We start from the raw sequence: 115,343 nt of genomic DNA on the forward strand, positions 1-115,343 counted from the left end.
CTGCGTATATAATAACCTTAATCCTCTCTTTTGTTCTTTCTGTTTATGTTTCTAATTTAATGAATTACAAACTTAAGCCGTATATAATTTATTGCTAGCTTCTCGCCTACTTACGAAAGTCCTCGCGGACTTTCTTGGTCGGTAATTATTTACTAAATTAGTTGCTTAAACCACGCAACAAACCATATACAAACACGTTGTGTGTAATTAAACGACAAACTTAATGAAGAACTTTTTTTTAATTTTAATACTTTTAAGTTCGTGTACACAGAAAGATAAATATCCGAATATCCCTGTATTTAATGAATCACTTTTGATAAATTATAATTTTGAAAAAGTTGAATACAAATCGTTTTTCATAAGTAAAACAAATAAATACCTTTATTTTAAACACGTAGAAAATGATAGTTCTTGGATAAAAATCACAGATGCTCGAACGAATAATTTAATAGCATCTATAATTATCGATGACGGTGCTTATAAGCAGAACATAGACAATTGGGGTAATATATACTTAAATATAGAAGATACTATTTACAAATATGAGCCGCCAAATTTTACGAGAAGAGAAATAGAAACGGTTTTATTAGAATATCCTACAAGAGGAGATTTAATGACTAAATATTCAAAAGAAATAGATGGATTTTCCTATAGAAAAGAGACTAATTTTTTAGAAGCTGTTAGAGATACTATAGTTAAAGAAAAATATTTTAAAAATGTAGATTCTATTTATTTATTAACAAAATCAGATATTATTTTTAAAACTAAAACAAAAGAATTTCACGCCAGTTACGAATTTTTAGATGGAGGTCATATATTATTTTCTAGACGTAAAGATATCTTTAATTTTAAAGTAAGGAAGGATATTGATTATCAATCAGAAGATGTCATTATCAAGTCAAAGCACTTAAATAAGTTTGATAAAGTAGTTTTAGATTATAATTTTAAAAGTCAGAACCATTTGGCATTTAATATTACATCTGATGAACTTGGTTATTATAATTTTGAATTCAAAAATAAAAAAATCCAATTTAAAACATCTTTTGCATCTGAATTAAGAGATTTTGAGGGTAATATATTACTTGATATTGATGACAATATTTACAAAATAATTTCACTTAAAAATGAATAATTCATAAAATTATGAATAAATTACAAACTTAAGAAGTGTATAATGTAAAAAACGACTTACCAAGATTCAAAATTCCGCAATAAAAGTTTTCAGAAAGTTTAAAATAACAAGCCGTAAGAGCATAAAATTTTCCAATTCATCATCCATACAAAAATTTCTATGCCCTTACTCGTTCTGTACTTCAATTAAACATGCAACACTTTCGTTTTTTTATCATAAGCCAAATTGTTTTTAGACTTTCCAAACTTGTTCAAAATCAGAACACCTATAAGTATTCCTAACATCCCTAAATAATGCCAAAAAACCAACTTTTCACCATCTAACACACCCCAAAGCACAGCAACAACGGGAATCAGATATGTAAGCGAACTAGCAAAAACGGCTGTAGATTTTTGAATTAATTGATTCTGCATAAACTGGGCTAAAGCTGTTCCCAAAACACCCAATGTAATTAATGATAGCAACGGAAAAAATTGTTGCTCACTAACGTTGATATACGACTCATATCCACTAAAAAATAAAAAAAGAAAGCCAAATATTCCTGAAAAAGAAACAGCAATTGTGGTTACGTGAAGTGAATTCACATCTGATAAATATGTTTTTACAATATTAAAATTCAATCCGTAGCAAATAGTTGCGACAATGATTAATAAAGCATATTCGTTTAACGAAAATGTGCTTCCTGTATTAATCAAAATTAAAAAACTAGCAGAAATAAAACCTATAGCAAGACCCAGCCATTGAAATTTATTAATAGATTTTCTAAAAAACAGTAATCCAAGAACACTTGTAAACATTGGAACTAAAGCATTTAATATTCCTGCAAGTGCACTACTAATTTGAGATTGTGCGATACTAAACAGATAGGATGGAAAAACCATACTCAACAAGCTTACTAGTAAAATTACTGGAACTTTTTCACTAGGTATTTTTCTAATATGCCGAATAGCAAAAAAAAACATGACTAAAAAAGCAGATACTAACCGGATAGTTGCAGCCTGCCAAACCGTATAACCTTTTAATCCATTTTTAATCAAAATGAACGAACTGCCCCAAATTAAAACCAACGCTATAAAATAGAACCAAACTTTATAATTATTTTTTACTTTCATCTCTAATATAAATTGAAATACAAAGGAAGAATACTCTTATGATTAAAAAAAATACTTAATTTTAATTAATTGATAACATATTTTAATCAACAGAATGACAACTACGCAATTACAAAACTTTTTGGTATTGTCCGAAACACTGAATTTCAGAAAAGCATCGGAACGGATTTTTATTGCTCAACCCGCTTTAAGTAGGCAGATTCAGGTGCTTGAGGAAGAAATCGGTTTTTTATTGTTCGACCGTTCACGAAAGCAAATTGCGTTGACTAAATCGGGAATATTCTTTAAAACGGAGGTTTCCAAAATGTTGAACCAACTCGACCAATCCATTAAAAGAGGAGTTTTGATTAATCAGGGAAAGGCAGGCGAAATTAAAATTGGACACGCAAGTTCGGCGATGCATACTGTCTTGCCAAAACTGCTACGATATATGGAAACGAATCTGCCCGACTTAAAATCAAGTCTCGTAGAGGGAACTAATGAAATGATTTTCGACAAATTGAACGACAACGAGGTGGATTTTGGTTTTGTTCCAAACGCATTTATTCCCGATGGACTTTCGAGCCTAACGATTTACAAAGAAAACTATCTTTTAATTTTACCCAAAGAACATCGGTTGAACACCTCTAATTTTAAGGATTTGGCGGACTGTAAAAACGAAAAATGGGTCTTGAATCCACAACCCGAGGGATTTGGATATATGGAAGAAATTTTAAAAATCATTGGAAATTATGGATATTCCCCGAAAATCGTGCATCGTTCGCCGAATACATCGACCGTCCTAAGAATGGTTTCTGCAGGACTTGGAATCACGATGATGGGAAAATCGACCTTAAAAGGGTTTTCGCTTGACCTAAAAAGTATAGAACTTTCTGATTTGCCATACCAATTGGATATGAAATTGGTGTGGAAAACGGAACGGGAAAATGAATTGGAATCGTATCTAAATTTTTTGAAACACTATTTGAAGATTTAAACATTGGAATACTTAACCCGTTACACACACTTTTACACCAACGCTTCATCCGCTGCAAAAATGAGTGTTTACTCCCTTCTTTATTATATGATAAATAAATGCTCGTGAATCTCCTTTGTCGATTTCACTACCTTTCAAAAGGAACACTTTAGAAGAAAACTTTTGAAGAACATTCCATTTACAAAAACAAACATTCGGACTAAAATTAATGGATTAGAATAAAAGGAAAAATTATTTTAATCACAAAAACTTGGGTAGAAAACACTATGCACAACAAAGTAATGTGGTAAAAAACAAGTAAAAACTCATTAACTTTTCACTAAAATACTTCTATAATTATTATCATAGGTTAGCCCTGATTTTGCGATAGCAAAAGCTTGTTTTAGTAGCTTATTACACACCGCTATTAAAGCAAGTTTTTTGCTTTTGCCCTTTACTCTTAGCTAAAATTCACTTATAGAATTCTTGCTTTTTTTTAAAATTTCTTGTTTTTTCTTCGGTTTGTATTTACTAAATTGGTTGCTTAAACCACATTACCGGCAATCGTAACAAAATGAGAATGTTGATATACTAAGTTATGAATGATTTACACGTAAGTACAATAATAACTATTATATTGATTTGCCATTTAGCAGCCATTACCATTGGGTATAAAATGCAAAAAACAACTTTAATAATTTCTTATTTGAATATGGTTACTGTGATAGGGATATTTGTTTTTTGGGCCATTACTAGCCCGACTATAAAACAACATAACTTTGAATTTAGAGAATTATTAGTGATATGTTTGGAAGCTTTTATTTTTATATTCGCTTTCTACTCTATAATTGGTTTTCATAATAAAGCTTATGTAAAAGTCATAAATTTCATTGGATTTGGAATTCATTTATTGGCTACAATAGGAATGTTTTATTATATGTTCACATTCAAATTTGACAAACTTTTTTAATGATAAACCGAGCTTAATAATGAAGGTTTCTGAAATTAACATATTGATTATATTACTTGTATTTATTCATTTTACAGGATATGCACAATCAGACAATAATATGATAAACAGTTCTATTACAATGCCTTTAAAAATTGGAAAAAACCCTAGTACTCAATTTGAGAAATTAGTTATAGAACCTGCCAATTTATTTATTCAATCCAAACCAATAAACAACGACTCACCACATTTTCAACTAGAATTAAATTTATTTAAAAACAATACTAAACACACTACTTTTCTCTGGTGCTATGATGCGTCTACTAATAATGAAAAAGCAAACTATCCAAAAGCATATCAAAACTATTCTTTTGCTTTAAAAATTAACAAAAAGGAAGTTACGTTAGTTGTGGAAAAATTAGACTTTGGAAAAACAATGTTTATTGATTTTGGGCAAACAGCAGTTATTGGTAACCTTGAAATTATGTTTGTAGATTTCATTGGAGAATGGTCAGAGGATATAAATGGAAATCAGACAGGTACCTTTAATTCATATAATATTTCATTATCAGAAGGAAGTGAGCAGAAAACTGTGTCGTTTACGTCACTAAATAAGCTTACAGATAAGAAACTAATTATAGAATGGAAGAGTTATAAAATTTTGATTTTAGAAGGTTCGGAAAAAGCACTAAAGCTAATCGTGCATAAAAACGATTCTTAAAAAACTATAGGTAACAAATACGTGTGTATTAATTACGTGCTTAACCACCCAACTAACCTTATACATAAACACATTGTGCACAATTAAAAAATTCCGTTTCTATAAACCATTTAAGTTAAATGACTGTATCTTTGATAGTATCAAAAATGAAACCACCCTACGAAATAACATCAAATATATTAAAATTAATAACTTCAATTTCTGAGAAAATAGGAGAAGTAAATGCCAACTTATTAAATAAACCTTCTCCAAAATTAAGAAAACAGAATCGAATTAAAACTATTCATTCTTCTTTAAAAATTGAGGGTAATACACTTACCAAAGAACAAATAACAGCACTTTTAGAAAATAAACAAGTAATTGGTCCTAAAAAAGACGTGCTTGAAGTTTTAAATGCAATTAAAATCTATGAAAATTTAAAAGATTATAATCCTTCCAAAGAAAAATCATTTTTAAAAGCACATCAAAACTTAATGGAAGGGCTTATTGAAAATTCTGGAAAATATAGAAATCAAACTGTCTGAATTGTAAAAGGTTCAGAAATTGAACATTTAGCACCTCCTTTCGCAAATGTGCCCTACTTAATGAAAGACCTTTTTTGAATATTTAAAGTCAGATGAAATTGAACTAATTAAAAGTTGTGTTTTTCATTACGAAATGGAATGTATCCATCCATTCATAGATGAAAATGGCAGAATGGGACGATTATGGCAAACTTTAATCCTAATGGAAAAATATCCAATCTTTGAATTTTTGCCTTTCCAAACCTTAATTAGTAACGACCAAAAAAATATTATAAAGCGTTAGCTGAAAGTGATAAATCTGGAAAATCAACTAAGTTTATTGAGTATATGTTAAACGTAATAGACATTTCAATAAGTCAATTATTAGATTACAATAGCCGAACCATAAATGAAAAAGACAGATTAGAATATTATGTTTCATTAAATAAAACTGAATTTACAAGAAAAAATTATATGGATGTTTTTAAAGATATTTCTTCAGCTACAGCAAGTAGAGATTTAAAAAAAGGAACTGAATTAGATTTATTTGAAAAAATAGGAGAAAAAAATAAGACAATCTATCGTTTAAAATAACTGGGAACAACAGCATGTATTACCTAAAGATTGCTCGAGTTCTCTTCTCTAATTTTGTTAAAGTTAATAACATCAAAGTAAAGGAGACCGTTGTAAGTAATGCACGAAAACAGAATAAACCCTTCTGAGCAATAGAAAAATGACCGTTAGGAACGAAAGAAAAGCTTTAAGAAACAGATGAATAGCCTTAAGGAACGTACCAAGAGCTGTAAGGAACACATGAAAACTCTTAAGGAACATGACAAGAACTTTAAGGAACGCATGAAGAGCTTTAAGGAATACAAGAAAGACTTGAGAAAACGGAAGAACGATAGGAAAAAACAAGTAAATTTTATACCTTTTTAAATCAAAGTATTTTTATAATTTGCACCAATAAGGCAAACCACTTTTTTCCTTATCTTTAACCTACAATAGGTAAACTAAAAAAGAACATCGCTATGAAAAACATTGCTTACATTTTCTTTTTATTTATATCTCTAACAAGTTGTGGAGTTAAAAAGGAAAAGATATTAGAACACAAACGAATTGAGAGTTTAATAAGCTCCCTAAACTATAAGGTTACGCTACCTAAAAACTGGAAACCAATTTTAAACTCTCACAATTTACTAAGTTATTCTCCTAAAAATCTTGGGGACATATTTTATAAAAACATTGTTCAAATACACGAATTAAAAGCAGCTAAAGTTGATGAAAACTCACTAAACGAACTGGTTCAAGAAAAAGTTAAACAGTGGAATAATAACGTTGAAATTAATTCTCAAAATCTAATAAAAGGAACTACAAAGTATGGGGAAACTTATACGTATATCTACGAACATAATTGGAATTCTACACATTATAAAAATACATTAATATACTTTAGGCATAATGATATTGTATATGAGTTCAATTACTCTTCTGATATTAGATTTTATGAAAAATATAAGAATGATGTGGCTTTCATCTTAAATAATTTAAAATTTAATGAGTAAAAATAGTGCTATACAAATTATCCTACTTTAATTTTTTAAACTATATACCTCACATTAAAAAATGTTAACTTTTTTAGCATAAAAATAACAGTGGCTTTGGTAAACTATCAAAGCCGCTTTTGTATTTTTATCGCTCTTATAAACTGAAAAAGTTAATTTAAAAAAACTCCTATTCCTAAATCTTACTCGCTGTATTTTGCTCCTAAAAATTAAAATAATAACAATATCTCATAAATTAAAACTACGCTTAAAAAATTAAACAGCTTATGAAATCTTTATTTTTAAAATATAAAATTGCTTACACTACACTTGCCTTAGCTCTATTCCTTTTTTCCTCTTGTTCTAGTGACGATGAGACTCCTGATACTGGAAATGATGTTTATATTAGCATACCTGATAAACATTTTGAGGCAATATTAGTAGAACAAAAGTTAGATAGTGATGGTAGTATTAATCAAAAAATATCAATAGAAGATGCAAAAAAAATTACTCGTTTAAACTTAAACTTAGATAGTAGTTTTGGTGAAACGAGTGACTTAACTGGTATTGAAGCTTTTTCAAACTTAACGTATTTATCTGCGGCTGGACAAAAGATTAAAGCTATTAACCTAAGCTCTAACACAAAGTTAGATACCTTATATTTAAACGCAAACTACTTAGCTACTATTGATCTTAGTAATAATCCTAATCTTCTTTTAGCAGATATTCATTCCAACGACCTTACCACTATTACAGGTTTGGAAAAAGCTGGTAAGCTTAAAATATTAAATTTATCTTTTAATAAATTAACTCATTTAAATATATCTAATAATTCTTTAGAAGAATTAACTGTAACTAACAATTTACTAACTTCATTTAAAACAGAAGACACCTCAAAATTAAAAAGTGTCGTATTAACAAGTAATAAAATTACTTCTATTAGTATTGATGACATTAGCCCTTTAGAAACATTTTTAGTTTCAGACAATCAAATAAATACTATTAATATTCATTCATTTATCAATTTAAAACATCTGTATATCACTAGTAATTTACTTACTAATTTAGATGTTAGTTATAATTTGAAACTTGAAGATTTAAGAGTAGACAGAAATCCTGATTTAACTTGTATTAAAATTAATGCGGATCAAGCAATACCAACTGTTTATAAATCTGATAGTCAAAAATTAAGTGACACTTGCTTATAAATTACAAATAGTTAGAATAAAAGAGGTAACTTTATAAAAATGTAACACTTAGCAACAAAATTCTACTTTTTTGTAGTTTTACAATATACTAACTCAAAACTTTTATAAACATAGGTCTATGGAAACAGTTACTACTAGGACAAGTAATGCTTTTAGTGATCGTATTAAGCTACCTCTTAACTTTAATACCGCTAAAATGCTTGAAGAGGCTAAAGCTTTACAGCTAGATAATTTTGAATATTACGATGTAATTCCTTTACGATCACCTGCACATTTAGTTGACACTTCATTACCCTTCCCTCCTCCTGCTGAAGATTATGCTGATGGTTCTTGGACAGATTGGCTAGATACTAGTGCTTTAAAAACATCACCATCCTTAACTAGTATTATTGATTTTTTTAAAGAGAACACTACTGTGAATTTAGTTAGATTGCTTCGACTAGCACCACATTCAATAGTAAAAGAACATACAGATCCTACTTTAGCTTTAGAAATTGAAAGATCAGTAATTCGTCTTACCATTCCCATACTTAATAATAAAAATGTAACTTTTTATTTAAATAACACTCCTGTATTGATGAAACCAGGGGAATGCTGGTATATGCGACTTACAGATCCTCATAAAGTTATTAATAACGGGGATGAAGAGCGAATAAACCTCACCATAGATATGACTCCTAATGATTGGATTCGAAAAATTATTAAAGAAAGTCAAGAAAACTCTAATTAAAACAAAAAGGGTACGCTAGCGTACCCTTTTTTAATTTTATATACTTTATGTTTTATTCTAACGCTCCCAAGTAACGTTCAGCATCTAAAGCCGCCATACACCCTGTACCTGCAGCTGTTACAGCTTGACGATATTCTTTGTCTTGCACGTCACCTGCAGCAAAAACTCCTGGTAAATTAGTTTTAGTAGATTTTCCTTTAGTAATTAAATAACCTGTTTCATCCATGTCTAAAACATCTTTAAACAATTCAGTATTTGGTTTGTGTCCTATCGCAATAAATACACCTGTTACTGGAATTTCAGTTTTCTCTCCTGTTTGATTATTCACAGCACGAACTCCTTCAACAACATTTTCGCCTAATACCTCATCAATTTCAGTATTATATAAAACGGTGATATTTTCAGTTTTGTTTACGCGGTGTTGCATTGCCTTTGAAGCACGCATATAATCTTTACGCACCAACATAGTAACTTTACTACAAATATTAGCTAAATACGTTGCTTCTTCAGCAGCGGTATCTCCTGCTCCAACGACTACAACATCTTGCCCTTTATAAAAGAATCCGTCACAAGTAGCACAGGCAGAAACTCCTCCACCTATTAAACGTTGTTCACTTTCTATACCTAAATATTTAGCAGTTGCTCCTGTAGAAATAATAACAGTTTGTGCTTCAATCTCAGTCGACTCATCCACAATTACTTTATGAACTCCACCTTCTTTACCAGAAAACTCGACCTTTGTTACCATACCAAAACGAACATCAGTTCCAAAACGTTCCGCTTGACTTTTTAAATCTTCCATCATTGCGGTACCATCAGTTCCTTTCGGATATCCTGGGAAATTATCAACCTCTGTAGTTGTTGTTAACTGCCCTCCCATTTGCATTCCTGTGTACATAACTGGTTTCATATCTGCTCTTGCTGCATATATTGCTGCTGTGTAACCTGCTGGACCAGACCCAATAATCAAACATTTAATTTTTTCTGCCATTATCTTGAATTTTTGAAGTTACAAATGTAATTTTTTTTTACTTCTATTATCTGCTTTTAAATATATTTTAACTATCACTTTATAAAGTCATGTTATTGAATAAATATTTATTTTTTTATTTGTTGTTTACTTTTTTTTTATACATTTGCAGTCCCAATTAAAAACGGGGTGTAGCCTCTCGTTTTACTCGAGATAAACTATACTACCAATTTTACACTTTTCGGGGTGTAGCGTAGCCCGGTCATCGCGCCTGCTTTGGGAGCAGGAGGTCGCAGGTTCGAATCCTGCCACCCCGACTAAAATTAATACCAATAGAAACTAAAACCTTGTAAATCGTATGATTTACAAGGTTTTATGGTTTTTAGACTATCATAAGAATTGAATCAATATGACTTAATTCGGTTCACAGTTTCAAAACACAAAAAGTGTGAACCGAATAGAATCTAAAATACTGTAATTGAAATAGTTGATTTGACTTTCGTCTTGAACAAATGTTTAACTAAAAGACGACAACTATGCAATCACAAACCACCTTTACCCTGTCATTTTGGGTTAATGCTACACGCATAAAAAACAACCAAGTTTCAGTTTTTGGCAGAATTACCGCAAACGGTAAGCCTGCAAATATTAGCTTACAAAGAAAAGTAGTTCTTTCTGAATGGGATTCTAACAAAGGAAGAGCTAGAGGCAACAAACAAGAATCTCGATTACTCAACAGGTATTTAGACCAGGTCAAAAACAGAATTTATGAAGCTCACGACGAACTTGTAAAAGAAAAGACCTTTATCTGCGCTCAATCTATTAAAGCAAGGTTTTTGGGAGAAGATAACGAAGAATATTCTTTACTAACATTAGTAGATTACCACAATACCCAAATGAGCGAATCTTTAAGCTATGGTACTTTAAAGAACTATTTCACTACTCAAAAATATATCAAGCTATTCCTAACAAAAAAGAAAATTCAAGACATCTATTTATCACAACTCACATTTAGATTTTTAGTTGATTTCGAAAAATTCTTGCGTTCTTATGTTCCAGAGGACCATCAAAAGCAAATGGAAAACAATACAGTTATGAAGCATATTCAACGGCTTCGTAAAATGGTAACATTAGCCTACAAAATGGAATGGATAGATAAAGATCCTTTCATAAAATTTAAACCAACGTATATCAAGAATGAACGTGAGTTTTTAAGTAAAAAAGAGTTGCAAACCATTATTGAAAAAGAATTTGAAATTGAAAGACTGGAGCTCGTTAAGTATTTATTTGTTTTCAGTTGCTATACAGGCTTATCATATATTGATGTCATGAACCTCAACGAAGATAATATCACCTTTGGTATTGATGGTAGAAAATGGATAATCACCAATAGACAAAAAACACATAACAAAGTAAAAATTCCGTTGCTTCCAATTGCTGAAGAATTAATTGAGAAATATAAAGGACATATTAAAACCAAAAAAACAAAAACCTTATTTCCTAACATTTCAAATCAGAAGTTAAACTCGTATTTAAAAGAGATTGCAGACTTATGCAAAATCAAAAAGAATTTAACTTTTCATATCGCACGACACACATTTGCCACTACAATAACTTTAAGTAATGGTGTGCCAATAGAAACAGTATCAAAATTGCTGGGCCACTCTAAAATTTCAATTACTCAAATTTATGCTAGAGTTTTAGAGCATAAGATTAGTAGTGATTTCAACAAATTAAGGGAGAATTTGAAAAACAAAGAAAAATCTACCAAAAATAGAGTTAGTTAGTTCTTTCAGTTTCATAATTTATATATAATTTTGTTTTAGTTTAGTATGTATTGAGAGGAAGTTATATTTTACTGAAAATAATTGTAATGCAATATGCACGAATTTATAAAGTATATTCAAAAGTACATTTCAGTATCTGAAGAACTAAAAAATGTAATAAAAAATGTTGTAGTTGTTAAAGATTATGAAAAAGGGGAACAACTTGTAAAACAAGGAAAAATATGTAATAAAACTTATTTTATCTTACAAGGTACGGCGAGAGTTTATTATTATTTAGAGGATAAAGACATCACTAATTGGGTCTATCCTCAGAATGTAATATTTACATCTTGGAATAGTTACGTTTTGAGAAAACCATCTTCTGAAAACATAGAAGTAACCGAAAAATCTACTATTCTATCGCTGAGTTATGACGATTGGCAAGAAATATATTCTAGTTATCCTGAATTTGAAAGATTTGGAAGAATGATTGCTGAAGAAAATATAGCAACAATTGATGATTTTTACAAAAAAATTTATTTTTTAAACGCAAAAGAAAAATACGAGAAACTTCTACAATATTATCCAACTATTATTACACGCGCTAATCTTGGACATATAGCCTCTATGCTAGGTATCTCACAAGAAACACTAAGTAGAGCAAGAGAATAATAAAAAAGCTTCTATTTTTATAGAAGATTTAAAACAAATTATATGTTAATTTGTTTTAAAATACTCTTACAATATTAAACCAAAAAAATACATTTTCAAACCATATTTCCCTTCTGCATTACTTATAAATCCAGGTTCGTTTGTAGACTGAGCATTAGAGAATAATAACTGAAAAACGTGTCCTCCTGTTTCAATATCTAAACCAATCGTTATAGGATTATGGTATATTGAGTCTTCGTGTCGACTAAAATTGTATACATAATCTGCGTTAATACTCATTCGTTTACTAATTTTCATACGACCACCAAAACCTAAAGCGTATTGATTATGGTCTTGAAAAGGCTCTAAAACCAAATTTTGTCTCACAAACGTTGGTGCAACTTCTAAAGATAAACTATTGCTAAAACGTCTAGATATTAATAATTGAGTAGCATAACTCATTCTATCACCAAACTCTAACAAAGGGTATTGTTCTTTTCTTAAATCAGTACGAATGTTAACAGCTGTATAAGCTACAATATTTAATGGAAACTTTTCCGATTGTTTTAATATACTCACTTTTGCGTGTGTTGCATAAGTTTTACGAATTGACTCACGAGAAATACCAAATTGTATACCGTCCATAACACCGTAAAATAACTGAATTTTGGTATTAGCTTTATCAAATCCAAAGAAAGTTATCAATCCATCTTTCAGTGTTCCAAATCGATGCGATACGTATAAGTATAAATCTTTCTTACCGGCTACTTTAGTCGATTGAAGGTTTCCAATCTTCATAGCCTTAAATGCTGGCTGTTCAAATATTTGAGATTTAGTTTCTTCTTCAAGCTCATCAAGTAAATCATCTTGAGCATTAACATAAGATGTTGCAGTGAATAAGAAAAATGTAATGAATATATGTATAAATGTTTTCATTTAAGTGTTTTTACAATTTATAAGTGTAATAATTAATCAATGATATCAATTGATGATTTTCGTCTGACCTAATTTTAGTTGCTCTAACAAATCATCATAGCCTATCATTCTAGCTTTTATCTCTAAGGTTTTACCTAATGTAATTTTTGAAACCTCTTCTGTATTTTCTAGCTGGCAAAATGTATTATCATTCAATGTAAATCCATTATCATCAATTGAAGTCACCTTACCAGAAAGTTCTACTACTACATCTTGCCAAGGCGTTGCACCTTGTGCTACTCTATTTGTAAACTCTTCTACAGTACCAGTAAATTTAACAGAGCGCTCATCAAGAGTTTTGTATGGTTGGTATGCATAACTTATAACCCACTACAAGACTAATGAATATTACTGCTAAAAGAATTTTATTTTTTTTCGATAAGCTCATAATCTAGAGTAATATTTATGGTTTTTGCTATCTTTTCACGAACTATACTTGGTATTTTAATACCATAGTCTTCAGGCTTTACACCAAACATTGAAGTAAGTAGTATTTTACTATCCTTTTTGCACAAATTAACTACAATCTCAATAGGTTTACTTTTTCCATGAACTTCTAATAATCCTATTAATGTGAATGTTTTTGATGTTTCCGATAATTTGTCTATTGAAAAATCCTTAATAGAACCTTTAAATTTAGCTTTGGGAAACATATCAGAATCCATATAGCTTTCATTAAAATGTTCTTGCATCAAAGCAATTTCAAAATGAAAAGCTTTTACAAAAAGCAATCCAGCTATATTTCCATTAGAAGTATCTAAGATTACGGTAGTACTCTTATTAGTTGCTTCTACAGGTTCAAATGCTTCTACTGAAGCTTTAAAATCTGTTATACCTGTTTTTGTAAAGTATTTTTGCGCAGAAAGATTAATGCTTGCACATACTGTTAAAATCAATAGGATATATTTCATATGTTTTGCATTTGAAGTTTATTACTGCTCTAATAGACCATCTTCCACCCATTTATCAATCAACTGAAGAATTTGAGGATTTAAACGTCCATTTGGCGGCATAGGGTTTGTTTGGCTATTCATTCTTTCAACCAAATTTCTATTTAAAGCAGCATTTCGCGTATTAAAAAAGGATGTTAAATCTAAACTACCTTGAGGTGCTGGGCCACCATGGCAAGTAATACAGTAATTATCCATAATGGCTTTTACATCAGATTGATAAGTAACCGTTCTCTCAATGGGTTCTAATTCACTTACACTACCTTCATCAATGATAGCTGTAGTACAACTTTCCATATGCAGTAGCAAGGTTAATAAAAATAGAAATGCTGTTTTTTTTCATAAAACTAGTTTTGAACATTTAGGTTTGTAATCGTTATTTGAGCATCTGTTTGTTCAGGTGCAATTGTTACCATTTGTTGTGGGTGTGAAATATCACCATCTGAAATAAAACCATCACCATTAGCATCTGCAATTACAGTTACATAGTAATCACCCGGATGTAAATAAGTAACCAAAAACTCATTCTCACCTTGAGACAACTCAGGAAAAAGTAGTACACTATTAAAAGCATCTGAACTTGCATAATAACCAAACTGATCAGTTAAAGGCTCTTTAGATAAGTGAACAAAAAGAGTAGCATCATTTAATGCTGTTGGTCTGTCTATATTAATAGTAAGGTAACCCAAATAAGGTGTTTGGTCTATACGCCAAAGGTCACCAGATTCTTGTGCTAGTGTAAAAACATCATTTCCCTCAGCTAATGCTAAAAAAGAGGCGGATTTAGCTTCTGTATTGTAAGCTTCCCCAGATTAGAACTGCTTAGTTTTCCAAAATTACATTTTTATTTTGTTTTCTAACACCTCTTGGGCTAGCCCAAGAGGTGTTAAGTCTTGCATATTTTACTGGCGGGATTTTACCTAGACTGTCGTGTGGTCTTTTATGGTTGTAATCGTCCATCCATATTTTAGTTTGCTCTCGAACTTGATTTAAGTCTTCAAAAATATACTTGTTTAAAACTCCACGCCTGTAAGAACCATTGAAACGTTCAATAAAAGCATTTTGAGTTGGTTTTCCAGGTTGTATATATTTAAATTCTATATGATGCATCTCACTCCATTCTTTTGTAATATTGGCAATAAACTCAGGACCGTTATCCATTCGTATCTTTTGCGGTTTTCCTTTTTTATTAATTAAATGATTGAGCACCCAAACAATACGATTACTCGTTAATGAATAGTCTATTTCGATATGTAATGCCTCTCTATTAAAATCATCAATTACATTAAATGCTCTAAAGCGTCTTTTGTTTTCTAAGACGTCGGTTACAAAATCCATACTCCAAGTATGGTTTAATACATTTGGAACTTCTAGAGGTTCTTTAATTCTTGCAGGTAAGCGTTTCTTCGCCTTCCTTCTTAAGGGAAATCCTAAGGCTACATAAACACGATGTACACGCTTGTGATTCCAAGGCTTTCCTTCTTCACGTAAGCGATCAAAAGCTTTCCAAAATCCTTCTTCTGAATGGTTTTTAGCTTTTTGTTGTAATGCTTTCTCTATAATCTTATCATCTTTAGGCTGTGGCTTATAGTAATACACGCTTTTACTCATATTTAACACACGACACGCCCTATTGATGCCGTAATGAATAAGTTCTTTAGTAATACTTCGTTTACGACAGGGCTTTAGAGCTTTTTTTCTATAACCTCTTTAGCCATCTGGTGATCTAGAGCTAAACTTGCATACATTTGTTTTAACCTATAATTTTCTTGTTCTAGTTCTTTGAGTCGTTTTAATTCTTTAGAATTCATCCCAGCATATTTTGAACGCCATTTATAAAATGCAGCAGCACTTACACCGTGCTCAAGGCTTATCTGGTCAACACTCTCGCCCTTGTCGAACTCTTTTAAAATCTTTACAATCTGTTGCGGTGAAAATTTACTTTTTCTCATAATATTGTCTAAAGTTAAGATTATTATGCTAATTTTAAACAGTTCGGTTTTTGGGGAAGATTACAAATCCCTCGTATCAAAATTTGTTTTTGCTATCAAAAGAAAAATTACTGGGAACAAAAACATTTGGTTCTGGGAAAATACATTTACATACTCAACAAATAGGATAATTATTTCCAATGCCCAAGAAGGAAGTGATGATGTAATAGAAACGGTTAAATCAAGAAGTGAAATATATAATATTGATTTAGATAGTTCAATAGGAGAAAAAATTGAATATTTCAAGCCAATTTTAGAGCAGTTCTTTAATAGTCGTTTCAAAAAATCTTTAGATAAATTATCTGATGATGTAGAAAAAAAAGGTTGGAAGCTTTTCATGAAAGTGGTCAAAATTCTAATTAATGAAGACTCACGTGAAGCTAATGTGATTAAAATATTGCAACAGTATGGCTTTATTGGCAAACATATAAATAGTTTCAAGGAAGTTGAAGCCAGTTTTGAAAAGATGTTAATCCCTTCAAAAGGAAATGAGTTAATTAATAAAAAAAACAATAAGCACGTTTTTTGAAGGTATAAAATTTATTAAAGAATATTATGTAAACAGTTCGTATAAAAACCTATATAATACAAATCAAATACTGGTAAATACGCTGAACAGCGAAGATAATTATCAATCAAGGATTGAGCTCTTTGGCAAACTGTATGATGCCAAAATATTAAAACCTAGTGCTGATGATGCTTTTATGGAGTGTACGCATTGCGATCCATTAACTTATAGAGGAGTTTTTCAATTACGTTTAAATCCAAAAAAGTTAAAGAGCCTCAAATGTCCAGTTTGTGCTAAAGAACTAACCTTTTTTGTGCCCTATGAATTACATGAAGATATTTATAACATAGTTAGAGAAAAAGACGGTCTATTATTAAATGCCTTATGCAATAAATTAGATACTCATAGCATTAAGTATCAATTGAATCCAACATTCTTAAAAAATATAGAAATTGATTGCCTATTTAAAGCAGAAGAATCAACATATATTGTTGAGGTAAAAATGTATAAAATCAACACATCAAAGGCTAAATTAAAAAGTAAAATACGGAAGCATTTTGGAAAGTTGGTTAAAGACGTAACCCGATTATTAGAACTCGAACAGTTTAAAAACCAAAAAATAAAGCCAATACTCTTGCTAAACATTCCGGACAAAGAGTTATTGACAGAAGTTAATCATGAACTAAAAACGAATAATTTAGATAGTATTTCCCAGCAAGTAAAAATCATAAACTTGAGTTTATTAAAATTTAAAGAAGAATAATTCCCCACAAACCAAAACCCAGTTTTCTCGCTACCCTTCGCTTTAGCCTGTCGAAAGTTCAAAATCCTCTGTCTTTTGGTTTGTTCCGCTCGCCAACGCTCATGTAGTTTTTGGTTGCTACCGCTCACACAGCACATTGCTTCTTTTGTTTAAAGTCTTATTTTAATAATTACACAATCAAAAAAGACAAATGCGTAGCATTCACGAACACCTTAATTTAAAATAAAAATGAGGTGAGTAAAGAGCTGTTCCCAACGCTCACACCAAAAACTACCCAAAGCTATGTTACATAATGCGCAGTTATAGTAGCATTCATTCACTTTCTGTACTATAACTGCGCATTATGTAAAATATCCGCTCACCAGCCGCCAATTCAGAACTGACATTTGAATTTAGAACACACAATTTTCCATCTTTTCCCCACCACCCATTTCAACGGTATAGGTTACAGCAATTTATTAATGTTTTGCCTTGTGTCTGCGGTAGGATGCATTACATTCGCTCAATCCCTTACCAGGGAATCGCTCTTTCCATTTACCCACCTCAACACCGCGCATAAAAAAAGAGCATTTTTTAGAAAATGCCCTTTTTTTATCTTTCCAACCGCTTAACATCAATAATCACTTGCACCTACGACACTTTGCCCCGTTAAGTAAGTCGTTCATATCTTGTTTCTAAAATACCTTTGTAAGCAGTTTTCATATCATCCGATAAAAAGGAATTATCAATCCATTTTATAGCTTTAGATTTATTTTTGAGCATACGCTTAAAAACACCTTGTATTTGTCTATCAGTTAATCCAAGTCCTTGACCTAAATGCTCAAAATGGGCTTTTTTAAATTTTCGCTTTTTCCCTTCAAGGGTGAGTGCCAATTCTTCAGTATCTTCAGGAAGAACAATAGACACATTTAACAAATCATATGCAGGAGCTAATATCCAACCTGAAGGGCTTTCTATCATGGAAAAGTTTTTCAAATGCATATCATTGTTTCCCGTGAGAAAACTAAAGATAGCCAATTCAAAATAGAAGATTTTATCCAACAAAGTATTATTAGAATAACTGTCCAAGGCTTTACCAACTTTTTCCATGGAACTTTTATACTTATCAAAAGCTTCCGTTATTTGAAACATATCCAACATATGGATTTTCTTTCCTTTTTCAGTCCTATCGATACGTTTGGTAACATAAGACAATTCACCCGAAGACAATTTTATCAAACTAGAGGGAACAACCCGTATGCCAAAAGCTTCCGCAATCCGCATAGTCAAATGTTCGTTCTCTGGCATTTCCGGAAATTGATGGGATGGTGGTTTAAATATATACTGACCACCAAGTGCACCAACAACAGTTAACCGTGTATCGGCTTGTTCTTGCGTTTCTTTTATCAAGGACATTGATAGTTTAGGTTGCACACCTGGTACAGTAACACTGCGCTCAACAACACTCTTTGCCAATTCTGCCATTTGGTCTATAGTGTATGGGATTATTGGAGGTGTTGTAGTGCCAAAGAATTCCATAGAACATTTTTCATGAAAATCAGTTTCATTTTCAAGTGGCTCATAACAATATAAACATCTATTCTTCATGGTTATCAGTTTTAGGTACAACGCTTACTGCCCCAATACAATTCTGGCAACAGGCCAATAATAATCCCATACGATCATTTCGGTTTATTTTCCAGTTTTTTGATGCTATATCCAATAACCAACCTTCAGGGATCAAACCTTCAAAAAAAGGAAATAGTTTATTATCAGTATAAGCTTCTTTCCTAACAGGCATGGTAAACGTTATAAGTTCAAAAGGATGAGTTTCTATATAAGTTGCATCGTACTGAAAAACATAATCACCTTCGTCAGTTTCGGTAATAGTTCCTGCCAAATAATCTTTATAATATACATTACCTTGTCTCATTGTTCAATGCTTTACTATTTACAGGGGCTAACTCATGCCCAAACATAGCAAGAACAAGATTAACCTTTTCCATATTAAGCTTGGTCTTACCTTGTTCTATTTTTCGTACCACAGTTAAAGCAACACCAGCTCTGTCGGCAAACTCTTCTTGTGTGAGCCCAACTTCTTTTCTTCGTTCTTTAACAAATTCTGCTAATGATTTCATCTTATATTTACATTATGATTATATGCTTTTGCATATAATTTAAAGCAAATATACATAATTATATGCTTTTACATATAATTTAAATAAAAAAGACACAATTATATGCTTTTGCATATAAAATTAGGAATAGGTTTTAAAATTAAGTGAAGAGGTTAAGTATAAGAAAGCCCAGAAAGATACTGGGCTTATATTTACATTTTAAGATTTTTAATAAACTTAACAATGGATTTGAACAACATCGAGGCAATAAAACTGACCAAAGCCCCAACAAATGCCAAAACAATAGTGGTAACCAAATCCTCAACACCAATATTAACAATTGATGAAAAGAAAGTACCGCCAATAATGGCAGATTTGGTGTTATAATCCATCGTCATTCTCATCAGTTTCTGTGTTTTCATCATCGGTAACTACGGCTTGACTTACTGCGGTGGCCACAGTACCAGCAACAGTCATATAAGTAGCAATGGTTACCACAATGGCAGGCATACTAATCGGTGCAGCTATGATAGCACCACCTGCAGTAGCCAATGCAATACCGATATTTCGTAAAGTCTTGAAAAATTTGGGAGTTGGTTTTTTATAACGTTCTACAATGTTCATAATTCTGTGATTTAATAGTTAATAAAATAGGTTCTTTTCGGTCTTTAGCTTGATACACCAAAGACAACAGTTTTTGCATAGCATTTTTAGAGTAAATACCCTTTCCTATACCACTCAGATAAGTTACTGGAGCAATACACCCTTGAAACTCTTTTAAGGCATCATTAGCAGGATGAAACAAGATAAAGCTTCTACCTTTTACAGACTTCAAAATCAAATGATGCTTAAACCGTTTGGAAAAACGTGGTTCAACTTCGTAAGTACCTTCAGGAATACAAGAGATGTTTCGCTTGTTATTGTTCCATGGCAATTCGATGGTGTAACAAAGGAATTTATTAGAATTAAAGAGAGTACCATTTGTACCCTCTTTAAAATAGGCTCTATGCAATACTAATTCCATGTTTATGGAGTATCTACAATAACAATTGCCAAAGCGTTATAAGCACCGTTCTTAAGCTCGTACATTTGTCCGTTTACCTCTTGGTAAAACTCAATACCAAGCACCTGAACAACAGGAAGCGTTGAGTTAGCAGTCAAAGAAGCGGTCAAGGCAATAGCAGCTGTATCAGCAGCAGTGTAAGGAAGAATAGCAGTCTCATCATTTTCAAATGTTGAGGTTTCGTTCTCAAAATCCAATTCAGAAGCCCCCATTACCACCTTAAAATGGGTTGTTCCAGTTGGAGCTGCAATCCTAACCGTTGGAGAAAATGCATCAAGGTTAACCGTAGCATCACCAGAAACACGGTCAAAAGCGTTCGTAAACGGAGCAAAAAGCGTTGTGCCTAACTTTCCGCCTAGGTTGAATTCAAAGCTATTTAATAAGCTTAAATCACCATCCTATAAGATTCTCAAACCTCTCTCATTGGTTGTGTCGGTCTTAGTAATCGCAACCAAAGTTTTAGTCTAGCGAGACACCACACGTTTGTCCTTTGCATTTTGCAAAAGAATACGAATAGCACTTCGTAATACTTTACCACCCTTTCCAGCACGTCCAAATTCAGACCCATTTTCACGCGTTCTCTGAAACGCAAGATCGTTCGCAATACGATTGCCATCAACACCGCCTTTTTCGCGCGCAAGATGTCCGTCAGTTGTTTTGTAAAAGGAAATACCACCGATAGTTCCTTTTAGTTTAATAATTCCAGTTTGTTTTGCCATAATAATTCGTTTTTTGATTAATATTTCAAATCACGTAACTTTATGGCTTGCTGTAAAAAATCAAATTCCGTTTTTGGACATTCATTCCGATACAACCAAAAACGTCATTAAAATATTGATAACCCATTCGGGTTTACAACATTTTAACAACGCATCATCATCATCATCATCATAAACTATAAAGTATGGATGATTTACGAATAAAGCATAGATAAAGTATTATGACCCCAAAAAGAGCTTGCATATACCCAAAAGATATTCAGCGTATCACAGGACGCAATGAACGCTATGGGCGTAAGCTTTTAAATGATATTAGAAACTACTTTGGAAAGGAATCTTACCAATTTTTCACAATAAAAGAATTCGTTGAATATGGCGGAATAGAAGAGGAAATTGTCAACAAATATTTAATAGATTAATCATAATATTTGATACATATTGACTGGTTTTAATCGAGTTAAAATTGTAAATTTGTAGTAAGACGTTCAGATAAATAATACTATTTCAAACTAACAGATAGGTCTACAATTCGGTTCACACTGTTTTAGTTTTTTTTAGATTATCATAAGAATTAATATGTTTTGATTAAAAACGTCAACAAATCGGATAATGGACTTGCAACAAAAAGTCCAATCATTGTTCGAGCAACAATTTGAAGCTGAAAATGAGGGTGGAGATCTGGAGGATGATTTTGAATTCATAGAGAAGAAGTTCGAGAACCATTTCAAAACAGAAAAACGAATCGAAGAAACGACAGTTCCTAAGATAGGATATGAAAAACTGGGAAAAAAATAGAAGCCTAAAACAGGGGTTGGATATTTATTTCTTGGCAGAACTCATCTATAACATAAAAAATCCTGGTGACTCTGTCTGTAGAAACCACGAGCATAAAACCCAGTAAAATAAACTGAAAATCAGTAATTTATTTTAAATTATTCTCTACTTTTTCTTTCTTATAACATACCTTTTTTATATATTTATCCTTAGCAAACCTAAACCAAACCTTATGAAAAAGTATTATCTACTACTGTTATGTACATTTGTTGTCTTAGCAACCAATGCTCAGGATACTAACTCCTCTACTCATAGTATCACTATTAACTTCTCTGAGATTGCCATTGTTGACCTCGAAAGTGGCGGAAGCGCAGATATCACGCTAGATGCTACCGCAGGTGTATCTGAAGCAGGTAATCCTGTAAACTTTGGTACTGTTACAAACAATTCGCTCTGGCTGAATTATACCAGTATCCTTGGGAACGAAGCCAACAGATCGATTACAGCTGCTATTACCAACGGAACTGTTCCTGCCGGTATTTCTCTTAATGTTACCGCAGCAGCAGATGCCGGTAATGGAGACGGAACCATGGGAACCTCTTCAGGATCAGTCGAACTTTCAGGCACCCCTCAGAATTTCATAACTGGAATAGGCAGTGCCTACACCGGGAATGGTATCAGTAACGGCCATAACCTTACCTATGTGTTAGGTATTGCTGATTTTAGTGCTTTGGACGCCGATAATTCAGGGGCTTTAATAGAGGTTACTTATACTATTACCGACACCCCTTAACCTTATACCTATGAAATATTTAGGTCTTATAACCTTGTTCTTCATAGTTCAATTTAGTTATGCCAACATAGCTATTTTGAATGGTTTGAAACATGAATATTCATCATCAGGAGATTCAATAAGTGGAGAGATTGATGTGAAAAATATATCTGACGCCCAACAAAAGATTATTTTATATCTTCAGGACATTTTAATCCCCTGCAATCAAGATGTAGTTTTTTCTGAACCCGGAAGTTCTGTGAATTCCTTAAATAATTGGATCTCCATAGAAAACAATGAGGTTATACTTGAACCTGGGGAAGTTCGAAAGATTAAATATAAAATTGTTTTTCCAAAGAACATAACTCCTATGGGGTATTGGAGCATGATTATGGTCGAAGGACAAACCCCTTTATCTGAACAAAAATTAAAGAGCATTGTAACGGTTAGCTCTAAAATACGCTACGGCGTTCAGATTATTTGCAACCTAACCAATGATTTTGACCAAGCGCTGCAAATTGAAGATGCGAAATATAACCCTGTTACCGGCACTGTAGAAGTTACATTATCCAATCCCTCTGATTATGTTGCCAAATCTTCGCTATCTATAGAAATATACAATAAAGAAAGTGAATTAATCTCCGACAAATCTTCCCAGAAGGTGAATATATATCCAGATTCTTGCAGGACTATAAAAATGCCATTGGATGCCCCTAATGACTCGGGTAAATACACCTGTATGATTATAATGGATCATTCGTCTGAACTTACAGGAACTTCTTTTGAATTTATCGTTGAGTAACAACTACGTCTCTGACGTAAAAAACAGTTTATTTGATCACCCCAAAAGGAATAGCAGGCTTTAAAAACATAGGCATCAATAGCCTTTTACTGGTCGTGTTTCTACTTTGTGAACCACTAAACGCTCAGCAAACAGAAATAACCACTCCAAATGACACCATACATATATTGCCCAATAAACGCTATACCATTCCGGTAACCTTTTTTAATCCAACACAATTAAAAGACAGCCTACGCATCTTTTTAAAAGTTCCCGGCACCATATCTGTTTTTCACAATATCCCTGAGAATACCGTTTTAGAGAGAAATTCTAAAAAATTATCATTTATCCTGCTAAAGACAAACTCAAAAGTACGCCCTGCGCTATACCCTCTGAAATTACATTATGGTAACGGAAAAATAAAACGTGTAAAAACCATATACATAAATCTTCAGGAAGAAGAAAGAACAGAGGCTTCAGCTATCTCTTTTCCTGAGGAAGTAAAAAGTGATGAGGAATTTTACATTAAGTATTTAATAAAAAACACAGGAAATATAGCCGACACCTTGCAGCTAACATACACGAATGCTGTTGTTGGAGATGATATAAATAAAACATGGGTCTTAGCCCCTGGCAAGGACCTTTCTATTGAATTGCCCTTCTTCGTACCTGAACAAGGTCTTGGAAAAAGCTATTTTATGGCAGAAACACATTACAGGTCAATACATAACGGAAAATTAACCAAAATCCGTAAAAGCATCCCTGTTTACCACTCTACACATAATAACGATAAAGATCGGTTGACTTTTCCGGTAACTGCTGGAATAAAATATTTTAACAACAGCCTGCCAGAACAGGAAAACCAAAGTCATTTTCAATTTGAGTTCTCCGGCAGTGGATATATTGATACCATTAGGAATAAAAAAGTTGATTTTACGCTCAGGGGACCAAGCACCTTGGAGCAACCCAGGTTTGGCAGTTACGATCAATACAGTGTGAATTATACATCAGAAAAATTGCATGTTGCACTTGGAGATTATCCGTTAAAACTAAATGTTTTAAGTCTTCAGGGCAGATGGGTTAGAGGAGCAGAGATTAAAACATACTTCAATCAGAAAAATTCAATTAAAGCCTTTTATGGGAGACCCCGTTTTTTTGCTCCTACGAACACCCTCTATGGGGCAACATACAGTTATACAAACAATAAAAACTTCTCATACTTCCTTGAATGGTTTCAAAAAGAAGAAGATTATAAGAATAAATTACACAATGGATGGATCGGTACAGGCGGTTTCAATTACAAAAGAGAAGGATTTACTTTTCAGGGACTCTTTTCATATAGCAATACTGATGTATACAAAGGTCACGGATTTCAAATTAACCCCCAGTTCAGGGACGACCATATAAATGCCTCTATCGATTACCTGTATACTTCAAAAGATTTTTTCGGTTATTATAACGATAGCGAGCTTTTAAATGCCCGTTTTCACTATAACTTCCTAAAACGCTTAAGAATCGGTATAGGATACAATCAGGCACAATACAACAGACAGCTCGGGGACCTTGAATTCAACACCCAGCCACAATACAATATGTTGTTTTCAGATGTGAGGTGGTATTTAAAATCTACTAATTATATCCAGTTTAAATTATACAGGAGAAACAATAAGGATCAGGCTGTAAATGCTACGTTCAATTATAAAGAATCTGGTATCAGAGGTATATTAAACTGGAATTTTAACGGGTTTAACGCCAATATTCAAAATACAATCTCCGAAACTGTTAACTACCTGACAACTAAAAACCACAATAGCGGAACCTCGTACAACACCAGACTAGCCCTTACCTATAATCCCTTTAACAGTCTTTCTGTTAAACCGTATACAGAACACCTGGCTACCAATAGATTTAATCAGAGCTCTTCAATTAATGAGACCTATTGGTATTACGGACTATCTGTTAATTACCGTACAGAGAATTTTAATGGTTCTGTTTTCTGGAGAAACTCTTATGCCAAAGACGAGTTGTATAAAGACCGAAGCTTTTTTAATGCCCTTCTAAACTATAACATAAACAAAAGGGGACTTTTATCACTGTCAGGAGGCTACACCGTTTTTCCTTCTCCTCTTGAAAACAAAGACCTTTATTTCAGCCTGGGATACCGGCATCGTTTCGACATCCCATTAGAAAAGAACAGGAATAAGTTTAGCTTAATGGGAGACATCCGGTTTTATGGTCAGCAACTCCTGAATAAAACAGGAATCAGGTTCCGGGTAAACAATGACGAGGTTGCCACCAATCAGGACGGCCATTTTATAATCAGAAACATCAAAACACCGTCCGTAAGGGTCGATATCGATAAAAACACCTTACCGGCCGGCTATCTTACCTTTGAAAAATTTCCACAAATCGTAGACCTCATAGAAAATGACGTAACACGGATAAACCTGACCCTTGTTAAAGAAAGCAGCTTAAAAGGGAACCTGTCTGTAAAAAAAGCCCCGTACAGCAAACTCCGAGATTTTAAAATTTATCTCAAACTTTTTAATGAGGATTATCAATATTTTGCCGAGGTAAATAAAAAGAGTATCTTTAGGTTTATGCATATTATTCCCGGAACATATAAACTGGAAATAATTAACAACCTTAAAAAAGATCGTATAGAAATTGTTTCCATGACTGATGAAGTAACCCTTTTACCAGGGAAAACCAAAACCGAGAATATTGAACTAAAAGAAACTGAGCGAAATATCCGCTTTGTTAAATTGAAAAAATAATATGAGGCTGGCTTTTTATATATTGTTGTGTTCTACCCAATGGCTTTTTGCGCAAATTGACAGCGACATTGTTCCTGTAGAAATAAGCCTCCCCCAAATAGCCTTACTTGATATTGAAGATGGTAGTCCTGTAATTTTGAATCAGATCAACCCAACAGAAGCCGGGAACCAACCTGGCTTTGAATCAAATTCGATTCAATGGATCAATTTTACTTCCGCAGTAAGTACCGGAACAACCAGAAATATTACAGCTGCAATTGAAGGGGGAAGTATCCCTTCGGGTATAGCATTACAATTAACCCTATCCGGTTATAGTGGCACCGGTGAAGGAAATCTGGGCACTCCAACGGGCGGAGCTATAACCCTGACAACGTCCCCACAGGATATTATAACGGGCATAGGCGGTGCATATACCGGTAATGGCACAGGCAACGGATACCAGGTCATCTACTCCATTTTATTATCGGACATCAGTTTACTAACCTCAACAGCATCAACCAGTTTCGATGTCGTTTATACCATGACCAGCTTATGAAACAAATACCCCTGTTTATCTTCATTTTTTACACACTATTTTCCAACAGTCAGACGATTACAATTAGCGGGGGAGGCTGGACACCAACCATCTCTTCATCTGACATACTTGATGCCGGCAGTGATTATAACACGAATATTTCCAGCAATACAGAACACTCCACCATTAATATCACCGGGACATCGTTGCTATGTTTAGGCATCCTGGTAGCTCCTGACTATCAAATTCGAATAAACCGACAAGACAATAACTGGAACAACCTATTACAGCTTTTTTTAAGAAGAACAGGAGATGGAGAACCTACCCTATTATGCTTAGGTTGTTTCATAGAAAACGGCAATAATTATATTGAAATTGAGAGTATTGACAAATACTTTTTTAACATACGTGGTTGCTACAGTAACGTCCCTATTCAGTATGAACTTAGAGGCTTGTCCGTCCTTATCCCGCAAGACAACTATAGCACAGAAGTTATTTATACTATAACCAATTTCTAAATTACATTTTTCATAAATAACAAGCCACATTCTACCAGCTCAGAGGTTTTTAGAGTACCGTAAGTCCATATTCCCTCATTTTTTTATAAATGGATAATGCGTCCTGAAGCAGGGTCAATGTAAGTTCTACTGATTTTTTCATTTTAAAAACTACTACCTATCTAAACCTAAAAAATAGGTTTATACATTTAAATAATAACCAACCTCCCTTGCTTTTTTCTAATTAAATTGTAATACTTTAGTTTATCTTAACTTTCATGAAAACCATACCTATAAGACATCTAAAAGCTTCACAAAAAGAACCAAGTTTATCTGGTAATTTTATGATTAAAAGCCTTGAGGAACTTCTCAACGGAAAGGATATGATTCATGAACTTCACAGACACGATTTTTTCTTCTTTTTAGCATTAAAAAAAGGGGTTGGAAATCATGAAATAGACTTTGTTAGTTATGAAGTAACTGATTATACTTTTTTCATAGTCCGTCCCGGTCAAGTACACGAATTAGAATTAAGAAGTAACAGTGAGGGCTTTATGATTCAGTTTAATACTGATTTTTACTATTCAATTGAAAAAGAGTTTAATTATTTACTACAAAAAGCTAGTGCTACAAATTATTATCAATTAGAAAAAAATAGTTTTTTAAAATTGAATCTGTTATTAATATCCACTTCTACCGAATATAAAAATCAAGCTGTAGCATATAGAGAAGTTATAAATTCTAACCTTCGTATTCTTTTTATAGAGTTAATGAGATTAAGAAACACTAGTAATAAAACCTCTAATACTAAAGATTTGTATATTCAAGAACGTCTTGAAGAGTTTTTACACTTATTAGAAACCAATATTACTAGTAAAAAGCAGGTATCTCAATATGCTAATATATTGAGTCTGTCTAACTATCAGCTAAATGCAATAACAAAACAAGCTTTAGGTAAAACAGCATCAGAACTTATAAACGAACAAATTATTTTAGAATCAAAAAGATATCTTCTAGCAACGTCTAACCAAGTAAATCAAATTGCTTTTCATTTAGGGTATGAAGATGTTTCTTATTTCATTAGGTTTTTTAAAAAACATACAGGTTATTCTCCTGAAGCGTATAGAAAAAAACTAAAATAAGTACAATACTACTTTACATTTATCCTATCATAAAATTTTAAACTCACTATACTTTTACATCATATAATTTAAATCAAAATATGATGAAAAAAAGCGATATAAAATATACAGCGTTTTGGGATGAAAGATATCAAAACCTAGATTTTGCTTATGGTAAAGAACCCAATTTATTCTTTAAAGAGGAAGTGCAAAAATTAAAGTCAGGAACAATATTGTTGCCTGCAGATGGAGAGGGGCGCAACGGCGTATTCGCTGCAAAGTTGGGTTGGAATGTTACTGCAACCGATTTAAGTATTGAAGGAAAAAATAAAGCCCAAAAGCTAGCCAACGAATCAGGTGTACCTCTAAAATATATTGTAGGCGATATACAAAACCTTGAATTTCCAAAAGAGTCTTTTGATGTCATCGCTTTAGTATACGCGCATTTTTCTGCCTGGAAAATTTCTATTATTCATCAAAAATTAACCACACTTCTTAAACCTGGAGGATACATCATATTTGAAGCATTTAGCAAGAATCATCTTAATTATCAAAAAGATAATCAAAAAATAGGTGGCCCAAAAGATATAGACATGCTATTTTCTATAGAACAAATACAACAAGATTTTACTGGATTTGAAATTCAAGTTTTAGAAGAAAAAGAAGTCTTTTTAAATGAAGGAGCTTGCCACAACGGAAAAGGGAGTGTAATTCGTTTTATAGGTAAAAAAATTAGTTAAAAATGAGAAAAACACTAATTGTAGTATTGGTTTTTACATTTTTTTCTGCTAATGCTCAAAAAGTCGATCAGTTTAATTCATGGTGGTATTATTCTGGAAAATACCGATTAACTGAAAAATTTAATATTGAAACTTTATACTCTTGGAGTAGACATAATTTTGTTAAGAACTGGCAACAATCAAAATTACGACTAGGTGGTAGTTATGATTATTTAAAAAATGTAAGCTTCGGTGTTGGATATGAATGGGTAGTGCTCTTTCCTTATGGAGCACACCCTGTTTCTGAAAAAAGAACAGAACACAGAGTCTATGAATACTTTAATCTAAAAAATAAAATTAAAACTGTTGCTGTTAATTATGGAATGTTATTAGAGCAACGAATTATGAAAGATAGAATAAGACATCGATTACGATTAATTTTAGGAGTAAAAGTACCTTTAATACAAACAGAAGGTAAAACGAAATTAGGGCTATCACTTTCCAATCAGGTCTTTTTAGATATTGATAAGTATGCTAATAATAATCATTTTGGACAGAATAGAATTTATGGGGCTTTTAATATCCCTATAAATAACACTTTTACGTTAAGTTTAGGGTACATGAATCAATACATAATAATAAAAGATAATCGTATTGAAAACGATCATACTTTAATGGTAAAACTATCTCACAAAATTGACTTTAGAAAAAAAAAGAAACGATTTACTTTGTAGTCTTTTTTAGAAAATTCATTATAAAGATTATAAAATTTTAGCAATTGCCTACGAAGCTGGTTTTACACCTTCTGAATTTCGAAAACAACAATTAAACACACTGGCTGTTTAACTACTTTACCATATAAGAAAACCTTGAAATCAGATGACTCCAAGGTTTCTGTCCTAATATATATGTTTCTTTTTTACTTTACAGGGTTAAGCTTACTTATAGCAGTAATCGTTCCTCCTTCTACTTCAATTCCTTGTGTAGCTTTTGCAGTTGCTGCATCTATATTGTAAACATAACTTCCAGTTTTTGTTGTTATACCAATATAAACTATTCCTTCTGCTTTAGATACATAATGCCCTTTTGATGCAATACTTTCTATACCTTCTTTTGTAGGAAGCCCAGTTACATCTGTTAACGTTTTAGCATATACATCTACAATTGCCAAATCTTTTCCAGTACTATATGTACCTTTTGAAGCTGTATCGTGTAAATTTACCAAGAATTTACCATTTCCTAAGTATAAGTGAGAAGTAACGTATCTATTACCTGAAGCTTCTTCAATGTTATAATAAAAAGTTTGGTCAAATGTTGTTTCTCCTTTTTTAATTCTTGTTATTGCTGATGGCTTTGTAGATGTTATTTTTCCATTAGTTGTTGCTACAGAAGAAGAAAAAGCATAAGCATCTCCTTTTTCATCTACAGACAAACCTTTGTTAAAATAGCGTCCAATATGACTAGTTCTATCATCATGAATCGTTTTTACATACTCCATTTCTGGGTATGAATATACTGCAATATTAGCTTCGTTAGGGTAAGCCGTTCCAAATCTATCTGTAGAATTTCCTTTAATTGTATAATAAGGTAAATACACATAATCACCTACTTGCGTTATCCAAGTAAAGAAAGCCAACTCTCCATTTTCTTTATTTGCTAAATCTTTGGTATTAATTTGTCCTTCTGCTACAAATTGTGATGTTCTTGTATCAAGACGATACCAAGAAGCGATAGGTGAATCAGAACTTCTTGATATTTTCATTAACAATAAATCGTCTTTAACTGGAGCAAATGCTTGTACAGTTTCTGACTGAAAATTAGACAATTTATCTAACGTTCCTTTATTATTTAACTGGTATGTTGTTACTGCCCCTGGGTTTCCTTGTCCGTATAATAAACTAAAAAACTTATTATTACTGGTTACATAATAACGATACGTTCCATCTTGCTCAATACCATTCCCTACTGTACTAATTTTCCCTTGGGATAAATTATCTGTTGTAAGTATATAATCTGCAACTCCTTCTGATGCTTTTGGTGTTGCTGTTATTAAGTATTTAGCTCCTTTTTGAGGTGTTTCTCCCTGTTTCGGAGTATCATCATCACTACAAGACGTAAAAATTGCCGCTGCAATAAATAAAGCTGAATAAAGGTTTTTGTACTTCATTTGTTTTAATTTATAATTGTTATTTAATTATCTTCTATAAATATGTGTTCTTAAAAAAAAGTGTATTTAATTTTTCCTGTAAAATTTCTACTAGGTTTTTGTAGACTAAAATTGTCATAAAGTTCAGCATTTAACAAGTTTCTACATTCTAAAGTAAATTGTAGTTTCTTGTTTAATGAGTATGTAAAACTTACATCGTGTGATATTTGTTGAGGAATTTCAAGTTTATTACTCCCTAAACTTGGCCAGTACAAATAAAAATCATGAACAAACAACAAGTTATAGGCTATGTTTAATTTGTCTTCTTTATTCCATAGATTAGAAAAAGTGTAGCTTGCGTCAGCATTTCCAAATAAATAAGGCTCGTTAGGAACTCGATCTTTGTAAACAACACTAACCTCTGTTTGATTATCTTCATATTTTGTGTTATTTCTTAAGTTTTGATAAGTTATGTTTGCCCCTAAAGAGATTTGATTATTAAAGTTATATCTTACCTCTGCTTCTACACCTAGGTTGGTTACACTCCCTAAATTATCCATAACTTGCCTGCTTTGATTTTTATTAAACGTAGGTCTAATAAAATCTTTAGCATCTCTATAAAAACCACTTGCATTGAAATTAAAAGAGTGTTTACTATTTGTATGTTTCCAAAGGCTAACTCCTAAATTATAATTATTGCTACTTTCTGGTTTTAAACTTAAGTTTCCTTCTAAATTAATTACATCTCCATAAAGTTCATTTGCTTCTGGTAAACGATAACTTTTTTCATAAGAAGCTTTTAATTGTATATCATCGTTTACAAAATATGTTGCTGCAAGCCCATACCCTGTATGATTAAATTTATTAACTTGATTTCTATACGCTACATCTCCGTAGTTTCCACTAGGGTTATATGCTTCTGCAAACTTATTTCTTTGATAGTATTTTTTTAAAAAGATTGAAGTATTCCAGTTTGAACTTTTAAAGTCATAGCCTAACCCCATCACATTTTTCATCACTTTTTTGGGGTGTTCGTAAATTTCATTATCTGGATTTAACTCATTATGCCCTACTCTATCAAACGTATTAAGAGTATTACTAAATGTTATTTTATGCTTATTATTTAGTTTATAGTTTAAGCTTGTTGTTGTAACACCTGCGTTATTTTTGTATTTATATAAAGAATACGAACGCTCTCCTCCAGGGCCATCATATTCTTTAAAATCTCCAAACCAATTGTAACGCCTATGCAACGTATCAATATTTTTTTCTTCACCCAAGTTGATATTAGCGGTTAACTTAAAGTCTAAGTTTTTAAATATAAAGTCGTTCTTTTTATACTTTACACTAGGCATTATAATATTACCTTTTGTATGCCAAGCTCCAAACACACTTACCATTCTTGCTCCTGTTTGGATTTCTCTATAACTCTTCCCTAGGGTTATACCAAACAATAATTGATCTGCGAACTTAGTATTTACAAAACCTACATTAAAAATGGCTACTTCGTTATGGTAAGTATCATTAAAACGTTTTACCCTTTGGTTGGGAAAGTATTCTCCAGTGTTTAAATCAGATACATCAACGTTTACCTTATAGTCGTTATCGGAATAATTTTGAAAAGCATTTAATTGCGCAGTAAACCCTGATTTTGCTACATAAACAGCATTTACATGTGATCTATGAGTATTAAACGATCCTAAAGAATACGAAGCTTCTAAATGACTTTTTTTATGTTGTTGTGTTATAATGTTTACAGCTCCTCCCAATGCATCTGCTCCTAAACCTATAGGTACTACTCCTTTATATATTTCTATGCGTTCTGCTAAACTTATTGGAATGTTATTAATTTGTAGCGATGAACCAAAACTATCCATGGGCAATCCATCAATAAAAAATCGGACTTGATTTCCTCTAAAACCGTTAAGTGAAAAATTCATTCGAGAACCAACACCTCCACTTTCTCTAATACGCACTCCTGCTACTCTATCTAATGCATGTCCTAAATCTAAAGAGGTATGATGTAACTCCTTAGCATCAACAACACCTACGTTATATGCTTTTTCTTTTACTTTTTTTACGATACTCTTTCCAGTTACAAGTACCTCATCCAACTCTACTGATGATTCTTCTAATTGTATTGATAATACTAGTTCTTCTCCTTCTTCTATCTTAAAAAATAGTTCCTTAGTTTTAAAGCCAACAAAAGAAACTTTAAGTACATGTTTTCCTTTAAGCTTACCTTTAAAAAGAAAATGACCATTTATATCAGTTGAAATTCCTTTATTCGTGTCTTTTATAATGACTGTTGCTCCAGAAATTGGGTTTTTCCACGCATCTACTACTGTTCCGGATAATTTAGATTGTGTATATCCTACGAATAAAAATAGAAGGTTAATCGTTATAAAACTTATTGCTTTCTTAAATATATTCACTTTATTTTTATTTAGACTTAATTGAAATTAAAAACAAAATTACTCTTATAAAACTGTAAGCTTTATACGTTAAACGGATAATTAGCTACGCTAAACGGAGTAAATAATACTGATTATTAAGATGATTCTTTTAAAGCTTTTTATTTCTTTTTATTTTGAAGAAAATACTAAATGATGTTATTGAAAGTAGCAACCAAAAAGCATCTACCACAAAAATTTGTGAATATCCTTTTTGCCAAGAAATCCATAGCCAATTGCCAGTAATAGCACCATTTGAGATAGGTACTAGGAATCCTAAAATACTTCCTAATAAAAGTGATATTTTGTTGGTAAAATGATTGTCTTTTTTTGCGATAAAAAGTGAGCTTAGTATAAGCCATCCCCAGAAAAATACTTGGTAAATAAATACTTTTTTATTGTCTCCATTGCTGCTTGAAAAACATTTAACGGCAATAAAAACTAGAGCAGTTATTGGATATAAGCTTAAACATATAGCCATATAAATATTTACTAACCAAGTGTTGAATTTACGTTTGTAACTAGGTACGCTTTTTTTATCTCTTGCAACTAACCAAATAAGCACACCAGATATGATTACAAAACAGGTTACAAAACCTAAAACCAGGTAAATTAATTTCATTCCATAACCACCAAAATCTCCAAAGTGTAATCTTTTTAAAAGATTTGTAGCTCCTTCTATATATGATAAGCTATTTTTTGAATCTTTTTTTTGTACTATAAATCCATCTGCTGCTTTGAATGTAATCGACCCTGAACTTAAAAAGTTATCCTTATACTTTGGATACCCTCCTACTTTTACGTGCATATTTGCATCTCCATAATTAAATATTTCGATATTATTTAATTGTAAGCTAGAGTATTCTTTTTTTGTTCTAACTAAAAAATCATTAATAGAAATAGTTTTTTCTAATTCTACTGCTTTGTACTCATAATTTATATCTTTTTCGTAATTCAATACTTCGGTTAAAGCTTTAGAACTATCATTAAAAATATAGTTTTGCACAGGTGCTAACATTACCATATAACCAATAATTAGGTATGCGCCTGTAACAGCAAATATAAATTGATATGGTAGTCCTATTACACCGAGTGCAACATGCGCATCTGTCCAAATAGTTTTCCATTTCGTTTTTGGTCGAAATTGGTAAAAATTAGGTACTACTTTTTTCCAGTGAACAATAATTCCTGTTATAATTGCAAACAAAAAGAAAAAAGCTATTAAACCAGCAAAAACATACCCAGATCGTCCGTAAAAATTTAATTGCGCAAAAAAATGTAGCCTGTAAAAAAATTCTCCTAAAGAATAGTTTTGGTTATAATTTGCTTTTTTAAAGGTTTTTAAATTTGTATAAAAAAAAGCTCTTTTAGGCTCTTTTTTTGGTGCCAATGTATCTTTGGACTGCCCCATTCTGGTGATTACATTTTGTCCTTCTACATTTCTATAAAAAGAGAGGTCTCTACCTTTTAGGTAATACTCTTCTCCTAAATTATTTAATAAAGCATCAAAATCTCCTTCTAAAAAAAAGTTTTTTTCAACGGGCTCATTTCTTTCCCAAGCTATTATTTCATCTCTTAAAAAAGAAATAGATCCTGTAAAAAAAATTACATATAATGCTGCACTTATAACAATACCACTAATGGTATGTGTATGAAACATTATATTATATACTCTCTTAGCCATAATGGTATTTTAGTATTTTATTATAATTGATTTGGAGTATTTAAGTAAATAACTGTAATAAATAGAAGACTAACGAGAGTATAAAGCACCCATATTTTCCATGCACTTTTGGCTAAAAAGGCTAAAATCATTAAAACCACCCACATAATAAATCCAAAAAAACGTAGTGTCATTATTACATTTGGTATGTTAAAAAAAGTCATTAACATTATGTGAAAGGTTTCTGTTACAACGTATCCTCCTACAAAACCAGCACTTATTTTTGCAATGCGTTGGATAGGTGAACTTGTCAAATATTTTTTATTTGCTGGCATAATTATTTAAGATAAACTTCAAGTAATAGTGATAAAATCATCATAGCAACTAATATTGAGAGTTTTAAAAAGCGTAAAGGTTCAATTAAAACAACTAAACTTGACACTAACATTAGTAGAGTTAAATATGAAAATATTCCTGCGCCAAAACCTAAACATAAAACCGCGCTAGTTAAACCAATAATTAACAGGACTACACCTATATACTTTCCTTTTATTTTATTCTCATTAATCCATTTCTGAAGAGGTAAATAAAACGTTAAATCTGCTCTATTTGAAGTACTGTATAAAAAATAAAAACCTATGAGAGCTAAACAGCCTATAATTGTTAACATGCTATTTTTTTATAAGTTATAACTAAAATCGATTCTGTCATTTTTTATGTTAAAATTAATTTTTATTTATTAAGACTGAATAAAAATAAGTTATTTTTGTTTTCTGCAAAACTAATTTTTATTCGAAAATCGGGGGATACGTTAAACGGATAAAAAACATACGTTAAACGGAATAAGAGAGTATGAAGGTTACCATATATAATAATGAAGAAGCTATTTTTGATAAGCTATCTAATATTAAAAATACAAATGATAATTTTTACAAAACCTTAGTAACTAACTTTAATGAAGATAATTTTAAAGGTTGGTATAAGGAGCATGTATTTGAAAACTTCAAAATAGGTTTTGGCTCCATAAAAACAATAAAAGGCTATAAAATATCTTTTAATATTAAAGGAGAAAGTATAGAAATGTTGTTTAACTTACAAGGGAAGTTTACTATACATATACCTGAAATAGAAAGCAAGTATTTTTTTAATTCTAACTCACATAATATTAACTTTTATAGCAATACAAAAGGCTTTTTAGAGTGTGGATCTTCAGAATCTTTTATTGTACGCCTTAACTTATCTCCTTTATTCTTTATTCAGTATTTACCTGATGGTATTAGGTTTGATGATTTTAAAAAAATTATTAATGATAAAAAATTTGGTAAAATTAATTCAGAAAACTGCTTAATAAATTCAAGAATGCATTTTTTAATAAAAGAAGTTATTGACTCTGAATGGGATAATCATTTTCAAAAAATACATGTTACCTCTAAAATCTTAGACCTTCTTTTATTGCAACTTTATCAATTTACACCTAGTACTCCTAAAAAAAACACAACAAAACTAACTACTAAAGAAGCAAATAAAATTGAAAGGGTCTATGAATATATACTTAATAATTATACATCTCCGCTAACCTTATCTTTGTTATGTAAAGAAATTGGCACCAATGAATATGCCTTAAAAAAAGGATTTAAAACTACATTTGGTATTACCGTTTTTAAATTTATTCTTAATTTAAGAATGAATAAAGCTAAAGAACTATTACTAAAAGGCTATACTGTAAATGAGGTATCTGAAAAGGTAAGTTATAAAAACCCACAACACTTTTCTACAGCCTTTAAAAAGAAGTTTGGTACCTCTCCTAGTAAATTTTTAAGTAAACTAAGCTTTTATGATATAAAAAATTAATAAATGTCAGTTTTTAGTAAAAACCCCCGAGACTTTTTTTGTTTATTTTTTTACTAATTTACTTCTAATTAATAACTATTTGTAGGTGCATTAGCATAGCAGAAATTTTCTAGGGTTTTAAAATTTATACCCTAGAAAAGTTAAAAAGTCGAAGTTTAAATCTTTATTAAAATTAAGGAGTGCTGTTCCTACACCAATTATTCCGTGCGACATAGAAAGTTGAGCATTAATATCAAACTTATTAAAAGTTGTGTCAAATCCAGCCCATTCATTATCATGTCTTTTATGTTCTTTTGTTTTTGTATACCAATAGTTTATTGAATCATTAAGAAAATCTTCTTCTAATTCTTTTCTAAACTTTTTTAGTAAAGAAGCAATTCCTAATGAACCATAAAATAAATTAGCATCTGTTAAGTATTTATTTTCATCGTCTTTAAAATTAGCTGCGTTTTTTAATGTTTGATTAACTACCTCTTTGTAAACTTCTAAATTACACACCTTAACTGCTTTATGAATTCCATAGGCAATTCCAAGATCTCCGTAATTTAAATTGAAAGAAAAAGATACGGCATCTTTAACGTTATTTGTACAAAAAGGAAAAAGAAATGTTTTGTCCTTTAACTTAGACTCAACAACATATTTTATAGCTTCATTTATTAGTTTCTTTGTCCTTTTTTTCTCAAATCCTAACCCATATAATTCAACTAAAAAATCTACAATTCCTATGACTCCATGTTTTACTCCTAACTCTACTAAATATCGTCCTTCTCTTTCAATGGTAGAAACCCAATAAATTCCAGTTGTTTTTTTATCTTTTTTTGCTAGTTTTTCTATTTTAGAAAGAACTAATGAAAATAATTCATTGTAATTTCTTCCGGAATATTTGGCTCTATTTATAAAGTAATTGCCATACTTCAATATTCCAGTAACTGGATTTAGATTGTCTTCTTTTAATTTATCTATTAAAAGTTCTTGAAGAATTGAGTCATAGTTATCGAAGTAAAATGCTACTTCTTCTTTTTTTATAACACCTTCTTTGATATAAAAGTCAAGCAGAATTCCTATTTCTATAATATCTGCTATAATATCATTTCCTTTATAATCTTCATTTAAACCACTGATTGATTTCTCTAAAAAAGAGAGACACTTATCCTTATTATCCTTATAATGATAAAAAAGAGAAACTCCTGCTAATCCGTTAACAACTCCCATAGAAGTTAAAATTCCATAATTATTGTTAATTGATTTTTCTATTTCTAAAATTATATTGTTTGTATCCATTTCTAACTTCCTAATTCTAATTGATTTTTTACTAAACTAAAATAGTCTCCTTTCTTACCTACTAATTCATCATGGCTTCCTACTTCACTTACCTTCCCTTTCTTTAATACTACTATTTGATCTGCGTGTTTTACTGTACTAAGCCTATGAGCTATTATTACAACTGTTCTTCCTTTAAAGAAGTTGAATAAATTATCATGAATCTTCTTTTCATTTTCGGCATCTAACGCTGAAGTTGCTTCGTCAAAAAACATGTAGTGTGGATTTTTATAAACCGCTCTTGCTATTAATATTCGTTGCTTTTGTCCTCCAGAAAGTCCACTACCTGAGGCTCCTATTTTTGTATCATATCCTTGAGCTAACGAATCAATATACTCATCAATATTCGCTATTTTTGCTGCCTCTCTTAACCTTTCATAATCAATTTCTTCATCTGATGTCGCTATATTTCTTTTTATTGTATCAGAAAAAATAAATCCATCTTGCATTACTACTCCACAATGTTTTCTTAAACTTCTAGGTGAAATATTTAAAATATTTTGGTCATTATAACTAATATGACCTCCTATAGAGTTATAAAACCTTAACAATAACTTCATTAATGTAGTCTTTCCACTTCCACTTGCCCCAACAATGGCTGTAACTTTTCCGTCTGGAATATATAAATCAATATTATTAAGAACAAAAGGAGACCTGGGACCTTCATACTGAAAAGAAACATTACTCAACTTCACACCTGTATTTGTACCATTATTTGATAACTTTAACTCAGAGTATGACTCTTTTTCTTCAGGGTCTTCATTTTGTACTTCATTTAACCTTGATAAACTTAATTTTGCGTCTTGTAATGATCTTATAAAATTAATCAACTGATCTACAGGAGAATTCATCATACCTATTATATATGAAATACTTAATAAAACACCTAAAGTCATGTCTCCGTTTACTACTAAAATTGCTGTATAAAAAGATACTAGTATGTTTTTTACGTGGTTTATAAACGTGAAGCCTGATGATTGAATTTGATCTAATCTTAATATTTTTAAATTTATATTAAACAACCTATCTTGAACTGTTTTCCATTGGTTACACTTATACTCCTCAAAAGAGTTCAATTTCATTTCTGTTACTCCATTTAGTATCTCGTATATCGTTTCTTGATTGTTACTGTTTTCAATAAATCTATTATAATCTAATATTTTTCTTTTCTTTAAGAAATAATGAGACCACAACACAGACAGAAGTGTTAATGATGTATAAATTAATAGTATTGTTATATTATAGTAAGCCAATACTCCAAAGAATACTGAAAAAGTAATCATTGAGAAAAATGTAGTTATTGATTGTGATGTTAAAAAGTATTCTATCCTATCATTATCTTGTATTCTTTGTTGAAAATCTCCAATAAGCTTTGAGTCGAAAAACTTTAAGGGTAAATCCAATGTTTTTAACAAAAATTCTGAAATTATTTTAATACTTATTTTGGTTCCTACCACTAATAATGACCAGTTTCTAAATATCTCTATAACAATTACTCCTAGATACAAACTCAGCTGTGAGAATAAAATATATTCAATATAGTTTACATCTTTTTTATCAATTCCTTTATCTATTAGGTACTGTGTTAAAAAAGGAAAAACCATATTTATTAAACTTCCTAGAAGCATTAAAACAAATACAAATACCAACTTTTTTTTATGGCTTTTAAAAAAGTCTATAAAGTATTTTAATGATATTTTTTCTGGTTTTTTAAATTCTGTATTTACGAACTTATTTTGTGGTTTTAAGAACAATGCAACTCCTTTTCCATTTTCACCTAACCATGATTTGGAAAATTTCTCATCATTTAAATTTACAAAACCATGTGCTGGATCTGCTATTTGCCATTTCTTTTTCCTAGCTAATAAATGTGGCCTTTTATGTTCTTTTAGAACTACAAAGTGATTATTATTCCAATGCAAAATACATGGATAATTTAAATTATCTATATCTTTTAACTCTTGTAATCCTAGAGTAGCTGAAAAAGTCTCAAAACCTAACTTTTTTGAAGCTTCATCTATTCCTAATAAAGAAACTCCTTCCTTTGTTATATAACACTTTTCTCTTAGGTAATTTAGTGATATTTCTTTTCCGTAATGACTTGCAACCATTCCTAAACAAGATGGGCCGCAATCCATTTTATCATATTGTCTAATAAGCTTCATTTTCAACTTGTTTTTGGTTATACTTTCTCTTACCAATCTCTTGGTTATAATATCTTTCTAAAATTCCATACATTATAAGTTCATGAAACCTAGGATTTGCTTGCACAAATCTATTTACATGCATGTGAATATAACTCCATAACAAATCATCTAAATTTTCTTTAGCGTCTATACTTAATTGAACTTCTTTTAATGCTGAATACCTCTCTTTATATATGTTTTTTACCTCAATTTCTGGTGTGTTTAATATGCTGTTTATATCTTTTACATATTTTCTAAACTTGTTGTTTACATCTTTTTTTATTGTTTTTACTTTACCATACTCAACCCAAAAACTATTAAACATAGTATTTATAATTTGATGTCTTTTAGCTAAACTGATGTCAAAAACATTAAAAAAATCATCTATTGATTTTAAAATAAAAAGCCACCTTCTACTCTCTCCATTATCTTTTAGATACTTTAACATGTTTACGGTGTATTCTGAATCTATATGAAATATAGTTTCAGAACTCTCTATATTTTGCCAATAATACCTTTCTAACTCCCTGTTGTATGTTGACAAGTCTAACTTCCATATTTTTTGTTCTTCTAATAAATGCGATAACTCATTATGAATAATCTTAGACATCTCTGAGTAGTTTTTTTCATTTTTTAAATGAAATCTTAGCCTTAAGTGAAAATCTGGATCAGTAAAACGAATAAAAAACCACTTATCTATTATACCTGATGCTTTTAATTTTGTTGCTATTCTAGAAATGTTTTCAATTAAAAGTTGATCTGATGTTATTCTTCCTGTATAAAGCTTAAAATATACCCATTCATCACCGTAAATAAAGGTTCTCTTTACATTATTGTTTTCAACTTTATATGTATTTGTAGAAATATTTTTAAATATCTTTAACTCTTTTTGAGATTTAACAACTCCAATATATTCATTCGCGTAGCTTTCAGGTGTTTGATTGTTATGCATATCGTAAACACATTCTGTAACTCTTAGAATTTTATTTTTTTCTATTTCTTGATATAGTATGTTAAGTGTATTGTAATTTTCAATATCAATAATCATTTTATCTTCACCTCCACTAGTTATATAAATATACCTTGGGACACTTTTCTTTATTAAATCTGCTTTTAGGTTTTCTATTTCTTTGTAATTATCTTTCTTTAATAACCATGTTGCTTTTCTTAGAATTACATCTTCACCGTATGTTAACCTTGGACAATATTCTAAATCTCCTATATTAAATCCTCCAAAGTTTATTGAATAATCATTATGACGATCTTGTGATTGTAAGTCGCATAAAAAATGATAAATAGGCAGTGAATTGTAATGATAATTCTGAGCTGAGCTTAAAAAAGGAACAACTTCTTTATTCTCTTTTTTTGATCTAAGAACTATTCTATTTCTTTTCAAGCTAATATATAAGTCATTTACGTCTATAACTTTGGTATTACCAGAAGCTTTTGATATTATACTTATTTCTGCATCTCTATTTACTTTTCTTATTAGTATGTTTCCTGCTCTGTTATTAGGTAGATGAATAACTTCTGCTACAATTTTATTTTTAAGTAACGACTTTTCAAAATCTGTTACATTATTAATAATCTCTTGAACATCTGTATCACTATTACTAAACCTTCCTATTAAATTGGTTCCTGTTGTTCCTCCAATGTGTTTAAGATATATTTTATCTTTAGTGTATGAATAAGAAATAGAAAAGGCACCATTTTTAGCTTCATTTTCTTCTTTAAAAATGGTTAAATCTTCTTTTGCTAAATTTATTTCTTTCTTTTCAGGGTTTTGAAGCAATAAGTTAAGCCAAAAATTATGAACCTTTGTTTCTACTTTCCTTTCTGATGTAACTTTTCGAACTTGTGGCATAGTCACATCATCTATTAAATCAGAAAATATTACTTCATCTTTTAAGTGGGGTAAATACCCTATTCCTAACTCATTATCTAAAGCCTCAACTAATGCAACTTCTTTATCTTCATATCTATTATAAAAACTCCTTTTAAATACATTTAAATTTGAATCTTCTTTTATGTTTTTTTTAGATACCTTAGATAAAACACTCATTAATTTATTTAACCTTATATCTATGTTTCCTGTATCATTTGTGTTTTTTGAAATCTTTTTTAAATTTGAATTAATGACAAATTTTTCTTTAAAATCAATCCCTATATTTTTTAAATTTTTAAAAATATCATCGTAAATATCTATTGAATTGAAAACTTTTTCATCTAATTTTATCAGCTTTTCTTTAACTTTTATTAATGATGAAAATATTTTTTTTAACTCTTCATCTGTATCTATTTTGGAACTATTTTCTTTATAAAAATTAATTACTTGATTTAAAAGGTCTTCTTCATTTAATGTAGCTTCAAATGAGCTTATATATATTTTTGAATTTATTAAATCTAATAAATAGGCAGTCACCTCTTCTTCTTCTACTCCGTCTACTAAATTTAATATCATATTTTTTAATTCTTCAAAAGTCATTGTATCATTTTCATGTGACACTAAATAGTCTATCAACTCGTCACTATCTATTGAAGAAAGTGTATAACTTATATTTCCTTTAGAAAATTTTGGTTCTATATACCTATACTTGTCTCCTATTTTATATATAGTATTGTTTCTTCTGTATTTTACTGTTTGTATAATAACCGGATGTTGATTAAGGTGATTTAATAAGTTTAGCAAATACTCTAAATCAATACTTGAATACCTGTTATATTTTTTTTCGTTATCTAAACTACTATTTGAGCTTAAAGTAGTGTAAGAAGTAAAAAGACCAAAAGGCACTGTATTTGAAACTGATCTTAAAAAGTATTTTAGTATAGCTTCGTTTATTTTTCCTCTTTCTTTCTCTTTTTTTACTACTTTTTCCCATTCTTTATATAAACTAGGAGATGATAAATAAACCGCTTCAGAGAACTCCTTATTAAAAAATAAAGAATCTATAAAACTATTTAGTTCTTTTTCTTTTTTGGGAATTTGATTGTATTTATTTAAAGAAAATAATGGTTGTCTAATTATTTTGTTTGGTAATAAACTAATATTCTTCATCTTAAAACGTTTTAAGCACTTGTTGTGTTGTTAATTCTTTTATTAATTCTAAGTTTTCTAACTTAGCTTCTATATCTTTTTCGGTATCGCATATTATGACTTCATTTACCCCATATGCTTTTTGAATTTGCTCTAATTTTTCTAAAAAAGTATACTCATTAACCGAAATAATTTTCAAGCCTTCTCTCTTGTTTTTATACTCCTTTTCTTCTTGTTCTACTTCTTTTGTTGTTTTTGAAAAAGTAACTGCTATTGCTATAGCTACTTCAGGAAGTTGCCCATTCGTTTGATAATACTCTTCTTTATACTCTTGTAATCCTTTAAGATCCTCATCATATTCAAAAACATCCAAACCATGCATTAGGGATCTACATATATTTAATTTATTTTTTATTGCTAAATCTTTTTTTCTATAACTGTTAGATAGATACCATAAGGAAGGTGCAATTCCTTTAAATGGAGGAAGTACAATCTTGCTCTCATTGTATTTTTTTTCTTCTTCATGCAGTAGTTCACATATCGCTTGAAGGTTTTTTTCGTACATCGTATTTTCAAATGTGCTATTATTTAAATTGAAAAAATTATGTTGATGTGCGTTCTCTGGACGTCCTTTAGACAAACCAAAATCAATTCTGTTATTATAAATATTATTAAGTAGTTTATAATTTTGCGCCAAAGAATATGGTGAGTAATAACCTATTAAAGCCCCTGCAGATCCAATCCTAATATTTTCTGTCATCCCCGCAATTAGAGTCATTAAGATCTCTGGGTTATTATATGGATGTACAGCACTAGCTCTGTGGTGCTCTGTAAGCCAAAATCTAGAAAAATTTAACTCATCTGCCCTACATGCATAAGTAAAAATATCTTCTATAGCATGCATTGAATTTTGTTTATTGCTAGCTGCAAACTCTAGTATTCCTATTTTTAATGTATCATTTATCATAATAGTAGTATTTTGGACCAGTTAAATTCTTCTTCTCTTTCAAACTCTAAAAGAGATAAAGCTGTAGCCGGCAGATTATTTAAAAAATTAAGAGGATGTTCTTTTATAGTACTTTCAGTAAGATAGTTTAATGTTTTTTGATACCAAAAGTTAGATGCTTCTTTATACTTTGAGTTTCTAGTTTTTTTATATAAGAACATGTATGTTTTTAACACACCTGAACTTCCAAAGTAAAACCTATGATCCCAAATTCTTGTATGTTTCTCTTCTCTTTTTTCAAGGCTTTCTAAAGCTATTTTATTAGCAATAGTTAATAGTTCATTAGTTTTAAATTTTTCATTTAATGAATATATTAATGTAGAAAAATTCACATCACAATTAGACCAGGCTAGCACAGCTCTATAGTTTAAGCCTTTTTCAAACTCATCTCCTTTGTGAATACTTCTAGGCAAGTAGTATTTCTTGTCTTTGATTATTTGATATTCATTCTTTTTCATAATATTTATTAGTTTATCTAATAAATATCTTACGAAATACTCTGCTCTTTCATCATTTATATCATTTAAAACTTTTATTATCGCACATAATCCGTGGGCATAACCAATGTGCACGCCTTCTATATATGTGTATTCATTATAAAATAAAAAGTTTTTATCCTCTTTTAACTTTTCAAACAAAGCTTCTAAAACTCTATTAACATGAGGTTTGCTATCTACATAATTTAGATAAAATAAAATTCCAAAAGGGCCTCTAACGAAATCATAATTATTATTTTGAATTAACTCAATAGCTTGATCTACTACTATGTTATTTATTTCTTCTAGTTGTGAATTGTAACCTTCATCTATTATTTTTTCTTCAATTAGTAACTGTAAAACATACCCTAAACCGCTCAAACCATTTTCTAATGTAGAATCATACATTAAGCTAGAAACACCTTTTTCAATATTTGTAAAAACAGACTCTAAGTTTTTTTCTATTCTTTGTAAATGATCTTCTTTATTAAAAACCTTATAAAGGCATAAGTAGTAATAAACAAGTCCTAACTTTCCATTTAATAAACTATCTGACTCTAAATCTTCTCTTTTTATTTTATCTATATTTTCTATTAATTTATGTGCTTCTTTCATTTTGTATGACTTTAAAATACAGCAGCAATTAAACTGCTGTATTTATTATTATTTTAATAGAGTTATATTTACTTTGCAATTTCATTTTAGTTTAAAACTTGATCTGCAGATCCATTACACGTTCCTGTGTCACAAGACGCATTACATGTAAAATTTAAACAAGAAATACTTGCTGCGTCTCTAACCCCTCCTTTTAATTGAGACATTTGAGCTTCTTGAAGCTTCGTTATTGCTTCTTTATTTAACTTTAATCCTTTGTTTAGTGTGATTTTTTTCATCTTTATTTATTTTTAGACAAGGTTCTTTTAGGTTAAAAAGAACCTTGTTCTATTAATTACTATTTAATTAATAACTTGATCTTTACAAGAGTTTCTATTACAAGATTTAATACAAGATCCATTTGCACAAGTAAGACCTTCTGCTTCTCTTACTCCTCCTTTAAAAGAAGACATTTGTGAATCTTGAAGCTTTGTAATTGCTTCTTTGTTTAATTTTAACCCTTTGTTTAATGTGATTTTTTTCATCTTTTTGTTTTTAATTAATTACTTGATCTGCTCCTCCTTTACAAGAGTTTTTATTACATGATTGTATACAAGATCCATTTGCACAAGTAGCTCCTGCTGCTGCATTTATACCTCCTTTAAAAGAAGACATTTGAGAATCTTGAAGCTTTGTAATTGCTTCTTTGTTTAACTTTAATCCTTTATTTAATGTGATTTTTTTCATCTTTTTGTTTTTTTAATTAATTACTTGATCTGCTCCTTTACATGAATTTTTATTACATGACTTAATGCAAGATCCATTTGCACAAGTAAGACCTTCCGCGTCTCTAATTCCTCCTTTGAAGGAAGACATTTGTGAATCTTGAAGCTTGGTAATTGCTTCTTTATTTAACTTTAATCCTTTGTTTAATGTGATTTTTTTCATCTTTTTGTTTTTATTATTGTATTCGGTTAGCGTTACAAGAATCCTCATTACACGACTTAATACAAGATCCATTTGCACAAGTAAGACCTTCTGCTTCTCTTACTCCTCCTTTAAAAGAAGACATTTGTGAATCTTGAAGCTTTGTAATTGCTTCTTTGTTTAATTTTAACCCTTTGTTTAATGTGATTTTTTTCATCTTTATTTGTTTTTATTATTAATGAATAACTTGATCTGCTCCTCCTATACAAGAGTCCTCATTACATGACTTAATACAAGATCCATTTGCACAAGTAGCTCCTGCTGCTGCATTTATACCTCCTTTAAAAGAAGACATTTGAGAATCTTGAAGCTTTGTAATTGCTTCTTTGTTTAATCTTAATCCTTTGTTTAATGTGATTTTTTTCATCTTTAAAATTTTATATTTAATTAATTACTTGGTCCGCTGAGCCATTACAAGAGTTTTCGTTACAAGATTTGATACACGATCCGTTTGCACAAGTAAGTCCTGCTGCTCTAACACCTCCTTTAAAGGTTGACATTTGAGAGTCTTGTAACTTTGTAATTGCCTCTTTGTTTAACTTTAACCCTTTGTTTAATGTGATTTTTTTCATCTTTAAAAAATTTATATTGAATTAATTATCAGTTATATTTTTAAGACTTTAACTGTTTTTCGGTCTGTAAACCTTGGCCTTGGTTATTTTATATACTCAATTATTATTGAGCTCTATTTTGTATATCTCTATTACCTGATCTATCTCTTTTTGTTCTAATATTTTTATTTCCAAATGTGTATCTTACTATAAAACTTAATGATCTTGAATCGTAATAGTTATTATAAGTTGTTTTAACATTGTTATAATAACCTGTCACAGTAGTTACACTTGTTTTTAAAATATCATTAGCATACATCACTAGGTTTAAATCTCCTTTTAGTAGTTTTAATCTAAGAGATAAGTCTAAAGGACCGTAACCTCCATGTCTTGAAACATTTTGTTTTGCTGCAAAAACATGGTAATAATTAACCCCTAGTGATAGCGTTTTTTTAGAATTTAATTTTATATAGTTCTGAGTTTGTACAAAGGCATTAAAACCTTCTTGCTCTCCAATAGTTTCTGGTATTGATGAAGACATTTTAGAATATCCTATATCTATTGTGTTGTATGAAGTCAACCATTTTAATTTATCAAAGATATACGTATCTGTTATCCCGTAATTTTCTATATTTAAATGGTTATAATACGTATAGTTTACCACTTTACTTACAGGGTCTAACTCTGAAATTTGTTCATACCTATCTGTAATCTTTTGACCATAAATCTTTAATTCGTTCTTTTTAGAATTAAATATCAGTTCTGTGTTAGTAATAAATGAAGGTTGTAAAAACGGATTACCTTGTATTGTTTTAAATGGGTTTACAACTATTTTAAAAGGATCCAAGCTTTCAAATCTAGGTCTATTTAATCTCCTACTTACATTAAACGACAGAGACTGATTTCCCTTTAACTTGTATGTAAGGTATAGTGTAGGAAAAAACTTAGTATACTTATTTTCGTTCGATTGGTTATTCGATTTAGAGTATGATTTAGTTACTGTACTCTCTACTCTAAGTCCTGCTTTTGCACTAAACTTTTCTGAAATTTTCTTAGTTCCTGATACATATGCTGCATAAATATGCTCGTCATAATTAAATACATTAGATTGATTCTCATCTAAAACTGGGGTTCCATCAAAACTATCATAAAACTTAAAGTCATTATTAGTTTGAGAAAAAGACACCTTACCTCCTAACTTTATATCTATTGAGTTATAGGGCAGCGATACGTCTATTTTTCCTGAAATATTTTCAAAATCATAATCTATACTTGTATTGTTTGAAAAAGTAGGAGTTATCATATTTTGTTCTCTCCTTTCTCCTTTATTTTCACCTTCTTTAAACGAAGTAGACTTATAATAATCTACATCTAACGAAATCTTTTTCCCTAAACTATCTAGTTTAATTGTATTGTAAAAATTTAACGCATGGCTCTTGGCGTCTTTGTTAGAAACTCCATCAGATAATAAGGAGTACTTTAATTCATCCTTTAAATCGTAAATCAAATCTTTATTATCTGTCGAAGAAATTATATCTGAGTTTGTTCCTGAGTATCCTAACCCTAATTCCCATTTGTTAGTTAAAGTTTGAGTAAATGACAATCTATAATTTAAATACTCGTCCTCATATTCTGAAGGTCCATTACCTCTCCATGTTTCATTTGTAAAAAAGTTATTATTTCTAAAAATGTTTCTTTTTAGATAAAGTCCATTAGAAATATTTACAGTTAAATATGTGTTTTTCTTTTTATAATTAAGAGCTAGGCTTCTTCCGTAGGAAAATAATGTCCTCTGAGTACTTGATACTCGGGCTACGGCACTCCAAAAGTCTTTTTTTTCTTTTTTTAAGACTATATTAATTACTCCTCCATTTCCTTCAGCCTCAAACTCAGAGGGTGGTACTGTTATTACCTCAACTCTAATAATATCGGAGCTATTAATACTGGCTAAGTACCCTCTTAAATCGTCTCCTGTCAACGGCAACATTTTACTGTTAACCATCACTCTTACAAAACTTTTTCCAAGCATTGTTAATTGGTCATCTCTAATAACTATATTAGGTGTTACCCTTAATACCTCTACAGCAGAACCTAACTCTTGAGCAACTGTTTTATCTATATTAAAAACTAAACGATCATTTTTCCTAACTAATGTTTGTTTTTTACTAGTTATTATTACTTCTTTGAGTAGGCTTGTATCCTCTTCTAAAACAATATTTCCTAAATCATTCGTTGTTACATTAATTTTCTTGGTTTTAAAACCTAAAAAGCTTATTTCAATAAAAAATGAAGTTTTTTCTTTTACTTTTAACCTAAATTCCCCTCTATCATCTGTAGTTACTCCATCTATCAGCTTCTCATTTATAGAATCATATAAAATTACATTGGCTAGAGAAATTGGCTGCTTTTCTGTATCAACAACCACCCCTTTATATGTTATTTGAGAGAAAATGTTTGTACACATTAAAAGCAGAATCATATTTAGAACTTGTTTCTTCATTTCTTTAATTTATTTTATTATACTTCAAATTTAAATGACCTCTACACCTATCTCATTACACTAAAGTGTAGTTAGATATTTGATTATCAACAAATACACTTTCAGGTAGTTTTGATTTTTTTACCGAACTATTGTCTATTGATTTAAATATCAAATGCTTATTTTTTCTATAAAACCCTATTAAGCCTGAATAAGTCATACACACAGGTATAGTCTCTGAACCTAAATAATTCACTGCCTCACCAACCACAGTAGCTTCTATTCCTAAAATTCTTAAAACTCTCAACAACTTACTATCACATTCTGCAAAAGCCACAGAATTTTCTTTTTCACAAATTGGGCTTATGGCACAAATCATTAGTTTTTTAAAAAGGTTTATATCACTAACCTCTTTTTTTATTGCGAATCTACCTATGTGCCAAATTGTTTTTAAAGGAGACATACCTGCAATCTCTATCGGGTTTATTCCAAATATTTTTTGAATTGGTAACTTTCTTGAGTAATCCCATCTTAGCACTCTTATAGCACCTTCAATTTCTCCTTTATCATTTTTTGAAACAAATACTTTTGAGCTCTTAGAAAAATCTAACTCCTCTTTATAAATAGATTGAACACTTGAATAATAATTACTTGGTAAGTTTCCTTTAGTGTGATGTTTAAAATTCTCTTTAACTATGAATTCAGCTAAATTTATCATTTCACTTGATGATAATATTTCTAAGGATTTGTTTTTAAAAGTCATAACATTGTGTTTTATACTCTCAAAACTATCTATAGATTCCTGCTTTTTAATTACACAAAAGTGTAGTTAAGATATTGATGACCAACAAACTACACTAAAGTGTAGTTTTATTAGACATAATAATATACTTTTTAGTAGATTTGTTAGAACTCTTCAATATTTTTAATTATGGAAAACAACATCAATGATTTTTTTTCAATGAAAAACACTGTTGATAATATTTCTGAAAATGAACTTCTTAAAACATCTGATTATTTAGCTCCTATAAAAGCTTTTGCAAGAACCACTTATAAAAGTATTTATATTATTGACTATCAAAAGAAAGGATTTGAATATGTTTCTGATAACCCCTTATTCTTGTGTGGTCATACAGCTGAAGAAGTAAAAGAGATGGGGTATGCTTTTTATTTTAAGTACGTTACCCCCCCCGATTTAGATTTACTTTTAAAAATAAATACGGTAGGTTTTGATTTTTTTGAAAAACTACCCATTGAAGAAAGGTTACTCTACACAATTTCCTATGATTTTAATATTAAAAATCAAGAGAAAAAAACTATTTTAATAAACCAAAAATTAACTCCTTTATTTTTGAATAAAGATGGTAAAGTTTGGAAAGCTATATGTATTATCTCTTTATCTACAGAACAACACTCTGGTAATATCAAAATATACAAACAAGGAGACAACAAAATGTTTACTTATAATCTAGAAGGTAAATATTGGAAAACAGAAGAAAAAATAACACTTACAAATAGAGAAAAAGAAATATTACAGTATTCTGCAAGAGGTTTTAAGATCAATGAAATAGCTGAATCTATTTTTGTATCTCCTGATACTGTTAAATTTCACAGAAAAAAATTATTTGATAAATTAGAAGTTGCTAACATAACAGAGGCAATTTCTTTTGCTACCAATAATAGACTTATTTAACTATTAATTGATGACAAGTAAAATTCAGGAAATTTTTTTACAGGTTTACCTGTAGAAATATTAAATAGCAAGTGAGCACAAATAGACGCTACCAACCATGAAGCTACAGATAATTGAGGAGGAGGTAATACTTCCTTCTCTTTTTTGTATTCTTCTATAACATCTTCTATCCATTTCTGAGGCTTTCCCCAAAACTTCATATAACTTACTGCGTATTCTACCATTTTTACTTCGTTAAACTTCTCTTCTTCTTTGGCTATTGATTCTAACGATAAACTATCTGGTGTGATTACAGAAACTAAAGCTCCCCAGCCTAAATTATATGGATGAATAATTGGCACCCCTTTATCTCTACAAATCTTATCAAACATTAATGGTATGTCAGACGTAAAATCTAAAGCATTTACCGCTACTTTATGTCCTTCAATTATTGAATGTATATTTTCTTTTGTAATAAAACAATTATGAACCGTAATGTCTGCTTTCGGATTAATTGATAACAATCTTTTAGAAAGCGCTTCAACTTTATCTGTTTTGATATCATCTTCAGTATAGTTTTGCCTATTCAAGTTTGACACCTCAACCTCATCACCATCAACTATAGTAATTTTTTCAAAACCTAACCTTAAAGCACATTCAGCAATATTACTACCTATACCACTACCGCCTAATAATATTGGATAATTCTTTATCAATTCTTGCTCTTCTGGTTTAATATATATTCTATTTCTACTATACATTGATTTTTTATAAGGTTTATTAAAGCAAAAATAACTAAACATACCTAATCAAATCTTACACTAAAGTGTAGTTATTAAAATATTAAGAGCTTTAATATTTTTTAAAACAAAAAAACCTTGGAACTACATGATTCCAAGGTTTTACAACTAACTCTACAAATCTAACATACTTGCTTAACAAGAATGCTATTCTCTTAATAAGACTTCATCAAAAAACTTGTCTTTAAGTTTTTGATAAGCTTCCAAATTATTTTGATAATTCTCACGTAACCTATCGTACTCTCCTAAATAAGCCATATCGCACTGTATATTATCACATTCTGCTACATTAACATATGTATTTGAATACGACAAAACAGTTTTATAAAGCTCATTATTTACTTTTTTCCTCTCGGAAAAGAGTTCCAATGTTTCTTTAGAAATAGCTTTATTAATTAAAGAATACTCATGTAAACTTAAAAGGTTCTCAATTTCTCTATTGATATACTGCAACTGATCTACCCATCCTTTTAGTTCTGCATAATTATACTTATGTACAACATCTATATCGCTACCGTGATTATTAAGTGTCATTTTTTTATCTTTAAATTAGGGTACTTAAACTCTCTTTCCCTTTATCTTGAATTACTTTTAAAATTTTAACTTCTTTCTTCCCTCCTGGTAAATTCCAATGAACTACATCATTCAAAGCATAACCAAACAAAGCTATACCTATTGGTGTTAAAATAGAGACTTTATTGTTTTTCAAATCTTTTTCAATTGGTTTTACAATCTGAATAGTTTTTTTCCAAACATCACCAGAAGCTATAGTTATAACAGTATTTAAACGTACTACATCATCTAGCATTTCTTCTTCATCTAAAATCTTAGCTGACTTTAATTCCTCAGCAAACTTATCTAATGATGTTTGTACTTTACCTTCTTCAGTATGTTCTGAAACATTTAGTAAACTCTTAATGTACACATACTCCTTTTTTTCTAAAACTAAACTTCCGTACTTCATTTTACTGTTTTTTATGGAAAAATACCTCGTTGAACATATGCCTTTTCTATACGTTGTATAGCTATACAGTATGCTGCTTTTCGCATATCTACACCTTCTAACTTTGCATAATCTGAAACTCTAGTATATGAGTCTTTTAGCTTCTTGTCTAATCGTGTAATTACTTCTTCCATATTCCATAACTCACCATTACGGTTTTGAAGCCATTCAAAATAACTAGTGATTACTCCTCCTGAATTACATAATATATCAGGGATAATTGTTACTCCTTTTTCTAAAAGAATTTTTTCTCCTTCAACATTTATAGGTCCGTTTGCTCCTTCAGCTATTAAATTAGCTTTGATTACATGCGCATTATCTTCTGTGATTTGATTTCCTAAAGCGGCAGGAATACAAATATCACAATCGGTAGCAAAAAAATCTTCTTTTTCTATTCCTATTGATTCTGGATACCCTACTAAACTTCCGTTATTAGCTTTTGTATAGTTAAAAAGATCTTCTACCTTGATTCCATTTATATTTTGAATACTTCCGTAAGCATCTTGAACCCCTACCATTTTGGCTCCTTCTCTTTCTAAAAAGTATGATGCCCAATAACCAACATTACCAAAACCTTGCACAATAAAAGTTTTACCTTCTAAACTCTCATTATTTTGTTCTACCCAAAACTTAATAGTTAAGAAAACTCCATAACCTGTTGCTCTATCACGCCCTTCAAGTCCACCACTTCCTATTGGTTTTCCTGTTACTACATGTTGATTCATTGAACGTTCCGCAGGTGCTTTAGTACTCATATACGTATCTGCCATCCACGCCATAGTTTGGGCACTTGTATTTACATCTGGAGCAGGGATATCATGCTCTGGCCCAATATTATCTCCTAAAGCAAACGTAAAACGTCTAGTAATACGTTCTAATTCATCTTTTGAATATTTGGTAGGGTCAATTTGAATACCTCCTTTACCTCCACCGTATGGTAAACCTGCTAAAGATGTTTTCCATGTCATCCACATTGCCAAAGCTCTTGCTGCATCAATATCTACCGTTGGGTGGTAACGTAAACCTCCTTTATACGGACCTAATGCATTATTGTGTTGTACACGATATCCTTGAAAAATTTCAACACCTCCATTATCCATTTTCACAGGAAAATTAACAATGATTTCGTTATTCGTAATACTTAATATTTTACGAATATTAGGGTGTAAACCAATTTGATCAGATGCACTATTAAACTGTTCTAGTACATTATCAACCATTCCTCTAGCATTCTTTCGCTTCGTTGGTTTTTTTAATTCTTTGGTTAATGTCATCTCACTTATGTTTGAATTTATTTTACTACCTAAAATTTTACTTTTTGTATTATTCATACCTGACTCCCTTAAACAGCTTGCATTTCTTGTTCTGCAACTACCTCTTTTTTCTTTACTTCTTCGGCACTCACCTCATTATACTCACTACATGACCACACCTTTTCTTTAGATTTGGTTAACACGCATGTATTTATTTCTGTACATGAAGGGCAAATATTAAAAGGATTAGTATTCATAAATTACATTTATTTTGTTCTTTCTTTCTAAAGGCAAATGGTATGCCGATAAATATGCCAAAAAACAAAAAAACTTCTACACCCTTTGTTTATAAAGGATACAGAAGTTTCTGTAAAATTTACTTCAAAATTAAAGTGGGGAATTTTTCCTCAAGTGGAGAAAAAACACCCAAAAAAATATTTATTCTTTTAACTTTTCTCGTAAAGTCTTACGATCTATTTGAAGGATTTTTGCTGCTTTTGTTTTATTGTTATTAGTAGCATTTAATACATGTTGTATGTGACGTTTTTCCATTTCTTTTAAAGATATTAATCCTTCTTCTGAAAAATCGACATTATATTTTAGCGAATCCGGTAAATGCTCTACCTCAACTATACGATCACACATAATTACTGCACGCTGTATTATGTTTTCTAACTCTCTAATATTCCCAGGCCAATTATATCGTTTTAACACATCTAAAGCTTTAGGGCTTATTTTTATGAACTTATCTTTATACTCAACACCATACTTAAAAAGAAATTTTTCTACTAGCATAGAAATATCATCCTTTCTTTCTCGTAAAGATGGTACCTCTATTTCTACTACCGTTAACCTATAAAACAAATCTTCTCGAAATGTTCCTTTTTGAATCATTTCTTTTAAGTTGTTGTTAGTTGCTGCAATAATTCTAACATCTACTTTCTCCGCTTTTTGAGCTCCAACTTTTACCACTTCTTTTTCTTGTAAAGCTCTTAACAGTTTTGACTGCACATTTAAAGAAGCGTTACCTATTTCATCTAAAAATATAGTCCCTCCATTTGCTGCTTGAAAAAAACCATTTCTGTTACTTTCTGCCCCAGTAAAAGCTCCTTTAACATAACCAAACAACTCAGATTCTAATAAATTCTCTGGTATTGCGCCACAGTTCACAGCTATATATGGTTCTTTAGCAAACTTCCCTTCATAATGTATTGCGCGCGCTACCAATTCTTTTCCCGTTCCACTCTCCCCTTTAACAGAAACCGTTACCTTATTATTTTTTACACGATCTATTATTTGAAAAATTTCATTAATCTTTTCTGAAGCTCCTATCATGTCTCCATAAAAGTTCTTTTTTTCTTTCTCTTGAGGAACCTTTCTTTGGCTTATTTCTGATTTTTTCAAAGCATCATCCATTGCTGTTTTCAACTCTTCTTTAGTAAACGGCTTTGTTAGATATGCTACTACACCAGATTTAATAGCTTCAAGTGAGTCTTGTACTGATGGATATCCTGTTACTATAAGTTTAGGTAACTTTGGATAATGCTCTGAAACAAACTTAACAAGTTCAAACCCGTCTACTTCAGGCATTTTTAAATCTGTAATTAACAAGTCTATTGCAGTATCTCTTAAAATTGTGACTGCTTCTTTAACCGATACTGCTTTGTAGGTGTGATAATTCCAAGATTGTAAGTGTCTATGCAACAATTCTAAGATATGAACATCATCATCTACTATTAATATATTTTCCTTTTTTAACGGCATTTCTTTTATTTTGGTAACCTAACCTCAAAGATAGCACCTTTTTCAATGCCATTTTTAGCTGTTATTGTTCCTTTATGACTTGATACAATACCATGCACTACACTCAATCCTAAACCTGTTCCTTCTCCTGTTGGTTTCGTGGTAAAAAAAGGTTGGAACACTTTTTCAAGAGCTTCATCACTTAACCCTATGCCTTCATCTGAAATTCTTAAAACTACTTCTTTACCTGTTTGAAATGTTTCAATGGTAACTAGCCCTTCTTTTGGTGAAAAGTAAATAGCATTTATAATTAAGTTAAAAATAATCTGAGTAAGCTGAACCGTATCTGCTCGCAACCATAATTCAGACTCTTCTACTTTTACTAAATACTTTACAGATTGTCTTCTAAAAGTAGCGTCCAGTAAATTTATAGCATCTTTTATGCTTGGAATAATATTTACTTCCTTCATTTCTTGTGGCATCTCACAAGCAAAATACATTAGCTTCTTCACTACTTCTCTTGAAAAAATTGCGCTTTGAATAATTTTTTCTACATCCGCTAAGGCCTTTTCATTATTATGCATATCAGCTTTTAATAACTCTGAGTAACCTAAAATATTAGCTAGCGGGGTATTTAACTCATGGGCAATTCCTGCTGTTAGTTCTCCTAAAATTGATAAACGATCGGCGTGTTCCATTTTACGCCTCATTGATAATTCGTTATTCTTTATTTCAATACGTTCTAAAAGTCCTCCTATTTTTTTAGCTACGGTATCAAACAGTTCCTTTTCTTCTTTTAGATATAAGTTATCTTTAAGTTTTTTACCTTTTATAAATGCTGATATTTTTCCTTTAGGTATATTAAATACCGGAATAGTACTTGAAATTATACAAAGTTCTTCCTCTGTTTTACTTTTTTCTTCAGAATATTCCTCTATATCAATAAAAACTCGAGTGTTTTTGGGAAACTGTAATGCTCTTTTTAAACTTTTTGCAATTGCTTTTAAAGTAATAGCTACTTGATCAAGGTTGGCATTTATTATTAAAGACGTTACCTCATAAAGACAGGTTAACTCTTTTATACGTTCTTTTAGTTCTTTTTCTGTTGTACTTCCTGACTTCATTAGTAGCTTTTTTTATTAAACTCAGATAAACACTTATGTTTTCGGGGAATAAAAATACAAAATAACTATCCTTAGCTTGCTTTTATGATAAAAACTATCTTATTATTTATTCTCTTTTTTATGCTTTACCTATTTTATGTAAATTCGTTGTTATGGAATTACTTTTTTTAGGTTTAGCTGGAGGTGCTATCATATCCTATTACATTTTAAAAAAATTCACCTCAGTAAGAAGAAAAAATTTAACCGAAAAACAATCGGTAGTTTTGTTAGATAAAATTAAAAAAGTATCTAAACTGATTACTGTTGAAGGGGAATTTGCTGAGATATACCATCATGAAAATACTAGAGAAAAATTTTTAGGACTTGTTACCAGTAAGAAAAAAGCCATTATTCTAATTAATGCCAAAGTGCATATTGGTTTTGATTTTAGAAAAATAAAAATGCATACCGACACGAAGAAAAAGGTATTGATTTTATCTCAATTTCCACAACCCGAAGTATTTTCAATAGAACCTAATTTACGTTTCTATGATATTCAAAACGGATTACTTAACAAGTTTAGCTCAGAAGATTTAACCGAAGTAAACAAAGAGGCCAAAGAGCATATTCTTCAAAAAATACCTGAAAGCAACCTAATGCAAACAGCAAACAAGGAAGCTTTGGAAGCTGTTACTCTAATGCAAAACTTAGTAGAAACTATTGGATGGAAACTAGACTATTCTGCATTAAAAATTCCTGAATCAACTCAAAATTTAATTGAATAACTAGCTGTAATGAAGAAATATTATAAAACATTTAAATTATTATTCATTTTTGCTTTTTCTTTCTCTTTATATTATTACATAGATAACCATGATGCTTTAATATTACTTCAAGAAAAAGCTGACAAATACTCCATGCGTAGAGGCTTTGAATTTTTCATATTCGTAAATATTTTTAAATACTTTTTCTTATTACTTAGCTTTATGTCTATTATTTTCTTAGCTTTTACATCCTATAAAAATAAAAAGAATGAATATTGAAGAATTTCGCAACTATTGCATTACCAAAAAAGGAGTTACTGAACACTTTCCTTTTGATGATAATGTTTTAGTGTTTAAAGTAATGAATAAAATGTTTGCTTTATCGGGGTTAGATAGTTGGGAGCAACATAAACCTAAGGTTAATTTAAAATGTGACCCTGAACGTGCCCTAGAATTAAGAACCGAGTACGAAAGTATTAACCCAGGATTTCATATGAGTAAGAAACATTGGAATACAGTTACTTTAAACAATGATGTTTCTGATACTTTTGTTTTTGAATTGATTGATTACTCATACGAACTTATAGTTAAAGGATTAACTAAAAAACTTAAAGAAGAATTAAAATCGTTGTAACCCAATGCTTAAACCTGACCTTAGAAAACTATACAAACAAAAGAGAAACATACTTACTGAAGTAGAAAAAGAAAAACTACAGAAAAGTATTTATCAACAAATATTCGAGTTACAAACTAGTGATGTTCGTACTGTACATTTGTTTTTGTCCATGCGAAAGTTTAATGAAGTGGACACAAAACCTATCATCGATTTTTTTAGAGAAAAAGGAAAAAAAATTATTGTTAGTCGTTGTAATTTTGAAGATGATACTCTTTCTCATTTCTATTTTGAAAAAGACACTAAACTTGAACTCAATAAATTTGGAGTTCCAGAACCTGTAAATGCGGAAGAAGCTAATGTAAAAGATATCGATTTAGTTTTTGTTCCCATGTTAATTTCTGACGAACAAAAATACCGAGTTGGTTACGGAAAAGGGTTTTATGATCGATTTTTATCAGAGTGTAGAGAAGATACTCGAACTGTTGGACTTAATTTCTTTCCTCCTATCAAAAAAATAGAAGATACTCATGAGTTTGACGTTCCATTGGATTTTATGATATACCCAAAATAAAAAATCCCGCAAAAAGCGGGATTTTTTATTTTATATACTAACGATTATCCGTTCATTGAAATCAAGAACTCATCGTTATTCAATGATCTTTTAATTCTATCCTGTATAAACTCCATTGCTTCAATAGGGTTCATATCTGCTAAATACTTACGTAATACCCACATACGTTGTACTGTTTTTTCGTCTAATAATAAATCATCACGACGTGTACTTGACTTAATTAAGTCAATTGCAGGGTAAATTCTACGGTTTGCTATGTTACGTTCTAATTGTAACTCCATGTTACCTGTTCCTTTGAATTCTTCAAAGATAACCTCATCCATTTTAGAACCAGTTTCGGTAAGTGCAGTAGCAATAATAGTTAATGAACCACCATTTTCAATATTACGAGCCGCTCCAAAGAAACGTTTTGGTTTGTGTAATGCGTTCGCATCAATACCTCCTGATAAAATCTTACCCGATGCTGGTGCTACTGTATTGTAAGCTCTTGCTAAACGTGTAATAGAGTCTAACAAAATCACTACATCATGACCACACTCTACTAAACGCTTTGCTTTTTCTAACACAATGTTAGCAACACGAACATGTTTATCTGCTGGCTCATCAAAAGTAGAAGCAACTACTTCACCACGTACACTACGTTGCATATCAGTAACTTCTTCAGGACGCTCATCAATTAATAAAACTATTTGATATACTTCAGGGTGATTTGCTGCAATAGCTTTTGCCACATCTTTCAATAGCACAGTTTTACCCGTTTTAGGTTGTGCTACAATCATACCACGTTGTCCTTTTCCTATTGGAGAAAACAAATCGATAATTCTAGTTGATAATGAACTTCCTTTTTCTGCTAAATTAAATTTTTCTTCAGCAAATAATGGAGTTAAGTGTTCAAAAGAAACGCGATCGCGAACAATATTTGGGTTTAATCCATTAATTTTTGAAACTCTAATTAACGGGAAGTACTTTTCTCCTTCTTTTGGAGGACGTACATTACCACGAACAGTGTCTCCTGTTTTTAATCCAAATAATTTTATTTGAGATTGTGATACATAAATATCGTCAGGTGATGATAGATAGTTATAATCAGAAGAACGTAAAAATCCGTACCCGTCAGGCATCATTTCTAATACACCTTCACTTTCAATGATTCCATCAAATTCAAAATCTGGATCGCGATACTTGTTACCACTCTTGTGGTGTTGTTTATTCGTATTCTGATTTTTATTGTGCTTATTACCTCTGTTATGGTTTTTATTATGCTGTTGCTTTTGTTGTTGAGGCTGTTGCTGTTTTTTATCATCTGATGAAGCTTGAACTTGCTTCTTCTCTTCTGGCCTCTTTTTTGGCTTATTAACAACTTCCTTTTTTTCTGAAGCTACTTTTTCTGGAGTTTTTTTTACTTCTGGCTCGTTAACAACTTTACTCTCTGGCTTTTCATCAACAGTTGTAGCAGTATCTTTAGCTTCTGTCTTAGTAATTCTTTTCCTTTTTGGTTTTTCTGCCTTAGGTGCAGGTTTAGCCTCATTAGCACTTGCTTCAGCTTGCGCATCTAAAATTTTGTATACTAAGTCTAGTTTTTTTAGTTGACTAATCTTTGTTAATCCTATTGATTTAGCAATAACTTGTAAATCAGCTAATTTTTTAGTTTTTAATTCCGAAATATCGAACATTCGTTAAATAATTAAGTTACTAAAATTCTTTATGTGTAAAGAATTATATTGTATTAAGTTTTGTTTTGAGTGCTAATTATATAGGGGCTATATAATAATTTTGTGCGGTTACATACAAGGCAAATATATACAAATATTTTAACTTCTAATATTTCTTTTTAAAAAAAGAAGTATTACATTTGCTACCCGATAAAAAATTATGATACAAAGAATACAATCTATATACTTATTAGTAGCAGGAATTATTTCTGGAGGATTGCCTTTTTTATTTAGTCTTTGGAGTAACTCCCAAACTAATATTGTATATGTTTTAGATTTACTTCCTGGGAACTCAATCTTAGAAAAAAGTGTTCCTGTTTTATTTTTTATCTCAGCTTTAGTAGCTATTGTAACAATATTTTTATTTAAAAATCGTCAGTTACAATTTGTACTAAACCGTTTAAACATTTTGATAAACCTTTTTTTATTAGGACTATTGATATATTTATCACAAACATTATCTGGAGAAGCTTCGGTTTCTGAGAAAGGTATTGGGATGTTCTTTCCTATCGTTGTTATTTTGCTGTTAGTTTTAGCAAACAGAGCCATTAAGAAGGATGAAGATCTTGTAAAATCTGTAGATAGATTACGATAAACCTAACATCTTAGTATATTTAGTGCGAAAAAAACCGGGATTTAAATCCCGGTTTTTTATTTTTGTTTCTCAGGATATTCAAGGCTTACAGCTTTAAATGTTAAATAAATGTTAAAAAAAACTCAGGGTTAACCCTGAGTCATTAATGAAACGATTAGGGATATTGTGTATTGCACACACTCTTTTAACCTCATAAATTTGTAACTGTAATAACAACCATGAATTACAACAAGATAAAAGTTCACATAGCAGATGACCATAAGATTTTAATAGACGGGGTCATTGCTTTATTAAATACTGAAGACGACATTGAAGTAGAGGGATATTCTTTAACTGGTAGACAAGTGGTAAACTGGTCTTCTAAAAATACAGCAGATGTATTAGTTTTAGATATTAATATGCCTGAAATGGATGGTATTGAAGTTTTAAAAACGTTTAAAAAACGTAACACAAAAATTAAAACAATTATACTTTCTGGTTTAAGCGACCCAAAAATTGTTCAAGAAATGATAGCACTAGGAGCTAATGGTTTTGTAGATAAAAGTCGAGCTAATGAGCAAATAATTGATGCCATAAAAGTTGTTCACAACGGCATACAATATATTAGTGAAGATATTAAAGTAAAATTATTAGATTTATATGCTTCAGATGTAAAAGATGAAGATGAACCTGAGTTTTTGCATGGAGACTTAACTGAGAGGGAAGTTGCTGTATTAAGATTAATTGCTAAAGAGAAAAGCTCCAGTGAAATTGCAAAAAAACTAAATGTCAGTATTAAAACAGTAGAAACATATAGAAGTAATTTATATAAAAAATTAAAAGTAAAAAATGTAGTAGGTTTAGCGATGTATGCCGTGAGAAACAAAATAGTGTAAAGACATAATCAACCCTTCAAATTTTCTTTAGTCCCCCAGATTAAGAAGCCCCCCGAGTCTATACACTTCATGCATCGCTAATCAACTGCTACTAACAATAAACCCAATAGCGATGTACGCGTTATTTAACATAGTATAGAAAACCCCTTCATTTTGTTTTCTTTTATCCCTAAGAGATATCGTCCCCCGTCTCTTAACATCTATCCTAAGTACATCGCTATTTTTTTTAAAAAATCTAAATCTCAATAATAAACACCATAAGTCATGAAAAAATTTACTCCTTATTTCCTTGCTTTGAGCCTTAGTGTTATTTTTGCTTCTTGTTCTTCTAACGAAACGGAAGTTATAGAGAATAGTCCTGGAAACTTATTACAATCATACACTCTTAAAAGAGATGCAACTGGGGCCTACTCTATCGATTTCAATACAACTAATAATACCGATGTAACTACATTGACTAATGTAGACAACTCTAAAGAAATTGTTTTAGCTGAAACTGCACAAAAAACAGCCACAAAACACTCTAATGATTTTTCTATTGAAAACGATCATTTAAAAATTGGTTTTTTTGAAGCTAATAAAGGAAAAAGAACTAACATATACATTGAAGACGAAAACATTACATTTGCTAAGGGAATTACTGAGTTTTTAAACTCATATAGTATTACAGCAAATGGTGACGGAACATATCAATTAGATTTTACTATCAATGATAATGTAACAACAGATTTCGTTTATAATGAAGATATTGAAACTTATGAAGTTCATTTATCAAATGGTACCTCAGATCAAAAAACATTTTCAAGAGAATTAGAAATGAACTCTGAGTCTAAAATGTTAAAATTAGATTTTGTAAATCATAAATATGCTAGTAGAACAGAAGATGAATTAGCTATTGACAGAAAACCAAAGTCCATTATTGTAGATATACTTTAATATATTTTATAAAGAAAATGCACAAAAGATCTTTGCTCTTTTTTATAATAATCACGATAGCTTTTACTTCTTTTTCTTACAGTCAGGAAAAAGAAGAACACTTGTATGATGAATATAAAAAAGCAAAAGAACTTTTTAAAAACGAAAAATATAGTATTTCATTAGAAAAAAGCCTAAAAATACTCTCTGAAACAGATTCATTAGGTCATTTTGAATTGAAATATAAAACTTCATTTCTAATCGGAAATATTTTCAGACAAATAAATGACCATAAAAAAGCTATAATATATTATAAAAAAGCTTTAACAAATTTTAAGTCTGATTCTTCATTTAAAAGTGAGCACTTAAGTACAGCCGAAAACAGTTTTAACATAAACAAGATACTTTTACGTATTGGTGGGCAGTTTCATATTTCCAAAGAGAAAGATAGCGCCATTAAGTACTATAAAGAAATACTAGCTAGCAACTCTTTTAATCAGCAAAATCTCACTACCAAAGCAAGCTCATACACCAACTTATCTAACATATATAGAGAAGACTCTATTTACGATTTAGCTAGAGAATACTCTTTAGAAGCAATAAAAATATACAAGAAAGCAAATAAAAAAGTTTTAGAGTCTGCTGCACTTGGTAATTTAGCCAGCATTTATTTAGAACAAAAAAATTACGAAAAGGCAAAAAAGATTTACTTAGATGGTTTAGATTTAATAAAACTTGACTCAAGTGATAGGGCTACCAAATACAAAGAATTTCTATATTTTAACTTAGCATATACTTTATATTTACAAAAAGACTACAGAGCCTATGATTATCAAGAAAAATCTTACAACATTAAGGATGATTTAAGAGATATTGAAATAAGAAGAATTGTTGATGAAATTTACACAAAACACGAACTTAACTTAGAAAAAGAAAAAACAGCTTTAGTAGAAGAACAACGAAAACTAGAAGAAGCTCAAGAAGCTAAAACATCTATGCTATTTGGAGCTTTGAGTTTTTTAGTTTTAATAGTTTCTGGAGTAATCATTTACAACTACAAGCTTCGTCAAAAAAACCTACGTCTTAAACTTTCTGAAAGTAAACTTATACAACAACAAAACCTTGAGAAGGTAAGGTCTGAAGCACAGGTTAAAATTCTTAACGCTACCATAGACGGAAAAGAAACCGAACGAAAACTTATTGCAGAAATACTGCATGATAATGTTAGCGCGCTACTTTCATCGGCAAACATGCATTTAACTGCTACAAAAAAACAATTTAATGGAGACACCCCTCAAGAAATAGAAAAAACACAAGCTATAATTTCTGAAGCGTCGCAAAAAGTAAGAGACTTGTCTCACAATTTAGTTTCTTCTATTTTACTAAAATTTGGGTTAGAATATGCAATTAAAGACGTTGTTAAAAAATATTCTAACAGCCAGTTAAAACTTGAAGTTTCTGCAAAAAACATCAACAGATATAATCAGGAATTTGAAATAAAAATATTTAATGTGATTCAAGAATTAATCAATAATATTTTGAAGCACAGTAAAGCTAAACATGCGCAAATAGATTTAAAGGAAGAGAAGAATCAACTAACCGTTCTCGTTAAGGATGATGGGGTAGGATTTTCTACCTCGTCTTCCTCTTTTTCTGATGGTATTGGTCTTAATCAAGTTGAAGCTAGAATTCATATGATGGATGGTAAACTAACCATTAAGTCTGAAATAAATGTAGGTACTTCTATACATATTGCTGTTCCTATACTTAGTAAAGAAAAAAAACTCAATAAATTAACCTCTGTTAGCTAGCTCAATAATTTCCATATTTTTCACACTACCATTATCTATTTCAAAACGTAACATCGTTCTAACCTTATGGAACCCATGGTTTCCTGCAGCTCCTGGATTTAAATGAAGTAAATTTAGTTTTTTATCGTACTGAACCTTTAATATATGTGAATGTCCACAAATAAACAATTGAGGTGTTTTACTTTTTAACTCTTCTCTAACCCGTTGATTGTATTTATTCGGATAGCCTCCAATATGAGTTATCCAAACCGAAATACCATCAACTATAAACTTATTGTCTAACGGAAATTCTGCCCTAGCGTTTTTATCGTCAATATTTCCATACACCGCTCTAAGTGGCTTTAGGCTTTTTATTCTATCAGTAACCTGTAAATCTCCAATATCACCTGCATGCCAAACCTCATCAGCTTGCTTTACAAACTTTAAAATTTGATTATCAATAAAACTATGTGTATCGGAAAGGAGTAAAATTTTCTTCATTAAAACAAAACTAATGAATTAAAAAGGAAAAATCCACGACATTACATCATGGATTTCTTTATACTAAGGGGAATTCACTATCTTATTTTAAAAGTGAACAAAAATAACACAAACATTCAGTTAACCTGTTAACATATGTTAATAAATCTCAAAAACATTATTTCACCTCCTATCTAGTACATTTCAAGTTATAATTTTATAATTTAGCTATTTAAAATCTTTACACTTCTTGAGGTATTTTATTGAATTAGCATACAACGGAAAAAATTATCATGGATGGCAAATACAGCCACACGCAATTTCAGTTCAAGAAAAAATAAATAAGGCTATTAGCACTATTTTAAGAAAAGAAATAAATATTGTAGGAGCTGGAAGAACAGATGCAGGTGTACATGCCTCTCAAATGTTTGCTCATTTTGATGTAGAAACTCTACTAAACGATAATTTCACCTACAAGTTGAACGCTATTTTGCCCGATGACATCGTTATATTTAATACACAATTAATGCATAACGATGCTCATACTCGTTTTGATGCACTTAGCAGAAGCTATGAATACAAAATTTGGCTAGGTAGAAATCCGTTTTTGTTAGATACTACTTGGCAATTACACCGCCAGCAATTAAACATAGAATTGATGAATAAAGCTGCTACAATTCTTTATGATTATGAAGATTTTAAATGTTTTTCAAAAGTAAAAACAGATGTACATACGTTTAATTGCACAGTAACTAATGCAAAATGGATAAAAAGTGGAAATGAACTAACCTTTCATATTAGTGCTAATCGTTTTTTAAGAAACATGGTTCGTGCTATAGTAGGTACCTTGATTGAGGTTGGTTTAGAAAAAATAACTTTAGATGATTTTAAAAACATTATAGAAAGTAAAAATCGAAGCAAAGCAGGAGTGTCAGTTCCTGCAAAAGGTTTATTTTTAACAAAAGTAAAATACGACTATATATAGTGAGCAAAACAACAGGAAAAGCATTTGATATTAAAATTTTTGCACGACTTATGAGTTTTGCAAAAAAATACCGTGTACGATTTATAATTGCGGCATTATCTACCATTTTACTAGCAGGATTTGCGGTACTAACTCCTGTCATTTTAATGACGGCCATAGACGACTTTACAGTAACCAAAGACATTACAAGGCTGTTGTATTTTACAATTGCCATGATTGTTGTTTTACTTATTCAAGTATTATTTCAGTTTAGTTTTATCTATTATGCAAACTGGGTAGGGCAACATATTATTAGAGATATAAGGGCTAAAACTTTTAGGAAAATACTTCAATTTAAAATGGGGTATTTTGATAACTCTTCAGTTGGAAAGTTAGTAACTCGTGTTGTTTCAGATATAGAAACCATTGCTAATTTTTTTACACAGGGTGTTTTTATGATTGTTAGCGATGTTTTAAAAATGATTGTAGTAATCATGGTAATGTTCTATACAAACTGGAAGCTAGCATTAATCGCACTTGCAACTCTACCTGTGTTAATTTACGCTACTAAACTATTTCAAATAGCAATTAAATCTACCTTTCAAGATGTTCGTAACCAAGTAGCAAACCTAAACAGTTTTGTACAAGAAAGAGTTACAGGAATGAAAATTGTCCAACTCTTTAATAGAGAAAAAATTGAGTACAAAAATTTTATTGATATTAACAATAAACATAAAAAAGCACATGTTAAAACCGTATGGTACTACTCTATTTTCTTCCCTATCGCCGAAATACTATCTTCAATAGCAATAGGCTTAATTGTATGGTATGGTGGTTTACAAGTTGTTGAAGACAAAGCTGTAAGTGTTGGTGCCATTATTGGTTTTATAAAAATGGCTCAAATGCTTTTTAGACCTTTAAGGCAAATAGCTGATAAGTTTAATCAACTACAAATGGGAATTGTAGCTGGTGAACGTGTTTTTAATATAATAGATACTGAAAGTTCTATAGACAAAAATGGAACGATTACTGCTAATAACATACAAGGAACTATTGACTTTAAAGATGTACGGTTTAGCTATATAAAAGGAGCAGAAATTTTAAAAGGAATTAGTTTTAATGTTAAAAAAGGACAAACAGTTGCCATTGTGGGAGCTACAGGTGCAGGTAAATCAACCATAATTAATCTTATAAATCGTTTTTACGAAATAGATAGTGGTGAAATATCTATTGATAACATTCCTGTTCAAGATTACAAAATAACTTCTTTACGTCAAAAAGTAGCTGTAGTATTACAAGATGTATTTTTATTCTCAGATAGTATTTTAAACAACATTACTTTAAACAATGAAAACATTTCTTTTGAAGAAGTTCAAATAGCAGCAAAACAGATAGGGATTCACAAGTTTATAATGACTCTTCCTAACAACTATCATTATAATGTAAAAGAACGCGGGGGCATGTTATCTTCAGGTCAACGTCAATTAATTGCCTTTTTACGTGCCTATGTTAGTAAGCCAAGTATTTTAATTTTAGACGAGGCTACCTCATCAGTTGACACACATTCTGAACAAATGATTCAATACGCAACTGATGAAATCACCAAAGACAGGACTTCTATTGTAATTGCACATCGTTTAGCGACCATTAAAAAAGCAGATATGATTATCGTTATGGACAAAGGTTGCATTGTTGAAAAAGGAAATCATACACAATTATTAAAAAAACATGAGGGTTATTATAAGAATTTGTACGAAAAACAGTTTAATAATGAAACAGTGGTGTAAATAAATTTGTTTACATCAATCAAAGTAGTACATTTGTTATTCAATCTTAAAAACTAAAAATCAATAAACGATGAAAAGAGTAATTTTATCAGTATTTGTTGTTGGTGCTTTATTAGCAACATCATGTAAAAATACTAAAGAGGAAGCTAAAGATGCTGTAGAAACTGTAGAAAAAGCTACTGAAGAAGCTAAAGAAGCTGCAACTAAAGCAACAGAAGAAGCTAAAGAGGCTACTGAAGAAGCTGCTAAAGCTGTAGGTTCTACAATCGAAGGTGTTGAAATTCCTGAATTTGAAGATCCAAAAGTAGGTGAATACTTACAATCTTATGCTGAGTATGCTAAAACATACATTGATGCAAAAGGTGATGTTGTAAAAAATTCTGAATTAGCTCAAAAAGGTGTTGAGTTAGCTAAAAAGTCACAAGATATTCTTGGTAACTTAAGCCAAGAAGATGCTGTAAAGTTTAGTGAAGTTATGACTGCTATTCAATCTAAAATGGCTCCTGCTCAATAATCTTTTGGACAGATCATAAAAAAAACTCGCAAATTGCGAGTTTTTTTATGCCATTACATCTTTTTCTAATTTTCTATGGAGCTCTTCTAATGACTTGTACAATACAAATTCTCCATCTTTTATATACGAAATCTCTCCTGTTTCTTCTGAAACCAATAAACAAATTGCATCGGTTTTTTCACTAACACCAATAGCCGCTCTGTGACGTAACCCAAACCTTGAAGGTATTTTAGTACTGTTAGAAACTGGTAATATTACTCGAGTTGCCACAATATAATTGTCACGAATAACTGTCGCACCATCATGTAACGGACTGTTTTTATAAAAAATACTCTCAATAATAACTTCATTAACCAAGGCATTCATCTTATCTCCAGTATTAATTAAAAAATCTAAATTATTTGTTTTCTCAATAACTAATAATGCTCCTGTTTTTGTTTTCGATAAGTTAGCGCAAGCCATTAAAATAGTTTCAACATCTGTTTCAGAATGAATTTCTGTTTTTAAAAACTTCAACTGATTTAAAAAACCTTTTTTTGTTGAAAAATTAGTAGTTCCAATCATTAATAAAAACTTTCGAATTTCTTGTTGGAACACAATAATAAGTGCAATGACCCCACCTGAAAGTAAGTAACCTAAAATTCCACTTAACATTTCCATATGTAAAGCCTGTGTTACCTTCCATATCAAAAATATAAAAGCAATTCCTATTACAATATTAATAGCGACTGTTCCTTTTAATAATTTATAGATATAATAAAGTAGCACTGCTACTAAAAATATATCTAACACATCAAGGAATGAAAAGTCAATAAAATCCAAGTTCATTAATTTTTTGAAGTTTTTTTAGCCTTTTAAAAACAAATTAGTAGGCACTACACATAACTTAATAAGTAAATGTAATGATTTTATTACAACTGTTCCACAATTTTAACTGCTTCAACAGCCTCCTTTACATCGTGCACTCTTAAAATATGTGTTCCATTTAACAAAGCAACTGTATTTGCTACAGTCGTAGCATTTAAAACTTCTTGTGGTGTTATATTTAACAAATTATATAACATCGACTTTCTAGAAACCCCTGTTAAAATAGGTGCTTCTAAACTTTTAAACAACGATAATTCTTTAAGTAACTTATAGTTTTGATCGAGCGTTTTTCCAAAACCAAAACCAACATCAATTAGTACATCATTTACTTTTAAAGCTCTAAGCTTAAAAAGTTGTTCTGCAAAAAAAGAAATTACTTCTGTAACCACATTTTCATATTGCGGATTTTGTTGCATACTTTGTGGTGTTCCTTGCATATGCATCATTATATATGGAACTTGCAATTTTGCTACTGTTTCAAACATTTGCTTATCCATCTTTCCTCCAGAGATATCGTTAATCATGGTAGCTCCTGCATATATCGATTCTTCTACTACTCTACTTCTAAAAGAATCTCCTGAAATAAGAATTTCAGGAAAGTTTTTAATTAACAGCTCAACCACAGGAATCATTCTTTGCAGCTCCTCTTCTTCTGAAATATGTTTTGCTCCAGGTCTCGAAGAATACGCACCAACATCAATAAACGTAGCACCACCATGCAACATCTTTTCCGTTTGCAACAGTATATCACGTTCATTTTTATACTTACCACCATCAAAAAAAGAATCAGGAGTTACATTTAAAATCCCCATAACCTTAGGCTTAGTCAAATCTACCAAGGTTCCTTTACAATTAATTGTCATCACACTAAATTTCCAAGTAAAAATAAATGAAAAGCTTGTAATATTTACTATTTTTGGTCGAATACTTTTAAATAAGAAAAATGCAAAACACCTCTAAACAGTATGATACTGTAGTTGAAGAATGTAGAAGTTTGTTTGTAAAAAAAATGAGTGATTATGGTAGTGCTTGGAGAATTTTAAGACTTCCATCATTAACTGATCAAATATTTATAAAAGCTCAACGTATACGACAATTACAAGAAAACACTGAACGAAAAGTTGATGAAGGAGAAAAATCAGAGTTTATTGGTATTATCAATTATTCGGTAATGGCATTAATTCAAATTGATTTAGGTATTGTTGAGCAACCTGATCTAACAACAAAAGAGGCTACAAACTTATATGATAAACATATAAAGGTTACCAAAGAATTAATGGAAAACAAAAACCATGATTATGGTGAAGCTTGGAGAGATATGAGAATTTCTTCGTTAACTGACTTAATTCTACAAAAATTACTCCGTGTAAAACAAATTGAAAACAATCAAGGCAAAACCCTAGTTTCTGAAGGAATTGACGCTAATTATCAAGATATGATTAATTATGCTATTTTTGCCATGATTCACTTTTCTGAATCAGATAATTAACCTAAAAAACACCCCTATGATTTTAAAAATGTTAACACATATTTCAAGAGTACTAGTAGGTCTCCTTTTTATTTACTCTGGATTTGTAAAATTGGTAGACCCTATTGGATCTCAATATAAATTTGAAGAATACTTTGGTGCCGATGTATTAAATTTAGAATTTTTAATTCCTTATGCTTTACCATTCTCAATTCTTTTAATTGTTACCGAATTAGTTTTAGGTATTATGCTTTTAGTAGGCTATAAAGCAAAATTTACCGTTTGGAGTTTATTCGGTATAAACCTAATATTCTTATTCTTAACCTGGTATTCATACACCTACAATAAAGTTACAGATTGCGGTTGTTTTGGCGATGCTTTAAAGCTAACTCCAGGAGAAACATTTTACAAGAATGTTGTTTTTATGGTTTTTATTGTTATTCTTATTTTAGGAGTTAAACATATTAAACCTATAATTTCAAATAAGTTTGCTTCTTTAACAACCTTTAGTTCTGTCTTTCTAGCACTAATTGTAACTTATTATGTTTTACAACATTTACCAATTATTGATTTTAGAGCTTATTCTATAGGAACAGATATTGCTAAAGGAATGGAATACCCAGAAGATAGCGACGAGCTTCCTCCTATACATGATTTCATGATCGAAACAGATGAAGGCGACAAGTTAGACGAAATGTTAGCAAAAGAAAAAGCAATGCTTGTTATTATGTCTAATTTAAAGAAAACAGAAAAAGAAGGTATTGCTGATGTTTCTAAAATTGCAAAACAAGCTAGCGAACAAGGTTATAAAGTCTACGTACTAACAGCTGATTATATTGAAGATTTAGCAGCTACCCAACAAAATTTTGGACTACCATACACTTTTGGGTTTTGTGATGAAACTGCTTTAAAAACAGTAATTAGAGCTAACCCTGGTATTGTTACCGTAAAAAATGGAATCATCACTGGAAAATGGAATTGGACAGATACTGATGATGTAGAATTATAAACAATTATACAATTTATACATAAGTAAAGCCTCACAAATTTGTGAGGTTTTCTTATTTTCGCAATGATATGAAAAGCTCTTGTAAAGATTTTTACAACATTTCTTTCAATAAGAGAGTAAAACCAAGCTATTAACTTAGAAATATTTTTGTGAAACAATTATTATTAGTTTTTATAGGTGGCGGAACAGGAAGTGTATTACGATATATTATCGGAAAAGCTTTAAACAGTTCACAAACAGGAATTCCTTATGGAACTTTTACGACGAATATTCTTGGGAGCTTACTTATTGGTATTATTTTAGGGCTTGCTGCCAAAAATGATACATTAACACAAAACCACACCCTATTATTAGCTACTGGTTTCTGTGGTGGATTTACCACTTTTTCAACCTTTGCTTATGAAAATCACGTCTTTTTAAAATCTGGCGATTTTACCTCTTTTACACTATACACTATAGGAAGCTTTATCATCGGATTTTTAGCTGTTTTTGCAGGCATTTACTTAGTAAATTATCTTTGGACGAGTCCACAAGCAATTTAAATAATACCACAACTTTAAAACCAACCTCACTTTGTGAGTAAAATTTATATAATAAATGAGCGAACTTATACAATACAAATCAGAAGACAGCTACGTAATAATTACTATTACAAACGGAAAAGCTAACGCTATTTCTCATGAAGTGATTGACGCTTTAAACATCTCTTTTGATAAAGCTGAAAAAGAAGAAAAACCAGTAATATTAACAGGACAACCAGGAATATTCTCTGCAGGTTACGATTTAAAAAGCATGACACAATCTCCTGAATCAGCTTTAGAACTAGTAACCAAAGGATCTCAATTATCACACAGAATGCTTTCTTTCCCTTATCCAATAATTGCAGCTTGTTCTGGGCACGCCGTTGCCAAAGGAGCCTTCTTACTACTATCTGTTGACTATAGGCTAGGTATTGAAGGTGACTTTAAAATCGGATTGAACGAAGTTTTAATCGGTATGACCATGCATAATGCTGGTATCGAAATTGCAAAAGCACGTTTAGCCCCTATTTATTTTGAAAGAAGTGTTAGTTGCTCAGAAATATACAACCCTAAAAATGCTATTACAGCGGGGTTTTTGGATAAAGTTGTCCCTCAAGAACACTTACTACCAACAGCTATAAAGGTTGCTGAAATGTTTTCTAAACTAAATAAGAAAGCACATAAAGAGACCAAGTTAAAAGTAAGAGAGTCTTATTTAGACTCATTAGCAAAAGCTATCAAACAAGATAGTAAAGAAGGCTTAACACCTCCTTCTAAATAAAAAAAACCTGCATATGCAGGTTTTTTTTATTACTTAGGTTTTTCATAAGACATCACCCCTGCCTTAATTTCTACATCTAAATAATTATCACTTGGTGTAATTGGGCAAGAATAACGATCACTATATGCACAGTAAGGATTATAAGCTTCATTAAAATTTATTACAATAGTACCATCATCCTTTATATCTGTTGTGTAAACATCTATAAAACGACCACCTTTATAAGACGTTTTTCCATTCGTATTATCTAAAAAAGGTAAAAATAAATGGTTAGCATATTCTGGATCAGGCTTTACATCTTGATAAATTGCCAACTCAAACTCTTCTCCATCAACAGAAAAAGATAATATTCCGTACTTTTTGTATAACACTATCCTATCTGTTGTAGTAGGAAAATTAAAAACAGGAGCATTCGGTAACAATTCTAGACTAGCATTTACTTTATACTTCTCATTAATAGGAAAAAAATTTAGCCCATTAAACTCTTTCAATCCTTTTTTAGTTAATGGTGACCTAGAAGCATCTTTAAACTTAGTATTCATTTCTTTCTGAAAATCAGACTCTCCTAAAACAGCTCTTTTACCTTGACTCTTGCAAGACAGTATTGAAACAGTAAAAATTAATAGTAATATTTTCTTCATATTAGTTCTATGTTTTATCTCGCTACAAAAATACTGTATTCAAACTAAAACCTTACCATTCCTTAAAAAACCATTAAATAAATGGGTGAAAACTGTTAATTTTCTACTAATAATTTGAAATAACAAAATAAAATCGTTACATTTATATTTATAGATAATACTTATACCTGATATAAGATAGTGTAAAAAAGTTTTTTTATCTTATAAAAAAAACTTATTAACTAATAAATCAAATTGATGGACTTGTTTGTTTGTAAACAGAAAGTTTCCTATATATTTGCCGCCCCAGTTATTTTAGGCATATATCTTTTATCAGACAAAACCTAATAAAGAAATTTTAATTTAAATTGGTAAATTTTATGAATTCAGAATTAATCAATAAGGCAGAAGAATTTGAAAACAGAAAATTCAAATTTATTACTACTAGTGATAGAATACTAGCCTCTAGAGAAGCAAAAGCTCTGATTCTAGAGATTAATGAGGTATATAAACAAACAAAAGACAGCACGTTAATGGACTTAATGAAGCGTTTAACAGCTGTAAAACAACGTATTGAAAAACGTTTAAAAGGAAAACCTTTAACAGCTTAAGCAATAAACAACCTTTAAGCTCGTTTATAATATATACATAAGAATAGTAGTTTCATCAACTACCACTCTCATTATAATATTTATTCTTGATAAAGTTCTAAGTAATTTACTTAGAACTTTTTCTTTTTTAAATATATTTGTAGTATCGGGATGTAGCTTAGTCCGGTTAAAGTGCTGGTCTGGGGGACCAGAGATCGGTGGTTCGAATCCACTCATCCCGACTTCTTTTCTTAAAAAATACACCTCCCTTAAAAACCAAACAAACTCTAATTCAACTACTTAAAAAACACCTAAAACTATTACAAAAAACACTCTTTAAAAAATTTTAAAAAAAGTTTTTTCAGTTTCAAAAAACATTATATATTTGCCACGCTTTTAAAGCAAACGCCGATGTAGCTCAGCTGGCTAGAGCAGCTGATTTGTAATCAGCAGGTCGTGGGTTCGAGTCCCTCCATCGGCTCAAAACTAAAAGCGCTAACAAAAAGTTAGCGCTTTTTTTATGCGCTTAATTTGCTAAATTTGTCATAACTCTATTTTTTACAAAAATTTAATGAAAAATATATTTGTTATCGGTATTGCTGGAGGTACGGGAAGTGGAAAAACCACGGTAGTAAACCAAATAATAAACGAACTTCCTGCTGACGAAGTATGCGTTATTTCTCAAGACTCTTACTACAAGCAAACAGATAATCTAACTTACGAAGAACGTACTAAGATAAACTTTGATCATCCCAGAGCAATCGACTTTGATTTAATGGTAGATCATCTATCTGAATTAAAAAACGGATGCATTATTGAACAACCAGTATATTCATTCGTTGCTCACAACAGAACCAAAGACACCATAAAAACACATCCTAGAAAAGTTATTATTATTGAAGGGATTTTGATTTTTAATAGCACAGAACTTCGTAACTTGTGTGACATAAAAATTTTCGTTCATGCCGATGCTGACGAACGCTTGATTAGACGTGTAAGAAGAGATATTAAAGAACGAGGTAGAGATGTTGATGAAGTTTTGAACCGTTATCAAAACACCTTAAAACCCATGCATCAACAATTTATTGAACCTACAAAAAATTACGCTGACATTATTATACCTAACGATAGATATAATACTGTTGCCATAGACATTGTAAGAACTGTAATTAACGACCGTTTATAACATGAGTTTTAAATCAATAAAAAACAAACCTTCCTTTAAAATAGCTACTAATATTTATGTGATTATACTCACCGTATTTGTAGTATGGATGCTTTTTTTTGATGAGAATTCTTACCTTACACATAGAGAGTTTAATAGCGAAATCAACGAGTTAAAAAGTTGGATTGATTATCATGAAAAGAAAATAAAAAAAGATAAAAAAACTATACAGCAACTACAAGACTCTCTTCAACTAAAACGCTATGCTAGAGAAAAATACTTAATGAAGAAAGAAGATGAAGATATTTATATTATTGAATTTGATACCATAAAAAGTAATGAGTAACTATTTATTTAACGAATTTCAAGGTGTTACCCCCGCAAAATGGAAGCAAAAAATACAAGTAGACCTAAAAGGTGCCGATTATAACGATACCCTTTTATGGAAAACTGAAGAAGGTATTACTGTAAAACCTTTTTACACTAAAGAAGACAGAACCAACACCAAAGTTAACACTCCAAACAAAGGTTTTGCTATTTGCCAATCTATTAATATTGAAAATGAAGAAAAAGCAAACTTATTTGCTATCGACTCAATTCAAAGAGGAGCAAACGCCGTTGAATTTAAGGCGAAAAAAGAGTTCGACTACAAAACCTTACTAAAAGGAATTGACCCTCAAAAAACTTTACTTTACTTTACTTTCAGTTTTTTATCCTCAGAATTCATCAAAGAATTAGCTAGTTTTATAAACTCTGACAATTGTTTTTTTAATATAGACATTATAGGAAACTTAGCGAGTTCTGGAAACTGGTACTCAAACCTTAAAAACGACCATACACAACTAGAAGAGATAACAAAAACTACTAAAAATGCTATTTGTGTTGATACTTCAATTTATCAAAATGCAGGAGCAACCATCGTTCAACAATTAGCATATACACTTACACACGCAAACGAATATTTGAACCACTTCGGAGGTTCAGTAGCAAAAAATATTCATTTTAATTTTTCTGTAGGGAGCAATTACTTTTTTGAAATTGCCAAACTACGAGCTTTTAGAGTTTTATGGAGTGCTCTTTTAAAAGAATACAACACTGAAGCAACCGCTCACATTTTCGCTCAACCTAGTTTACGTAATAAAACTTTATATGATTATAACGTAAACATGCTGCGCACTACCTCTGAGTGTATGAGTGCTATTTTAGGAGGAACAAACACTGTAGCTAATAGTTCCTATGATAAAATTTTCCACCACTCAAATGAATTTGGAGAGCGTATTTCAAGAAATCAATTATTGATTTTACAACAAGAAAGTGAACTAGCAGAAGCACAAAACATCGCTAATGGTGCATACTACATCGAAACAATCACCCAACAACTTGCTCAAAAAGCACTAGAAGTTTTTAAGTTAATAGAAAAAGGTGGTGGTTTTTTAAAACAATTAAAAGAAGGAGTTATCCAACGAAAAATAAAAGAGTCTGCAGATAAAGAACAACAGTTATTTGATTCAGGAGAATTAGTATTACTTGGCACAAACAAAATTCAAAACGAAAATGACAAGATGAAAAACGATTTAGAAGTTTCTCCTTTCTTGAAAATTCGTAACGAAAAAACCTTAATTCAACCTATTATTCAAAAACGATTAGCTGAAAAGCTAGAACAAGAACGTTTGCAAAATGAGTAAAAAACTAATTAACATATCCGTTTTCATTCCATTACTTTTTGGGACGCTAACCTTAAATGCTCAAGGCTTTAGTAACATTCCAAAAACTGAACTTATTAAATTGATGGTTGATTCTTTTGAGAATCAAATTTGTTCTTACTACTCTATTAACCCTGACGAAGCCTTTAAAGCCTACCCTAAGTACATTAAAGATATCGCTTCCAATAAAAAAACATTCAATACAATAACTACCGAAGACGAACTTGAATTATTGAAAATTTCTAAAACTGAGTTAATCAATTATATTTGGATAACCAACAAAGATAAAAGAGAACGTTCTTACTTTAATCAAGGAGTTAATACAGACCATAGTAAAGACGATGAAGCTACAAAAGAATATTATGCTTCCCTAAAATCAACTGACCATATCTTAAGCATTAATTATTTTGATGAGTATTCAGAATTTCTATTAAACAAATCCAAAAATCAAGACTTAAAAGATTTAATTATAACTTTTAGACTGGTTACGGATAGCTCTTCTATGCTAACAGCATCATCAATCTCACACCTTAAAGAGAATAGTTTTAAAGAACACTCTCTTAGAACTTTTATAGTTTTTGAACTCTACTACGCTATATTAAACACATTGAATAAAAATGAGTAGAAAAGATATATCAAACATACAAATAACCAATAACCAAAAGCAAAAAAACAAAAGCTATCAACACGAAGATTTTGTTGCTGGTATCGCTCCAAACTTACGTGGGCCGTATTCTACCATGTATGTTCGTAGACCTTGGACAATTCGTCAATATGCAGGTTTTTCCACTGCTGAAGAAAGTAATGCCTTTTACCGTAGAAATTTAGCTGCTGGTCAAAAAGGTTTATCAGTTGCTTTCGATTTAGCGACACACCGTGGTTACGATTCAGACCATGAGCGTGTACAAGGTGATGTTGGAAAAGCAGGTGTTGCTATAGATTCTGTGGAAGACATGAAGGTTTTGTTCGACCAGATACCATTAGATAAAATGTCCGTTTCCATGACAATGAACGGAGCTGTGTTACCTATTTTGGCATTTTATATTGTAGCAGCTGAAGAACAAGGTGTAGCTCCTGAACTATTATCAGGAACAATTCAAAACGATATTTTAAAAGAGTTTATGGTGCGTAACACTTACATTTACCCACCTACTCCATCAATGAAAATTATTGCTGATATTTTTAGATATACTTCTGAAAATATGCCAAGGTTTAATTCAATCTCTATTTCAGGATACCATATGCAAGAAGCTGGTGCTACTGCAGAAATTGAATTAGCCTATACGTTAGCTGACGGATTAGAATACATCAAAAAAGGACTCGAAGCAGGAATGGATATTGACACTTTTGCTCCTCGTTTATCTTTTTTCTGGGCAATTGGTATGAATCATTTTATGGAAGTTGCCAAAATGCGAGCAGGAAGAATGCTTTGGGCAAAACTCGTAAAGCAATTCAACCCAAAAAACCCAAAATCATTAGCATTAAGAACTCACTGTCAAACCAGTGGGTGGAGTTTAACGGAACAAGACCCTTTTAACAATGTAGCTCGTACTGCTATTGAAGCAATGGCTGCTGCTTTTGGAGGAACACAAAGTTTACACACCAACGCTTTAGATGAAGCAATTGCCTTACCAACTGATTTTTCAGCACGTATTGCTCGTAACACACAAATATACCTACAACAAGAAACCCATATTACAAAAACTGTAGACCCATGGGCGGGTAGTTATCATATAGAAAAACTTACTGAAGAAATTGCCAATAAAGCATGGGGGTTAATTCAAGAAGTTGAAGAATTAGGCGGAATGACCAAAGCCATTGAAAAAGGAATTCCTAAAATGCGTATTGAAGAAGCTGCTGCCATAAAACAAGCCAAAATCGACAGTAGTCAAGATGTAATTGTTGGTGTTAATAAATATCAATTAAAACAAGAAGACCCTTTACATATTTTAGAAGTTGATAATGAAGCAGTACGTCAATCTCAAATTGACAGACTGAACAACTTAAAATCAAACAGAAATCAAACAGAAGTTGACAAAGCTTTACATGATTTAACAAAATCTGCAAAAACAGGCGAAGGAAACTTATTAGATTTAGCTGTAAAAGCTGCAAGAAACAGAGCTACATTAGGTGAAATTTCAGATGCTCTTGAAACTATTTTTGGGCGTCATAAAGCAGTGCATAAAACCATATCAGGCGTGTATAGTAAAGAAATAAAAGATGACGAATTATTTAAAAAAGCTACTGAATTAGCAGATAAGTTTGCGGAATTAGAAGGTCGTCGTCCTCGTATTATGATTGCAAAATTAGGACAAGATGGTCACGATCGTGGTGCTAAAGTAGTAGCAACAGGTTATGCTGACTTAGGTTTTGATGTAGATATTGGTCCTTTATTCCAAACACCACAAGAAGCTACCAAACAAGCTATAGAAAATGATGTACATATATTAGGTATCTCATCACTAGCTGCAGGACATAAAACATTAGTTCCACAAGTTATTGCTGAGCTAAAAAAATATGGGCGTGAAGATATTATGGTTATTGTTGGCGGTGTGATTCCAGCACAAGATTATCAATTTTTATTTGATGCTGGTGCTGTAGGTGTTTTCGGCCCTGGAACTAAAATTGCACAAGCAGCCATTGACATGTTAACTATTTTAATTGATAGCACCGAAGAATAACGGTTATGAAAATAAAATTCATTGATAGAAAAACAGGTAAAATAATTACCGAAACCCCTCCTGGAGAAGGGTATTTAAAATTGCTTTACAATAATCCGTTTGGAAAAATGGCTTTATTACCATTAGTTAAACGTAAATTTTTGTCATCGTGGTATGGTAAGCTCATGAACAAACCCAATTCTATTAACAAAATAAACAGTTTTGTTAGAGAACTTCAAATCGACATGAGCGAAGCCGAAAGGTCATCTGAAGACTATGTTTCCTTTAATGATTTTTTTTATCGAAAATTAAAACTTGGTGCTCGTCCTATTGAGGAAGGCTTCGTTTCTCCTGGAGACGGAAAAATGTTAGCATTTAAGAGTATTTCAGGTATTCATGACTTCTTTATCAAAGGAAGAAAATTCACCTTAGAGGAATTTCTAGGCAACAAAGAACTTGCTACAAAACATAAAAACGACTCTTTAATTATTTTACGACTCGCTCCAAATGATTATCACAGGTATCATTTTCCTTATGACGGAATTCCTTCCGAAGTAACAAAAATTAAAGGACGCTATTTCTCCGTTTCTCCACACGCTTTGGCTGCTAACTTCACTAGAGTATTCTGTGAAAATAAAAGAGAGTACTGCACTTTAACTACACAAAACAAAGGAGATGTTATCATCGCCCCCGTTGGTGCTACCATGGTTGGAAGCATTATTGAGACTTACCAACCTAATTCCGAAGTAAAAAAAGGCGATGAAATGGGATATTTTGCTTTTGGTGGTTCAACTATTGTATTGTTAGTTAATAGTTCTAAAATAATTATTGATGAAGATATTTTAACCAACACCAAAAACAAAATGGAAACCTTTGTTAAAATGGGGGAGCGAATTGGAAATTAACCCTCATAAATTTAACATTTTACCTTTTAAAAATAGATTGATTTCATAAGGTGATTAAAGCTATAATCCGTAAATTTGCGTCGTTTTATACTTAGCAGATTTACTGATGAAAAAAATCTTAGATATCCTCTACTCTACCCGTTTAATGGCTGTATTATTTTTTGCTTTTGCCATTGCTATGGGAGTTGCCACTTTTATTGAAAATGATTACGGAACACAAACTTCAAAAGCTTTAGTGTACAACACTTGGTGGTTTGAGTTGATTATGGTGTTTTTTGTTATCAACTTTTTTGGAAATATTTTTAGGTATAGATTGTATAAAAAAGAAAAATGGTCTGTATTATTATTTCACGTATCCTTTCTATTAATCTTAATTGGTGCAGGTATTACTCGTTATATTAGCTATGAAGGTTTAATGGTTATTGATGAAGGAGAAACAACCAATCAATTCTACTCTGAGCATACCTATTTAAATGTTATTATTGATAATGGTGAGTTTCAAAAAACTACTGCAAACAAATTACTTTTATCTGCTTGGGGTGAAAACTCTGCAAATTTTGAAGAAAACTTTCAACCTGAAAAAACAGGAAAAAACCATAAGGTTACTTTTAATTTAGTAGACTATATTCCTTGGTCTGAAACAAAAATGGTTTTAGACGAAAACGGGACAGAACATCTATTCTTTGTAGAAAGTTCTGATGGAAGCAGGCATGAACACTACATTAAAAAAGGAACTATAGAGAATATTCATAACATTTTAATAGGCTTTGAAGCTCCTAATAAGGAAGCTGCTTCAATTAACTTCTTTTATGAAGATGGTAGCTTAAAAATGATTTCTAAGAATGATGGAGATTGGTTTAGAATGGCTGACCAAAAAAAAGGTTTAATAGTTAAAGATAGTGCACAACACTTTCAACTATTAACGCTTCATAACATAAATGGACTACAGTTTGTAGTTCCTAAAACACCTGAAAAAGGAGAGATTAGAACAGTTAGAGGGAAAAAAGATGATCAAAAATACGATACTGTAATTTTTGATATAACTACAAATGGAGAAACTGAACGCGTTGAGTTTTATGGAGGCAAGTTTAATGTAGACAACCAACAACAATTTAGTATTGGAAACTTAAATTTTAGAGCCTGGTATGGATCTAAATTGTTACAAACTCCTTTTAGCGTAAAATTAAATGATTTTCAATTAGAAAAATACCCAGGATCAGAAAGTGCCGCAGCTTATGCTAGTGAAGTTACTGTAATTGCTCCTAACGAAACGTTCGATTATAGAATATTTATGAATCATATATTAGATTACAGAGGATATAAATTTTTCCAGTCAAGTTATAAAATTGACGGTGAACACGAACAGACACATTTATCTGTAAATCACGATTTTTGGGGTACTTGGGTTACTTACATTGGTTATTTCTTATTGTTCTTTGGTTTAACAGCTTCTTTGTTTGTTAAAAACACTCGTTTTTACGACTTAAAACAATCATTAGTTAAAATACGAAACAAGAAAACCAAGCTATCTGTAATTGCTTTATTTATTTCTTTAGCTAGTTATACGCAACATAAACAACATGAACCAAAACAAGTTTCTGAAGCTCAAATTGATTCTATTTTAATCGCAAATAAAGTAGATAATGAACATGCTGATTTATTTAGTTCTTTAGTTATTCAAGATGCTGGTGGACGTATGAAGCCCGCCCACACCTTTGCTTCAGAATTAGTTAGAAAAGTAGCCCATGTAGATAAATTTAAAGACATGGATCCTAGTCAGATTTTACTTTCAATTACAGAAAGTCCGATGCTTTGGTTAAACGTTCCCTTTGTATATCTTGAAAAAGGAAACACACAAATTAGAGAAATTTTAGGACTTTCTGAAGATACTGAATATGCTCGTTTTATTGATTTTTACAATCCTGATGGCTCTTCAAAAATTAGTAAACTTGTTGTTGAAGCTGAAAAGAAAAGAATTCAAAATAAATTTGAACAAGATGCTATTAAGATTGAAAGAAGAGTTTGGTTATTATCGCAAGCTTTAGGAGGTGGTATATTACGTATTTACCCAGTTCCTAACGACGAAAACAACAAATGGGTTTCACAACCAGAAACACTACAAGCGAACTTTAAAGGAACAGACTCTGTTTTTGTCCGTCAGTCATTACCCGTGTATTTACAGTTGCTACAAGTAGCAAAAAAATCGGGAGATTATACTGAAACCAATAAGGTTTTAAATGGGATTAAGAAATTCCAACAAAAATTTGGTTCAGAAATCATTCCTTCTAAAAACAAAATCGATTTAGAAATAGCTTACAATAAGCTAAATATTTTTGTAAAACTTTCTAAATATTACGGATACGTTAGTTTACTTTTAATTGTGTTTGTTTTCTTACAAATTTTCAATAACAAACCATGGGTTAATTACCTTGTGAAAGCATTAATAGGTGTTGTTATTTTCTTATTTGTTTTTCATGTATTAGGATTAACTGCTCGTTGGTATATTAGCGGCAACGCTCCTTGGAGTAATGCTTATGAGTCTATTATTTTTGTAGGTTTAGCAACTATGCTATTTGGACTAATCCTTGGAAAAAAATCTTCATTAACTATTGCAGCTACAACATTTTTAGTTTCAATAATTCTAATGTTTGCTCATCAAAACTGGTTAGACCCTGAAATTGCCAACTTACAACCAGTATTAAACTCTTGGTGGTTATATGTACACGTTTCTATAATTGTAGCAGCTTACGGACCTTTCTTTTTAGGTATGATTCTCGGAATATTTGCTTTGTTTTTAATCGTTTTTACCAACAAAAAGAACAAAAAGAAAATGGATTTACACATTAAAGAATTAACTATTATAAACGAAATGGCATTAACTGTTGGTTTGGTAATGTTTACTGTTGGTAACTTCTTAGGAGGAATGTGGGCAAATGAAAGCTGGGGACGTTATTGGGGCTGGGACCCTAAAGAAACCTGGGCTTTAGTCTCTATAATGATATACTCTTTTGTATTACACATGCGATTAATACCAGGTTTACGAGGAAGATACACATTTAATTTAGTATCTATCTTAGCTATTTCATCAATTATGATGACTTATATGGGGGTAAATTTCTACTTATCTGGATTACACTCTTATGCTAGTGGAGATAAAGTAATTACGCCTGCTTCAGTTTATTATTCTTTAGCTTTTGTTGTTGTTTTAGGAACTCTTGCGTGGATAAAAAACAAAAAGTATTACAAAAAATAAGTTACTACTTTTTCTGTTAAAAAATGTATTTTTGCAAACCGACGAAAAGAAAAGACAACTATGTTCAATAAAAATATAAAATTAGTTTTAGCTGCATTAATAACTGCATGGTCTGTATATGAGTTTATACAAGGACACATTATGAACGGCATATCAATACTTTTGCTTGCTGGACTATTCATTTTATTTTACTTTAAAAATGAGTTTATTCTTTTAGCTTTTTTACAACTACGTAAACAGAATTTCCCTGGAGCTCAAAAATGGTTAGGGTACATAAAGAATCCTTCTACTTCATTAACTAAAAAGCAAGAAGGGTATTATAATTACCTACATGGAATTATGCTATCTCAAACCAACATAACTCAAGCTGAAAAGTACTTAAAAAAAGCGGTTAAATTAGGTTTAGCTATGGATCATGATTTAGCTATGGCTAAATTACAATTAGCTGGAATAGCCATGACAAAACGCAGAAAAAGAGAGGCTACAAACTTAATGGCAGAAGCTAAAAAGCTAGACAAACACGGAATGCTTAAAGAGCAGATGCAGATGATGAAACAGCAAATGAAGAAGATTTAGTTTTCATCATACAATTACTTTGTTATCTACTTTTTTATCATTTAATCCTATATTTAGCTTGTTAAAAAATACATGAAATGATTTTAATTGCCGATGGAGGCTCTACAAAAGCCGATTGGATTGCTCTTGACGATACTAAGAAAGAAGTTTTTAGAACTACTACTCTAGGCTTAAATCCTTCGGTTTTAACCAAACAACAAATGTTGAGTACTGTCAATAATGTTAATACTTTATTGGAAGTACAAAACGATACGCTACAAGTTCATTTTTATGGTGCAGGTTGTGGCAGTACAGAAGCTGCTGAAAACTTGAGAAATGTTCTGGAATCTGTCTTCAAAAAAGCTACAGTGTTTGTTTCTGAAGACACTTTAGCTGCTGTCTATGCTAGTACTGGTAATAAACCTGGAATTGTCTGTATTTTAGGAACAGGATCTAACAGTTGTTATTATGATGGCAAAAACATAACTACAACAGCCCCATCATTAGGTTATACTGTTATGGATGAAGCTAGCGGAAATTATTTTGGCAAACAATTATTACGTGATTTTTACTACAAAAAAATGCCAAAAAGAATAGCTTCAGCATTCAAAACATCTTTCGACCTTGATATAGATGTCGTAAAAATGAACTTGTACAGGGAACCTTACCCAAATATGTATTTAGCTTCATTTGCAAAATTTATGCTTGATCATAAAGATGAAAAGTATGTTAGAAAAATGATTAAAAAAGGGATTCAAGAGTTTTTCAAGTATCGTATTCTTCCTTTTGAAAAAGATAGTCAAACCCCAATCTATTTTATTGGATCTATAGCTTATTACTTTAAAGACATATTAGAAAAAATTGCATCAAAAAATAAATTACCTGTTACTGATGTAATTCAACGTCCTATTGATAATTTGGTTGACTTTCATAGAAACAATTCATTTTAACAAAGTTCTACAACTCTTTCAAGAGCCATTCCCCTCGACCCTTTCACTAAAAGGGTACTATCTGTTATTGAATTATTTTGTAAATACTTTTCTAAATCTTTAAAAGATTTAAACTTGATTATTTTATTAGTTTTAGAAATAGTATTATAGAAATTTTCCCCTATCAAAAAAACAACGTCAAAATTGTTTTTTTCTACTTCTTCAACTATATTTTGATGCTCTTTTGAGCTATATTTTCCAAGCTCAAACATGTCACCTAAAATTACTGTTTTATGGTTAGCTTTTAACTTACTAAAACTTTCTAAAACTGCCTTCATACTTGTAGGATTAGCATTATAAGCATCTAGAATAATCTTATTGGTGTTAGTATTTATTATCTGAGATCGATTATTAGACGGAATGTACCTTTCAATTGCCTTCTTTATTAACTCAGAGGGTATATTAAAATAATTTCCAATAGTTATTGCCGCTGATATATTATTAAAATTATAACTCCCAATTAAGCTACTTAATACATTTATATTTTGATATGATAGTTTTACAAAAGGGTTAGCCTCTTTAAATTTTATACTTTTTTCAAAAATAATTACCTCCATACCATTGGTTATGGCTACTTGTTTTTCATCATTAGGGTTTATAAATACTTTTTTATTGTGTGATCTGAGAAAATCATACAATTCAGACTTAGCTTTCACCACTCCTTCTAAAGAACCGAACCCCTCCAAATGTGCACTTCCAAAGTTTGTTATATATCCATAATCAGGATTTGCTATTTCTGATAAAAACTCAATTTCTTTTGCATGATTTGCTCCCATTTCTACAATACCAATCTCTGTGCTTTTATTCATTGACAATAAAGTCAATGGTACACCAATATGATTGTTTAGATTTCCAATGGTAGCAGTTGTTTTATACTTCGTTGAAAGAACTGCATTTATTAGCTCTTTTGTCGTAGTTTTCCCATTACTTCCTGTTAAAGCAATTACAGGTACTTGCAACTGGTTTCTATGATAATTTGCAAGCTCTTGAAGCACACCTAAAACATCATCTACTAAAATTATTCTATCAGATGTTTTATACTCAACTTCATCAACTATTGCATAACCAGCTCCTTTAGCTATCGCTTCTTCTGCAAACTTATTTCCGTTAAAGTTCTCTCCTTTTAAAGCAAAAAAAAGTGTGTTTTCTCTAATATTTCTAGTATCTGTATCTACTAAACCGTGCGTGATATATAAGCTGTATAATTCTTCTATCTTCATAAGGTAAAAATAAAAAACCTCATTGAAATTCAATGAGGTTTTCTTCTATAAAAATACTTTTTGTTATCTAGCTCTATCTGGTATAGCTCTTTTTCTTTTGTTTAGCACCATTGGCCCCATTTTATCTGTAGCACATCTAAAACCTATATAGTTTGTTGCCATATATTCAGGAAAATATCTTCTCTGTGCTGGATCTAACCAATATTCTCTATCGGCCCAAGAACCGCCTTTATAAACTCTAGATTGATCACTAATCAATGTAGTTCTTCTCTTGTCATCATACTTGTAGTTATTAATAACATTCCCTAAAGTGTCAATTTCTGCTTCAGGTTTTTGTGGAGAATTATACATTCTTGTAGTACGATCTAACTGATCTTTATCTAAACCATAAAACTTAGAAGAAGCTTGGTCTCCATCACCTAAACTTGAATTGTTCGCTAAATTATAGTTTCTTCTCATATAAGTATCTTCTTTAGTAATAGGAATATACTTAACACTTCCTGGTAAGTCTTTAGGTACAATTCTACCGTTTTCTAAAGTATCATACTGCACCTCTCCATCGCCTACAATAACAACTTTACCTTCTTCGTTAATTAATTTTTTTGTAAAAATATTACCTCTAAAGTAATTAAAATCATTCGCTTCTGAGTCGATAATTGGTCTATACACATCTTCTACCCATTCAGAAACATTACCAGACATATCATATAATCCAAAAGCATTTGGAGGGTAACTTCTTACTGCATTAGGAATATCTGATCCATCACTACTCCATCCAGCTATACCACTATAGTCTCCTTTACCTTGCTTAAAGTTTGCTAATTGGTCTCCTCTTCTTCTCTTATCTCTATCACGAGTATATTTTCCGCTCCAAGCATACTTTTTTCTACCTCTAATGTTATTATACTCACGATTTTCAAAAATAGCTTTTGCTGCATATTCCCACTCTACCTCTGTCGGTAATCTAAATTTCTGAGATAAAATACCATCAGAAGAAGTTACTTGTCTTCCTGTAAAAGTTCCTTTTTCAGGTTTAGGTTCTCCTTTTGGTCTTGGTACTGGAATTCCTTTTTTATAAATTGTAGAATCTCCATCAAAAATTGCATAAGGATCTGTCAAATAGGTATCAGTATCAAAATTATTTTCACCTTTAAAACTTACTGAGTCTTCCTTAAAAATATTTTTAATAACTCCTTTGTCCATTAATATTTTTAGGTTAACAGCGTTAGTACGCCATTTACAGTATTTATTAGCTTGTATCCAACTAACTCCAACTACAGGATATTCTGCATAAGAAGGATGCCTTAAATAGCTCTCTGACAACAAATTAGTATTACCTAATCCTTTTCTCCAAACCAGTGTATCTGGTAAAACTGAAGGATAAATATTTTTAAACTGTGGATCTTCTGGTGGAAATACATCTTTGGTATACTGCATGAACAAACCATACTCTGCATTGGTTACTTCTGTTTCGTCCATATAAAAAGTACGAACATGCATTTTTTGAGGAGTTGTATTCCAATCAAACATAACATCATCCTGTACCAATCCCATAGTAAAAGTACCTCCTTCAATATGTACCATTCCTGGTGGGACATTTTTTCCTTCTTTGTATTCTCCCTTCAAATAACCTCCATAATTAGGATCATTAAAGTTCCAACCAGTTAATGAAGACTTACTCGACCCACCTCCATTACTCTTACAAGAAGTAACTAATAAACCAGTGATCGCTAATAAACTAAATAATTTCAACGTACTTTTCATGTATTTTTAACTGTTTTTTAAGGGTGTCGCAATTTACAATATTTCTAATTTCTTACAACTAATTTATCTATAAATTCACATTTAGTAACCTTGTCTATGCAAGATTACAAACGACAGTTTTTATACTTTAGTATTACGAATCTAAGAAAAAGATTAAAATATAGGCTGTTAAAGTTTAATATTTTTAACAGTACAAAAGTAATTTTCTTCTTGATTCTAAATCAAGGTATATAATATTATTATAGTAATACCGTTAACTTAGTAAGTTACTAAATAAACTTTTAAGTTTAGTTTTACAAGAAATCTAAAAAAAGCTGTTAGTTATAAACTCCCCCAAGAAAAATTATATATTTGCTAAACAATTAATCAAATTTTACATGAAAAAATTATCAATCGTATTATTTTTTGTGTGCTTTACCCTTCAAAATAAAGCGCAAGCCCAAACATCAATAAACACAACGGCAATGCCTTTTTTATTGATTACACCTGATGCTCGTGCTGGTGGTATGGGAGATATTGGAGTTGCTACCTCTTCAGATGCTTATTCAATTTTTCACAACCCTGCTAAAACTGCATTTAATCAAAATAAAATTAGCATAGGACTTAACTATACTCCATGGCTTAGAAACTTAACCGATGATATTTTCGTTGGTGGAGGTTCTTATGTTAATAGGTATAGTGAAAAATCAGCTTGGGGAGTTGATTTAAAGTATTTTTCTCTTGGAGAAGTAGCTTTAACAAGTGACAGAGGTACTTCTAATGGAACAGAAAACCCTAATGAATTAGCTATCACAGGAATTTATTCATTAAAACTAAGTGAAACTTTTTCTATGGGAATTGGTTTAAAGTATATCCATTCTAATTACAAAATAAGAAGTAATGACTCTAATTTAGATGCCGTTAACTCTTTTGCAGTTGATGTTTCTGGTTATTATCAATCTAAAGAAGATAACTATGGAAGCTTTAACGGACGCTACAGATTAGGTTTTAACATAGCTAACATAGGTCCAAAAGTTGAATACAGTCCTGGAACACCAAACTTTATTCCAACAAACGCTAAAATTGGTGGTGGTTTTGATTTCATTTTTGATGACAAAAATATTTTAGGTCTTAACTTAGAATTCACAAAACTATTAGTTCCATCAAGTCCTAACTCAGAGAGAGGTTGGTTTGAAGGAATGTTCACTTCTTTAGGAGATAGAAGCTTTAGTGAAGAGTTACAAGAAACAACTTGGGCTTTAGGTGCCGAGTATCTATATAACAATGCCTTTGCTCTAAGAGCTGGTTATTTTCATGAAAGTGAAGAAAAAGGACAACGTCAATTCTTAACCTTAGGTACAGGGTTTACCGCAAGAGCTTTTACTTTAGATTTATCATATTTAGTAAATACGGCAGCAGTTAACAACCCATTAGAAAACACATTACGTTTTTCTTTATCATTTGACTTAGGAGAACTGTATGAGGTTTATTAAAAAACAGGATTTTTTTTTATAAATTCGTATCAGAATACAAAAGCAGTCGACTCGACTGCTTTTTTTGACTAATTTATTTACGATGAAGAAAATTGACATAACCACTTCTGCCACTTTATTTGATGATATTTCACAATTATCAACTGAAGATGCTTTTTTAATTCAAGAAGCTGTAAAAGCAAGAAAAAAAGCATACGCCCCATATTCCAAGTTTAATGTAGGAGCAGCTATATTACTTGATAACGGGGAAGTTATTTTAGGAAATAATCAAGAAAGTGCTGCTTACCCTTCTGGCATGTGTGCAGAACGTGTTGCTATTTGGAAGGCTGGATCTGAATTCCCTAATATGAAAGTAAAAAAAATAGCAATAACCGCAGCTTCAGAAAATTCAACTGTTAACAAACCTGTTGGTCCTTGTGGTGCATGTCGTCAAACATTATCAGAATACGAAATCAATCAACAGCAACCTATTGAAATTATTTTTATGGGAGAAGTTGGTAGAATTGTAAAAACAGCATCTCTTCTTTCTCTATTACCTTTTTCTTTTGATAGTTCCTATTTATAACGGATTAAACATTAAAATCACAAAAAAACACTTTTGTTTTTTATAAAAAAATAATACAACCTTCTTTTTTTTAAGAAAATCATAATTATAAAAAAATGACTGTATATAAAGAGGTAATCGTCAATAAAAATGCTTTATTTGTAATTACTCAACATTTAAAAATCAGTAACCCTAATGAAACTATCAGTAATTACAGGAACAGGATCCTTTATACCATCAATCAAAAAAGAAAACAGTAAGTTTAATAATAACTTCTTTTTGAATGCTGATGGAACTTCCTTTGATAATTCAAACTCTGTAATTATTGAGAAATTTAAATCGATAACGGGTATCGAAGAGCGTCGTTATGCTAAACCTGAATATAAAGCTTCAGACCTTGGCTTTTTTGCAGCAAAAAAAGCGATTGAAGATGCCAATATTAATCCTGAAGAATTAGACTATATTATTTTTGCTCATAATTTTGGAGATGTTAAAACAGACGCTATTCAAAGTGATATTCTTCCTAGCTTAGCTACTCGTGTAAAGCATTTATTACAGATTGAGAACCCAAATTGTGTAGCATACGATATTTTATTTGGTTGTCCTGGCTGGATTGAAGGTGTTATTCAAGCACAGGCTTTTATAAAAGCAGGTATTGCAAAAAAATGTTTAGTTATTGGAGGCGAAACGCTATCGAGAGTTGTAGATATAAACGATCGTGATTCTATGATTTATAGCGATGGTGCTGGTGCTTGTATTGTTGAAGCTTCGGATAATAGTGATAGTGGTATTCTTAGCCATGCATCACAAACTTTTACTAAAGAAGAAGCTTATTATTTATTCTTCGGAAACTCTAATAACAAAAACAAAGACAATAATATTCGTTATATTAAAATGCACGGACGAAAAATTTATGAGTTCGCATTAAATAATGTACCTAAGGCAATGCAAACTGCTTTGGATAAAAGTGACCTAGACATTGATGATGTAAAAAAAATATTCATCCATCAAGCCAATGAAAAAATGGATGAAGCCATTATTAAACGTTTTTATCGCTTGTATAAAAAACCAGTTCCTAAAGACATAATGCCAATGAGTATTCATAAATTAGGAAATAGTTCTGTAGCAACCGTACCTACACTACTCGATTTAGTTTTAAAAGGAAACATAGAAAATCAAGAGGTAAAAAAAGGCGATGTTATTATTTTAGCTTCTGTAGGTGCAGGTATGAATATTAACGCTATCGTTTATAAGTTTTAATAGTTTTTAAAACTCATTAATTTCTTACTAAATATTCTCGCAAATATAAAATGTAAGTACTATTTTTGCGCATGCAACAACACAACGTACTTATATTAGATTTCGGATCGCAATACACACAGTTAATTGCGCGCCGTGTAAGAGAATTAAACATTTATTGTGAAATTCACCCTTACAACAAAATACCACAAAACTTAAACGATTTTAAAGCTGTAATCCTTTCAGGAAGCCCATCTTCGGTTCGTTCTGATGAAGCTCCACATCCAGATTTATCTGATATTAGAGGTAAAAAACCTTTATTAGCAGTTTGTTATGGAGCTCAATACTTAGCTCATTTTTCTGGTGGTTTAGTAGCGCCTTCTAACACTCGAGAATACGGAAGAGCTAATTTATCTTTTATCAAAGAAGGAGAAGAATTCTTTAAAGATATTTCTGAAGGAAGCCAAGTTTGGATGAGCCATTCAGACACGATTAAAGAATTACCAACTGGCGGAACATTGTTAGCAAGCACTCATGATGTAAAAAATGCAGCATACAGAATTGATGGAGAAACTACCTATGCTATCCAATTTCACCCAGAAGTATATCATTCTACTGATGGTAAACAATTATTACAAAACTTTTTAGTTACTATAGCTGGGGTAGCTCAAACATGGACACCAGATTCATTCGTTGATGAAACAGTAGCTAAGTTAAAAGCAAAAGTAGGCAATGATAAAGTTGTTTTAGGTTTATCTGGAGGAGTAGATTCTACCGTAGCCGCAGTATTATTACACAAAGCAATCGGAAGTAATTTACACTGTATTTTTGTTAACAACGGATTGTTACGTAAAAATGAATTTACCGACGTATTAAAACAATACGAAGGTATGGGATTAAACGTTAAAGGGGTTGATGCTTCGGCACGTTTTTTGGATAAACTTACTGGGTTAAGTGACCCAGAAGCAAAACGTAAAGCTATTGGTAAGGTTTTTATTGATGTTTTTGATGATGAGGCACACCAAATAGAAGATGCTAAATGGTTAGCACAAGGAACTATTTATCCTGATGTGATTGAATCCGTTTCAGTTAACGGAGGCCCTTCAGCAACCATTAAAAGCCATCATAATGTAGGTGGTTTACCTGACTTTATGAAGCTAAAAATAGTAGAACCTTTACGTATGATTTTTAAAGATGAAGTACGTCGTGTAGGAGCCTCTATGGGAATAGATAAAGAATTATTAGGTCGTCACCCATTTCCAGGACCTGGTTTGGCTATTAGAATCTTAGGAGATATTACAGCGGAAAAGGTTCGTATTTTACAAGAAGTAGATGCAGTATTCATTAACGGATTAAAAGAAAGTGGACTGTACGATAAAGTATGGCAAGCAGGTGCTATTTTATTACCCGTAAATTCTGTTGGAGTTATGGGGGATGAAAGAACCTACGAAAAAGTGGTAGCTTTACGTGCTGTAGAAAGTACAGATGGTATGACTGCAGATTGGGTTAATTTACCTTATGAGTTTTTACAAAAAACATCAAATAAAATAATTAATAATGTAAAAGGTGTGAATAGAGTTGTATATGATATTAGCTCTAAACCACCAGCAACAATTGAGTGGGAATAAAAATCCATCATTAATATAAAAAAGAGTAGATGAAGAAATTACAGTTTTTACTATTAGTTTGTATTTTAACTTTTGCCGTTTCTTGCGGTCAGCAAAAACGTTATGTATCTTACAAAACCCAAGAAGGAGAAACGATGCGAGACATTGCAGATCGTTTAGACATGAAAACGAAAGATTTATTACGTTTAAATCCTGATGTTGGAAGACGTCCAGATGCTAACACAGTAATTGTAATACCAAATCCTAAAATTAAAAAGGGTACTTCTTCATCTACTACTTCACCTGAAGAAGAAGTAAATACTACCAATACTAATAACAACGAAGAAACGACTCCTGAAACTGAAGAAGATGGTACTGTTTTTCAACAAACAATCGTTGAATATGAAACTCATGAAGTCCAAAAAGGAGAAACTGTGTATCGTATTACAAAACAGTACGGTATAACAAAAGAGGACTTAATTAAATTCAATCCCGAGTACACCAATATTCAAAGTAATAATTTAAGTATTGGTCAGGTATTAAAGGTTAAAGCTATAGAAAAAACAGTTACTATTAATAAAAATGAAGTTTTAGAAAAGTTCTTAACGCATATTGTTAAGAGTAAAGAAACTATGTATAGTTTAACTCGTTTTTATAATGTTACGAAAGAGGATTTATTACAATTGAATCCTGAATATCCAGAATTAACTGATAATAAATTATCAATAGGCCAATTATTAAAAATTAAACCTATAGAGGAAGTTAGTAAAAAAGAGAATTATACTTTTTATAAAGATTCTATTGAAGTAAACACCTCTATAAACCTTGCTATTTTACTTCCTTTTAAAGCAAATGAATATAGCTCTAAATCGAGTAAAGATATTTTTGAAGGCAATCAACTAGCAAATATGGTTACTGATTTTTACATGGGAGCTGAAATGGCTATCGACTCTATTAAAAAACAAGGAGTACTAGTAAATGTAAATATTTTTGATACAGGAAATAGAGGCAAAAATATTGCTACCCTATTAAAAAATAAAAAGCTAGAAAATACTGATGTTGTTATCGGACCTTTTTACTCTGACAAAGCAGAAGTTATTGCTCGTGATGTGAATGCACCTGTTGTTTTCCCTCACTACTCTAGTAAACAAAGTAAATTTACTTCATCTAAATTAGTCAAAGCTTCTCCTGAGAAAGATAATTATGCGGAGTATTTGGCTTCTTATTTAAAAGATAGTTATAAAGATCAAGAGATTTTTATTGTTAGTGATGATGAAAAAGACACAAATACAAAAGTTTCTAAAATTATTTCTGAGCTAAAGAGACATGATAGTATTAATACTATACATGTTTTAAAGCCTGAAAAAGGTTATATAAAAAGAGCCCGCTTTACAAGTAAAATGTCTTCAAAAAGACATAATTGGGTTATTATTACTTCTGATGATAATGTTGTTGTAGCTGATGCTCTTAATAGTATGATTGGAATTCCTGATGAAGTTAAAGTCCAAGTATTTACATTAGATAAAGGTGACGCTTATGATAAAATTGATAATAACAAACTTGCTAGTGTTAACTTCACTTATGTTTCAAACACATACACAGACGAAGAAGCTATAGAAACTAAAGCTTTTAATACTAAATACTTACAAAAAAACAACACTATTCCTTCAGACTATGCTGTTAAAGGTTTTGATGTAACATATGATGTTTTAATGCGTTTAGCTTCTGGTAATAAGCTCACAGAAACCTTTAAAAAAGGAGTGTCTTTACGAATTGAAAACAAATTTGATTATCAGAAAAAAACATTCGGAAGTAGTGGAAACCAAGGTTTATTTATTGTTAAATACAATGAAGACTTAAGTTTGAGTAGACTGAGATAAGTCTTTAAATTATATGATAAAAAATCCAAAACTTAAGTTTTGGATTTTTTTTATTCATACATTTCATCATAATATTTTTGATACTCTCCACTAGTTACATTTTTTACCCATTCTTCATTTTTTAAATACCATTGAACTGTTTTCTTTATTCCTTCTTCAAATTGTAAAGAAGGTTCCCACCCTAACTCATTTTTAAGCTTTGATGCGTCTATTGCATAACGAAAATCATGACCTGCCCTATCTTTTATGAAAGTAATTAGTTTTTCAGATGCTCCTTCTTTTCTTCCTAACAACTTATCTACAGTACTTATCAAAACTTTTATCAAATCGATATTTTTCCATTCATTAAAACCTCCTATATTATAAGTTTCTCCTAATTTTCCTTTATGAAAAATAACATCGATTGCCTTTGCATGATCATTTACAAACAGCCAATCTCTTACATTATCTCCTTTTCCATAGATTGGTAAAGGCTTATTATTTTTGATATTATTGATAAAAAGCGGAATTAACTTCTCAGGAAACTGATGTGATCCATAATTATTTGAACAGTTAGAAATTACAACGGGTAAGTTATAAGTATCATGAAATGCTCTTACAAAATGATCTGAAGATGCTTTAGATGCTGAATACGGTGAATGAGGATCATAAGCCGTTGTTTCTGTAAAAAAACCTTTTTCGTTTAAAGAACCATATACCTCATCTGTAGATATATGATAAAACAACTTCTTGTTAAAATCACCTTCCCAATAGTTCTGAGCGGCTTGTAATAAGCTTAAGGTTCCCATTACGTTCGTTTTGGCAAATGAAAAAGGGTCTTTTATAGAACGATCGACATGCGACTCTGCTGCTAAATGAATTACTCCATCTATCTTATATTTTGAAAAAACATCAGCTACAACATCATAATCACAAATATCAGCCTTGACAAAAGTATAATTAGACTTCCCTTCAATATCTTTTAGGTTTTCTAAATTTCCAGCATATGTTAGAAGGTCTAAATTGATGATTTTATAATCAGGATAGTTGTGTATAAACAAACGTACCACATGCGAGCCAATAAACCCCGCTCCTCCAGTAATTAATATGTTCCTCATAAAAGTTTACTATATAAACTTTTCAAATTTACTAATAAATAAATGGAGTTTCTAGCTCTTTAAGAGTTGAAAGTTTTTGGTCTTTTGGAGAAAGTATTGCCTCTTCTGAATTAATTTTCCAATCAATATTCAAAGTAGCATCATTCCATATAATTCCTGAGTCGTATTCTGGAGCATACCAGTTATCCACCTTATATGCAAAAACAGCTTCTTTAGATAAGGTTACAAATCCATGTGCAAAACCTCTTGGAATGAATAATTGTTTTTTATTTTCTTCGGATAGCTCTACAGCTATATATTTACCATAAGTAGGTGAATTCTTTCTAACATCAACCACAACATCTAGCACATTCCCTTGAATACAACGTACTAACTTAGCTTGTGCGAAAGGTGGCTTTTGAAAGTGTAAGCCACGTAAAGTCCCATAGATCGATTTCGATTCGTTATCCTGAACAAAACTTATTTGTCCGATATGTTCTTCAAATTCCTTTTGATTGAAAGATTCAAAGAAATATCCTCTTTGATCTTCAAAAACTTTAGGCTCTATAACTACAACTTCAAGGATATCCGTTTTTGTAAAAATCATTATTTTTCTTTTGCTAAGTTTAATAGATATTGTCCGTAGCTATTTTTTTTCAAAGATTCAGCTAACTTTTTTACTTGCTCTTTATTGATATATCCCATATAGAGCGCTATTTCTTCTATACAGGCTACTTTTAAACCTTGACGCTTTTCAATCGTTTCTATAAACTGACTAGCTTCTAATAAAGAATCGTGTGTTCCTGTATCTAACCAAGCAAAACCACGCCCCATTAACTCAACCTTTAACTGTTCGTATTCTAAATAATGCTGATTTACAGAAGTAATTTCCAACTCTCCTCTTTGTGATGGCTTTACATTTTTAGCTATTTGAATTACATCATTCGGATAAAAATACAAACCAACCACTGCATAATTTGATTTTGGATTTTCTGGTTTTTCAATAATAGAAATTGCATTTCCACTCTCATCAAAATCTACTACTCCGTAACGTTGAGGATCTTTTACATTATATCCAAAAACAGTAGCTTTATTCTCTTTTTTTATATTTTGAATGGCAGCTTGAAGCATTTCTGGCAATCCATGACCATAAAAAATATTATCTCCTAAAATCAAGCAAACATCATCATTCGCTATAAATTCTTCTCCTATTATAAAAGCTTGTGCTAATCCATCAGGTGAAGGTTGTTCTGCATAACTTAAGTGTACTCCTAAATCATTACCGTCACCTAATAATTTTTGAAAACTTGGTACATCATCAGGAGTAGAAATAATCAAAATCTCTCGAATGCCAGCCAGCATTAATACTGATAACGGGTAATAAATCATCGGTTTATCATATACCGGAAGTAACTGCTTTGATACTCCTTTCGTTATTGGATATAATCGTGTTCCTGAACCTCCTGCTAATATGATGCCCTTCATTTAGTACAATTTTGATTTATGAATTATGATTTTATCATTTTTGTAATCTGTTCACCCCATCTATGATACTGCTAATGTATAGAAAAAATAAACTATTAGGGAATGAGGTTCTCAATTTTTAGTTTTTAGTGAGGAATTTGGAGTTCTTAATTATTAATTATACATTATTCATCCTTTCAGTTTAACTACGTTGAGTCAAAAGATTTCTCTTTACAGAAATGATAAACAAAACGTCATTTCGAACTGGGTGATAACAAATGTGGAAAACCTTATTAAAAAGGATAACTCCTCACAACCTTAAGGTTTCACCCTACGGTTTAAATTATGACTGTTTTTGCTGCCATTTCCAGGCGGATAGTAATGCTTCTTCTAATGTTTCTTGAGGCTTCCATTCTAAAACTTCATTAGCTTTAGTTGTATCAGCGTAGGCAGATGTAATATCTCCTTCTCTTCGTGCTGCTATTCTGTAATTTAACGGTTGTTGGGTCACCTTTTCAAAAGCTTTTATAACCTCCATTACAGAACTTCCTTTACCTGTTCCCACATTGAAAAATTCAAAATTCTCTTTATTTTGCTTGTTTAACAAACGTTGTAATGCTTTTACATGCGCTTTTGCTAAATCTACAACATGAATATAATCACGAATAGCAGTACCATCTGATGTTGGGTAATCATCTCCAAAAACAGCTAATTCTTCTCTAATACCAGCAGCTGTTTGTGTAATAAATGGAATTAAGTTTTGTGGAACACCTAATGGTAACTCTCCTATCTTTATAGACTCATGAGCTCCTATAGGATTAAAATATCGCAAAGCTATGGCATTCATATTATAAGCCTTACAACTATCTTTAATTATTTCTTCTCCTATTTGCTTGGTATTACCATAGGGAGATTTCGCTAGTTTAATAGGTGCTTTTTCTGTAATTGGTAACTTATCTGCTTGTCCATATACTGTACATGACGAACTAAAAATAAAATGATCAACATTCCGACCTTTCATTTCTTGTAACAGATAAACTAAAGCATTGATATTATTCTCGTAATAATCCAATGGCTTTTGAACACTTTCTCCTACAGCCTTAAAAGCAGCAAAATGTATAACTCCTTCTATTTTATTCTCATTAAAAAAGTTATACACTGCTTTTTTATCTCGTAGATCAATTTGATGGAATTCAGGTTTAATTTCAGTAACCTCAGTAATTTGCTCTAATACTTCTATTCTAGAATTTGATAAATCATCGATAATCACTACCTCAAAACCTGAGTTTTGTAACTCCACTACTACATGAGATCCTATAAATCCTAAACCACCTGTTACTAGTATTTTTTTCATTTTATAAGAATTTTATAATGTGTCTGTTAAAATACAATATGTGAAGATTAATTAAGTTTAGTGTAAAAAATATCTCTATTACTGTAAAAAGCTTATTTTTCTATAAAAACACACTTAAAATGGAGTCTGCTACTCTATTTAGAAAATTAGATTTTTTTTTAAATCGTTAGACTCATTTTTTTTTAACAAAAAAAAAATTGCTAAATAAAAAACTATAGATAATGAAATAAAAAATAATAATAAAATAAAACTATTAAATTTCATTGACAACAAATACATTATCAATGTAATAACCATGTTTATTATAACTATAAAAAGTGTTGTTTTTTTATGAGTAAAACCTCTATCTATAAAAATATGGTGCACATGATTTCTATCTGCTATGAAAAAGCTTTTTTTATTTACAGTTCTAATAATAAAAACTCTTACAGTATCAAGAATAGGAATTGATATTATTGAAGTTATTATTATAGGTAAATTTTCAGGTAAAACTCCTATAGACCCGATTTCTTTTTGATATGCTAGTATTTTAAATGCCAATACGGCTATTAGAAACCCTATAATCATAGAACCGGTATCCCCCATAAATATCTTTTTCTTTTCAGATAAGTTATAAGTCAAAAAAGCTAATAATGTACCAACAATAACTATACATAGAAAGAAGTAATAGTTTTGTTCTAAAAAATAAAAAATAACAGCAAAAAGTGTAAATATTGTTATTCCAACCGAAGAAGCTAAACCATCAATACCGTCAATTAGGTTAAATGAATTTATTATAAAGAAAACTGAAAAATAAACAAAGAATAAATAAACCCAATAATTTAATTGAGTTACCCCCAAAAAACCTCCCAGAGATTCTATCAACAAATTATTATCATATACTAAAAAAGTTATCGCTAATATTTGGGCAATCGATTTTGTAGTAGCTGACAATGCTACTAGGTCGTCTTTCAAACCAATTATAAACAAAACAGTCAAGCTCACCATTAAATTTAAACTTATTATATCTTCATCCCATTTTTTCAAAAAGAAAAAAGATAATATTATAGTTATAAAAAAAGCGACCCCACCCAATGTTGGTGTTACTTTTTTATGAGAACTCCTTATATTAGGTTCATCTAGTAGTTTTTTGTGAAATACTACTTTAATTATTTTAGGTATAATACAATAGGTTACTAAAAAAGACCCTAACAAAAATACACCCAATAAGCCTAACAACATAATAGCATGGAATTTTAACGCAAAATTAAGAAAGTTACTGGCATTAAAAAATTTATTCCTCTTTTTTATTTTCTAATTGAGATTAGTACTTTTATTATTCTTTTTCATTTATTATATTTATATACTTGTCGGCTAGTTTACCATAAGTAAAGTTATTAACAACATAGTTTTTACCATTATTTCCTAATTCATTTCTTTCATTCTCCCCCATGTTATATAGACTAAGTATAGCTTTAACTATTGCTTTAGCATTTTCTGGTAATATTACTTTACCACAGTTTGCTTTTTCAATAATATTTAATCCACCTGATTCAACCCCAAATATAATAGGTTTGCCACTTAACATGTAATCAAAAATTTTATTTGGTGAAACACCATATTCATACAATTTTTCTTTTCTATACCCTATATAACAAATATCAAATAAAGATAACATAGATTGAATTTGATTTTTTTTAATAAAATCAATAAATAATACATTTCTTAAATTAGCTTCTTGTAACTTTTCTTTTTCTTGACCTTTTCCTACCAAAACAAAAATAATATTTTCATTATTTTTTAATAATCTTGCTGCCTCTATAAAATCATCTAAAGCATTTGAAACACCAAGTTTTCCTGTATAGCCCACAATAAACTTGTTTTTAGGTATTTTATTTAGCAATTCGTTACTCAATGGCTTATGTTTATCCATTTCCGTTAAATCAACTCCATTAGACACCCAATGTACCTTTCGGTTTAATCCTAAATTTTTAATATGACTGGAATAATTTTGTAAATTTGAAACCAAGATATCTGCTTTTTTTAGAGCTAACTTTTCAAAATAGCTCATAAAAACTATAAAAGGATGTTGTTTTTTATACCCTCCTAGTTCAATTAGCGTCAGAGGCCAAATATCTCTAACTTCAAAAATAAGTTTAGCTTTGTGCTTTCTTGCTAAGAACAAACTTGAAAGTATTGAAAACGGGGCAGTTGGCGAACAAATAATGTAGCTTGGCTTATTTGAGATATATTTTGACACAAAAAAAAGTTTATAAACAAATTGAAACCACTTTAAAATTCTTTTTTTATCAAAAGATTCATTGTACTTCATCACCTTTACCCAAAGATAATTGACACCATTAATTCTTTCTTCTTTATATTTTTCCCTTTTATCTAGCTTGGGGTATTTTTTTAAAAAATGTGAATATGATCCCGTTATAATAGTTGTATTATACCCTTTATTTATTAATTCTTTTGCTAAATAGTAATGCCTGTACGTCATCCCATTTTCTATGCTTCCTGCATACTCATTTATTATCCAAATATGTTTTTCCATAAACTTTTTTTATTTTTCAAAACATTATCCTAATTACATAAAAAATGATTAAACAATCAAAATCTAGTTCTAATTCTTCTATTGAATTGTTTCTCATCACTCATGCTTATAAATTAGTATTTTGCTGAAAATATTTTACTCTGCTTTTTAGAAAACTCTTAAAACTTTAATAATTCACCTATAATATTCTCACTTGCTTTACCTCCTCCAAATAAATTTAAAGAAAAATCGATATTTGCCTTTTTCATTACTTGGTATCCATTTAAAATTGCTTCTTTATTTGCTCCTACTAAAATATTCGCATTATTTTCTACTAATTCAGCCCACTCTGTCTCATCTCTCAGTGTTACGCATGGTTTCTTAAAAAAGAAAGCCTCTTTTTGTAAACCACCACTATCAGTCATTATTAACTTACAATTATTAATTAACCATACCATTTCCAAATAACCTATTGGATCTATAACTGTAATATTAGTGGATAAATTAATATTATTTTCTTTTAATACTTTCTTTGTTCTAGGGTGTAGAGGTAATATTACTTGGCTTTTTTTCGCTATTATTTCAAGAGCTTCAAATATGCTTCTTAACCTATATATATCATTTGTATTTTCAGCTCTATGAATAGTGGATAAAATAAAACTTTCTTTAACTTCTATTTTAGGCTTAATAGCTAACTCTTTATAAAATAAAGCTCCGTCTTGCATTACATCTCCAGAATTTACAACCTTACAATTAATATTATCGTATCCTTCTTTTTTTAAATTATTTACTGCAGTGTTAGTAGGGCAAAGTAGTAGATTACTAATTCTATCTGTAAGAATTCTATTTACTTCTTCAGGCATTTTCATATTAAAACTTCGTAAACCTGCTTCTATATGTGCTAATTTTATATGTAGTTTACTCGTAACAATAGCTCCTGCAAGTGTCGAATTAGTGTCTCCATAAACTAAAACCCAATCTGGTTGTTCTTTTACAACTATTTCTTCTATTTTTTCAATCATTTGTCCGGTCATGGCTCCATGAGTTTTACCCCCAATACCTAAAAAGTAATCTGGTTTTGGTATTTTCATTTCGTCAAAGAAAATATTACTCATATTTGTGTCGTAATGCTGACCAGTGTGTATTATCATTTCTTGAATTGTATCGTGTTTTGAAATTTCACGACTTACACTCCCTGCTTTTATAAACTGAGGTCTAGCACCTAAAATAGTTACTATTTTCATAGTATTTCTTTATAAACTGATATTAATTTTTCTCTTTCTATGTTCCAATTATATTTTTCTAAAACTGCTTGCTTTCCATTTTTACCCATTTTTTCCGCTTCTTCAGGGTTCTCAATTATATACATAATAGCTTCTCTAATTTCTTTTGGTTTTAACGGATTTACCAATATACCGCAATTATGGTTTTCTACAATCTTTTTCCACAAAGGAATGTTGGAAGAAATTACGGGGATACCTGCTAGCATATACTCAAACATTTTTACGGGTAATGCGTCTTGATAGTTTATGGTTGGGTATAGTGTTACTAAACCAGCTTTAGATCTTGATAAAATATTTTGAACTTCATTTCTATTTACAAAGCCATACTCATTTACTGAACTCCATCCTTTTTTTTGTTCTAAACACTCTTTAAGATTATCTTCAACATAATTACCAGCTAGATTAAGCCTTACAATACTTTTATCATTAAAAGCCTCTACAGCTTCCTTTATCCCTCGAATTGTTGAAATCCCCCCTATATAGCAAACTTCATCCTTTTTATCTTTCCAAAGGGTAGTAGTATTCAACTCTTGAATAATTGGAAAGTTATTTACATCTATTGTATTTTTATTAATTTTTAAAAACTTGTCTCTAATAAAAGGGCTAGCTGCAATAATATAATCAATTTTTTTTGTCGCATACTTTTCATATTTTGCCACCAACTTTGAAATTATTTTTAATAAAAACTTATTTAAGTAGGGTTTTGATAGTAACTGCTTTGGTAAATCTTCATGGGCATCAAAAATAACCTTTTTATGTAACTTTTTTAATTTTATTCCAATAGGCATTAATTCAGGGTCATGCAAATGATACACATCTGCATTTAGTTCTTTGGCCTTATTAAAAACATTATTAGTCGTTTTAGTAAAGCGTTTAAACCTGCCTTGTAATTTACCTACATCATAAAATTTAATTCCTTCTTTAATTTCATCTCCTAAACCATCAGCAACGACAATTGAAACATCATAACCCGCTTGCTGAAGACTTTTACATTGCTTTACAAATATTCTAACATCATTTCTAGCATGTACTGAAGTTAAATGAACTACTTTTTTTTTCATTATTTTTATTTATAACATTATCATATTTAGCTCTGATAATCAAAAACGTCTTTAATATAGTTTGTTATTCCTTTTTTACTATTCTACGTGATTTTTATTTTAAAAAATGTTATAACTTTAAACAGTATTAACATTATTAATAATATTACACTAGTAATAAAAAGATTTTTTGTTACTACAATTATCTCTTCTCTTTGGCAATAGAAAAAAATAATAGGAATATTCATAAAAAAAAGCACCTTAAAAAACACACTTTTTTTAGTTAAAAACTTAATTATTAAAATAATACCCATGTATACACTATAAATAAGTAGTAGTCCAAAAAAGGATAAACTTAAATAAGGTATTATGTACATTGATGATGCCAAACCTGCCCATGGTTCTCTTAAATAATTTTTAAGAATTTCACCAGCAGTACTATAATCTGTAATCAATTTATTACCAAAAGGCAAAGAAACTAATAGTTGATCAAAAATAAGAAAGGAATCTATATTTATTTTATTATAAAGAAATAAGTAAGTTAATCTTATATGACCTAAAAACTCTTCTAAAAACAAAAGACTTCTAAAAAAATCACTCCATTCGAACCAAAACATCGTTTCAATAGAAGCTCCTGATACTACAACATTTTTTAAGTTATAATATGTATATTTTGTGAAGTTAGCAAAAACAAGTCCTATGAGTATAAGAACAGCTATTTTTAAAGTTACTTTTTTTATTCTTGTAACATACATAAATACAACGAAAAATAATATTAAAAATCTTTTTGCTGTTAATAACTCTATAAAAATTAAGATCAATAAAGTTATCAAAAAGAGTGTGTTTTTTTTTTCTGAAATAAAATAAACTACAAAGCTAATAACTGCAAAATCTTTCCATGTAAAAAAAAATAACTTACCGTATTCTATTGATTCAAATTTATTTAAAAGAAAATATTCTTTAACACCACCAGCATTTTTAAAAGCATAAAGTAGAAGTAATATTGTAATCAATATAGATACCATAAATAGCTTATGGTATGTGCTTTTTTTTAATTTTATAGGTTTCAATACTTTATTTACCCATTCAGTATTTATACTTAAGAAATAAGTTATAATAACTTGAAAACCTAAAACTAATATGTAAGTGAAAAAGTACTCTGGTAAAATGTTTTTATCAATTACTATATTGTATACAGGTGACTTCTTTTCAGCTACAAAATTAATAAGTGGAACTTGGTAAAAATATAGAAAAACACCTACTGAATAAATTGAAGCTAATGGATTTTTATTCCCTAACTTTATATTTAAGCATAAAGTAGCTATCCATATAACACTAAAAAAAATAATAGTAACCTGATTTAAAAAACCTGATACAAAAAGAGCTTCTATAAAAATTAATAAAAAGTACAGAAGTCCAATCCCTTGTAAACTATATGATTTTTTCACTATTATTTTTTAAAGTTTGTATTAGCTTTATATTATTTAACCTTGCATCATGATTTTGCATCCAAAACTCTCTTGGTGTATAATTATCATATTCAAGAAATAACATTGTATTAATATCTTTAACTATTTTTTCAATACTTGAATTAACAGGAACTAATTTACCTGTTTTCAAACTATCACCAACTAGTTCGCCAGTACCCCCTGCATCGGTAGCTAAAACAGGTATATTAAACGAAGTGGCTTCCATTATACTAACAGGAATACCTTCAGAAGTACTAACATTTATAAACAAATCAACATGATTATTTTTATAGAAATTAATTACATCATTATTATCTACATAACCTTTTAATTCTATTTCTAAATTATTGTTTTTAAATTTTCTTATACTTTTTATTAAATCTCGCATACCTACTCCATCCCCAAAGTGAATCCATTTTATTTTTTTTGAATTGGCTAATTCATTTAATATATCAAATAAAAAAGGAATACGTTTTACCTTTATAATTGAAGAACAACTTACAATAATTTTTTGTTCTGCATTTTCACTTTTATTTGTAAAAACACCTCTATCAAACGTTCCTAACTTAATAGTAGCAATTTTTTTGTTTTTAATTTGTAACTTTTTTAAATAATTGTATAAATAATTCTTTCCTGAATCAGAGATTGTTATAATTGTATTTACTCTATTTAATATAAATTTTCTAAATGGTATATAACCTAAAACTTCAACATACAAATCTCCTCCATGTAGTTTTGTAACCACTTTGTGTTTGTGTGTTTTAATCCATGGTAATATATATGACATCCCTGTTCCCCAAAAGAAATACAATACCATATCTTTTGAAGAATTACTTTTTAAAATATTTTTAATTTTACTAGAACTAGCAAGACCTCTTCCTATTAAAAAAGCAATAAAAAATATTTTTATATGCTTGATTTTTTTTATCCTAAAAAAATCATTTTTTAACAATAAGAAGAAAGGTACAATTGAGCTAAAGTTAAAAAATCCTTTTGTTACAATCTCTTTTCTAGAGGCAAACCCTTCAAAAACAACCTCTACATTATCAGGAAGTTTATATCTTTCAATATCCTTATTCCAATGTAGTTTTGCTATATAAATTTTTTTGAAATTTTTAGCCAAATCTTCAATTTCATTTTTAACGAAAGAACCATCTCCTCTTTTCTCTGGATATTGACTTGTAAATAAAAAAAGGTTATCCATTTTTTTGATTGTTTTTACTAATAGTTAATACCATAGCGATAAAAATTAAAAGCATTATGCTCATTGAAATTGATAATCCTTGAATTGCTAGTAAAAAATCAGTTCTGAACCCCCATATAACAATAAAAGGCACCAACATATAAAAAACAGCATACAATAATAAAAGGCCTTGTTTTTCAACTACAATAAAAAAAGTAGAAATTGGAGAAGTAATTAAGTTTAAAAAGAGCCAAGGGCTTAAATAACTAGCTACTTTACCAGCAATTCCCCAACTTTCACCAAAAATAAATGAAAAAATGATTGGTGCAAAAAAGTAAAGAACTGTAAAGGGAATAATTCCTAATAAAAAGGATCTAACAACACTTTTTTTAAGAAAAGAATAATGCTCATACTTTTCCAATACTGATAATCGCTGAAAACACACCTGTGACAAAGCTCCATTAATTAACCCTAGAGGAGATTGTAGGACTCGCCATGCAAGAGCAAACTGACCTAAAAACATGCTTGAAAACAACCTAGCTATCATTATATTTATTCCATTTACTCTTATCGCGTCTACCACTGCATTAGGACCATTCAATAATGGCATTTTTTGGTACTTCTTTAACAAGAATTTATCATTATTAGCAACATCATTAAATTCATTTTTTGTTCTTTTAAAAAGGTAGTAAAGTCCCATTATCTGCCCCACTAAAACTCCAAAAATCATTCCTGTTACTCCTCCCGACATAGGAAAAACTCCAAAAAGAACTTGAAAAAAACTACTTCCGCCACTTTGGTATACTTTTGCTTTACTTATTAATTTATATTTTTTTTTTCTATTTAAATAGTAACGAATCACTTCTATTTGAGCTAGAACAAAGATACTTACACCCGCTATAAAAAAATATTTCTCAATTCCACTACCATTAATTTGCTCTACAATAGTCTTACTAAAATAAACTAAGAAAAATGTGGCTATAATTGAAACTATCGATATTATCTTCCTACTTAACTTCACTAATTGTTTAGCTTCTTCATCTTTTTTGGGCAATACAATAGCCATATTATATCTTAAAGAGCCTATGGTTAATATCCCCATAACTATTGAAGAATATAAGGAAAATAATCCAAAGTCTTTATCTGAATATAAACGTGTTAATATAGGGCTTATTAATATAGGCAAAGCTTGAGCCAAAGCCGTGCCCGTCATTAACGTAAGTACATTTTTTGAAAAATCGGACTTTAGAAAAAATTTCTTAAAGTTCATTAGAAATATACTTTATTTCTTCTTCTGTTAAATAAGGATTCATTGGCAAGCTTAAAATTTCTTTTGAAACAAGTTCAGAAATAGGAAAGTCACCTTCATTATATCCTAAATATTCAAAACATTCCTGTAAATGCAATGGCATTGGGTAATGAACAGCTGTAGGAATTCCATTTTCTTTTAACTTTACTTGTAACTCTTCTCTGTTTTTAACTCTAATTGAATATTGCGCCCATGCTGAAGTACAATTCTCTTCAACAAAAGGTTTTACAACATCTAAGTTATCAATTGTTTTAGTATAGTTATTTGCTACTTCTTGCCTTAACTTTAAATCTTTTGTATAATGCTTCAACTTTACATTTAAAACAGCTGCTTGAAGAGTGTCCAACCTACCTCCTATTCCAATGTGTTTATGATGATACCTTTTAGACTGACCATGTAGTCGTAATGACTTCATTCTTTCTGCCAACTTACTATCATTAGTAAATACAGCCCCTCCATCTCCAAAACACCCTAAAGGTTTTGCGGGAAAAAAAGAAGTTGTTGAAATATCTCCTAAATTACTATCTGTTTGACCATTATATGTTGAACCAAATGATTGCGCACCATCTATTATTACTTTTAAACCATGTTTATCCGCTATTTTTTGAATAACGTCCATATCTGCTGGTTGTCCATACAAAGAAACAGGCATAATAGCCTTTGTTTTTGTGGTAATTGCTTCTTCTATCTTTAAAGAATCAATATTATATGTTGTCTCATCAATATCAACAAACACTGGTTTGATACCTAAAAAAGCAATTGTTTCAGCAGTAGCTACAAAAGTAAAAGGTGTTGTTATGATTTCTTCTCCTGGTTTAATATTTAAGCTCATCATTGCTAACAATAAAGCATCTGTTCCAGAAGAACACGATATCGCATGTTTAACCCCAGTAAACTCCTCTAAAGATTTTTCTAACTCAGAAACCTCTTCACCCATTATATAATTAGATTTATTCAATACGGCTTGTATTGAAGTGTCTATTTCTTTTTTATATAATTGATACTGATATTGAAGTTTTGCAAAATCTATTTTCATTCTATTCCTTTTCCTCGATTAATTGGTTATCTATAATTCTATATGTACTATTATCGAAAGTATCTACAGCTCTGTTATTTTTATCAAATTTTAACGTATTTCCTGCTTTACTTACCCAGCCTATTTGTTTGCCTGGTACACCTACAATTAATGCGTAAGGCTTTACATCTTTATTAACAACAGCTCCAGACCCCACTAAAGCATACTCACCGATTGTAACACCACAAATAATTGTTGCATTTGCGCCTATCGAACAACCTTTCTTTAATAATGTTTTTTTAAACTCTTCTCTTCTGACAATAAAGCTTCTTGGATTAACTACATTGGTAAATACCATTGATGGCCCAAGAAAAACGTCATCTTCTACCTCAACTCCTTCATAAATAGAGATATTGTTTTGTACTTTTACGCCATTACCTACCTTAACATTAGGACCAATCACGCAATTTTGTCCGAAAGAACAATTCTCTCCTATTTTGCTTTTAGATAATATATGACTAAAATGCCATATCTTAGTATTGTCTCCTATACTAACATCTTCATCTATAAAAGAAGACTCATGTACAAAATATTTAGCCATTTATAACTTTTTTACAAAATGGATGATATTCTCCTTTTAATCCTATTGGATCTAAGTTTCTAATTGTAGACACTGTGCTAATAGACCCATAAGCTTCATCTAAACCAAAACCGTTTCCTTTTAAGATCTCCTCATAACTACGAGTATGTAAATCTGTAAATCCACCACTGAATTCAATCTCTTCACCGTCAACAGTTATTGATCGATAAGTACGTAAACCTTTCATTTTAACCTCTTCTGGAATATAATCGTAGTTTACAGATAAAAACCATCTTACATTTGCATTTTTAAGTCTAAAACTTCCTGCATTTGCATCTGCCTCTTTTAAGTGAACCGTATTTTCTTGTACTTCACCAAAAATCCAACATAACATATCATAAAAATGTACTCCGATATTAGAAGCAATACCTCCAGATTTAGATTCGTCTCCTTTCCATGAAACAAAATACCATTTTCCTCTAGAAGTTAAATATGTTAAATCTATATCATATACCTTGTTTGGATTTAATTCCAACTCCTTTGTTACTTTTTCTTTTAAAGCTATTATTGAAGGGTGTAGCCTTAATTGAAGTATATTATAAACTTTTTTACCCGATTCTTTTTCTATAATCTTTAATTGGTCTATATTCCAAGGGTTTAACACAAGAGGTTTTTCAGAAATAGCATCTGCTCCATTTTTTAAAGCAAACCTGATATGAGAATCGTGCAAATAATTTGGAGAACAAATTGAAATATAATCTATTCTTTTTCCTGTATTATCTCTATGCCATTTATCAACAAACCTATCAAACCTTTCAAACTCTGTAAAAAAGTTTGCTTCAGGGAAATTACTATCCATAACCCCTATACCATCGTAAGGATCTAGCGCCGCTATCAAATTATTTCCAGTTTCTTTAATCGCTTTCATGTGTCTTGGGGCAATATATCCTGAAGCCCCTATTAGTGCAAAATTTTTCATTTATAATCTCCAATTTGGATTTTTTACTATTCCTTTTATATCCATAATAACGGGTATATCTTTTGATATCTTTTCATAATCTTTACCTGTTAACTCCTTAAACTGTTTGTGAGCAACTGCAACAATAATAGAATCATACTTTTTTGTTGATTCAAAAGGATTTTCAATTACTCCATGCTTGTAACTACTATAATCTCCATTTGGATCTACCCATGGATCATATACGTCGACATTACACCCATAAACCTTTAATTCTTCGATAATATCCACAACTTTTGTATTTCTCATATCTGGACAATCTTCTTTAAAAGTTACACCTAGAATTAATACGTTTGATTTATTAATTTTTTTGTCATTAGCTATCATTACTTTTACCGTATTCTCGGCAATATATTTCCCCATTCCATTATTAATCTGCCGAGCACCTAATATAAGATTAGGTTTGTACCCTAACTCTTCTGCTTTAAAGGTTAAATAATAAGGGTCTACACCTATACAATGACCACCAACAAGACCTGGTGATAATTTTATAAAATTCCATTTTGTTGCTGCTGCTGCTAAAACTTCATTTGTATCAATCTTCATTGCATCAAAAATCAACGCAAGCTCGTTAATTAAAGCTATATTGACATCTCTTTGTGTATTCTCAATAACTTTACTTGCTTCAGCTACTTTAATACTTGATGCTTTATGAGTACCTGCAACAATTATTGATTTATACAATTCATCAACTTCATTTGCTATCTCAGGCGTTGAGCCAGAAGTTACTTTAAGAATTTTTGTTACTGTATGTTCTTTATCTCCTGGATTAATCCTCTCTGGGCTATAACCGCAGAAAAAATCTTTATTAAATTTTAATTTTGAGTTCTTTTCTAGCTCAGGAACACATACCTCTTCTGTCACCCCAGGATAAACTGTGGATTCATAAATAACAATATCTCCTTTTTTCAAAACATCAGCAACTAACCCAGAGGAATCTATTAAAGGTGTTAAATTAGGACGATTGTTAGCATCTATTGGAGTAGGAACCGTTACTATAAAAATTGTACAGTCTTCAGCTTCCTTTATATTTGCGGTATATTTTATATAACTTTTAACATCATCTAGCTGATTTTTTTCTATTTCTTGGGTTCTGTCATAACCTGTATTTAATTCTTCTATCCTTCTATCATTAATATCAAAACCAACAACATTATATTTTTTTGCTGCAAATGCATGCGCTAAAGGTAATCCTACATAACCAAGCCCAACTACACATATTTTTTTACTCATTTTTAATTATTTTATAAGTTCTACACTAACTTTTTTCAAAACTTACACTTTTATTTTATCTTTAATGGAATTAAAAAAAACTTTCATAAAAAGACTCAATACCCCCATAATGAAACCTATAAAAGTCCATATAACTATTATGAAAAGCCTTTTTGGTTTTGATTTTATTACGGGCACACTCACTGGCTCTATTACTGTGAAAACAGGAGTGTCTTCTTTCAACTTAATTTTTTGAGTTTCTAATTGTTTTGCTAATTCAGAATATACTTCGTAGGCTAAGTTATAGTCTGACTGTAATCGTTCTAAACGTGATTGAGAACGAGACAGTATCAAACCTTGGTTTTTATCTCTAAAATTAGCCAATATAGATTGTTTTTCCACAAAGTCTTTCCTAACTTCCTTATGGCGTTCTTCTATAAACTTATATTGCTCTTTAGCTTTTTGTATTTTGAATTCTGTTATAGTCTTTTGTAAAAGTTCTTGAGTTTTTTTTGTCATTTGTGCAGCTGGTAATGCTTCTGGCATTGAAAATGATATTTTAACAAACCCTTCTTTATCATTAACGTCTAACACAAATTGACTTTGTAATAAATCAAATAGCTTTTTATCTTCTATTGACATTACATATATAGAGTCTTGTACCTCGTTCTCATGTAACAATGTACTTTTCTTCTTTTTAAATAGACCTACTATCTTTCCTGGTAACCCAACAGTATATTCCTTAATAGCAGATAATAAATTGAATTTTTGATAATTTGTGTAGTACTCTTTATAAGTTACTTCTTTTTCTAAATTAGAAAACTTCAATGGCACTTCTAAAAGTGCTTTCTGAAAGGGAATGCTTTGAACCACTTTAGGATACAAGCTAGGTGGAATACCTTCCGAATTACCACCTCCTATATTAATCCCTGCCATTGCTGCCAACCCTCCTAAATTACCTCCTACTTTATTATTCGAACTCTGTGGTAACACAATTGTTGTCGCCGTATATTCCTTAGCTGAAAAAACGGCTATAAACAAACCTATTACCACAAAAACTATAAGAAATTTGACAACTGTTTTTCGTCCCTCCCAGATAGTTTTAAATATCTCTAATAAATCTATTTCATCATTAGAAGTATATTTAGTTTTACTTTCCATAATTTCTTAAAGTTATTTCTCAGTTAACGTTTTCACCAACACACCTAAAGTAGCTAAACCTGTAGTTATAGCTATCACTTGTTGCGTTGTAACTTTATTTGTTACCTCTGGTTTTTTTGGGACTAAAATAACTGCACCAGGTTTAACATCTGGATATGATTTAAAGAACAAAAACTTTTTTGTTGTTCTAATATCTCCATTTGCATACACTATATACGCTCTACTTTTTTTTGCGTTTTCAGAAAAGCCTCCAGAGTTTTCAATATAATGTTTGAATGATTTACCTTTTTCATATCTCACTAATGATGGTGACAACACCTCTCCTTCAACCTTTACGGTTTGTCTTTCAGAAGGGATAAATAACTCGTCTCCTTCTTCTAAAATTATATCATACTTTGATTTTTTCCCTCCTGAAGCTAATATCTTCTGTAACTCTATTCCTATTTTAAAGTCTTTTTTCTTCTTCATACGCTGTTCAACATTGCCAGATAATGAATCTCTTTGAGCAAAGTCAGCTATAAAGTCTGATTGCTTTTCATCTTCCTCTTCGTTGTTCTTCCTGGTTAAAAAAGCACCTTCTTCATAAGCATATTTTGTTAAACCTCCTGCTTGCTCTATTAAATCAGAAATTCTTTGGTTTTTTTGACCAATTGAGTACTCTCCTTCAAAATTAACTTCTCCTGTAATAGTTACTCTTTTTTGTTCTGTATACCCTTTTAAATACCTTACAGAAACAATATCAAACGGTTTTAACACAAAGTTATCTAAGTGATCAGTACCTAGATTTTTACTTGCACTTAAATCAAAGTTTTCACTAACAGTTTCAAAACTTCCATCTTTCAACCTTCTAGATACATCAATCATACTTGCGTCTGCTCCATCTTTTAACCCTCCTGCTAATACTATTAAGTCCTCAACACGCATTCCTTTCATAAAATCAAACTCTCCTTCTTTATTCACCGCTCCATTAATGGTAATAAACTCTTTTTCTTTTAACTCTTCTTTCGTGAAAATGTAAATACTATCGCTTTCCTTTAAAAGTATATGCTCTTTATTTTCCATTGCCTTTCTCGGAGAAAAAGATAATGTTTCTTTATCGCTCTTATCATATGTTCTTACAATGATCCCTCTATCTAAAAAGGCTTCTTTAGTTACCCCTTCAGCTTTTAGCAACAAGTTAGAAGCCGTCATTCCTTCTTTATATTCGTAGTTACCAGGCTGAAAAACAGCTCCTCCAACACTTACTCTATTCAAGAACTCATCTACTATTTCGTTTACTTTGATATAATCTCCATCTTTTATTTTCACAGAATCAAAATTATCTTGTGAAACCTCCACAATCTCTTTTTGAACCCCTTTAATTCTCTCTATAACAATTTTTTGTCTATACGCATTTGAGGTGAAACCACTACAATAATTTAATAAGTCTTTTACACTTTCTTCGGATTTCATCTCAAAAACACCTGGTCTTTTAATAGCACCTTCAATAGTAATTTTACTTTCATAAGGTCTTACTATTATTACATCCTGATCTTGAACCGTTATATTTCCTTCTTCTGAACCATTTACTAAAAACTGATAAAAATCAAAATCAGCTTCCTTCATTCCTCTCCTAAAAAGCTGAATTCTTCTAAAAGTACCATTCTTTGTTGGACCACCTGCTGCATACAAGGCATTTAATACCGTAG

At 30.6% G+C, this 115,343-nt stretch carries 114 protein-coding genes, 3 tRNA genes and 3 pseudogenes (1 of these 120 running past the window's edge); 55 read left to right on the forward strand and 65 right to left on the reverse strand.

What is annotated here, in order from left to right; translation table 11 throughout:
• The first annotated feature begins 223 nt into the window (after positions 1-223).
• Complete coding sequence (locus MK851_RS07840) at positions 224-1,132, forward strand: hypothetical protein (protein ID WP_320242944.1); 909 nt, start codon at positions 224-226, stop codon at positions 1,130-1,132.
• A 185-nt stretch (positions 1,133-1,317) separates the two neighbouring features.
• Here MK851_RS07840 and MK851_RS07845 read toward each other — a convergent pair whose 3' ends face one another.
• The gene (locus MK851_RS07845) at positions 1,318-2,244 is read right to left on the reverse strand and encodes a DMT family transporter (protein ID WP_320242946.1); all 927 of its coding nucleotides are present in this window, start codon (positions 2,242-2,244) and stop codon (positions 1,318-1,320) included.
• A 94-nt stretch (positions 2,245-2,338) separates the two neighbouring features.
• Between MK851_RS07845 and MK851_RS07850 the strand changes: the two genes are divergently transcribed.
• Positions 2,339-3,220, forward strand: coding sequence for a LysR family transcriptional regulator (locus MK851_RS07850; protein WP_320242948.1), 882 nt, complete (start codon positions 2,339-2,341; stop codon positions 3,218-3,220).
• A 308-nt stretch (positions 3,221-3,528) separates the two neighbouring features.
• Here MK851_RS07850 and MK851_RS07855 read toward each other — a convergent pair.
• A pseudogene (locus tag MK851_RS07855) lies at positions 3,529-3,663 on the reverse strand (IS110 family transposase); the annotation flags it as partial.
• 549 nt (positions 3,664-4,212) lie between these two features.
• Here MK851_RS07855 and MK851_RS07860 point away from each other — a divergent pair.
• The 5 genes and pseudogenes from MK851_RS07860 to MK851_RS07890 all read left to right on the forward strand — a co-directional run bounded on the left by MK851_RS07860 (position 4,213) and on the right by MK851_RS07890 (position 8,854).
• Positions 4,213-4,869: a hypothetical protein gene (locus tag MK851_RS07860; RefSeq protein ID WP_320242949.1), complete on the forward strand. Its 657-nt coding sequence runs from the start codon at positions 4,213-4,215 to the stop codon at positions 4,867-4,869.
• A 146-nt stretch (positions 4,870-5,015) separates the two neighbouring features.
• Positions 5,016-5,966 (forward strand): annotated as a pseudogene (locus MK851_RS15675) (Fic family protein).
• Positions 5,967-6,403: 437 nt separating this feature from the next.
• A complete protein-coding gene (locus MK851_RS07880; RefSeq protein ID WP_320242954.1) occupies positions 6,404-6,937 on the forward strand; it encodes a hypothetical protein in 534 nt (177 codons plus the stop codon).
• Between the two features lie 266 nt (positions 6,938-7,203).
• Positions 7,204-8,124, forward strand: coding sequence for a hypothetical protein (locus MK851_RS07885; protein WP_320242956.1), 921 nt, complete (start codon positions 7,204-7,206; stop codon positions 8,122-8,124).
• Positions 8,125-8,242: 118 nt separating this feature from the next.
• A complete protein-coding gene (locus tag MK851_RS07890) occupies positions 8,243-8,854 on the forward strand; it encodes an aspartyl/asparaginyl beta-hydroxylase domain-containing protein (RefSeq protein ID WP_320242958.1) in 612 nt (203 codons plus the stop codon).
• 52 nt (positions 8,855-8,906) lie between these two features.
• Here the strand turns inward: MK851_RS07890 and trxB are convergent, their stop codons facing one another.
• Positions 8,907-9,845: a thioredoxin-disulfide reductase gene (trxB, locus tag MK851_RS07895; protein WP_320242960.1), complete on the reverse strand. Its 939-nt coding sequence runs from the start codon at positions 9,843-9,845 to the stop codon at positions 8,907-8,909.
• Positions 9,846-10,066: 221 nt separating this feature from the next.
• Between trxB and MK851_RS07900 the strand changes: the two genes are divergently transcribed.
• The 3 genes from MK851_RS07900 (at position 10,067) to MK851_RS07910 (ending at position 12,262) form a co-directional block, all read left to right on the forward strand.
• Positions 10,067-10,141, forward strand: a tRNA-Pro gene (locus MK851_RS07900).
• 219 nt (positions 10,142-10,360) lie between these two features.
• The gene (locus MK851_RS07905; protein ID WP_320242962.1) at positions 10,361-11,611 is read left to right on the forward strand and encodes a site-specific integrase; all 1,251 of its coding nucleotides are present in this window, start codon (positions 10,361-10,363) and stop codon (positions 11,609-11,611) included.
• 93 nt (positions 11,612-11,704) lie between these two features.
• Entirely contained in the window at positions 11,705-12,262 is a 558-nt protein-coding gene (locus tag MK851_RS07910; RefSeq protein ID WP_320242964.1) for a Crp/Fnr family transcriptional regulator, read from the forward strand.
• 66 nt (positions 12,263-12,328) lie between these two features.
• On the opposite strand, the gene MK851_RS07915 is transcribed toward MK851_RS07910, so the two are convergent.
• From MK851_RS07915 to MK851_RS07940, 6 genes are all read right to left on the reverse strand, one after another.
• Positions 12,329-13,177: a DUF5777 family beta-barrel protein gene (locus MK851_RS07915; RefSeq protein WP_320242966.1), complete on the reverse strand. Its 849-nt coding sequence runs from the start codon at positions 13,175-13,177 to the stop codon at positions 12,329-12,331.
• 45 nt (positions 13,178-13,222) lie between these two features.
• Positions 13,223-13,402 carry a hypothetical protein gene (locus MK851_RS07920; protein WP_320242968.1) on the reverse strand — a complete coding sequence of 60 codons (180 nt, stop codon included), beginning with the start codon at positions 13,400-13,402 and terminating at the stop codon, positions 13,223-13,225.
• Positions 13,403-13,581: 179 nt separating this feature from the next.
• A complete protein-coding gene (locus MK851_RS07925) occupies positions 13,582-14,127 on the reverse strand; it encodes a YceI family protein (RefSeq protein WP_320242970.1) in 546 nt (181 codons plus the stop codon).
• A gap of 21 nt (positions 14,128-14,148) precedes the next feature.
• Positions 14,149-14,463, reverse strand: coding sequence for a hypothetical protein (locus MK851_RS07930; protein ID WP_320242972.1), 315 nt, complete (start codon positions 14,461-14,463; stop codon positions 14,149-14,151).
• A 50-nt stretch (positions 14,464-14,513) separates the two neighbouring features.
• Positions 14,514-14,855, reverse strand: a complete 342-nt coding sequence (locus MK851_RS07935; RefSeq protein WP_320242974.1) for a hypothetical protein — start codon at positions 14,853-14,855, stop codon at positions 14,514-14,516.
• Between the two features lie 133 nt (positions 14,856-14,988).
• Positions 14,989-16,118, reverse strand: a protein-coding gene (locus MK851_RS07940; RefSeq protein WP_320242976.1) for an IS3 family transposase whose coding sequence is annotated in 2 segments (ribosomal slippage) — positions 14,989-15,857 and positions 15,857-16,118 — 1,131 coding nt in all. Because the reading frame shifts where the segments join, the coding sequence is not laid out codon by codon here.
• Between the two features lie 25 nt (positions 16,119-16,143).
• Here MK851_RS07940 and MK851_RS07945 point away from each other — a divergent pair.
• On the forward strand, positions 16,144-16,686 hold the full coding sequence (locus MK851_RS07945; RefSeq protein WP_320242978.1) for a hypothetical protein: 543 nt from the start codon (positions 16,144-16,146) through the stop codon (positions 16,684-16,686).
• A gap of 175 nt (positions 16,687-16,861) precedes the next feature.
• Positions 16,862-17,428 (forward strand): hypothetical protein, encoded by a 567-nt coding sequence (locus tag MK851_RS07950; protein ID WP_320242980.1) that lies wholly within the window; start codon positions 16,862-16,864, stop codon positions 17,426-17,428.
• A 648-nt stretch (positions 17,429-18,076) separates the two neighbouring features.
• Here the strand turns inward: MK851_RS07950 and MK851_RS07955 are convergent.
• From MK851_RS07955 to MK851_RS07965, 3 genes are read right to left on the reverse strand one after another with little or no spacing between them, the layout of a single operon-like run.
• Positions 18,077-19,015 carry a HipA domain-containing protein gene (locus MK851_RS07955; RefSeq protein ID WP_320242982.1) on the reverse strand — a complete coding sequence of 313 codons (939 nt, stop codon included), beginning with the start codon at positions 19,013-19,015 and terminating at the stop codon, positions 18,077-18,079.
• Positions 19,005-19,340, reverse strand: coding sequence for a HipA N-terminal domain-containing protein (locus MK851_RS07960; protein WP_320242984.1), 336 nt, complete (start codon positions 19,338-19,340; stop codon positions 19,005-19,007). Before MK851_RS07960 ends, MK851_RS07955 begins: the two co-directional genes overlap by 11 nt.
• Complete coding sequence (locus MK851_RS07965; protein WP_008238836.1) at positions 19,327-19,545, reverse strand: type II toxin-antitoxin system Y4mF family antitoxin; 219 nt, start codon at positions 19,543-19,545, stop codon at positions 19,327-19,329. Before MK851_RS07965 ends, MK851_RS07960 begins: the two co-directional genes overlap by 14 nt.
• A gap of 222 nt (positions 19,546-19,767) precedes the next feature.
• On the opposite strand from MK851_RS07965, the gene MK851_RS07970 reads away from it, so the two are divergent.
• Positions 19,768-19,911, forward strand: a complete 144-nt coding sequence (locus MK851_RS07970) for a hypothetical protein (protein WP_320242989.1) — start codon at positions 19,768-19,770, stop codon at positions 19,909-19,911.
• Here the strand turns inward: MK851_RS07970 and MK851_RS07975 are convergent.
• The 3 genes and pseudogenes from MK851_RS07975 to MK851_RS07985 form a co-directional block, all read right to left on the reverse strand.
• Positions 19,906-20,148: a hypothetical protein gene (locus MK851_RS07975; protein ID WP_147679095.1), complete on the reverse strand. Its 243-nt coding sequence runs from the start codon at positions 20,146-20,148 to the stop codon at positions 19,906-19,908. The genes MK851_RS07970 and MK851_RS07975 overlap by 6 nt on opposite strands.
• Positions 20,126-20,548: a DUF5675 family protein gene (locus MK851_RS07980; protein ID WP_320242992.1), complete on the reverse strand. Its 423-nt coding sequence runs from the start codon at positions 20,546-20,548 to the stop codon at positions 20,126-20,128. Before MK851_RS07980 ends, MK851_RS07975 begins: the two co-directional genes overlap by 23 nt.
• Before the next feature lie 2 nt (positions 20,549-20,550).
• Positions 20,551-21,306, reverse strand: a pseudogene (locus tag MK851_RS07985) (hypothetical protein).
• Positions 21,307-21,527: 221 nt separating this feature from the next.
• On the opposite strand from MK851_RS07985, the gene MK851_RS07990 reads away from it, so the two are divergent.
• The 9 genes from MK851_RS07990 to MK851_RS08030 all read left to right on the forward strand — a co-directional run bounded on the left by MK851_RS07990 (position 21,528) and on the right by MK851_RS08030 (position 29,995).
• The gene (locus tag MK851_RS07990) at positions 21,528-21,725 is read left to right on the forward strand and encodes a hypothetical protein (RefSeq protein ID WP_320242994.1); all 198 of its coding nucleotides are present in this window, start codon (positions 21,528-21,530) and stop codon (positions 21,723-21,725) included.
• A 190-nt stretch (positions 21,726-21,915) separates the two neighbouring features.
• Positions 21,916-22,101 carry a hypothetical protein gene (locus MK851_RS07995; RefSeq protein ID WP_303510951.1) on the forward strand — a complete coding sequence of 62 codons (186 nt, stop codon included), beginning with the start codon at positions 21,916-21,918 and terminating at the stop codon, positions 22,099-22,101.
• Between the two features lie 211 nt (positions 22,102-22,312).
• Entirely contained in the window at positions 22,313-22,873 is a 561-nt protein-coding gene (locus MK851_RS08000) for a hypothetical protein (protein WP_303510948.1), read from the forward strand.
• A gap of 10 nt (positions 22,874-22,883) precedes the next feature.
• Complete coding sequence (locus MK851_RS08005; protein WP_303510946.1) at positions 22,884-23,654, forward strand: hypothetical protein; 771 nt, start codon at positions 22,884-22,886, stop codon at positions 23,652-23,654.
• A gap of 32 nt (positions 23,655-23,686) precedes the next feature.
• Complete coding sequence (locus tag MK851_RS08010; protein WP_320242998.1) at positions 23,687-26,410, forward strand: hypothetical protein; 2,724 nt, start codon at positions 23,687-23,689, stop codon at positions 26,408-26,410.
• A 1-nt stretch (position 26,411) separates the two neighbouring features.
• A complete protein-coding gene (locus MK851_RS08015) occupies positions 26,412-26,945 on the forward strand; it encodes a hypothetical protein (protein WP_303510944.1) in 534 nt (177 codons plus the stop codon).
• 754 nt (positions 26,946-27,699) lie between these two features.
• Positions 27,700-28,563, forward strand: coding sequence for a helix-turn-helix transcriptional regulator (locus MK851_RS08020; RefSeq protein WP_320243000.1), 864 nt, complete (start codon positions 27,700-27,702; stop codon positions 28,561-28,563).
• An 83-nt stretch (positions 28,564-28,646) separates the two neighbouring features.
• Entirely contained in the window at positions 28,647-29,282 is a 636-nt protein-coding gene (locus MK851_RS08025; RefSeq protein ID WP_320243002.1) for a class I SAM-dependent methyltransferase, read from the forward strand.
• Positions 29,283-29,284: 2 nt separating this feature from the next.
• Entirely contained in the window at positions 29,285-29,995 is a 711-nt protein-coding gene (locus MK851_RS08030; protein ID WP_320243004.1) for a DUF2490 domain-containing protein, read from the forward strand.
• Between the two features lie 185 nt (positions 29,996-30,180).
• Here the strand turns inward: MK851_RS08030 and MK851_RS08035 are convergent, their stop codons facing one another.
• The 5 genes from MK851_RS08035 to MK851_RS08055 all read right to left on the reverse strand — a co-directional run bounded on the left by MK851_RS08035 (position 30,181) and on the right by MK851_RS08055 (position 36,193).
• Entirely contained in the window at positions 30,181-31,428 is a 1,248-nt protein-coding gene (locus MK851_RS08035) for a DUF4374 domain-containing protein (RefSeq protein WP_320243005.1), read from the reverse strand.
• Positions 31,429-31,478: 50 nt separating this feature from the next.
• Positions 31,479-33,842: a TonB-dependent receptor gene (locus MK851_RS08040; RefSeq protein WP_320243007.1), complete on the reverse strand. Its 2,364-nt coding sequence runs from the start codon at positions 33,840-33,842 to the stop codon at positions 31,479-31,481.
• A 130-nt stretch (positions 33,843-33,972) separates the two neighbouring features.
• Positions 33,973-35,544: a PepSY-associated TM helix domain-containing protein gene (locus MK851_RS08045; RefSeq protein ID WP_320243009.1), complete on the reverse strand. Its 1,572-nt coding sequence runs from the start codon at positions 35,542-35,544 to the stop codon at positions 33,973-33,975.
• A 20-nt stretch (positions 35,545-35,564) separates the two neighbouring features.
• Positions 35,565-35,858, reverse strand: a complete 294-nt coding sequence (locus MK851_RS08050; protein ID WP_303509168.1) for a hypothetical protein — start codon at positions 35,856-35,858, stop codon at positions 35,565-35,567.
• A 2-nt stretch (positions 35,859-35,860) separates the two neighbouring features.
• A complete protein-coding gene (locus MK851_RS08055; protein ID WP_303509166.1) occupies positions 35,861-36,193 on the reverse strand; it encodes a hypothetical protein in 333 nt (110 codons plus the stop codon).
• Positions 36,194-36,375: 182 nt separating this feature from the next.
• On the opposite strand from MK851_RS08055, the gene MK851_RS08060 reads away from it, so the two are divergent.
• Positions 36,376-37,374 (forward strand): helix-turn-helix transcriptional regulator, encoded by a 999-nt coding sequence (locus MK851_RS08060; protein ID WP_303509161.1) that lies wholly within the window; start codon positions 36,376-36,378, stop codon positions 37,372-37,374.
• Positions 37,375-37,491: 117 nt separating this feature from the next.
• Here MK851_RS08060 and MK851_RS08065 read toward each other — a convergent pair whose 3' ends face one another.
• From MK851_RS08065 to MK851_RS08130, 14 genes are all read right to left on the reverse strand, one after another.
• The gene (locus MK851_RS08065; RefSeq protein ID WP_320243013.1) at positions 37,492-38,655 is read right to left on the reverse strand and encodes a lanthionine synthetase LanC family protein; all 1,164 of its coding nucleotides are present in this window, start codon (positions 38,653-38,655) and stop codon (positions 37,492-37,494) included.
• A gap of 2 nt (positions 38,656-38,657) precedes the next feature.
• Positions 38,658-40,859, reverse strand: a complete 2,202-nt coding sequence (locus MK851_RS08070; RefSeq protein WP_073184754.1) for a peptidase domain-containing ABC transporter — start codon at positions 40,857-40,859, stop codon at positions 38,658-38,660.
• Complete coding sequence (locus MK851_RS08075; RefSeq protein WP_303509155.1) at positions 40,846-43,935, reverse strand: lantibiotic dehydratase; 3,090 nt, start codon at positions 43,933-43,935, stop codon at positions 40,846-40,848. The genes MK851_RS08070 and MK851_RS08075 overlap by 14 nt, the downstream gene beginning before the upstream one ends.
• A gap of 1 nt (position 43,936) precedes the next feature.
• Complete coding sequence (locus MK851_RS08080; RefSeq protein ID WP_303509152.1) at positions 43,937-44,881, reverse strand: LLM class flavin-dependent oxidoreductase; 945 nt, start codon at positions 44,879-44,881, stop codon at positions 43,937-43,939.
• On the reverse strand, positions 44,878-46,011 hold the full coding sequence (locus MK851_RS08085; protein WP_303509150.1) for a lanthionine synthetase LanC family protein: 1,134 nt from the start codon (positions 46,009-46,011) through the stop codon (positions 44,878-44,880). Before MK851_RS08085 ends, MK851_RS08080 begins: the two co-directional genes overlap by 4 nt.
• An 86-nt stretch (positions 46,012-46,097) precedes the next feature.
• Entirely contained in the window at positions 46,098-46,289 is a 192-nt protein-coding gene (locus tag MK851_RS08090) for a class I lanthipeptide (protein ID WP_047790188.1), read from the reverse strand.
• 63 nt (positions 46,290-46,352) lie between these two features.
• On the reverse strand, positions 46,353-46,535 hold the full coding sequence (locus tag MK851_RS08095; protein WP_047790189.1) for a class I lanthipeptide: 183 nt from the start codon (positions 46,533-46,535) through the stop codon (positions 46,353-46,355).
• A gap of 10 nt (positions 46,536-46,545) precedes the next feature.
• Positions 46,546-46,737 (reverse strand): class I lanthipeptide, encoded by a 192-nt coding sequence (locus MK851_RS08100; protein ID WP_047790190.1) that lies wholly within the window; start codon positions 46,735-46,737, stop codon positions 46,546-46,548.
• Positions 46,738-46,749: 12 nt separating this feature from the next.
• Positions 46,750-46,938, reverse strand: coding sequence for a class I lanthipeptide (locus MK851_RS08105; protein WP_125064394.1), 189 nt, complete (start codon positions 46,936-46,938; stop codon positions 46,750-46,752).
• Between the two features lie 13 nt (positions 46,939-46,951).
• Positions 46,952-47,134, reverse strand: coding sequence for a class I lanthipeptide (locus tag MK851_RS08110; RefSeq protein WP_047790192.1), 183 nt, complete (start codon positions 47,132-47,134; stop codon positions 46,952-46,954).
• An 18-nt stretch (positions 47,135-47,152) separates the two neighbouring features.
• On the reverse strand, positions 47,153-47,344 hold the full coding sequence (locus MK851_RS08115) for a class I lanthipeptide (protein WP_320243022.1): 192 nt from the start codon (positions 47,342-47,344) through the stop codon (positions 47,153-47,155).
• A 16-nt stretch (positions 47,345-47,360) separates the two neighbouring features.
• Complete coding sequence (locus MK851_RS08120; RefSeq protein ID WP_303509141.1) at positions 47,361-47,549, reverse strand: class I lanthipeptide; 189 nt, start codon at positions 47,547-47,549, stop codon at positions 47,361-47,363.
• Positions 47,550-47,652: 103 nt separating this feature from the next.
• On the reverse strand, positions 47,653-50,028 hold the full coding sequence (locus tag MK851_RS08125) for an outer membrane beta-barrel family protein (protein ID WP_320243025.1): 2,376 nt from the start codon (positions 50,026-50,028) through the stop codon (positions 47,653-47,655).
• Between the two features lie 55 nt (positions 50,029-50,083).
• Positions 50,084-50,770 carry a hypothetical protein gene (locus tag MK851_RS08130; RefSeq protein ID WP_320243027.1) on the reverse strand — a complete coding sequence of 229 codons (687 nt, stop codon included), beginning with the start codon at positions 50,768-50,770 and terminating at the stop codon, positions 50,084-50,086.
• A gap of 168 nt (positions 50,771-50,938) precedes the next feature.
• Between MK851_RS08130 and MK851_RS08135 the strand changes: the two genes are divergently transcribed.
• On the forward strand, positions 50,939-51,700 hold the full coding sequence (locus tag MK851_RS08135) for a response regulator transcription factor (RefSeq protein WP_303509135.1): 762 nt from the start codon (positions 50,939-50,941) through the stop codon (positions 51,698-51,700).
• Here MK851_RS08135 and MK851_RS08140 read toward each other — a convergent pair.
• From MK851_RS08140 to MK851_RS08170, 7 genes are all read right to left on the reverse strand, one after another.
• Positions 51,697-52,440 (reverse strand): ThiF family adenylyltransferase, encoded by a 744-nt coding sequence (locus tag MK851_RS08140; protein ID WP_320243030.1) that lies wholly within the window; start codon positions 52,438-52,440, stop codon positions 51,697-51,699. The two genes, MK851_RS08135 and MK851_RS08140, sit on opposite strands and share 4 nt — an antisense overlap.
• A gap of 186 nt (positions 52,441-52,626) precedes the next feature.
• Positions 52,627-53,013 (reverse strand): hypothetical protein, encoded by a 387-nt coding sequence (locus MK851_RS08145; RefSeq protein WP_303509130.1) that lies wholly within the window; start codon positions 53,011-53,013, stop codon positions 52,627-52,629.
• Between the two features lie 10 nt (positions 53,014-53,023).
• Positions 53,024-53,443, reverse strand: a complete 420-nt coding sequence (locus MK851_RS08150) for a GreA/GreB family elongation factor (RefSeq protein ID WP_115902017.1) — start codon at positions 53,441-53,443, stop codon at positions 53,024-53,026.
• Positions 53,444-53,454: 11 nt separating this feature from the next.
• Positions 53,455-54,756: a Glu/Leu/Phe/Val family dehydrogenase gene (locus MK851_RS08155; protein ID WP_115902055.1), complete on the reverse strand. Its 1,302-nt coding sequence runs from the start codon at positions 54,754-54,756 to the stop codon at positions 53,455-53,457.
• Between the two features lie 68 nt (positions 54,757-54,824).
• Entirely contained in the window at positions 54,825-54,992 is a 168-nt protein-coding gene (locus tag MK851_RS08160; RefSeq protein WP_170137046.1) for a hypothetical protein, read from the reverse strand.
• A gap of 181 nt (positions 54,993-55,173) precedes the next feature.
• The gene (locus MK851_RS08165) at positions 55,174-56,499 is read right to left on the reverse strand and encodes a sigma-54 dependent transcriptional regulator (RefSeq protein WP_320243036.1); all 1,326 of its coding nucleotides are present in this window, start codon (positions 56,497-56,499) and stop codon (positions 55,174-55,176) included.
• A gap of 5 nt (positions 56,500-56,504) precedes the next feature.
• A complete protein-coding gene (locus MK851_RS08170) occupies positions 56,505-57,602 on the reverse strand; it encodes a sensor histidine kinase (RefSeq protein ID WP_303509122.1) in 1,098 nt (365 codons plus the stop codon).
• Positions 57,603-57,754: 152 nt separating this feature from the next.
• Here MK851_RS08170 and MK851_RS08175 point away from each other — a divergent pair, with 152 nt between their 5' ends.
• The 3 genes from MK851_RS08175 to MK851_RS08185 all read left to right on the forward strand — a co-directional run bounded on the left by MK851_RS08175 (position 57,755) and on the right by MK851_RS08185 (position 59,532).
• The gene (locus tag MK851_RS08175) at positions 57,755-58,366 is read left to right on the forward strand and encodes a DUF4230 domain-containing protein (RefSeq protein WP_320243039.1); all 612 of its coding nucleotides are present in this window, start codon (positions 57,755-57,757) and stop codon (positions 58,364-58,366) included.
• Between the two features lie 247 nt (positions 58,367-58,613).
• On the forward strand, positions 58,614-58,979 hold the full coding sequence (locus MK851_RS08180) for an MmcQ/YjbR family DNA-binding protein (RefSeq protein ID WP_303509118.1): 366 nt from the start codon (positions 58,614-58,616) through the stop codon (positions 58,977-58,979).
• Positions 58,980-58,983: 4 nt separating this feature from the next.
• Entirely contained in the window at positions 58,984-59,532 is a 549-nt protein-coding gene (locus tag MK851_RS08185; protein WP_320243041.1) for a 5-formyltetrahydrofolate cyclo-ligase, read from the forward strand.
• Between the two features lie 44 nt (positions 59,533-59,576).
• Here the strand turns inward: MK851_RS08185 and rho are convergent, their stop codons facing one another.
• A complete protein-coding gene (gene rho, locus MK851_RS08190; RefSeq protein ID WP_320243043.1) occupies positions 59,577-61,205 on the reverse strand; it encodes a transcription termination factor Rho in 1,629 nt (542 codons plus the stop codon).
• Positions 61,206-61,404: 199 nt separating this feature from the next.
• Between rho and MK851_RS08195 the strand changes: the two genes are divergently transcribed.
• The 4 genes from MK851_RS08195 (at position 61,405) to MK851_RS08210 (ending at position 65,440) form a co-directional block, all read left to right on the forward strand.
• Positions 61,405-61,839 carry a DUF4293 domain-containing protein gene (locus tag MK851_RS08195; RefSeq protein ID WP_320243045.1) on the forward strand — a complete coding sequence of 145 codons (435 nt, stop codon included), beginning with the start codon at positions 61,405-61,407 and terminating at the stop codon, positions 61,837-61,839.
• Positions 61,840-62,057: 218 nt separating this feature from the next.
• Positions 62,058-62,714, forward strand: coding sequence for a response regulator transcription factor (locus MK851_RS08200; protein ID WP_320243047.1), 657 nt, complete (start codon positions 62,058-62,060; stop codon positions 62,712-62,714).
• Between the two features lie 264 nt (positions 62,715-62,978).
• On the forward strand, positions 62,979-63,650 hold the full coding sequence (locus MK851_RS08205) for a hypothetical protein (protein ID WP_320243049.1): 672 nt from the start codon (positions 62,979-62,981) through the stop codon (positions 63,648-63,650).
• A 17-nt stretch (positions 63,651-63,667) separates the two neighbouring features.
• Positions 63,668-65,440: a tetratricopeptide repeat-containing sensor histidine kinase gene (locus MK851_RS08210; protein ID WP_303509105.1), complete on the forward strand. Its 1,773-nt coding sequence runs from the start codon at positions 63,668-63,670 to the stop codon at positions 65,438-65,440.
• Here MK851_RS08210 and MK851_RS08215 read toward each other — a convergent pair.
• A complete protein-coding gene (locus MK851_RS08215; protein WP_303509102.1) occupies positions 65,423-65,920 on the reverse strand; it encodes a metallophosphoesterase family protein in 498 nt (165 codons plus the stop codon). The genes MK851_RS08210 and MK851_RS08215 overlap by 18 nt on opposite strands.
• 229 nt (positions 65,921-66,149) lie before the next feature.
• On the opposite strand from MK851_RS08215, the gene truA reads away from it, so the two are divergent.
• The 3 genes from truA (at position 66,150) to MK851_RS08230 (ending at position 69,164) form a co-directional block, all read left to right on the forward strand.
• Positions 66,150-66,884, forward strand: coding sequence for a tRNA pseudouridine(38-40) synthase TruA (gene truA / locus MK851_RS08220; RefSeq protein ID WP_320243053.1), 735 nt, complete (start codon positions 66,150-66,152; stop codon positions 66,882-66,884).
• Positions 66,884-68,650: an ABC transporter ATP-binding protein gene (locus MK851_RS08225; protein ID WP_408034055.1), complete on the forward strand. Its 1,767-nt coding sequence runs from the start codon at positions 66,884-66,886 to the stop codon at positions 68,648-68,650. The genes truA and MK851_RS08225 overlap by 1 nt, the downstream gene beginning before the upstream one ends.
• Before the next feature lie 70 nt (positions 68,651-68,720).
• A complete protein-coding gene (locus MK851_RS08230) occupies positions 68,721-69,164 on the forward strand; it encodes a hypothetical protein (protein WP_115902002.1) in 444 nt (147 codons plus the stop codon).
• Between the two features lie 45 nt (positions 69,165-69,209).
• Here MK851_RS08230 and cdaA read toward each other — a convergent pair whose 3' ends face one another.
• Entirely contained in the window at positions 69,210-69,992 is a 783-nt protein-coding gene (gene cdaA, locus MK851_RS08235) for a diadenylate cyclase CdaA (RefSeq protein ID WP_115902001.1), read from the reverse strand.
• 83 nt (positions 69,993-70,075) lie between these two features.
• The gene (gene folP / locus MK851_RS08240; protein WP_320243058.1) at positions 70,076-70,894 is read right to left on the reverse strand and encodes a dihydropteroate synthase; all 819 of its coding nucleotides are present in this window, start codon (positions 70,892-70,894) and stop codon (positions 70,076-70,078) included.
• Positions 70,895-70,974: 80 nt separating this feature from the next.
• Between folP and MK851_RS08245 the strand changes: the two genes are divergently transcribed.
• The 4 genes from MK851_RS08245 (at position 70,975) to MK851_RS08260 (ending at position 73,810) form a co-directional block, all read left to right on the forward strand.
• Positions 70,975-71,520 (forward strand): DUF1599 domain-containing protein, encoded by a 546-nt coding sequence (locus MK851_RS08245; protein WP_320243060.1) that lies wholly within the window; start codon positions 70,975-70,977, stop codon positions 71,518-71,520.
• Between the two features lie 16 nt (positions 71,521-71,536).
• A complete protein-coding gene (locus MK851_RS08250; RefSeq protein WP_320243061.1) occupies positions 71,537-72,508 on the forward strand; it encodes a DoxX family protein in 972 nt (323 codons plus the stop codon).
• Between the two features lie 149 nt (positions 72,509-72,657).
• Positions 72,658-73,050: a fluoride efflux transporter CrcB gene (crcB, locus tag MK851_RS08255; RefSeq protein WP_303509076.1), complete on the forward strand. Its 393-nt coding sequence runs from the start codon at positions 72,658-72,660 to the stop codon at positions 73,048-73,050.
• A 55-nt stretch (positions 73,051-73,105) separates the two neighbouring features.
• Positions 73,106-73,810 carry a crotonase/enoyl-CoA hydratase family protein gene (locus MK851_RS08260; protein WP_303509073.1) on the forward strand — a complete coding sequence of 235 codons (705 nt, stop codon included), beginning with the start codon at positions 73,106-73,108 and terminating at the stop codon, positions 73,808-73,810.
• 29 nt (positions 73,811-73,839) lie between these two features.
• Here the strand turns inward: MK851_RS08260 and MK851_RS08265 are convergent, their stop codons facing one another.
• The gene (locus tag MK851_RS08265; RefSeq protein WP_320243064.1) at positions 73,840-74,451 is read right to left on the reverse strand and encodes a DUF1684 domain-containing protein; all 612 of its coding nucleotides are present in this window, start codon (positions 74,449-74,451) and stop codon (positions 73,840-73,842) included.
• Positions 74,452-74,810: 359 nt separating this feature from the next.
• Here MK851_RS08265 and MK851_RS08270 point away from each other — a divergent pair, with 359 nt between their 5' ends.
• The 12 genes from MK851_RS08270 (at position 74,811) to MK851_RS08325 (ending at position 86,211) form a co-directional block, all read left to right on the forward strand.
• A complete protein-coding gene (locus MK851_RS08270; RefSeq protein ID WP_115901993.1) occupies positions 74,811-75,041 on the forward strand; it encodes a hypothetical protein in 231 nt (76 codons plus the stop codon).
• 146 nt (positions 75,042-75,187) lie between these two features.
• A tRNA-Pro gene (locus MK851_RS08275) sits at positions 75,188-75,262 on the forward strand.
• A 165-nt stretch (positions 75,263-75,427) separates the two neighbouring features.
• A tRNA-Thr gene (locus tag MK851_RS08280) sits at positions 75,428-75,501 on the forward strand.
• A 99-nt stretch (positions 75,502-75,600) separates the two neighbouring features.
• A complete protein-coding gene (gene udk, locus MK851_RS08285; protein WP_303509174.1) occupies positions 75,601-76,206 on the forward strand; it encodes a uridine kinase in 606 nt (201 codons plus the stop codon).
• Between the two features lies 1 nt (position 76,207).
• Positions 76,208-76,531 (forward strand): FtsB family cell division protein, encoded by a 324-nt coding sequence (locus MK851_RS08290; protein WP_303509065.1) that lies wholly within the window; start codon positions 76,208-76,210, stop codon positions 76,529-76,531.
• Positions 76,524-77,870, forward strand: a complete 1,347-nt coding sequence (locus MK851_RS08295) for a methylmalonyl-CoA mutase subunit beta (RefSeq protein ID WP_320243068.1) — start codon at positions 76,524-76,526, stop codon at positions 77,868-77,870. The genes MK851_RS08290 and MK851_RS08295 overlap by 8 nt, the downstream gene beginning before the upstream one ends.
• The gene (locus MK851_RS08300; protein ID WP_320243069.1) at positions 77,863-78,513 is read left to right on the forward strand and encodes a hypothetical protein; all 651 of its coding nucleotides are present in this window, start codon (positions 77,863-77,865) and stop codon (positions 78,511-78,513) included. Before MK851_RS08295 ends, MK851_RS08300 begins: the two co-directional genes overlap by 8 nt.
• Positions 78,506-80,569, forward strand: coding sequence for a methylmalonyl-CoA mutase (gene scpA / locus MK851_RS08305; RefSeq protein ID WP_320243071.1), 2,064 nt, complete (start codon positions 78,506-78,508; stop codon positions 80,567-80,569). Before MK851_RS08300 ends, scpA begins: the two co-directional genes overlap by 8 nt.
• A 5-nt stretch (positions 80,570-80,574) precedes the next feature.
• Positions 80,575-81,453: an archaetidylserine decarboxylase gene (asd, locus tag MK851_RS08310; RefSeq protein WP_320243073.1), complete on the forward strand. Its 879-nt coding sequence runs from the start codon at positions 80,575-80,577 to the stop codon at positions 81,451-81,453.
• Between the two features lie 106 nt (positions 81,454-81,559).
• Positions 81,560-84,706 carry a cytochrome c biogenesis protein CcsA gene (gene ccsA / locus MK851_RS08315; protein ID WP_320243075.1) on the forward strand — a complete coding sequence of 1,049 codons (3,147 nt, stop codon included), beginning with the start codon at positions 81,560-81,562 and terminating at the stop codon, positions 84,704-84,706.
• Between the two features lie 60 nt (positions 84,707-84,766).
• A complete protein-coding gene (locus tag MK851_RS08320) occupies positions 84,767-85,282 on the forward strand; it encodes a DUF2892 domain-containing protein (RefSeq protein WP_303509056.1) in 516 nt (171 codons plus the stop codon).
• A gap of 77 nt (positions 85,283-85,359) precedes the next feature.
• A complete protein-coding gene (locus MK851_RS08325; protein WP_303509053.1) occupies positions 85,360-86,211 on the forward strand; it encodes an N-acetylglucosamine kinase in 852 nt (283 codons plus the stop codon).
• Here MK851_RS08325 and MK851_RS08330 read toward each other — a convergent pair.
• Positions 86,208-87,470 carry a UDP-N-acetylmuramoyl-tripeptide--D-alanyl-D-alanine ligase gene (locus MK851_RS08330; protein ID WP_320243078.1) on the reverse strand — a complete coding sequence of 421 codons (1,263 nt, stop codon included), beginning with the start codon at positions 87,468-87,470 and terminating at the stop codon, positions 86,208-86,210. The genes MK851_RS08325 and MK851_RS08330 overlap by 4 nt on opposite strands.
• A 63-nt stretch (positions 87,471-87,533) precedes the next feature.
• Positions 87,534-89,234 carry a gliding motility lipoprotein GldJ gene (gldJ, locus tag MK851_RS08335; protein WP_303509048.1) on the reverse strand — a complete coding sequence of 567 codons (1,701 nt, stop codon included), beginning with the start codon at positions 89,232-89,234 and terminating at the stop codon, positions 87,534-87,536.
• Between the two features lie 377 nt (positions 89,235-89,611).
• Here gldJ and porV point away from each other — a divergent pair, with 377 nt between their 5' ends.
• The 5 genes from porV to MK851_RS08360 all read left to right on the forward strand — a co-directional run bounded on the left by porV (position 89,612) and on the right by MK851_RS08360 (position 95,976).
• A complete protein-coding gene (porV, locus tag MK851_RS08340; protein ID WP_320243081.1) occupies positions 89,612-90,706 on the forward strand; it encodes a type IX secretion system outer membrane channel protein PorV in 1,095 nt (364 codons plus the stop codon).
• Between the two features lie 82 nt (positions 90,707-90,788).
• Positions 90,789-91,271, forward strand: a complete 483-nt coding sequence (gene cdd / locus MK851_RS08345; protein WP_303509043.1) for a cytidine deaminase — start codon at positions 90,789-90,791, stop codon at positions 91,269-91,271.
• Between the two features lie 174 nt (positions 91,272-91,445).
• Complete coding sequence (locus tag MK851_RS08350) at positions 91,446-92,510, forward strand: 3-oxoacyl-ACP synthase III family protein (RefSeq protein WP_320243083.1); 1,065 nt, start codon at positions 91,446-91,448, stop codon at positions 92,508-92,510.
• Between the two features lie 71 nt (positions 92,511-92,581).
• Positions 92,582-94,117, forward strand: a complete 1,536-nt coding sequence (gene guaA, locus MK851_RS08355; RefSeq protein WP_320243085.1) for a glutamine-hydrolyzing GMP synthase — start codon at positions 92,582-92,584, stop codon at positions 94,115-94,117.
• A 29-nt stretch (positions 94,118-94,146) separates the two neighbouring features.
• Positions 94,147-95,976, forward strand: a complete 1,830-nt coding sequence (locus MK851_RS08360) for a LysM peptidoglycan-binding domain-containing protein (protein ID WP_320243088.1) — start codon at positions 94,147-94,149, stop codon at positions 95,974-95,976.
• Positions 95,977-96,026: 50 nt separating this feature from the next.
• Here MK851_RS08360 and rfbB read toward each other — a convergent pair whose 3' ends face one another.
• From rfbB to MK851_RS08445, 17 genes are all read right to left on the reverse strand, one after another.
• Complete coding sequence (gene rfbB, locus MK851_RS08365) at positions 96,027-97,073, reverse strand: dTDP-glucose 4,6-dehydratase (RefSeq protein WP_320243090.1); 1,047 nt, start codon at positions 97,071-97,073, stop codon at positions 96,027-96,029.
• A gap of 31 nt (positions 97,074-97,104) precedes the next feature.
• Positions 97,105-97,659 carry a dTDP-4-dehydrorhamnose 3,5-epimerase gene (gene rfbC / locus MK851_RS08370; protein ID WP_320243092.1) on the reverse strand — a complete coding sequence of 185 codons (555 nt, stop codon included), beginning with the start codon at positions 97,657-97,659 and terminating at the stop codon, positions 97,105-97,107.
• On the reverse strand, positions 97,659-98,537 hold the full coding sequence (gene rfbA / locus MK851_RS08375; protein ID WP_303509028.1) for a glucose-1-phosphate thymidylyltransferase RfbA: 879 nt from the start codon (positions 98,535-98,537) through the stop codon (positions 97,659-97,661). The genes rfbC and rfbA overlap by 1 nt, the downstream gene beginning before the upstream one ends.
• A gap of 322 nt (positions 98,538-98,859) precedes the next feature.
• A complete protein-coding gene (gene galE / locus MK851_RS08380; RefSeq protein ID WP_320243094.1) occupies positions 98,860-99,870 on the reverse strand; it encodes a UDP-glucose 4-epimerase GalE in 1,011 nt (336 codons plus the stop codon).
• 138 nt (positions 99,871-100,008) lie between these two features.
• On the reverse strand, positions 100,009-101,091 hold the full coding sequence (locus tag MK851_RS08385) for an MraY family glycosyltransferase (protein WP_320243096.1): 1,083 nt from the start codon (positions 101,089-101,091) through the stop codon (positions 100,009-100,011).
• A gap of 94 nt (positions 101,092-101,185) precedes the next feature.
• Positions 101,186-102,406, reverse strand: coding sequence for a glycosyltransferase family 4 protein (locus MK851_RS08390; RefSeq protein WP_320243098.1), 1,221 nt, complete (start codon positions 102,404-102,406; stop codon positions 101,186-101,188).
• Positions 102,407-102,564: 158 nt separating this feature from the next.
• On the reverse strand, positions 102,565-103,629 hold the full coding sequence (gene wecB / locus MK851_RS08395) for a non-hydrolyzing UDP-N-acetylglucosamine 2-epimerase (RefSeq protein ID WP_320243100.1): 1,065 nt from the start codon (positions 103,627-103,629) through the stop codon (positions 102,565-102,567).
• Positions 103,626-104,729 carry a glycosyltransferase family 4 protein gene (locus MK851_RS08400; RefSeq protein ID WP_320243102.1) on the reverse strand — a complete coding sequence of 368 codons (1,104 nt, stop codon included), beginning with the start codon at positions 104,727-104,729 and terminating at the stop codon, positions 103,626-103,628. The genes wecB and MK851_RS08400 overlap by 4 nt, the downstream gene beginning before the upstream one ends.
• 83 nt (positions 104,730-104,812) lie before the next feature.
• Positions 104,813-106,156: a hypothetical protein gene (locus MK851_RS08405; RefSeq protein WP_320243104.1), complete on the reverse strand. Its 1,344-nt coding sequence runs from the start codon at positions 106,154-106,156 to the stop codon at positions 104,813-104,815.
• Positions 106,140-107,381: a glycosyltransferase gene (locus tag MK851_RS08410; protein ID WP_320243107.1), complete on the reverse strand. Its 1,242-nt coding sequence runs from the start codon at positions 107,379-107,381 to the stop codon at positions 106,140-106,142. The genes MK851_RS08405 and MK851_RS08410 overlap by 17 nt, the downstream gene beginning before the upstream one ends.
• The gene (locus MK851_RS08415; RefSeq protein ID WP_320243109.1) at positions 107,374-108,630 is read right to left on the reverse strand and encodes a lipopolysaccharide biosynthesis protein; all 1,257 of its coding nucleotides are present in this window, start codon (positions 108,628-108,630) and stop codon (positions 107,374-107,376) included. Before MK851_RS08415 ends, MK851_RS08410 begins: the two co-directional genes overlap by 8 nt.
• On the reverse strand, positions 108,620-109,705 hold the full coding sequence (locus MK851_RS08420; RefSeq protein ID WP_320243111.1) for a DegT/DnrJ/EryC1/StrS family aminotransferase: 1,086 nt from the start codon (positions 109,703-109,705) through the stop codon (positions 108,620-108,622). The genes MK851_RS08415 and MK851_RS08420 overlap by 11 nt, the downstream gene beginning before the upstream one ends.
• A gap of 1 nt (position 109,706) precedes the next feature.
• The gene (locus MK851_RS08425; RefSeq protein ID WP_320243113.1) at positions 109,707-110,285 is read right to left on the reverse strand and encodes an acyltransferase; all 579 of its coding nucleotides are present in this window, start codon (positions 110,283-110,285) and stop codon (positions 109,707-109,709) included.
• A complete protein-coding gene (locus MK851_RS08430) occupies positions 110,278-111,243 on the reverse strand; it encodes a Gfo/Idh/MocA family protein (protein ID WP_303509011.1) in 966 nt (321 codons plus the stop codon). The genes MK851_RS08425 and MK851_RS08430 overlap by 8 nt, the downstream gene beginning before the upstream one ends.
• Positions 111,244-112,515, reverse strand: coding sequence for a nucleotide sugar dehydrogenase (locus MK851_RS08435; protein ID WP_320243117.1), 1,272 nt, complete (start codon positions 112,513-112,515; stop codon positions 111,244-111,246). It abuts the gene before it with no gap.
• Positions 112,516-112,557: 42 nt separating this feature from the next.
• Positions 112,558-113,655 carry a Wzz/FepE/Etk N-terminal domain-containing protein gene (locus MK851_RS08440; protein WP_320243119.1) on the reverse strand — a complete coding sequence of 366 codons (1,098 nt, stop codon included), beginning with the start codon at positions 113,653-113,655 and terminating at the stop codon, positions 112,558-112,560.
• Positions 113,656-113,667: 12 nt separating this feature from the next.
• A protein-coding gene (locus MK851_RS08445; RefSeq protein ID WP_320243121.1) for an SLBB domain-containing protein crosses the window boundary here: on the reverse strand, positions 113,668-115,343 show its 3' portion. Its footprint extends 760 nt past the window's final position; only the last 1,676 of its 2,436 coding nucleotides appear in the window; its start codon lies off the right edge, out of view; the stop codon is at positions 113,668-113,670.

It is taken from the genome of Tenacibaculum sp. 1B UA, from assembly GCF_033978845.1.
In the GTDB taxonomy this organism is placed as follows: Bacteria; Bacteroidota; Bacteroidia; order Flavobacteriales; family Flavobacteriaceae; genus Polaribacter.

What these genes read in the sequence shown, in the direction of transcription:
- MK851_RS07955 (WP_320242982.1), bottom strand. Translation starts at nt 19,015, where the DNA reads ATGAAGAATAGATGTTTATATTGTTATGAGCCACTTGAAAATGAAACT.
- MK851_RS08120 (WP_303509141.1), bottom strand. Translation starts at nt 47,549, where the DNA reads ATGAAAAAAATCACATTAAACAAAGGGTTAAAGTTAAACAAAGAGGCA.
- MK851_RS08360 (WP_320243088.1), top strand. Translation starts at nt 94,147, where the DNA reads ATGAAGAAATTACAGTTTTTACTATTAGTTTGTATTTTAACTTTTGCC.
- MK851_RS08435 (WP_320243117.1), bottom strand. Translation starts at nt 112,515, where the DNA reads ATGAGTAAAAAAATATGTGTAGTTGGGCTTGGTTATGTAGGATTACCT.
- MK851_RS08015 (WP_303510944.1), top strand. Translation starts at nt 26,412, where the DNA reads ATGAGGCTGGCTTTTTATATATTGTTGTGTTCTACCCAATGGCTTTTT.
- MK851_RS08205 (WP_320243049.1), top strand. Translation starts at nt 62,979, where the DNA reads ATGAAAAAATTTACTCCTTATTTCCTTGCTTTGAGCCTTAGTGTTATT.
- MK851_RS08430 (WP_303509011.1), bottom strand. Translation starts at nt 111,243, where the DNA reads ATGAAAAATTTTGCACTAATAGGGGCTTCAGGATATATTGCCCCAAGA.
- MK851_RS08425 (WP_320243113.1), bottom strand. Translation starts at nt 110,285, where the DNA reads ATGGCTAAATATTTTGTACATGAGTCTTCTTTTATAGATGAAGATGTT.
- cdd (WP_303509043.1), top strand. Translation starts at nt 90,789, where the DNA reads ATGAAGAAAATTGACATAACCACTTCTGCCACTTTATTTGATGATATT.
- MK851_RS08420 (WP_320243111.1), bottom strand. Translation starts at nt 109,705, where the DNA reads ATGAAAATAGATTTTGCAAAACTTCAATATCAGTATCAATTATATAAA.
- MK851_RS07960 (WP_320242984.1), bottom strand. Translation starts at nt 19,340, where the DNA reads ATGAGACAAGGTAATGTATATTATAAAGATTATTTGGCAGGAACTATT.
- MK851_RS08080 (WP_303509152.1), bottom strand. Translation starts at nt 44,881, where the DNA reads ATGATAAATGATACATTAAAAATAGGAATACTAGAGTTTGCAGCTAGC.
- MK851_RS07905 (WP_320242962.1), top strand. Translation starts at nt 10,361, where the DNA reads ATGCAATCACAAACCACCTTTACCCTGTCATTTTGGGTTAATGCTACA.
- MK851_RS08415 (WP_320243109.1), bottom strand. Translation starts at nt 108,630, where the DNA reads ATGAACTTTAAGAAATTTTTTCTAAAGTCCGATTTTTCAAAAAATGTA.
- MK851_RS08030 (WP_320243004.1), top strand. Translation starts at nt 29,285, where the DNA reads ATGAGAAAAACACTAATTGTAGTATTGGTTTTTACATTTTTTTCTGCT.
- MK851_RS08100 (WP_047790190.1), bottom strand. Translation starts at nt 46,737, where the DNA reads ATGAAAAAAATCACATTAAATAAAGGATTAAAGTTAAACAAAGAAGCA.
- MK851_RS08135 (WP_303509135.1), top strand. Translation starts at nt 50,939, where the DNA reads ATGGAAAACAACATCAATGATTTTTTTTCAATGAAAAACACTGTTGAT.
- MK851_RS08000 (WP_303510948.1), top strand. Translation starts at nt 22,313, where the DNA reads ATGAAAAAGTATTATCTACTACTGTTATGTACATTTGTTGTCTTAGCA.
- MK851_RS07910 (WP_320242964.1), top strand. Translation starts at nt 11,705, where the DNA reads ATGCACGAATTTATAAAGTATATTCAAAAGTACATTTCAGTATCTGAA.
- MK851_RS08410 (WP_320243107.1), bottom strand. Translation starts at nt 107,381, where the DNA reads ATGGATAACCTTTTTTTATTTACAAGTCAATATCCAGAGAAAAGAGGA.
- guaA (WP_320243085.1), top strand. Translation starts at nt 92,582, where the DNA reads ATGCAACAACACAACGTACTTATATTAGATTTCGGATCGCAATACACA.
- MK851_RS08130 (WP_320243027.1), bottom strand. Translation starts at nt 50,770, where the DNA reads ATGACTTTTAAAAACAAATCCTTAGAAATATTATCATCAAGTGAAATG.
- MK851_RS07930 (WP_320242972.1), bottom strand. Translation starts at nt 14,463, where the DNA reads ATGGAAAGTTGTACTACAGCTATCATTGATGAAGGTAGTGTAAGTGAA.
- MK851_RS08250 (WP_320243061.1), top strand. Translation starts at nt 71,537, where the DNA reads ATGATTTTAAAAATGTTAACACATATTTCAAGAGTACTAGTAGGTCTC.
- MK851_RS07885 (WP_320242956.1), top strand. Translation starts at nt 7,204, where the DNA reads ATGAAATCTTTATTTTTAAAATATAAAATTGCTTACACTACACTTGCC.
- MK851_RS08290 (WP_303509065.1), top strand. Translation starts at nt 76,208, where the DNA reads ATGAGTTTTAAATCAATAAAAAACAAACCTTCCTTTAAAATAGCTACT.
- MK851_RS08170 (WP_303509122.1), bottom strand. Translation starts at nt 57,602, where the DNA reads ATGAAGTCAGGAAGTACAACAGAAAAAGAACTAAAAGAACGTATAAAA.
- MK851_RS08035 (WP_320243005.1), bottom strand. Translation starts at nt 31,428, where the DNA reads ATGAAGTACAAAAACCTTTATTCAGCTTTATTTATTGCAGCGGCAATT.
- trxB (WP_320242960.1), bottom strand. Translation starts at nt 9,845, where the DNA reads ATGGCAGAAAAAATTAAATGTTTGATTATTGGGTCTGGTCCAGCAGGT.
- MK851_RS08005 (WP_303510946.1), top strand. Translation starts at nt 22,884, where the DNA reads ATGAAATATTTAGGTCTTATAACCTTGTTCTTCATAGTTCAATTTAGT.
- MK851_RS08295 (WP_320243068.1), top strand. Translation starts at nt 76,524, where the DNA reads ATGAGTAACTATTTATTTAACGAATTTCAAGGTGTTACCCCCGCAAAA.
- MK851_RS08105 (WP_125064394.1), bottom strand. Translation starts at nt 46,938, where the DNA reads ATGAAAAAAATCACATTAAACAAAGGATTAAAGTTAAATAAAGAAGCA.
- rfbB (WP_320243090.1), bottom strand. Translation starts at nt 97,073, where the DNA reads ATGAGGAACATATTAATTACTGGAGGAGCGGGGTTTATTGGCTCGCAT.
- MK851_RS08050 (WP_303509168.1), bottom strand. Translation starts at nt 35,858, where the DNA reads ATGCCAGCAAATAAAAAATATTTGACAAGTTCACCTATCCAACGCATT.
- MK851_RS08045 (WP_320243009.1), bottom strand. Translation starts at nt 35,544, where the DNA reads ATGGCTAAGAGAGTATATAATATAATGTTTCATACACATACCATTAGT.
- MK851_RS08070 (WP_073184754.1), bottom strand. Translation starts at nt 40,859, where the DNA reads ATGAAGCTTATTAGACAATATGATAAAATGGATTGCGGCCCATCTTGT.
- MK851_RS08060 (WP_303509161.1), top strand. Translation starts at nt 36,376, where the DNA reads ATGAAGGTTACCATATATAATAATGAAGAAGCTATTTTTGATAAGCTA.
- wecB (WP_320243100.1), bottom strand. Translation starts at nt 103,629, where the DNA reads ATGAAAATAGTAACTATTTTAGGTGCTAGACCTCAGTTTATAAAAGCA.
- MK851_RS07990 (WP_320242994.1), top strand. Translation starts at nt 21,528, where the DNA reads ATGACCCCAAAAAGAGCTTGCATATACCCAAAAGATATTCAGCGTATC.
- rho (WP_320243043.1), bottom strand. Translation starts at nt 61,205, where the DNA reads ATGTTCGATATTTCGGAATTAAAAACTAAAAAATTAGCTGATTTACAA.
- ccsA (WP_320243075.1), top strand. Translation starts at nt 81,560, where the DNA reads ATGAAAAAAATCTTAGATATCCTCTACTCTACCCGTTTAATGGCTGTA.
- cdaA (WP_115902001.1), bottom strand. Translation starts at nt 69,992, where the DNA reads ATGAACTTGGATTTTATTGACTTTTCATTCCTTGATGTGTTAGATATA.
- MK851_RS07850 (WP_320242948.1), top strand. Translation starts at nt 2,339, where the DNA reads ATGACAACTACGCAATTACAAAACTTTTTGGTATTGTCCGAAACACTG.
- MK851_RS07840 (WP_320242944.1), top strand. Translation starts at nt 224, where the DNA reads ATGAAGAACTTTTTTTTAATTTTAATACTTTTAAGTTCGTGTACACAG.
- MK851_RS08075 (WP_303509155.1), bottom strand. Translation starts at nt 43,935, where the DNA reads ATGAAGAATATTAGTTTATTACCAAACAAAATAATTAGACAACCATTA.
- MK851_RS07965 (WP_008238836.1), bottom strand. Translation starts at nt 19,545, where the DNA reads ATGAAATCATTAGCAGAATTTGTTAAAGAACGAAGAAAAGAAGTTGGG.
- galE (WP_320243094.1), bottom strand. Translation starts at nt 99,870, where the DNA reads ATGAAAAAAATACTAGTAACAGGTGGTTTAGGATTTATAGGATCTCAT.
- MK851_RS07880 (WP_320242954.1), top strand. Translation starts at nt 6,404, where the DNA reads ATGAAAAACATTGCTTACATTTTCTTTTTATTTATATCTCTAACAAGT.
- MK851_RS08330 (WP_320243078.1), bottom strand. Translation starts at nt 87,470, where the DNA reads ATGAAGATAGAAGAATTATACAGCTTATATATCACGCACGGTTTAGTA.
- scpA (WP_320243071.1), top strand. Translation starts at nt 78,506, where the DNA reads ATGAGTAGAAAAGATATATCAAACATACAAATAACCAATAACCAAAAG.
- MK851_RS08160 (WP_170137046.1), bottom strand. Translation starts at nt 54,992, where the DNA reads ATGAATACTAATCCTTTTAATATTTGCCCTTCATGTACAGAAATAAAT.
- MK851_RS08085 (WP_303509150.1), bottom strand. Translation starts at nt 46,011, where the DNA reads ATGAAAGAAGCACATAAATTAATAGAAAATATAGATAAAATAAAAAGA.
- MK851_RS08440 (WP_320243119.1), bottom strand. Translation starts at nt 113,655, where the DNA reads ATGGAAAGTAAAACTAAATATACTTCTAATGATGAAATAGATTTATTA.
- MK851_RS08150 (WP_115902017.1), bottom strand. Translation starts at nt 53,443, where the DNA reads ATGAAGTACGGAAGTTTAGTTTTAGAAAAAAAGGAGTATGTGTACATT.
- MK851_RS08390 (WP_320243098.1), bottom strand. Translation starts at nt 102,406, where the DNA reads ATGGAAAAACATATTTGGATAATAAATGAGTATGCAGGAAGCATAGAA.
- MK851_RS08145 (WP_303509130.1), bottom strand. Translation starts at nt 53,013, where the DNA reads ATGACACTTAATAATCACGGTAGCGATATAGATGTTGTACATAAGTAT.
- MK851_RS08195 (WP_320243045.1), top strand. Translation starts at nt 61,405, where the DNA reads ATGATACAAAGAATACAATCTATATACTTATTAGTAGCAGGAATTATT.
- MK851_RS07925 (WP_320242970.1), bottom strand. Translation starts at nt 14,127, where the DNA reads ATGAAATATATCCTATTGATTTTAACAGTATGTGCAAGCATTAATCTT.
- MK851_RS08025 (WP_320243002.1), top strand. Translation starts at nt 28,647, where the DNA reads ATGAAAAAAAGCGATATAAAATATACAGCGTTTTGGGATGAAAGATAT.
- folP (WP_320243058.1), bottom strand. Translation starts at nt 70,894, where the DNA reads ATGACAATTAATTGTAAAGGAACCTTGGTAGATTTGACTAAGCCTAAG.
- MK851_RS08320 (WP_303509056.1), top strand. Translation starts at nt 84,767, where the DNA reads ATGTTCAATAAAAATATAAAATTAGTTTTAGCTGCATTAATAACTGCA.
- MK851_RS07980 (WP_320242992.1), bottom strand. Translation starts at nt 20,548, where the DNA reads ATGGAATTAGTATTGCATAGAGCCTATTTTAAAGAGGGTACAAATGGT.
- MK851_RS07970 (WP_320242989.1), top strand. Translation starts at nt 19,768, where the DNA reads ATGGATTTGAACAACATCGAGGCAATAAAACTGACCAAAGCCCCAACA.
- MK851_RS07975 (WP_147679095.1), bottom strand. Translation starts at nt 20,148, where the DNA reads ATGAACATTGTAGAACGTTATAAAAAACCAACTCCCAAATTTTTCAAG.
- MK851_RS08165 (WP_320243036.1), bottom strand. Translation starts at nt 56,499, where the DNA reads ATGCCGTTAAAAAAGGAAAATATATTAATAGTAGATGATGATGTTCAT.
- MK851_RS08110 (WP_047790192.1), bottom strand. Translation starts at nt 47,134, where the DNA reads ATGAAAAAAATCACATTAAACAAAGGGTTAAAATTAAACAAAGAAGCA.
- MK851_RS08125 (WP_320243025.1), bottom strand. Translation starts at nt 50,028, where the DNA reads ATGAAGAAACAAGTTCTAAATATGATTCTGCTTTTAATGTGTACAAAC.
- MK851_RS08400 (WP_320243102.1), bottom strand. Translation starts at nt 104,729, where the DNA reads ATGAAAAAAAAAGTAGTTCATTTAACTTCAGTACATGCTAGAAATGAT.
- MK851_RS08140 (WP_320243030.1), bottom strand. Translation starts at nt 52,440, where the DNA reads ATGTATAGTAGAAATAGAATATATATTAAACCAGAAGAGCAAGAATTG.
- MK851_RS08230 (WP_115902002.1), top strand. Translation starts at nt 68,721, where the DNA reads ATGAAAAGAGTAATTTTATCAGTATTTGTTGTTGGTGCTTTATTAGCA.
- MK851_RS07950 (WP_320242980.1), top strand. Translation starts at nt 16,862, where the DNA reads ATGGAGTGTACGCATTGCGATCCATTAACTTATAGAGGAGTTTTTCAA.
- asd (WP_320243073.1), top strand. Translation starts at nt 80,575, where the DNA reads ATGAAAATAAAATTCATTGATAGAAAAACAGGTAAAATAATTACCGAA.
- MK851_RS08180 (WP_303509118.1), top strand. Translation starts at nt 58,614, where the DNA reads ATGAATATTGAAGAATTTCGCAACTATTGCATTACCAAAAAAGGAGTT.
- MK851_RS08210 (WP_303509105.1), top strand. Translation starts at nt 63,668, where the DNA reads ATGCACAAAAGATCTTTGCTCTTTTTTATAATAATCACGATAGCTTTT.
- rfbA (WP_303509028.1), bottom strand. Translation starts at nt 98,537, where the DNA reads ATGAAGGGCATCATATTAGCAGGAGGTTCAGGAACACGATTATATCCA.
- MK851_RS08115 (WP_320243022.1), bottom strand. Translation starts at nt 47,344, where the DNA reads ATGAAAAAAATCACATTAAACAAAGGATTAAGATTAAACAAAGAAGCA.
- MK851_RS08185 (WP_320243041.1), top strand. Translation starts at nt 58,984, where the DNA reads ATGCTTAAACCTGACCTTAGAAAACTATACAAACAAAAGAGAAACATA.
- rfbC (WP_320243092.1), bottom strand. Translation starts at nt 97,659, where the DNA reads ATGATTTTTACAAAAACGGATATCCTTGAAGTTGTAGTTATAGAGCCT.
- MK851_RS08215 (WP_303509102.1), bottom strand. Translation starts at nt 65,920, where the DNA reads ATGAAGAAAATTTTACTCCTTTCCGATACACATAGTTTTATTGATAAT.
- MK851_RS08175 (WP_320243039.1), top strand. Translation starts at nt 57,755, where the DNA reads ATGGAATTACTTTTTTTAGGTTTAGCTGGAGGTGCTATCATATCCTAT.
- MK851_RS08245 (WP_320243060.1), top strand. Translation starts at nt 70,975, where the DNA reads ATGCAAAACACCTCTAAACAGTATGATACTGTAGTTGAAGAATGTAGA.
- MK851_RS07845 (WP_320242946.1), bottom strand. Translation starts at nt 2,244, where the DNA reads ATGAAAGTAAAAAATAATTATAAAGTTTGGTTCTATTTTATAGCGTTG.
- MK851_RS08055 (WP_303509166.1), bottom strand. Translation starts at nt 36,193, where the DNA reads ATGTTAACAATTATAGGCTGTTTAGCTCTCATAGGTTTTTATTTTTTA.
- MK851_RS08350 (WP_320243083.1), top strand. Translation starts at nt 91,446, where the DNA reads ATGAAACTATCAGTAATTACAGGAACAGGATCCTTTATACCATCAATC.
- MK851_RS08020 (WP_320243000.1), top strand. Translation starts at nt 27,700, where the DNA reads ATGAAAACCATACCTATAAGACATCTAAAAGCTTCACAAAAAGAACCA.
- MK851_RS08090 (WP_047790188.1), bottom strand. Translation starts at nt 46,289, where the DNA reads ATGAAAAAAATCACACTAAACAAAGGATTAAAGTTAAATAAAGAAGCA.
- MK851_RS07995 (WP_303510951.1), top strand. Translation starts at nt 21,916, where the DNA reads ATGGACTTGCAACAAAAAGTCCAATCATTGTTCGAGCAACAATTTGAA.
- MK851_RS08200 (WP_320243047.1), top strand. Translation starts at nt 62,058, where the DNA reads ATGAATTACAACAAGATAAAAGTTCACATAGCAGATGACCATAAGATT.
- MK851_RS08325 (WP_303509053.1), top strand. Translation starts at nt 85,360, where the DNA reads ATGATTTTAATTGCCGATGGAGGCTCTACAAAAGCCGATTGGATTGCT.
- MK851_RS08265 (WP_320243064.1), bottom strand. Translation starts at nt 74,451, where the DNA reads ATGAAGAAAATATTACTATTAATTTTTACTGTTTCAATACTGTCTTGC.
- MK851_RS08260 (WP_303509073.1), top strand. Translation starts at nt 73,106, where the DNA reads ATGAGCGAACTTATACAATACAAATCAGAAGACAGCTACGTAATAATT.
- gldJ (WP_303509048.1), bottom strand. Translation starts at nt 89,234, where the DNA reads ATGAAAAGTACGTTGAAATTATTTAGTTTATTAGCGATCACTGGTTTA.
- MK851_RS08155 (WP_115902055.1), bottom strand. Translation starts at nt 54,756, where the DNA reads ATGACATTAACCAAAGAATTAAAAAAACCAACGAAGCGAAAGAATGCT.
- MK851_RS08385 (WP_320243096.1), bottom strand. Translation starts at nt 101,091, where the DNA reads ATGTTGTTAGGCTTATTGGGTGTATTTTTGTTAGGGTCTTTTTTAGTA.
- porV (WP_320243081.1), top strand. Translation starts at nt 89,612, where the DNA reads ATGAAAAAATTATCAATCGTATTATTTTTTGTGTGCTTTACCCTTCAA.
- MK851_RS08300 (WP_320243069.1), top strand. Translation starts at nt 77,863, where the DNA reads ATGAGTAAAAAACTAATTAACATATCCGTTTTCATTCCATTACTTTTT.
- MK851_RS07890 (WP_320242958.1), top strand. Translation starts at nt 8,243, where the DNA reads ATGGAAACAGTTACTACTAGGACAAGTAATGCTTTTAGTGATCGTATT.
- MK851_RS08095 (WP_047790189.1), bottom strand. Translation starts at nt 46,535, where the DNA reads ATGAAAAAAATCACATTAAACAAAGGGTTAAAATTAAACAAAGAAGCA.
- MK851_RS07945 (WP_320242978.1), top strand. Translation starts at nt 16,144, where the DNA reads ATGCTAATTTTAAACAGTTCGGTTTTTGGGGAAGATTACAAATCCCTC.
- MK851_RS07915 (WP_320242966.1), bottom strand. Translation starts at nt 13,177, where the DNA reads ATGAAAACATTTATACATATATTCATTACATTTTTCTTATTCACTGCA.
- MK851_RS08065 (WP_320243013.1), bottom strand. Translation starts at nt 38,655, where the DNA reads ATGGATACAAACAATATAATTTTAGAAATAGAAAAATCAATTAACAAT.
- MK851_RS08270 (WP_115901993.1), top strand. Translation starts at nt 74,811, where the DNA reads ATGAATTCAGAATTAATCAATAAGGCAGAAGAATTTGAAAACAGAAAA.